The sequence below is a fragment of the Streptomyces sp. NPDC090045 genome (assembly GCF_044747975.1).
Classification (GTDB): Bacteria; Actinomycetota; Actinomycetes; order Streptomycetales; family Streptomycetaceae; genus Streptomyces.
The window spans coordinates 1-110,449 of sequence record NZ_JBIVFA010000003.1; the positions used below are offsets into that span (position 1 = coordinate 1).

Genomic DNA, 110,449 nt, shown 5'->3' on the forward strand with positions numbered 1-110,449 from the left:
CCGGTCCGGCAACAACGGCTCGATGCGTGCCCACTGGGCGTCAGTCAACGACACACATCAACCAACGATCCGATGATCTGAAGGAAACGGCCTAGAAGCCACACCCGGCACCCCCGGGCGGCCCAACCATACGAAGGGCTCGACCATCCCGTCCCAGGAACGTAAGGCTGACTAGCTGCTCAGGAACGGGTGACGGGGATTCAGGTTCATTAGTTCGGCCGTTGTCTGGTTGGCGTAGTGCTGTACGCAGTCAGAGTCCTCGATGTCAGGAATGCAGCATTTTTCACATGGGGTCTTCATCCGCTGGCCGCCCAAAAGTTCGGACTGAACAGCGAAGGCGACGAGCTGTTTGAAGGCGGACAGCCTGGATGACAGCAGCACGGGCACTCTCCACTGGGCGTCGCAGTTCCAGCCACACATCCTCTCCAGTCTGGCCACTGCGGATAGCCCAATCGACGCACCATAGCGTCTCATCAAGTGCAGAGGCCGCGTCCACGACTGGTTTGGTGCACACAAACGAAACCTCGGTTAGTGCCTGGTTCCACGAAGCCCAGGTCAGGTCAGGGCTCTCAGGATGGCGCGTACGCGCCATTGAGTCGTATAGCAAGGAAAATTCATCCATCAGGCGCCGGCAGGCCGCCAACTGCGTTTGGCGCGTCCACTGAAGATCTCCAGTTCGGGCAGTTAGCCAAGCTCCGAGCAGGACGCCGACAAGCGCGAAGCCGCTACTTAGAGGGGTGTCTCACCTCGCAAGTTTCGCGAGCGTCTTGTAGCAGGTCAGGGCAGCAGCCAGGCCGAGGAGGCGAGGAAGTGTGAGCCCTTTCGTTCGTGCCGGATGGTCAAGCAGCGGAGCTGAAGAGCCAAGCGATCGACCGCTCGATCTTCCAGCGGCGCCAGCCGAGGCGTTCGCCGGAGTCGAGGCCTGTCCGCGCGATGTGCGCGACGAGCCCACGCTCGCGCAGTCAGGCCAGGTGTTCGGCGGAAAAGTGCGCCTTATCCGCGCGGAGTTTGACGGAGCGGCGTCTCCGTGGCCCCCGGCGGGACCGGATGGCGGGGATGCCGAGGATAAGCGGCTTGAGGGCGAGGCTGTCGTGCATGTTCGCCCTGGATACGGCGACGGTGAGTGGGACGCCCTGGACAGCTGATGGGCAGGTCCTGCGCTTCGATCGAACGCATGACCCGTAGGTCGGTGGCCGGGTCGTTTCGCGAGAGGATGATGACCTCAGCCAGCGAATCGGATGGATCCGCGAGGTCGTTCAACGACAGCAGGCGCCGGACGAAGGGGAAGGCAACTCCCTTGGTCAACACATCTTCCACGTGAGCCTCTTGGTAAGCCCGGTAGGCATCCTCTCCCAGCCCTCGAAACACTGCGTCGCAATCGGTGTGGTTGCGTCAGTGACAACTGACTCCAGAGGTAGGTCAGTTCTGACTCCGTCCAGGAGGCTCAGGGAAGTTCTGAATGTGAGAAGTGACTGCACCTCGGACACGTGAGCGGCCAATATTTCGGCCGTTCCGCATGGTGGTTGACCTCTCGACCGGTGGATCAAACCGGTCCGAGCTGTGGCGGTAGGGCTCGCGACGCCCCGTCTTGGCGAGCGTGAAACCATGCGGCCATGCCCCTCCCGCACCCCAATGGCCACTACGCGATCACCGCGATGTACTCCGTAGCCGATGACGCCTGGTACTTGGAACTGGAGCTTGCCGCCGAGCAACTCCACCTCGTGACCGCAGTCGTCCCCGACGAGGATCCTGCACGAGAACCGACGGTGTGGTTCGACCCTCGCGGGCGTCACCTGGAAGTCCCCTATGAAGTCCTGAGCTGGTTCATGGACCAGGTCGACGAACAGATCCGTTCGTCTCGTGCCTGGATGCAACTACGGCCCGAGCTCGTCGAGGCAATTTACCGACTGCGCCAGGAGTACATGGGCTTCATTGACGATGAAGACTTCCCTCAGGTCCTGGCTGAGATACGCGCCACACTTCCGGAAGCGGATCTCCCCGCCGTTCTTTCGGCCGCCTTCGGGCTGAATCCAGACGGCACGACCGTGAATCCTCCGCAAGCGCCTGCAGATAACGAAGCAAACAGGACTTAGTCCCGTGAACTGGACAGACGTCAGCTCGTGCCCGCCGGGGCTGCTTCGGCGCGGGCCCGTGTAACGGCTAGGCCATTCAGATCATCGGATCGTTGGTTGATGTGTGTCGTTGACTGACGCCCAGTGGGCACGCATCGAGCCGTTGTTGCCGGACCGGACGCCGAAGCGGGGCGGGCGGTGGCGGGATCACCGGCAGGTGATCGACGCGATCGCGTTCAAGTACCGGACGGGGATCCCGTGGATGGACCTGCCCGAGCGCTTCGGGTCGTGGAAGGGTGCCCATAACCGGCTGCGGATGTGGGCGGCCGACGGTACCTGGGCGAAGGTCTTCACCACCCTGCTCGCCCAGGCCGACGCCGAGGGAGATCTGGACTGGGTCGTCGCGGTCGATTCCACGATCGTTCGTGCCCACCAGCATGCCGCCGGGGCCCGTCAAAAGGGGCCCCGGCCGGTGAGCCGGCCGACCATGCCCTCGGACGGTCCCGCGGCGGGCTGACCACGAAGATCCACCTCGCTGCCGACGGCCGCTGCCGCCCCTTGGCATTCGTCATCACGCCGGGCCAAGCCGGTGACGCACCCGCGTTCGCCCAGGTCATGGACCGCTTACGGGTGCCCAGGTCGACCGGGCGGCCCAGGGGGTGAGTTGGAGCGAGATGCCGAGTGGCTTGATGGGTAGGGGCCGGAGTTCTGGTTTGCGGCGGAGAGGGGCCTGGCCCTTCTCCCGCTTGGCCTTGTCGTCCGCGGTCGCAGCTTTCGCAACGCTGCCCGCGAGTTCCGATGTCGAGTGAACGGCCACGTTCCACGGCTGCGCGAGATCCCTCAGCACGTCTGCTCGCTTCAAGCTGCTTTCCCCCTACGTTCGTACGGGTGTTACAGGCCAACGTCGCAAGCTACGTGGGGGAGTAGGGGCGCATAAAGGGCGTAAGCGCGCACATCACCGACGTGGGCCCCCACCGTTGGGCGAATTCGAGGGGTCGTTGCAACACGGTGTGAGTTGATCAAGCTGCGATCAGCTTAGCGAGACGCTCGGCTGGGGTTTCCCAGCCGAGCGTTTTGCGTGGGCGGCTGTTGAGTTCGGCGGCGACGGCGTCCAGGTGCTCGGAGGTGTGAGTGGCGAGGTCGGTGCCCTTGGGGAAGTACTGCCGCAGTAGGCCGTTGGTGTTCTCGTTCGAACCGCGCTGCCAGGGGCTGGCCGGATCACAGAAGAAGACCGGGATGTCGGTGGCCAGAGTGAACGCGCGGTGAGCAGCCATTTCCCTGCCCTGGTCCCAGGTCAGGGATCGCCAGACGTGTCGAGGCATGGCCGCGACTGTCTGGGTGAGTGCGGTGCGTGTGGCGCCCGCGTTGTGGCCAGCGGGCAGGGGCACCAGCATTACGTAGCGGCTCGACCGTTCGACCAGGGTGGCGATGGCAGACCTGCCGTCCTTCCCAATGATCAGGTCGCCTTCCCAGTGGCCAGGGACGGCCCGATCGCCCACCTCGGCGGGCCGTTCGCTGATCAGCACCATGTCCTTGATCCCTTGGGACCGGCGCTTGTTGGAGTGTCGGTGAGGGCGCCGCCGAGCGCGTCCTGTCCGCAGTGCGCGGGTGAGCTCGCGACGGAGCTCTCCGCGGCCTTGAACGTAAAGGGCCTGGTAGACGGTCTCGTGGGTCACATGCATCTCCGGACAGTCGGGGAAGCGGATCCGGAGAACGTGACAGATCTGCTCGGGGCTCCAGCGCAGGGCGAGGTGGTGCTGGATGAAGTCCCGCAGCTCGGGGTTCTGGCCGATCTTGCCGGGCTTGGGCCGGGGCCTGCGGGCCACAGCCCGGCGGTGGGCGGCGTGCGGCCGGTAGTACCAACCGCCGTTCGGTAGGACGGTGCGATTGCGGCGGACTTCCCGGCTGATTGTGGACGGGCTGCGGCCCAGCTCCGCGGCTATCCGCCGGATCGTGGCCTTCTCCCGCAGCCGGTCGGCGATGTGGATGCGATCGGTCTCGTTCAGATACCGCGACGGAGCCGGCGGCTCAGGCTCCGGCAGCGGCGCCACCGAGTTGATCGGTGGCGCCGCCTTGTTCCTGCCGGAGGCGTTGCGGCCGTTGCGCCATCGCTTGCCCGTGCGCTTGTTGATGCCCACGAGGCGGGCCGCTTCGAGGTAGCCGATTCCTTGATCCACAAGGCGGAAGTATTGCTCCCGCTCGGTAGTCAGCCGGCGTGGCCCCTGCGGCTTACTTCTGTCCCGGATCTCGAAGTCCATCGCATCCCCTGAGCTGGGGTGTTGCGACGACCACTAGAACGGAAGGTTGGGTGGGGGCCGACCGGTCAGGCGTTGACCTGCGCCATGTCGACGTCGGCGCTGCTGTCGCTCAGGGCGGCGAGGTAGCGCTCGGCGTCGAGGGCCGCTGCGCAGCCGGAGCCGGCCGCGGTGATGGCCTGGCGGTAGGTGTGGTCGACGACGTCGCCGGCGGCGAAGACGCCCGGGATGTTCGTGCGGGTCGAGGGTGAGGCGACCTTGATGTAGCCCTCGTCGTCGAGGTCGACCTGGCCGGTGAACAGTTCGGTGCGCGGGTCGTGTCCGATGGCGATGAACAGGCCGGTGACGTCGAGGTCGCGGAGCTTGCTGGTGAAGGTGTCGCGCAGGACGACACCGGAGAGCATGCCGTTGGTGTCCTTGATCTCGGCGATTTCGCTGTCGAAGGCGAAGGAGATCTTGTCGTCGGTGAAGGCCCGGTTCTGCATGACCTTGGAGGCGCGCAGGGTGGAGCGGCGGTGGACGATGGTGACCGAGCGGGCGAAGCGGGTGAGGAAGGTGGCCTCTTCCATGGCGGTGTCGCCGCCGCCGACCACGACGATGTCGCGGTCGCGGAAGAAGAACCCGTCGCAGGTGGCGCACCAGGACACCCCGCGGCCGGAGAGCTCGTCCTCCTTGGGCAGGCCCAGCTTGCGGTAGCCGGAGCCGGTCGCGATGATCACGGACTTCGCGCGGTGGACGGTGCCCTCGGAGTCGGTGACTTCCTTGATGGCGCCGGTGAGGTTCGCGGAGACGATGTCGTCGTCGATCATCTCGGCGCCGAACTTCTCGGCCTGGGCCCGCATGTTGACCATGAGGTCCGGGCCGTCGATCCCGTCTGGGAAGCCGGGGAAGTTCTCCACCTCGGTGGTCGTGGTGAGGGAGCCGCCGACGAAGATGGAGCTGCCGAAGAGCAGGGGCTTGAGCTGCGCGCGGGCGGTGTAGAGGGCGGCGGTGTATCCGGCGGGGCCGGAGCCTATGACGATGACGTCGCGGACGTCGTCCGCCGTTGTGGTCGTCTCGGTCACGTCAGGTGCCTCAGGCCTTCGACTTGGCGTCGATCTCGGCGATCAGGCCCTCGATGAGGCCCTTGATCTCGTCACGGATGGGGCGGACGGCCTCGACGCCCTGCCCGGCCGGGTCCTCGAGCTGCCAGTCGAGGTAGGTCTTGCCGGGGAAGTACGGGCAGGCGTCCCCGCAGCCCATCGTGATGATGTAGTCCGACGCCTGGGCGGCCTCGGGGGTGAGGACCTTCGGCTTCTGGTCGGAGATGTCGATGCCCAGCTCGGCCATGGCGGCGACGGCGGAGGGGTTGATCTGCTCGCCGGGCATGGAGCCGGCGGAGCGGACCTCGACGCGGTCGCCGGCGAGGTGGCGCAGGAACCCGGCCGCCATCTGGGAGCGGCCCGCGTTGTGGATGCAGACGAACAGGACGGAGGCGGCTGGGGGTACCTCCCAGCCGCCAGGCTGGGGGAGAGCGGAGGACATCTGTTCTTCCTTGGGGTGAGGCGACTGCGATGGGGATGCGGGGGCTTTTAGGGGGCGAGCTGGGTGAGGAGCTCGTTGATGTGGGCGTCGATGGCGTCGATGGCGTCGCGGATGTCGCGGACGACTGCGATCGGCGCTCCGTCGGGGTCGGCCACGGGCCAGTCGAGGTAGCGGCGGCCGGGCATGACGGGGCAGGCGTCGCCGCAGCCCATCGTGATCACGATGTCGGCGGCCTGGACGACCTCTTCGGTGAGCGGCTTGGAGTAGGCGTCGGCCAGGTCCATGCCGGCCTCGGTGATGGCCTGGGCGATGTGCGGCGCCACCTCGCCTGCGGGGTGGGTGCCCGCGGAGGAGACGGTGACCCGCTCGCCCGCGCGGTGGGCGAGGAGGGCGGCGGCCATCTGGGAGCGGCCGGCGTTCTGGCCGCACACGAACAGCACCCGAGCCGGTCCGCTCGTCAGCCCCTGGGTGTGGGCGAGGGCGTCGAGGCGTTCGGCGGTGAGCCGTTCCGCCAGCACGACCAGGTGCGTACGGATCCGTGCCCGCTCGGCGAGGCGCGTGTAGGAGTCGGCGAGCAGGCCCAACACGGTTTCCGGCGCGAAGTGGCCGGCGTATCGGGTGGCGAGACGGGCGGCCCCGGCGGCCAGGCGTTCGTCCGGCAAGAGGGGCGAGGAAGGCGTGGGCATGGCGATCCTGTTCAAAGGAGCCAATCGGATCAGCTCGGACTGATGTCAGCCCCAACTGATGTGACAATATCAGTCCATGATGACGTCAGTCGACACTGATTTGATCCGGGTTCTGGCCGACCCGCTCAGGCTCCAGATCGTGACCCTGCTCGCCCGCGAGACCCTCTGCACCACCCACCTCGTGGAGGAGACGGGCGCGAAGCAGACGAACCTCTCCAACCACATGAAGGTGCTGCGGGAGGCGGGGGTCGTGGATACCGAGCCATGCGGGAGGTACGTCTACTACCGCCTCCGCCCGGAAGTCATCGAAGCCCTCGCCGGTCAGTTCGCCGACCTCGCCACGACCGCGCGAGCCACCGCCGAAGCGAACCTCAAGCGGTCCTGCCCATAGCCTTCCGCGCTTTGCCTCACCTGCCCGAGGAGAACCAGCCTTGACCGCGATCAAGCCCGTCGGCACCCCGATACCTGCCGACGTGCCCCAGCCCGCCCCCGGCGCGACCCCGCCCCGCACCCCGCTGATCGCCCGCGCCGCCGCCGAGCTGGTCGGCACCGCGGCCCTCGTCGCGGTCGTCGTCGGCTCCGGCATCCAGGCCACGAAACTCACCCAGGACGTGGCCCTGCAGCTGCTGGCCAACTCCACCGCCACGGTCTTCGGCCTCGGCGTCCTCATCGCGCTCCTCGGCCCGGTCTCCGGCGCCCACTTCAACCCGGTGGTCACCCTGGCCGAATGGTGGACCGCCCGCCGCGGCGGCGCCGGAGTCACCGCCCGCGAGCTCGCCGTGTACGTGCCCTCGCAGATCGCCGGTGCGATCGCGGGCGCGATCCTGGCGGACGCGATGTTCGGTGAGCCGCTGGTCAAGTGGTCCACTCACGACCGCTCCGCCGGCAACCTGCTGCTGGGCGAGGTCGTGGCGACCGCCGGTCTGATCCTGCTCATCTTCGGCCTGGCCCGCACCGACCGCCTCCGCTTCGCACCCGTCGCCGTCGCCTCGTACATCGGCGCCGCCTACTGGTTCACCTCCTCCACCTCCTTCGCCAACCCGGCCGTCACCATCGGCCGCGCCTTCACCGACACCTTCGCGGGCATCGCCCCGGCCTCGGTGCCCGGCTTCATCGGCATGCAGCTCGTCGGCGCCGTGGTGGGCCTGGCGCTCGTGGCCGTCATCTTCATGCGCGGCAAGACGGACAACGGAACGCCTGCGGCATGACGCAGCGCACGGACGTGGTGGTGATCGGCGGCGGCCAGTCCGGGCTCGCCGCCGGATACCACCTGCGCCGCCTGGGCATCGAGCACGTCATCCTCGACGCCCAGGCGGCGCCCGGGGGAGCCTGGCAGCACACCTGGAACTCCCTGCGCCTGTTCTCCCCGGCCCAGTACTCTTCCCTGCCCGGGCGGCTCATGCCGTCTCAGCCGGGCGAGCTCTACCCAGACGCCGGGCACGTGGTCGACTACCTCGCGGATTACGAGAAGCGGTACGCCCTCCCTGTCCAGCGGGGCACGTGGGTCGACAGCGTGCACCGTGACGGTCCCGTCCTGCGGGTCGAGACGGACTCCGGATCCTGGACCGCGCGTGCGGTCATCAGCGCCACCGGCACCTGGACCCGCCCCTTCCTGCCCGCCGTACCTGGGCGGTGCGAGTACCAGGGACGCCAGCTGCACACCGTCCAGTACCGCAGCCCGTCCGACTTCACCGGGCAGCGGGTGGTCGTCGTGGGCGGCGGCAACTCCGGTGCCCAGATCGCCGCCGACCTCGCCGGTACCAGTACGGCCGAGCTCACGTGGGTCACGCAGCGCCCGCCCCGCTACCTGGCCGACGACATCGACGGCCGAGCCCTCTTCGACCACGCGACCGCCCGCCGCCGCGCCCTGGACGAAGGACGTATCGACGCCGGCGGCGTCGCCTCCCTCGGAGACATCGTCGCCGTCCCGCCAGTCCGCGCCGCCCGTGACGCCGGCCTGCTGACGGCGAAGCCGATGTTCACCCGCCTCACGGCGACCGGGGTCGAGTGGGCCGACGGCACCCGGGCCGAGGCGGACACGGTCATCTGGTGCACCGGCTTCCGCCCCGCCCTCGCGCACTTCGCCTCCCTGCGCCTGCGCGGCACCCGCGGACACATCGCCACCGCGGGCACCCGCGCCGCGGACGAACCGCGCCTGCACCTGCTCGGCTACGGCGACTGGACCGGCCCGGCATCCGCCACCCTCATCGGCGTCGGCCGCCCCGCCCGCGATGCCGCCCGCGAGATCGCCGAGCTCCTTCGACCATGAAGACGGGCTCCCCGGTCAAACGGCCTGGGAGCCGCGCTTGAGGTGAACGCATCGAGACCTACACCATCGGCCAGGCCGCTGACCTGCTGGGCATCAGCATCGTATTTCCGCAATGCTCGGCCAGGACGTGACCGTCTCCTCCACCGACCCCGTCGACGGCCAGCCGGTGACGGTCACCTTCAGCAACGGCGCGGCAATCTGGGAGCCTGCCGCGGCGGTCGTATTCGTCGGGCGTCGCGAAGGTGCAGGCCCGGCCGCCACGGTGTGCTGCGACGCCCTCAACTTCTTCGCCAGCCAGACCTCGGCCGAGCAATGGCAGCTGGCGCACCCCGAGGTGCGCGGTGAGATCGTCGGCCAGGCCCGCGCCACCCAGATCGGGCAGCAGACCTTCGGCCCGCTCCTCCAGGACGGCTGACCATTCGGCCGCATCCGCTTCCGTTACGCCCGGCCTGGAGCGGGCATCATTGCCACCCCGGCAGACTCGTCGAGTGCGGCCCAAAATGGCAGGCCATGATGAACGCGATCGCGATGGACCGGCAGGCCGTGCACGAGGACTATGAGCGTGCCCGCCAGACCTTCCACCGCCTGCTCGACAGTGCCACCGAGGAGGACCTCTCCAGTACCACCCACGGCACCAGGTGGACCAACGAGCAACTGCTGTGGCACATGCTGTTCGGCTACATGGTCGTCCTGCGTCTGCTGCTCCTGGTCCGCGTCTTCGGCCGGCTGCCACGGAGCGCGAGCAGGGTATTCGCCCGAGTGCTGGACGCGGCCACCGTACCGTTCGACTGGGTCAACTACGTCGGCGCGCGCGGGGCGGTGAAGCTCTACGGCCCGCGCCGGATGGGTGCGGCGTTCGACCGGGTCATCGACTCCCTGCACCGCCACCTGATCTCGGAGCCGGACGCCCGGCTCGCCCGGGGCATGCACTACCCCGTCCGCTGGGATCCGTTCTTCAAGGACTTCATGACCCTCGCGGACATCTATCGCTACCCCACCCAGCACTTCGACTTCCACCGTCGCCAACTCACCTTGTACAACGGTGACTGACGCCGGCGGCCGGACCGGCGGCGTCAGACAATCTGTGGACTGCGGCGCTCCAGCAACACGACGTCACGCCACGCCCCGTGGTGGCGGCCGATGCGCTCACGCGTGCCGATGATGCGGAACCCGGCACGTGCGTGGACAGCGAGGCTGGCGGTGTTCTCGGGGAAGATCCCGGACTGGATGGTCCAGATGCCCGCGGTCTCGGTAGAGGCGATGAGTGCATCCAGCAGGGCACGGGCGATGCCGCTGCCGCGCGCGGCGGGGTGGACGTAGACGGAGTGCTCGACCACGCCCGCGTACGCGCACCGGTCCGAGACGGCACTCGCCGCGACCCAGCCCAACACCCGGCCGTCGTCGTCGAGGGCGACGAAACGGTGGCCAGGCAGCTTGGCCTTGTCGAACGCGGCCCAGTCGGGGGCCTGCGTCTCGAAGGTCGCGTTGCCCTCGTCGATTCCCGACTGGTAGATGCCCAGCACCTGCTCGGCGTGCGCGGCAAGCAGCGCCTCGATGCGCACCGCGGTCACGCCGTCTTCGCGGCGCCGGCCAGCAGCGCGCCCATGGCGGCGAGCACGGACGGCTCGACCCGGTAGTAGACCCACGTACCGCGGCGCTCGGAGGACAGCAGGCCGGCCTCCTTGAGCTTCTTCAGGTGGTGGGAGACGGTGGGCTGGGAGACGCCGACGTCGGAGATGTCGCACACGCACGCCTCCCCGCCCTCGTGGGAGGCGACAGCGGAGAACAGGCGCAGCCGCACGGGGTCACCGAGGGCCTTGAACATCTTCGCCGCCACCTCGGCCTCCTCGGCCGACATCGGGCGCTCGTTCAGCGGCGGGCAGCAGGCCGCGACGACGTCGGGCTCCAGCAGCGGCAGAACCTTCACATTCGACATACGTCTATGTTGACATACATCGAACTAAGAGGGCAGGGGGCAGTTGCGGGCCAGGTGGGCGGCCAGGCGGGGGGCCGCCCGGGCGGCATCCCGGCCGACCCCGCGCAGCGTGTTCGAGGACAGGCTGCGCTGCCACTCCAGCCCGACGAACGCCAGGCCCGGATAGGCGGGGGAGGCCCCGCCGCGGTGGCGGGGGAGCCCGGCCGGGTCGAGGGCGCCGTCGAGTCCGGCGAGGTAGGGCCGGTGGGGGCGGGAGCCAGTGGCGAGGATCAGTGCGTCCAGCCGCTCCGTGGTGCCGTCGGCCCAGGTGCCCCGGTTGTCGGTGAGCCGCGTGAACATCGGGCGCCGGTCGGGGAGGCCGGCGGCGAGGGCCGCGCGGTAGCGGCCGTCGTCCAGGACCGGCGAGGCGGGCGGAGTCCTCAGTAGGCGGCCCAGCGCGGCGGTGTCCAGGCCGGTGCGGGTGAGCCAGAAGTGCAGGTCCTTGCCCAGCAGGTGCTGCCGGGCGAACTTCGCCGGCGCCCGCGTGGCCAGCTTGTGCGGCTTTCGCGGGCGAGTTCGGCGGCGATCTGCACCGCGGAGTTCCCCGCCCCGACCACCACCACACGCTGCCCGGCGAACCGGGCCGGGCCGCGGTAGTCGGCCGCGTGCAGGGCCTGGCCGGCGAAGGTCTCCAGGCCCGGCAGGTCGGGGCGGTGCGGGCGGCCGAAGCTGCCCGAGGCGGCGACCACCGCCCGCGCCCCCAGCAGCCCACCGTCCTCCAGCTCGACCGTGAACCCGGCGCCGTCGGCCCGGACCGTGATCACGCGCCTGCGGGTGCGGATGTCGGCCTGTAGGCGGCGGCGTACGCGGTCAGCTAGGCGACGACCTCGTCCCGGTGCGGGTAGCGGTCCGGATCCCCGCCGAACGGCATACCAGGCAGCGCGCTGAACCGAGCCGGGGAGAACAGGGTCAGGCTGTCGTAGTAGCGCGGCCACGACCCCGCCGCTCGGTCCGACGCCTCCAGCGCCACCGGCTTCAGCCCTGCCATGACCAGCGCATGTGTGGTGGCCAGCCCCGACTGCCCGCCCCCGATGACGACGGCTTCCACGTGCTGCACGACACCCCCCCCATAATTAGATGAATGTCTATGTTGACGTCTATCGATACAGATGCCATGCTGATCACGCAAGCCATAGACAAACTTCGAAACACAAGGGAGTCGTCATGAACGAGCCGATCAGCCCCACCAGCCCGAACCGCGCCGCGACGACGGGCTCCTGTTGCGGCCCCACCCCCGCGCAGCCCGCCGCCGAGGTGGCGCCCGCCCAGTCCTCACCCTGCTGCGGCACCAGCGAGGGCGCGGAGGCGGCCGGAGCCTGCTGTGACCCGCAGGCCAAGAGCGAGGCCGTCGCCACCGGCGCAGGCTGCTGCTGACCACCTGAAGTCCACGCCCACCCGCCTGCCTGCACGAAGACCCGGAGACATGCCATGAGCGAGACCACCACCGAGCTGCCCGTCGTCGTCATCGGGGCCGGCCCCGCCGGACTCGCGGCCGCCGCACACCTCCTCGACCGCGACATCACGCCCCTCGTCCTGGAAGCCGGCCCGCTCGCCGGGGCCGCCGTGCGCGAGTGGGCTCACGTACGGCTGTTCTCCCGCTGGGGCGAGCTCGTCGACCCGGCCGCCGAGAAGCTCCTCGCCCCGACCGGCTGGACCAAGCCCGCCGAGGACACCTACCCCTCCGGGGGTGACTGGGCCGAGCGCTACCTCCAGCCGCTGGCCGACGTGCTCGGCGAGCAGGTCCGCTACGGAGCGCGCGTCACCGGCGTCTCCCGCACCGGCCGCGACCGCATCGTCGACGCCGACCGCGACACCCAGCCCTTCGTCGTCCACTACGAGAACGCCGACGGCCACGAGCACCGCCTCTTCGCCCGCGCCGTCATCGACGCCTCCGGCACCTGGTCCACCCCCAGTCCCGCAGGCGGCAGCGGACTCGCCGCCCTCGGCGAGAAGGCAGCCGCCGACCGCATCGCCTACCGGGTCCCGGACTTGAAGGACCCCGCCGCCCGCGCCCGCTACGCCGGGAAGCGCACCGCGGTCATCGGCTCCGGAGCCTCCGCCTTCACCGCCCTCGCCTACCTCGCCGATCTCGCCAAGTCCGACGACGGCCAGGGAACTCACGCCACGTGGATCCTGCGCCGAGGGATCTCCGGCTCCACCTTCGGCGGCGGCGAGGCCGACCAGCTGCCAGCCCGCGGCGCCCTCGGCCTGGCGGCCAAGGCAGCGGTCGACGGCGGTTACGCCGACGCGGTCACCGGTTTCCGCACCGACGCCATCGAGAAGACCGAAAACGGTCGCGTCGCCCTGGTGGGCGAGGACGGCCGTCGCCTGGGCCCGGTGGACGAGGTCATCGTCCTGACCGGCTTCCGCCCCGACCTGTCCTTCCTGGGGGAGCTGCGCCTCGGCCTCGACGAGCGCCTCCAGGCGCCGGTCGAGTTGGCTCCGCTGATCGACCCGAACCAGCACTCCTGCGGCACCGTTTACCCGCACGGCGTAAACGAGTTGTCCCACCCGGAGAAGGACGTCTACCTCGTCGGCATGAAGTCCTACGGCCGCGCCCCCACCTTCCTCGCCATGACCGGCTACGAGCAGGTCCGCTCCATCGCCGCCCACCTCGCAGGCGACCAGGAAGCCGCCGAGCGCGTCGAACTCACCCTCCCCGAGACCGGGGTGTGCGGCGGCGCGGGCCTCTTCGACGAGCCCGCAGCCGCGGAGGAGACCGGTGGCGGGTGTTGCGCGGCCCCGGCCACCCTCACCATCGGCGCCGCTCCCGTTCCCGCTTCCTCCGGCGGCTGCTGAGGTGAGCGACCTTCAAAGCGGTGTGGCCGTGACCGGGACGGGGGTCCGGTCGCGGCCACGCGCCGTCCTGCCCGCCCTCTGCCTCACCCAGATCACCAGCTGGGGCATCGTCTACTACGCCTTCATCGTCCTCAACCCGGCCATCACCGCCGACACCGGCTGGAGCGCGGGCGCAACCACCGCGGCGTTCTCCGCCGCCCTCATCGTCTCCGCCATAGCCGGGATCTACGTCGGCCGCGTCCTGGACCACCGCGGCCCCCGCACCGTCATGACCGCCGGCTCCGTCCTGGGTTCGCTGAGCCTGCTGGTGATAGCCGCGGCCCCCAACCTGGCCGTCTTCTTCGCCGGATGGCTGCTCGCCGGAGCGGCCATGGCCGCCATCCTCTACCAGCCCGCCTTCGCCGCCCTTACCCGCTGGTGGGCCCCCGACCACATCCGCGCACTCACGATCGTCACCCTCGCCGGCGGACTCGCCTCCACCGTCTTCGCCCCCCTGACCGCGATCCTCGCCGACCACATGTCCTGGCGAGCCACCTACGTGGTCCTCGCCGGCATCCTCGCCATCCTGACCGTCCCGGCGCACGCCCTCGCGCTGAAAGCCCCCTGGCCCCCGGCCCCGCCGAGCCCGCCGCACGTCACTGGCGGCCACGAGCAGGTCGTACGCAGCCGGGCGTTCTGGATGCTGGCCGTCACCTTCACCCTCTCCGCGTTCGCGATGTACGCCGTCGTCATCGGCCTCGTCCCCCTCCTCCTCGAACGCGGCTACACCACCACCGAAGCCGCATGGGCCCTCGGCCTCGGCGGCGCCGGCCAGACCCTCGGCCGCACCCTGTACGCGACCCTCGCCCGCCACCTCGGCGTCACCGCCCGCACCGTCACCCTGATCGCCCTCGGCGCCCTCACCACCGCCGCCCTCGCCACCGTGGCCGGCCCGTACGCGCTCCTCGTCGCCGTCTCCGTCCTTGCCGGGGTGATCCGCGGCAACCTCACCCTCCTCCAGGCCACCGCCGTCACCGACCGCTGGGGCACCACCCACTACGGCCGACTCTCCGGACTCCTCGGAGCACCCGCACACGCCGCAGCCGCCCTCGCCCCCTTCGCTGGCGCAGTCCTGGCCGGACCCCTCGGCGGATACCCCGCACTGTTCGCCCTGCTCGCCGCCCTTTCGATCACCGCCGCTGTCACTGCATTCGGGACTCGTCCGGGGACGGCCCGAGCGGCGGATGACCTCCAGGGCTCCTCGGCCTCGGCCTCGGCCGCGAGGACACCGGGTCGTCGTTGAGTTCGTGCCCGGACCCGTTTGGTGGGCAGCCCGCCGGGATCGAGCCATGGCCGACGGGCGCCCTTACTGACACGCGTCGCCTTGCCCAGACTGCTGATCGGAGACGGGGAGGTCCTGGGTGGCGGTACGCAAGAAGCGCCGGTCGGCATCACGCAAGCGCCGGGAGGCTCGGCTCAAGGCGGGCGTATGGGCCGGTGCCATCGTCCTGGCGCTGCTCCTGATGTTCTGGTCGGCCATCTGGCCATACCTGGTCGGACTGTTGCTGCTCGGGGCTGTCGGCGGTGGCGCTTGGTGGCTGTGGAGGAAGGACCGTCTCATCCGGGGCAGTGACCGGCAGTGGCGTCACGAAGACGCGGTCAACGTCGGCCATCGAACGCTTGCCGAAGTGGACCTGATGGACGGCACCCAGTTCGAGGACTTCGTGGCCGACCTCTGCAGGCGGGACGGATGTACGGAAGTCCGCCGCGTCGGCCGCACGGGTGACGACGGCGCCGACGTACGCGGACGTCTGCCCGACGGACGCACCATGGTGATCCAGTGCAAGCGCTACCACCCGAAGCGGAAGATCTCCAACGGAGAGGTCCGCAATCTCCTTGGTTCGCAGGTGCACTTCAAAGCCGAGGTCGCCGTCTTCGTCACCACCACGTACTTCAGCGGCCCCGCCGAACGCTGCGCCGTGCAAAACGGTGTCGTAGCCGTCCACCGTGACCACCTCGGCCTGTGGAAGAACGGAGCGGCGCTCCCGTCGCTCACAGCGGTGAACGGAGCCGGCCAGGGTGACCGCCGACACCGCGCCCTGCGCAAGAACACGTACGAGTAGCGCTGCTTGCGTTCCGCCTGCAAAGCTCGGAAGGCGGGGGGCATGAAGGGCGTAGCGCGTACCGGAGAACGTCGGCGCCGTGTACAGCAGAAGGGCCCGGATCCTGTACGGGATCCGGGCCCTTCTGAGCAGTAGCGGGGACAGGATTTGAACCTGCGACCTCTGGGTTATGAGCCCAGCGAGCTACCGAGCTGCTCCACCCCGCGTCGATGCCTCCACCATACGGCACCTTTGGCCTGGGCTTCGCCAGGTTTTCCTGCCCGACGTGCTGTCGCAAGCGTTCGCGGCTTGCAGGGGCAATCGGGGTGCGGGGCGGGTGGTCCGGAGGGTGGCGATTTCGCAGCGGGCGCGGAGGGCGGACGGGTCGCCGTAGGCGATGTGCAGGGGAACGGGTCCTCCCGGGTCAGTCGTCCTCCCCGCCCAGCACCGCGCGCGTCCGGAGGACCAGATCAAGCGCCAGTGCGTCCCTCGCCGTGGTCGGCCCGAAGACGTCGCGGCCCTGGTGGCGTTCCTCGTGGGCCCCTCCGTGTCGTTCATCACTGGGCAATCCGTCCACGTCGATGGCGGCTGGCTGCTGCACTGAAACCGACACCAAGCAAGGAGAGAGACCGAAATGAAGGAACGAGTCCGCGCCGTCCTCGTCACCGCTGACGACACGATGCTGGTCATCCGCCGGACCAAGCCCGACATCCCCGAGTACTGGGTGCTCCCCGGCGGGGGCGTCGAGCCCAGCGACGAGTCCCGAGAGGCCGCCCTCCACAGGGAGATCCACGAGGAGATCGCGGGGAAGGCCGACATCATCCGTCTCCTCCACACCATGGAGTCCGACGATGAGCGTCAGCTCTTCTACCTCGCCCGCATCGCCACCTGGTCCTTCGACGACCGCACCGGTCCCGAGTTCAGCGCCGAAGGTCGCGGCGAATACGCGCTGGAGGAGATCCCGCTGACCGCGGAGGGGCTCGACGGCATCGACCTCAAGCCCGAGGAGATCGCCCACGTCCTTCGGGGCGCCATCAGCGCCGGCACTCTTCGGGCAGAGGCTGCGAAGTAGCTGTTCGTCCTCGTGGGCTTGCCGTCGGGATCAACGCCGAGGTGCGTCGGCCCCGCCGGCGCCTACGGTGTGCTGCGGCTGCTGGGGTTGGAACGGGCGTGGTTCGTGGGCACGGGCCAGACGGTGGACGTTGGCCAAGGGATCTCACCATGCAGAGGCCGCCTGCGGTGAGTCGGTGGCTCGTCCCGAGTCGCTGTCAGTGGGAACACCTACGCTGGTTGGACGGGGTGCGGGAAGGTGTCTGGGGGACGTCATGCCTGACTGGCTGCTCGCTGCGCTGATTCCGGTCGGTCTCCTGGGAGTGGGTGCGTGCGCCTTCCTGATCTGGGCGGCGCTGGGTACGGAGAGACCGGTGGAACACCACTCGTCGATGCCCAGCAGTTGGGAGGGGCCCGAGGGCTGAGGTCGAGGCCGAACTGAGCCTCTGTCAGCCAGTACCTCCGCGCCCCACTTACAGTGATTGGTCGGACAGACGTCCCAGCAGAGCACCCTGGCCGGACTGGAGAATGTGCGCGGCCTCCAGCGGGATCCAGAAGCACTCGAAGTGAGTCGGCTCCTGCTCGCCGTCGTGGTCCTCCTGGCTCGTCCACCGCTCCGGCGTCGGCTCGGTCAGCTCCAGGTGGAAGACGTGCCGGTGCTGGATCTCGAACCGGTGCGGGCTGATGTCGTACTCGGTCTCACCGAGCTTGCGGACGATCTTGAAGTCCGACAGGCCGGTCTCTTCGCGGGCCTCGCGCAGAGCGGCAGCCTCCGGGGTCTCACCGAGGTGGATGCTGCCCGCGGGCACCTGGATGCCGACCTCCTCGTAGGAGTAGTCGGTGTGGCGGAACACCAGCAGGCGCCCGTCACGCACGACGTAGACGAGGACTTTCTCCTTCGTGGCCTTCTCGGACAAAGCGACAACCTCCACTTGACTCAGGATTCGTGGGCCAGGCCCGGTGGGGGCCGGGACTGTCCATCCCGTGGTCGGTGATCATTTCGACTGTCCGCGGACCCGCGCAGGCGTACGGCTGATCTTCACCCGTCTGGGGTGGACTGAAGCTCGCCCACAAAGCGCTTGGCCTCCCTTCGGGCCGGCACCAGGAGCGGATCTCCCTCGTAGGCGAGGGATCCGACGATTTTCGAGAGAAAGAAGAGCGACATCAGCTTGCCGTCCCGGCTCTCGAAGTCCGCGCGTCGCTCCTGCTGGACGCGGTCCGCGAGCGTCGGGACAGCCAGGGCGTTGCCCCACAGCGTTGCGGCGTCCAAACCCCGGGGCGCCATGCCCCAGTCCTCCCAGTCGATGATGGAGAACTCCGGTCCCATCACGTTGGCCCAGGTCAGGTCTGCATGAGCCGGCGCCCATCGCTCGGTCCTTGTGTCGGCGAGGTCGGGGAAGGCCTCCGCGAGGGTCTGCGTCACCTGCTCCTGCGTGATCGTCACCGTGTCCGGCGTCGCGAGTCGCGGTGTCCGCTGTGCGGCAAGCGCGTCCAGCGAAGCATTCAGTGCCTCCCACCACACACCCGGCAGGCCCGGATCATCGAGTACTGGAGCGCGGCATCGGCCGTCCAGACGTGCCGCTGACAGTGACCGACGCAATCGTGATCACGATGGCAGCCCAGCAGGTCACCGCCCGGCTCCGTACTGAACAGGTGCAGGAGGAACATCTTCTCCACGCCCGAGCTGTGCACCGCACCAGCTGGGCCCAGTATCAGGCTGAGCGGCACCAGCAGGCCAAGGGGTCGACTCTGGCTTGCGCCTTGAGTCGGGCTTGCGGCGTCGTATCGTGACGCCCGTGTAGCCCTCTGCTCTGCCGTTTCGTCGGCGGTTACTCGCCGTCCGGCGGCCAGGTGGCGTGGTCGCGGAGGTGATGGAACTCCGTCAGCTCGGATGCGAGGACGTCGAAGTGCGGCAGCGGGGCCCACAGGTTGCGCTCGCCGATGACGTAGAGGCGGCGTTTGGCGCGGCTCGCGGCGACGTTGAGCAGGTGCGGGGTGCGGGCCGCCCACTCGCGGGCGCCGGGCCGACCGCCGCCGAGCACGAGGACGACGACGTCGGCTTCCTTGCCCTGTGCCCGGTGGACGGTGGCGCAGCGCTCCTCGATCAGTTCGGACGTCCAGCCGTCACGACCGCGGCAGATCTTCTGGCATTCGGCGACGAGGGCCCGGAAGGGGGCGATGACGCGCACGCGCTCGATGGTGACGCCGTGCCGGTGCAAGTGGTCGAGGACGAACTCGAAGGCCCGACGGTCGCGTTCGCCCCACGGGGCCTCGGACGGGCGGCTCGGGTCGTCGGTGTTGAGCCAGCGGCTGGGCAGCAGGCCGTCCCGTTCCGTATCGGGGAACGCCTTGGGTGCGGTGCCGTAGACCATGAGGCCGCCGTAGGCGACCTCGTTGCTGACCGTGAACATCGGCTCTTCGCAGCGGCGGTGCACGCGCAGCGGAGAGCCCACCCAGACGAGCTCGTCGTCGGTGTCCGGGGCCGGCAGGTAGGTGCCGTAGCGGTTGGTCCGGTCAGCGACGGCCTGGGCCGAGGTGGCCGAGGGCAGCCAGTGCTCGTCGACTCCGTAGGCGTTCAGCAGCCGGCGCTGCAGGGCCGTGGGCATGGTGACGACGGGTTCGAGCTGGAGTGGATCGCCGACCAGGACGGCGCGGCGGGCGCGCCACAGCGCACCGGCGGCGGCCTGCGGGGTGGCCTGTCCGGCCTCGTCGACGAGGACCCAGCCGATCGACTCCCGGCCGAGGCGGGCGAACATGCTGCCGATGGAGGAGAACGTGGTCGAGACGACGGGCACCAGGAGGAAGAGGGTCCGCCACGCGTGCTCGACCTCCTCGTCGGGTACGTGCCCGTTGGTGCCGGCCATCAGCTCCATGAGGACCTGGAGGTTGCCGCGGACCTTCTTCGCTGCCCCGGCGGCGAAGGCGCGGTGCAGGTCGAGGGCGCGCATGAACAGGTCGCTGCGCGCGGTGGACCATGCCTCGTCGGACCAGGGCGAGCCGAGCTCCTGGTCGGCTTCGGCGAGGTGCGACCAGCCGAGCGGCAGGGACGGCAGCGTCCGGGCGGCCTCCCGCAGTTCGCGGTGGCAGCCGTCGAGTTCGGCCACGGCGGCCCGCAGGTCGCGGCGGGCCGCGTCTGCGATGTGCCGGGCGTGTCGGAGGGCGGCGGCTGCCACGGCCTCCCGCGCGCTCGCGGCCCGTTCGTGGTCGAGGGCCGCGGTGAGGCCGGCGGCGGCCTCGTCGACGATGGTGCCGGACCGGGTGTGCCGGTCGGCGGCCAGGGACTCGGCGCGTACGGCCGCAGCGACCTGCTCCAGGGAGTCCTCGAGCGCGGTGCGCTGTTGGACGAGCAGGTGCGCGATCTCGGCCTGGGTGTGCTCCTGCTGCCGTTCGGCGGCCTGCCGGTCGGCCGCGCTCTGCAGCAGGCGGCGCAGCCCGCCGCGCAGGCCGCGCTCGACGGCCGGGGGAGCGTCGTGGCGTGCGGTCAGCGCGGTCACGTGCGCGCGATGGTGAGCGGCCAGTTCGCGGGCGGCCGACAGGTCCGCGCGGACGGTGGCCAGCTCCTGGCGGGCCCGCGGTACGTGTTCGGAGGCCGCCCCGTATCCGGCCTCGGCCGCCGCGGTGGCGGTCCGGGCGGCAGCGGTGCCGGCGGCGGCCCGGTCCAGGACCGTCGTGGCGGCGGCGACCTGCTGGTCGGCCCGGGACACGGCGGCTTCCAGGTCCGCGATCCGCTGCCCGGCCGACGGGGACTCGACGGCCGTCAGGGCCCCGGCCAGCCGGGCGCGTCCGGCGCGCAGCCGCTCCACCTCGGCCTGGGCGGTACGGAACGCAGCGACGGCGTCGGTCCACGACGGCACGGGCTGGGCGGGCCCCGCCGCCGCGGCCGCAGCCTGGTCCGCCGGGGTGACGGGACGCCGGCCTCCGGGCGGGGGCTTCGGCGGAAGCCAGTCGCGCAGGATCTCCTGCATGCCGCGCAGCGGCGGCAGTCCCGCAGCGGAGCGAGCCTGGGTCTCCTTCTCGGGCAGCCGGCCCCACCAGAACCGGTTTCCGAACTCCTTGCGGTTGGTTTTGTTGCCGAGCACCGCCGCGACTAGACCCCAGGCCGGCCCGCCGAGGAGCGCGGAGGCGAGGTCGGAGAAGTGGTCGGGGCCGCCGTGCCAGTGCTCGCCGAGCGCGCCCATGCCGGGCAGTTCGGCGGTGATGTTCTCCACGGCGCCGTTGTTGGAGGAGGTGACCACGATCTCGAACCCGGTCAGCCGCGGGTCGAGCCGCGACACGGTGCGGGGGTAGGTGCCCTGGCGGTCCCTGCCCTGCCAGGCCGGACCGGTGAACGCCTTCTCGGGCCGGTCGAACGTGGCCAGCACCGCCGCTCGCTCGACGACCAGTGCGGCGACCAGGTCCCGCAGCATCGTTGTCTTGCCCGTGCCCGGCGGGCCGTTCACGGAGAACATCCCACCCGCGGTTCCCGCTCGGTCGGCGAGCATGCGGTCGACCGCGAACTGCTGGCTCAGCGCGAGCGGGAACCGAGCCGGTGCGGGCCAGCGGCCGGCCGGAACCAGGTCCGGAGCCACCCCTTCCAGGACGACCCCGCGCTCCCGACGCACATCCGTCCGCGCCCCCACGGCGACGGCGTCGAGCTCGGTCAGGTACGCCTCCAGCGCCGGGCCGAACCCGTTCCCGATGGCCGCGGACACCCGGGCCAGATCAGGGGGAAGCAGACTGTTCAAGAACGGCGCGGCGGCGGCGACCTTCGCCTGCGTGTCCCGCGGTCGGTGGACCAGCCTGCTGCGCACCCGGACCACCTGCGGCCGCAGGTGGTCCCGTACCCCGCACAGGTCGGCGATCTGCGCGGTCAGGGCGACCAGATCGGCGAACCCGAGCGCACGGGCACCGGCGCCAGCCCCGTAATCCGCCTCGGTCGACGTGTCAGAACCGTCGGCCGACGACCCCTCGGGGACGCCCCGGGTGCCGTCCGGCCGCCCGGACTGCACCTGCTCCTCGGCGGGGCGGCGGGCGGCGACCCAGTCCGCGGCGCGGCGCACCAGGGGTTCCGCCGCACCCTGCAGGGCGGCGCCGGCGACCTCGCCGAACAGGGCCCCGACCGCGCCGACGGCAGCGCCGCCCAGGATCTCGGCGAGCAGCCGCTGCCAGCTCCCGCCGCCGGCCCCGGCCGGAGCTCCCGGCCCAGCCGCGGAGCCGGGCCACCGCTCGTACGCCGTTCCGGCGGTCGGGGCGGTGGGGCCGTAAGGGATCGCGGTGGCCGTAAGCTCGTCGATCGCCGTGCCGAACGCGTCGTCGAGTTCCTCGAACCCGTCCAGCCACCCCGGTGCGGACGGCCCGGGATCGAACAGGCGGCCGGTCGCCCAGGCGCACGCAGAGATCACGGACGTGTCTTCGAGCGGTCGGCCCTCGTCGTCCAGGACCAGCGCGAACATCGCGCTCTGGCCCGACAGCACCAGCTCGGTCTGAGGCACGCCGGGGTCGGGATCGGTCCCCGAGGGCAGTACGGAGATCATTGCCTGGCGGAGCAGCTCCAGATCGAAGACCCCGCAGTAGACCTCGTGCCGCCACATACGTCCGTACGGTGCCCGCCGTGCCCCCGTCTCCGGATGGTCCGGAGCCCACGGCAGGAGCGGTGGTACCCGGCCCGGCTCCGGAGTCAGGTCAACTACGCACTCGTCCCTCGGCCCGGAGCGCGCGGCGGGGCGCCGGCGAGGCAGTGCCGGGATGGTTGGCGGACTGAACAGTTCGATCGCGCGCCAGCACTCCAGCAGGGCCTTCCGTCGACGGTCCTGCGCGTGTCCGCTCCGCACCCACTGCCCCCGTGTCGCACGCGCGGCATGTTGCCGCTCCCTTGAAGATCAGCCGTATCGCTGAATCTACCGGACCGTCAGCAGGGCGTGCCTGGCGCCGGAACGCCTGGGCCCACAGGACCGGTTCGGCCGACTTGGGCACGGGGCGGGAGTGTGCCCGGGGTGTGGTGAAACCCCTGCGGGCCCGACTGTCGGCAACAGCTCAGAGGACTCGGTGTGGTCGTCTCTTCATCTACTATGCCGGTCACGGCTGGACCGACCCTCGAAACGGACGCCTCTTGCTCGGTCTGGTCGAGTCGAACCAGTACAAGACCTGGACTGCCATGGAGTTCGACCGACTCCGCGAGCAGATCGCGGATTCGCCGGTCGGCTCGCGTCTGTTGGTCCTGGACAGCTGCTACAGCGGGGCAGCGCTCGACACCCTTTCAGCCGGCCTGAGTAGTGCGTCACGGATCGAGGGCACCTACGTGATGACGTCCTCCAACGCCACCAACGCGTCACGCGCCCCGCAGGGCGACCACTTCACTACATTTTCCGGTGAGATCATCCGTTCACTGACTGACGGAATCCAGGGCGGTCCGCGGGTGATCGACACGGACACACTGTTCCGTCATGTGCGGGCCAGTTGCGAAGAGCAAGGCTGGCCCGTGCCATCGCGACAGATCGGCCGGGACGGAGACCGCGTAGAACTCATGAGCAACAGGTGGGGGCAGCCATGACCGAAGTGCGACTCCGCATCGTCACGGAGACCGGGGCGAAGGTTCCGGACGGACTTCGGATCTTTCTCTCCCGGGACCCGGAGCTTCGCGGCATCGGCCGGGCCAGGTGGGCCTCGACAGCGCCGAAGGAAGGTCAGCTCGGGGACGCCCTCGACATCCTGACGTTGGTGGTGACCGGCACTCTCGCCCTGCCGTCGGCAATCGAGGCAGTCAAGCGATGGTGCGGATCCCGTGGCATGGCGGAAGGCGTCGAAATTCGCTTGGGATCGCAGAGGATCACCGTCAACGGGACGGAAGATCCTGTGGAAATCCGGCGCATGGCGGACCTATTGAAGGCGGCATACCCCGAGAGCGGACCTGGTGAGGCGGAGTAGTCCGGGTCCCTCGCCGCAAGGTCATCTGCTAGCCAAACACGGCTCCGCTGGCCGACGGGTTGACGAACACGGCCAGATAGCGGAACTCCCCGCCTGATCCGCCCTGCTCGGTGTACGCGTCCCAGGTGAGGCGGTAAGCAGCTTTCAGAATGCACGCGTTCGGCTCGTACGTGCCGTTCGCCCAAAGCCGGGTTCCGGCGAGTTCGACCCCTGTGTGGATCCTGAATTCGTGATCACGAGTGGGGCGGTGGCCGGGACTCACGCCGATCACGAACACGTCGTCACCGCCACGGTGCCGCCCCGCGCCCGGGTCCTGGCCCAGCTCGTCGGAGCGACGCAATGAGTGACGCAATGAGGGGAGCCATGAGGGGAGCTGCGAGCGGAGCCAAGAGCGGAATCGAGATCCGCGAACTCCACCTCATGGAGGAGTTCGAAGACGTCAGCCGTCTCTACGCCGCGATCTGGAGGACGGACGCCGGAGCCGGGCCCCTTCCCGCCGAGGTGATGCGCGCCCTGGCCCACGCCGGCAACTACGTGGCCGGCGTGTACGAGGACGGCCGGCTGACCGGCGCGTCCGTCGCCTTCTTCGGCGAACCCGTGGGCACCACCCTGCACTCCCACATCACCGGCGCCTCCATGGGCCGCGGTATCGGCCTCGCCCTCAAACTGCACCAGCGCCAGTGGGCCCTCGCCCGCGGACTCCGGCGCATCACGTGGACCTACGACCCGCTGATCCGCCGCAACGCCCACTTCAACCTCGTCAAGCTCGGCGCCCGCCCCGAGGAGTACCTGCAGTCCTTCTACGGAGCCATGGACGACGTGATCAACCGCGGTGACGAGTCCGACCGCGTCCTGACCGCCTGGGACCTGACGGCACCCGCCGAAGGGACCGGTCCACCCGACCGCCCCGACCGCCCCGACCGCCCCGAGCGGCCCGGCCGCGCCGCCCATGGTGTCCGCAACCTCGAGGGCCGTCCCGTGATCGGCCCGACCGACGCGGACACCGTTCTCATCGACCTCCCCGACGACATCGAGTCCCTTCGCCGCACGGACCCGGGCGCCGCCCGCGCCTGGCGGCTGGCCGTCCGCCACACCCTGGGCGGCCTGCTCGCCGAGGGGGCCCGTGTCGCCGGCTTCCACGACCGACGCAGCTACGTCGTCCACCGCACCGCCGCCTGAACACAGCCAAGAGGAGCCACCCGTCGGAGTCCTCGACGAGAGCAGGGCGAACCGCGTTCGCATCGTGGGCGCGGTCGGCTACCCGGACAGCTTCACGACCAGGGTCGAAGCCGAACCGGTCCCCGCCGCCTCGCCGGTCGGTGACGTCCTGAAGGCGGGCGCTCCGCTCTTCGTCGACACGGTCGAGGAGCACATCCGCCGCTACCCGCACATGGCGCAGCGCGTGCACGCGTCCGGCAAGAAGACATGGGCCTTCCTTCCGCTCATCGCGTCCGGACGGCCGATCGGCGTCTGCTCGCTCTCCTTCTCGGAGCACCGCCGGCTCGACGACGCGGCGCGGACCCTGCTGATCGCCCTCAGCGGTCTGATCGCCCAAGCCCTGGAACGGGCCCGACTGCACGAAGCCGATCGCGACCGGGCCCGTGCGCTGCAACGCGGGCTCCTGCCACGCGATCTGCCCGCCCTGCCGACCCTCACCGCCGCGGCCCGCTATCTGCCGGCCGGGGAGGCCACGGACGTCGGCGGCGACTGGTACGACGTACTGCCCCTCTCCTCAGGCCGTGTCGCCCTCGTGATCGGCGACGTCATGGGGCACGGCCTGTCGGAGGCCGCCACCATGGGACGCATCAGAACCGCCGTGCGCACGCTCGCCGACCTTGAACTGGCCCCGGACGACCTGCTGGTGCACCTGAACGTCCTCGTCGCCGACCTCGGAGAGGACGTCTACGCGACGTGCCTGTACGCGGTCTACGACCCCACGGATGCCAGCTGCACCTTCGCGACGGCCGGTCACCCGCCACCCGTGCTCGTGGACCGGTCCGGTACGGCACGCTTCCTCGACCTGGAGCCGAACTCTCCGCTGGGAGTGGCCGACCCGCCGTTCGAGCCGACTGCACGTTCCCGACGGCAGCCTCCTCGTCCTCTACACGGACGGACTCGCCGAGACGGCCGCGCGGTCCCTGGGCCGGGGCATGGACCTGCTCAAGGCCACCCTCGACGAGGCGCTGGAGCAAACGAGTTCCAACGTCGGCCCCGCGACGGGCCACAGCCTCCCGGCACCGGCACCGGATCCCCTCCTCGACCGACTCTGTGACAGGCTCACCGAGGCACTGCACCCGTCGCCATCCGAAGCGACCGACGACGCAGCCCTGCTGGTCGCCCGCCCCCGCTCGTTCGGGGCGTCCGACACGGCCAGCTGGACCCTCCCGGAGGATCCCCTCGCAGCAGGCCAGGCGCGCCCTGATCCGCGAACAGCTTGCCCACTGGGACCTCGACGACCTAGTGACGGCCACGGAGTTGATCGTGAGTGAGCTGGTCACCAACGCAGTGCGGTACGCACGCGGCCCCATCCGGCTCCGTCTCCTGCGCAGCGACTCGCTCGTCTGCGAGGTTTCGGACGGCAGCCTGACGACACCTCATGTCCGCCGGGCGGCCGAGACCGACGAAGGAGGGCGGGGACTCCAGCTGGTGTCGGCCCTGTCCCACCGCTGGGGCGCCCGGTACGAGACCGCGGGCAAGTACGTGTGGACGGAACAGGACCTGCCCGCACTGGCGGCCGTCGGCTGACGCGGATGCGTACCGGCGGACCTGCCGGTCAGGGCGGGGACCCGGTCTGCCGCCCCGCGACCGGCCGGTGTCGAGGGCACCGGCCGACACCCCTGATGGCGCCCGTGGCCGGGTCGCCCCGATGCTGACTCGGCATCGGCCTGCAGCGCCGGCCCCCGGGTAGCGGGCCGGCCTCCGGCGCACGGCCGGACGTGCCCAGCGATCGTGTGCCGGAGGCCGGATCGGGTCACGGCTGGAGCCGGTCCAGCAGCCAGGCGGCTACGGCGCGGGCGGTGCCGGAGACGAGTCCGCCCAGGGTTGTGCAGGTCAGGGCCAGGCGCTCGCGGCGCGTGAGTTGCTTGCGGGGCATCGGTCCTCCACGGGATCTCGATCAGGAGACGGGCAGCCGGCCGGCTCACTTCCCACGGTGAACCCCGTACCGAGACCGGCTCTCAGTTGCGACGAGCCCACCGCACGGTGCGGTATCGGTGCTGTTCCGGCCCCCGCGCGAGGTCGGTTGGGGGACGATGGTGCGATGAGTGGCGACACGGGGGGCGGTCCGGTCAAGCGCCCGCGGAGGCTGGAACAGGCGCGCGTGGCCCCGGGCCCGCTACGGAAGTTGAAGGACCTGCTGTACGAGGCCTACGTGGCGGCGGGCGCCCCGAGTCTGGACGAGATCACCGCGGAAATCGCCGGCGACGACACACTGCAGGGGGCGCCGGGTAGGGACACCATCCGCCGCTGCATCAGCACACCGGACATCCCCGCCCGCCAGGCCCACGCGGTCGCCGTCGCGGTCGTGCTGGCCCGTCACGCCGCCTGGGACGAGCACGATCTGGCCGCACGAGTACGGGAGCTGTGGATCCAGGCATCCACGGCCGTCGCCCCGGGGAAGCCGCTCGCCGAGTTCACCGACCCGTTCGCCCTCGAAGTGCACCGCGCCATCGACACCGGCCCCAGGCAAGACGGCACGGCGCTGCCGGTGCTGCCGGCCTACGTCGAGCGGGACCACGACAGCCGTCTACGCGAGATCACGCGAGAGGCCGCGGGCGGCGGAAGCCGACTGGTGATGCTGGTGGGAGAGTCGTCCGCGGGCAAGACCCGGGCCTGCTGGGAAGCCGTCCACACGCTGCCGGACGGGTGGCGGCTGTGGCACCCTTTCGACCCCACCCGCCCCGAGGCCGCCCGCGCCGAGCTGGACCGGATCGCACCGCGCACCGTGGTCTGGCTCAACGAAGCCCAGCACTACCTCCTCACCCCCGCCGATGATCTGGGCGAGCGCGTCGCGGGCGGACTCCGCTCGCTCCTGAGCGACCCCGATCGCGCGCCGATACTGGTCCTGGGCACCATCTGGCCCGAATACTGGGCCACTCTCACCACCCGGCCCGGCCCCGGCGCTGCCAAAGACCCTCACGCGTCGGCCCGCGAGCTGCTGACCGGCCACGACCTGCCCGTCCCGCCCGCCTTCACCGGCGCCGATCTGCAAGCCCTGGCCGTGGTGGCGCGGGACGACCCGCGACTGGCGTATGCCGCCGAACACACCGAAGAGGGGCAGATCACCCAGTACCTGGCCGGCGCCCCCGCGCTGATCGAGCGGTACGACAACGCGGCCCCGGCGGCAAAGGCCCTGATCCAGGCCGCCATGGACGCCCGCCGCCTCGGCCACGGTCGGAACCTCCCCCTGCCCCTACTCGAAGCCGCGGTCCCCGGTTACGTCACCGGCACCCAATGGCAGCGCCTCGCCCGTCACCACGGCTGGCTGGAACGGGCGCTGGAATACGTCGAGGCAGACTGCCGCGGCGCACTCGGGCCGCTCACGCGACTGATCCCCTACCCCGGTGAACCGCAGCCCGCTCAGCCCTGCTACCGCCTCGCCGACTACCTCGAACAGCACAGCCGCGGCAAGAGCACCCCCCGCGTTCCCGCCGTCCTGTGGGACGCCCTTGTTCGCCACGCCACCCCGATCGACCGCACCGCCCTCGCCCACGTGGCACGCAACCATGGCTTGCTCCGCATTGCGATCCACCTCTACACCACCGCTGCCGACGCGGGCGACCGCGGTGCCCTGCTGGAGGCGGTGCGGCTGCTGGAGGCGGCGGGCCGGGAGGAGGACGCGCTCGCCTGGCTGCAGACGCGCGCCGACCCCGATGCCTTGTGGGAAGGGGTGCGGCTGCTGAAGGGGGATGAAGACCTCTGGTACCAGCGAGACACCGCTGCCGACGGAGACGACCGCGGTGCCCTGCGGGAGGCGGTGCGGCTGCTGGAGGCGGCGGGCCGGGAGGAGGACGCCCTCGCCTGGCTGCAGACGCGCGCCGACGGCGGTGACCACGATGCGCTGGCAGTAGCGGTAAGGCTGTTGGAAGCAGCGGGCCGGGAGGAGGCGGCACTCACCTGGCTGCGGACCCGCGCCGATACCGGCGACCCCTATGCGCTGCGGGAGGCGGCCCGGCTGCTGAAGGCGGCGGGCCGAGAGCAGGAAGAAATCAGCTGGTACCGGCGCGCCGCCGAGGCTGGAGACTCCTTCGCCCTGCGGAGGACGGCCTGGCTGATGAAAGAGGCGGGCCGGAAGGAGGAACTCATCGCCTGGTTGCGGACCCGCGCCGATGCCGGCGATCGCGATGCGCTGGGCGTGGTGGTGGGGTTGTTGGACGAGGCGGGCCGGAAGAAGGAGGCGCTCGCCTGGCTGCGGACCCGAGCCGACAGTGGCCACCGCGATGCCTTGGGCATGGCGGCCCGGTTGTTGGAGGAGGCGGGCCGGGAGGAAGAGGCCATCACCTGGTACCAACGCGGAGCCGATGCCGGAGACTCCTTCGCCTTGTGGGACACGGTGCGGCTGTTGGAAGCGGCGGGCCGGAGGGAGGAACTCATCGCCTGGTTGCGGACCCGAGCCGACGGCGGCGACCGCGATGCGCTGGACATGGCCGCCCGACTGTTGGAGGCGGCGGGCCGGGAGGGAGAGGCCATCACCTGGTATCAGCGCGCAGCCGACTCCGGCGACTACTTCGACGACCGCGTTGCCCTGCGGGAGGCGGTGCGGCTGCTGAAGAAGGTGGGTGGGGAAGCGGAGGCGCTCTCCTGGTTGCAGACTCGCGCCGACGGCGGCGACCGCGATGCGCTGGACATGGCCGCCCGACTGTTGGAGGCGGCGGGCCGGGAGGGAGAGGCCATCACCTGGTACCAGCGCGCAGCCGACTCCGGCGACTTCTTCGCCGTGAGGGACGCGGTGCGGCTGCTCAAGGCGGCGGGCCGGGCGGAGGAGGCGCTCGCCTGGCTGCAGTCCCGCGCCGACGGCGGTGACTTCTTCGCCCTGGGGGAGGTGGTCCGGCTACTGGAAGAGACCGACTGGATGCCGGAGGCAGCGGGCCGGGAGGAGGTTGCCGCCTGGTTGCAGACCCGCGCCGATGCCGGCGACCGCGATGCGCTGGGAGCGGCGGCCCGGATGTTGGAGGCGGCGGGCCGGGCGGAGGAGGCGCTCTCCTGGTTGCGGGCCCGCGTCGATGCCGGCGACCACGATGCGCTGGGGGAAGTGGCCCGAATGGTGAGGGAAGCGGGCCGGGAGGAGGAGGCGATCACCTGGTATCAGCGCGCAGCCGGGGCGGGCGACCCGTTTGCCTTGGGGAAGGTGGTGGAGCTGTTGAGGGCGGCGGGCCGCGAGGAAGAGAGCGAAAGGCTGCGACGGTTCGGGTGGGAGCCGGATGGCTCCATCGCGGAGCGCTGGGAGGTCGTGCCGGGCGAGGCGTCCGGCGGAGAAGGCCGCGCGTGAGTGCGTAGGGTGTCAGGTCGAGGACCGTGGCGCCCGTCTCAGCCGCCCGTCGGCCATGACGCCGGAGCATTACGTCACGCCCGCGACCTGCTCACCCGCCCCGAGAACACCGTGACCGGACGGTCAGATCGCTTGACGTCGTGGCGGGGGCGCTGTTGGACGTCATGGCCGGGGCCGCCGACGAAACCGCAGGAGCGTCGCGGCGAGCTCGGGCAGGGCCTTGACGACGGCGACGGTGTCGGCGCGGTCGGCGCGGAGCAAGGCGACGATGCAGACGATGGCCACCAGGGCGATGCAGAAGATGCCGACCAGCAGGGGCAGCACGAACAGCGGGTCGATCGAGATGGGCACGGTGGTCCTCCAGTAGGTCAAGGAAATTGCTCCCGTCCCCGGCATCGGGACGGTGGTCACACGTTGGAGGCGTTGGGCTCAGGTCAGTACCCAGTTGGGGGTGATGAAGAAGCCAGTGCCCCAGCTCGATGGCGTGAGGGCTGTTGAATCGGGAGATTCCAGGCCGGCCCCGCTCCTTCGTGCACCTCCAAGCTCCTCACCTCACCAGTTGGCTCGCGGTGTACTACACCGACCGTGGCATCGAGGAGCTGGAGAAGCGGCGCGGCGAGGAGGAGGCCACCTTCGAGTGGCTTGTCGCGCAGCTGCGTACGTTCGCCAGGATGGGTCGCTCCCGAGGGGCACCGCGACCTCGCGATGAGTTTGTGTGACGCGATGTGACGCGATGCGATGCGAGGCTGGGGCGCGATGTTCATGCGCCACCCGAGGCAGCCCGGAAGACGAGCGCGTTCCGACCCGGCCGGCGCATGCCAGGGCGGGCCCGAGCACCCCGGACGGCTTCTCGTTCCGGAGCCCCTCCCGGACGACGTGGCTGCGGTACTGCGCAGAGCCCTCCCTGCCGCTGGCCGCCGTCACCACCGGCACCCTGGTCCTGTTCGTGGAATGGGCCTGGGGGCAGCCGGATGGAAGACCGGCACGTTCAAGGCCCCGACGAGCATCGACCGGCACCTGGCAGGGATCGTCGTCACCGCCCGCCAGAAGTACCGCCTCACCCTCGACCGGCGCGTCGGCGCCGAAGCCCGCATCCGGATACCCGCGCTGTTCTGCCAGCGGCAGAACAGCGGCCGGACCGGGCTCGACGATCACTACAGTCCAGTCTCATGACGACGATTACGACGCGTACGGTCGAGTACCCGGCCGACGGTTTGACGATGATCGGGCACCTCGCGCTCCCGGCCGGTGTCGACCGCCGGCCCGCGGTGCTGCTCGGACCGGAGGGCATGGGGCTCAGCGACGTCGAGCGCCGCCGGGCCGATGCTCTCGCCGAACTGGGATACATAGCGCTGGCCTTCGACCTTCACGGCGGGCGCTATTTGGGCGACCCCGAGGAGATGCTGGCCCGTTGCCTGCCGCTGCTCGCCGATCCCGACCGGATGCGGGGCATCGGCCATGCGGCGCTCGACGTGTTGCGCACCGAACCACGGACCGACCCCGACCGGATCGCCGCCGTCGGCTACGGCACCGGAGGCGCCGTCGGGCTGGAACTCGGGCGCGGCGGCGTCAACCTGCGCGCGATCGGGACAGTCAACGCACTGACCACGGGCCGGCCGGGCGAGGCGGCGCGCATTCGCTGCCCGGTGTGGGCCGGGGTTGGGTCGGAAGACCCGATCATGCCGCCCGCGCAACGGAACGCGTTCACCACCGAGATGCAGGCCGCGGGCGTCGACTGGCGCCTCACGGTCTACGGCGGCGCCTTGCACGCCTTCCACCACCCGCCGGTCGACCACCCCACGGTCCCCGGCGTCGGCTACCACCCACAGCACGCACAGCGAGCCTGGCGCGACGTCGTCGACCTGCTCGCCGAGTGCCTGCCCGTGACGGAGGCTCTGGGGGCATGACCCAGGCAAGCATGCTGGCGCCTGGCATGGTCGGCGTCGGGCACTGACAGTCCCCTCCCCTCAAGTCCGGTGCGCCCGCTCCCCCAGCGCCTTCACGACGGGGGCGCCGGCCTCGACCGCGCCGAAGTCGACGTCGTCGACCAGTAGCCGGATGAAGCCGCGCACCGTGCCGTACTGGGCGGCCAGGGCCGCGCGCCACTTCGTGTCCTCGTCGTCCGGCACGGCCTCGGCGATGACCGCCAGCGCCTCGGCGAGCGCCTCCCTGGGCATGACCTTCTCGATCGCTGACCAGGCGTCCAGCACGGAGACCAGCTCGCCGCAGGGAGGGTGCGGCGCGATCACCTGGTCAGGATCAGTACGGCGGCGACGAGCAGGACTACGGATACCGCTCCCGCCACGGCGGGGGGCACACGACGCAGTCGAGTCTTCGGTGATGTCCATACTGCCGGGTAGACGGCATATGGCTGCTGCTGAGGGAGCTCCTCTGATGGCGTTGCCGGGCGCCGGGGCGGGAGCGGTTGCGGTTCAGGAGGAGGTGCGGCAGCCGTGATGAGGGGCGGTTCTGGGGTTCCCCATTTCCACGTGCCGGCCTTGGTCTGCCTGCCGCGTCGCAACCGGCCGTTGCCCTCACGCCGCCATCGAGTGCCTTCGGCGTCGGTGAACTCGATGGTGACGTGGCTGAGGATGCGGTCGGGCGACCTGGTGCTCTCTGAAGGTGGGAGGTGCCAGATCTGTTTGCCTGTGAGCGCGAGTGTGTCAGCCACGATGTCGTCGCGGTATCGCACAAGCAGCTCTTGGATGGGCTGGTTGCTCTGGTTGGTGACACCTACGCGGGGAACCTCATAGCCGTCGTGCAGCAGCGATCTCTGCACCATCGCTTGGACGTCGATCATTGAGGCGTGGGCCCGCCGGTCCCGCTGCTGCTTGTCGCGGTAGCCGCGGTAGGTCAGGACCAGTCCGACCAGGGCGACGAGCGCGCTGACCGCGGCGATCAGGTTCTCCGTCATGGGGGAACTCTGGCGTGCTGCACGGGAAGCGCCAACGCGCATCACCGGGGCGGACACGAGATCCGTCGCCTCGGATCCAAATTACTTGTAACAGGCAGACGCTGAGTGCGCCGACAGTTCCGCACAGGAAGGCGATCAGGAGCGCCATGACCCTGACGGATCTCGGCGAGCCTGTGGCCGTACCCGGGGCAGCCGCGCTCACGAGGGTGGGGGCCGGGGTAGGAACCGCACGGCCGGTGGGAGCGGGTCCGGTTACCGGGACCGATTGGTGCGTACGGGGTGTGCAGCGGTCCCGAAGCCCCATTCGCGTAGTTGGCTCGGCTGTGGCGGCGTCTGTGTGGGGGCGTGGGGCTTGCCGGCGTGGTGGATGCGCAGTTTGAGGAGCCGGGCCAGGTGGATGCGTTCGCTGGGGTTGGCCCAGGCCTGACGGCGGTCGAGAAGTTCGACAGCGGTGGCGTCGAAGGCGACGCCGGTCTGGCGAGTGCGGGTGATGGCACTGAGGTAGAAGTCCAGGTTCGTATTGCCCGGCACGGTGGTCGGATCGGCCCCGGTGCTGCCGTCTGGGGTGAGGCCGAGGAAGGCGGCGGCGAAGCTGGGCAGCGGGCTGGCGGCGCCGGGCAGCACGTTTGCGGTGGACTGTGTCAACCGCTGTCGACCGCGGGCGTCGCGGGTGTTCAACAGCGCCATCAGCCCGGTGTTGAGCCTTCGGGACAACTCCGTGCGGGAGGTCGCCAGCCGCGGCTGCTTGAGGAGTAACTGCCCGTAGTAGGCGGTGTGCAGAGCTGTGCTGATCAGCTCTTCGTTGTCATTGGCCTGCGGGTCCTGGTGCAGCGCCTCATGGGAGAAGACGACTCCGAGCAGTCGGAAGTCCTCGTAACGGAAGCGCTGGTGATACACGATCTCCGGCCCGTTCGGGCCGATGAGGACTTGGGCGGTCGCTGCCGGATTCGGGGGTGTGCCGAAGTAGACGCGCTGGAAGACGCCGCTTCGGATGGCTTGGATGCCGGCCTGCGCGGGGCTGCCGGCCAACGACGCGAGGGCGGCTCGCAGGTTCGGATCCGGGACCACGGTCGTGATCCGCGAACTACGGAAGACCGCGAGTGCCTCCTCGACCGCACGGTGGCCACGGGGCTTGAGGGCGGCCTTGAGACGCTTGACGAGTTCCTCGGCGGTGATCTCGCGGGGCGGCGCGGGCCGCATCGGCGGCCCCTGAGGGTAGGCCTGCGTATTCAGCAGGCTGAGGTCGGTGGGCGGGAACGGCGGCTGAGCGAGGAGCCGCAGCGCCTCACTGCCTGGATCTCCGACGTCCAGGTGAGCGCTGGTGGGGCCATGATGAGCTGTGACGGGCGTGGCTGCCGCCAAGGGGGAGGACAGCAGCGTCGCTGCGACCAGTGTCAGGACGGCGGGGCAACGACGGGTGCCGAGTACGGTCATGCGATCTGCCTATCGCAGCCGCAGTCACCAGCCGGAACTACCGCGCCCGAGCGCTGCGGGGCATTCACCCTCCTGGCGTTGTCATCGGGCGGGGCCGTGCGCCATGACGTTGACCGGGGCCCGTGCTGGGAGCACGCGTCCACCGCCCCGTGACGACCATGATTCGGGTCGCGGTCGGAACCCTCTGGGCAGGAGCAGCCCGAGGTCCTGGGGGACGCCGTCGGCTCACCGGCCGTCCGGGCCGGGCGGCTCTCCAGCTCGCGCCCGGCCTCGCGGCCGCTGCTCAGGCCTCCCGGCCGCAGTCAGTTCTGGAGGAGGGTGTAGAGGAGGGTGATGACGGTGGTGGCGGTGACCATGGCGGTGCCGAGCGCGGGTTTGCGGTAGACGGTGTAGGTGATGCCCGTGCCGGCGAGGACGAGCAGGGCGAGGACGAGGACGGTGGTCGGGGACATGGTGAACCTCCGGACGCTGTACGGGGCGGTTTTCGTTCGGACGTGGGCAAGCGGGACATTTGGCCTCGCCCGTCTTCAGGCCGCGGGCGCCGACGGGGTGGGGAGCGGTGAGGCGGTCGGGCAGCTGCGTGAGCAGGGCGAAGTGCTGGCCCGGGAGGGCGAGGCGCTGGATCGGCGGCGTGTGGACCTGGTCGCGGACCTGGATCGGACCCGGTCCCATCTGATGCTGCTGGAGGCGGCCGAGGAGGGTGGTGGGGATCGGCACCACCCGGTGGTTCCGTCCCCGCCCACGACGCCGCCGCAGACCGGGCCGGCTCCCGGCAGCGGCCGCGGGCGGTACCGGATGGCCGGAGCGGTTCTGGTCCTCGTACTCGTCCTGGGAGGGGGCCTGGCGGCAGGTATCCACTTCGGCAGCGGTGGCAGCAGCCCGGACGGTGGGGATCGGGCCGTGGCGGACAGGACGGTCTCCGCTTCCGCGAACCCCGAGGCGTCGAAGGACTCCGCGCGGCCCTCCGAGCCCCCCACGGGGACACCGCCCGCCGCACCCGTGCCTGAGCAGAACACCAGGTCACTGATCGATGACCTGATGCCGATGGACACCTACCCGGAGGGCACCAAGCGCTCCTTCACAGCCGGTGAACTGAGCGTCAACAGCCGCGTCTACCCCAGGACCCTGTACGCGTTCGAGGCCCAGCGCACCTGGCAGCTCGACCGCAAGTACAAGACGTTCACCGCCGGCGCAGGGGTCTCCGACAGCACACCCTCCGGCGACACCATCACCTTCAGCGTCCAGATCGAGGGCGCCAACGTCAAAGAGTTCACGATGCGCCCTGGAGATCCGGTCAAGGAGATCACGCTCGACATCCAGGGAGTATTCCGCATCACGCTCACCACACTCGAGACCTTCAGCACCCAGGAAGGCCGTGGAGCCTGGATCGACCCCATCGTCACCAAGTAGCCCCCCAGCGGGGCCAGGCCGGCAGGCATCGGCTCCGTGAACAGGCCAACGACGCAGGGCACGGCGCCCGGCCTGGCAGACGACGGCGGGGTCGCCGGCGGTGAACCGCCGGACGACCGGATCGGTGCCCAGGCAGCCGACCCGGCTGTCCGAGGACGGGCCGGTCCGGTGGGAGGGCTGCGGACCGGTGATCCCTGACCTGGGGAAGTCAGGCGGTGTCCCGGATCCGGGTGAGGCGTTCGGCCGCCTTGGCCGGTCCAGCACCGGCTACGGCGTTCCGTGCCTGCGTGTGGACGTGGGGCCGTGAGGAAGGGTGCATGGAAATGTGGCCCAAGTCCGCTCGGGTCAAGAGTGCGACGAGGGAATGGCCTCTACGGATCTCCACCGCTCCCCGTGTACTGGTGGAGGCCAACGCCTTCTCGGCGACCAGCAGAGCGTCTACCAGGTCGGCAGCACAACCGAGAGACGTCGGCGCGTCCTGACGGTCGACTGTTCGGACCTGGTAGGTGTCATGGCTGTGCGGATCATCGCGTACCTGGACGTCGGCCCGTGAAATGGAGAGGACCAGGCGGTTCCCGCGAAGTACTTCGACACGGTCGGCGACGTTCTTGCGGATCCAGAAAGAAGCTATGCCGCCGGCCTGGGTGAGAACGTCCGCCCCGGTCACGTCGAGAAGAGTGGGTGGTCCTACCGACCGCGTCACATCGCGCCGAAGCCGGTACATGTGTCCATCGGAATCTATGCGTCCTCCTTGTGTGGAGCCCAGCCTGACCGTACTCGCGGCGAAGCCGTCACGAAATATCCGCCACAGCCGTCTCCAAGAATCGCCATCACTGGCAGCCCCAACCACTCCGCCTACAACTACGTAGGCAACGACCCGCTCCTTCCCAGTCCAGGATGTGCGGGCCGCGGGTGACGTTGCCGTAGTGGAGGTCTCCGTGGGCCGTGGTCCAGGTGATGGCGGCGTCGGCCTGGTGACTGGTGAACCGGGGGATGACGCGGCGCAGGTACTCCTCGCATACGGCTTCACGGTCCGCGGGACGTCGGCGAGCGCGTCCAGGGCGGCGGTCATCTCCTTCCACCACGTCTCGTAGAGACATCCTTCCAGGGGATCGTTCGCCTGATCGGTGTTCTGGTTGCGGAGCATGAGTGTTCTCCGGATCCGGCGGGCTTGCCCACGTCGCCCGCCGACGGAAGACACCTTACGGACTTCGCGGGACCTGGCGATCGACAGCATGATCAAATAGGATTTCCAGCACCTGCGGTTCGCTTACCATCCCCGGTACAGCCCGTCGGTAAATAGCGGACCGCCTAAGCCTTTCATGGGAACGCAAATCAGATATGGGAACTTCTCGACTCGATTGGACCTGCGTCGGGTTCTTGTGCACGAGGAACTTCATCATCGCTAGTTCGCTCGCGGGAAATTCGAACATCACCCGAGAGATGAGTCAAGAACGTCTAAAGAATTCTACGCAAAGATCGACAGGTACATGAGGATGCGAGGGTGGCTGTGATCGAACAGGCAGCACGCTATTCTGCACAATGCTCCACTTGCGGGAATCCTTGCGAGGGCTGGGCAGTGCAACTGGTTAGCGCCGGCAAGCTTCGATGGGAACTCGAGCAGTCATGCAACGACTGCGGAACCGCGCACGACTGGGGCTGGGGAGCAGCTTCTGAACTCGTTCGGGAGCTCCTTATTGCCGAGCACGGATGCCGCTGCCTCCACATTGCAACGCCCGGGGCCTCCGGAGGGAAGATCCTCAAGGCTTTCCGGGATGGCCTGGGTGTGACAATCGTGGAGGCCAAGGAGGCGGCGGGCCGACTCGCTTCATCAGGGTTCCCCGGAACCTTCGTGGAGGTTTCTCTGCTCGCAGAACTACTCAATTCCTCCGGAATTGAAGCAACTGTTCGCGAATGCCGTGAACGGGAGTATTAGCTTCGACCCCTCATGACGGTCCGCCAGTTCATCTGGCGGACCGTTTCATTCTGTTCTGCGGGTTGTGGGCAGGCCCGGCCCGGGGGCAGTTTCCTGACATGCTCTCGCTCCGTCACTGTTTCCGGAGCGGTGAGCTCACAGGCCCAGGAGCCTCCAGGGCAGGTTCGCCTGGCCGGCGCTGCCGAATGCGTGAGCGATGCGTGAGCGGACGTGCTGGCATGGCCTGGTCTGGCATGGATCAAACGGCACGGTGCACCTCGCTGACCAGGCATCGCCGGACCTCGGTGGACTGAGTGGGATGGCCCGGCGTGATCTTGCCGGGACTTCCAATCTGCGGGTGTGGGGATCAGGTCGTGCGGTGCTCGGGCGGCCGGCGGATCCGCTTCAGTGCCAGCGGCAGGGCCCGGCCGTCGGGGTCGAGCGTGTAGGTGGCAGGTCCGGGCAGGGGCTGGTCGTGGGTCAAGCCCGGCATTGGGCGGTCCGCGCTGCCGATCGGCGAGCGTCGTGGTGCTGACCCGGCCTCCTGCGGTGCGCCATTCGCCGAATTGGAATGGGCGGTCACGACTGGCCGAAGCGGATGAGATGGTCAAGGAGTTTGCCCTGCGAAGCTACTCGAAAAAGGCCAACACCCGAACGTTTGCAGGCGCCTACAATTCCCGGCAGGAGAAATTTCATTCGCATCTTCGGGAGGACGTTACCCCGGAGCCAGCTATTGTGCTGAAGGTAACGCCTGTTGGGCATTGAGGGGAGATGTCTCCGGCATTATGTTCACTAATACCTGGACAGTGAAAAAGGCGAACGGATCTCTGGTCGCCTTGCCTAAATCGGTCTGCGTAGAATATCAAGTAGACTGCGATCAAGGTAGCTTCATATCGGGCATCCAGCCGGCCGGCGGAGGGTGCTGGGTAAGGAAAGGTTTGGTTCCGTAGGTGCAAAGATTCGACTTGGTGTCCACCGAGGCGGCGCTCCATAACTGGGTGGGATTGAAGTGTGGGTGCGGAAATTCTGCAAAGCATATCCCCGTCGACTTCATGCTCTCCTTGGAGGGGCCGCCACCAGTGAATGAGGGAGACAGGTGGGCCGACAATCATGCCTTCATTCAATCCAATCTGATGCAGCCGGCGATTGCGACCGCATCCCTGATCATGTCGGCCTTCGCTGAAGGGGTACCGCAAGGCCACAGGCGTCAATTGTTCGTTGTTTTGCACGCCCTGGTGAATGGTGAACAAGACGATGTTGCGGATGAATGCCTTCGGGTTGCGGAAGGTGGGAAATGGTTCCTCTATGAGGAGATCTCTTCGGGGCGTGACATTGACAATGCCTGGTATGCGTATGAGATTCTGGAGCTCATGTCGACCGAGGGCGGTAGGCTGCGATTCTACACAAATGAAATGCGAGACAACCTCCCTCCGGATCTGTAGTTTCGAGAATTAATGTCGCTAGGTAGACCTCGGTGGCGCCAAAATGCATTTCAATTGACGCCGCCGGCCTGGCTGGCGGCTGCCCGGTGCCGTCCGTGCGGGTCAGGGTTGACCCAATAGCCCTTCATCAGGGGCGGGACCTGAGGAGCAGGGCGAGCATCGGGACCGCCGTACGGCGTCGTATATTCGGGAAGCGCGGTAATCCCTTCGAATCATTGCAGCACGCGCCGACCCTCAGGCGTGCCGCGCTTTGAGCTGGTGCGTGTTCGCGGGAACCAGCCACCGCAGCTCGCCTTGTCGGCCACGGCGTCCGTGGCACCCCGCAGTCCGGGACGGCGGGCGCTGGTGGTTCGATCCCGTACGCCGGCTGGGATTCAGGCGAACACGGCCTGGCGCGGCTACAGGTGGGCCAGGTGCTCGCGGACCGGGCTGGCGAGCTCGGCGTAGAAGTCGACGCGGTCTTGGGCCTGGAGGACCTGGGCGGACACGGTCAGCAGGCCGGTGCGGGCCTCGGGTCGGTCCAGGACGGGGCCGGCTCGGTCCGGATGCGGGCGGCTGCCTCGGGGGCCAGCAGCGCATACACGTGGAGGGTGGCCGCGTCGTATCCGTACGGGGCTCGGCCCCATCCCGCCCAGTCCAGGATGTGCGGGCTGCGGGTGACGTTGCCGTAGGGGAGGTCGCCGTGGGCGGTGGTTCAGGTGACGTCGTCGACCTGGTGGCCGGTTTACTCGGGGATGACGCGGCGCAGGTACTGCTCGCGTGCGGCCTCGCGGTCCGTCGGCGGTGGGACGTCGGCGAGGGCGTCGAGGGCGGCGACCATCTCCTTCCACCACGTCTCGGGCAAGCTCGGGTCCTCGTCGAGGACGGGCGCGGGGAGACGATCCGGTCGGGGGCGAAGCGGTACAGCTCGGCCCGGTATGGGTACGCCCGGTGGTTCAGTCCCGGATGCGGAACAGGTCGGGGCGCGGCACCGACGCGGGGAGGGCGCGGGAGGTGGATGGGCCGTCCCGCAGCTTGTCGCCCTCGGTGCCGGCCTCGGCGCAGACCACTCGGAGCCAGTGTGGCCCGGCGGCGCGCCCGACAGGGTTCGCCCCCGGTACCCCCACAACCTGCCGTCGGTGGCTCGTAGGCCGAACTGGTCGGCGGCGTGCGGCGTGCTGCTGGGCGGCCGGCATCCGGTCGACGGAGGCGGGGGCGGGGGCGTCGAACATGGCGGGGCGTACCTTGGGTGGGAGACGGCGGACGCGTCCTTGGATACCAGCTCGGTGGCGAGAGCCGCGACCTGTTCCACGGTGAGGCCGGAGCGCTTGGCCAGATCCCCAAAGTGAGACGGGCGCCGGACACCAGGGGCTCCAGTACGGGGCGCACGGACGGGTGGAACTCCCACTCCCACCCCCTTGGAGAGCACCATGGACCCGAGCGTCAGCGGCGAACCCGTCATCCTGGAGGAGGACACCCAGGTCGACGTCGGCATACACCTTCTGCCAGGCGCTCTCACCCTCACCCAGAACGGCAGGGACTTCGAGGCGTACCACGCCCTGGTGGAGTTCGCGTCTCCCCACGGCACACCGTGGACAGCGCGAAGGTCAAGTTCTCAACGACGCCTGCGACGGCCCAAGGGCCGGCCTGCCCGCCGCGATCTGGAAGGTCGTGGCTCTCGCCGCGACTTCCGCCGGAGACGTCGGCATCACCTACGCGCCTCCTGGCGAGGCCCTGATGTAGGAGCCCTCGTTGGACGGGTCGTCAAACCTCCTGCGGAACTTCGGCGATGAGCACCATGCGCCGCCCGCTCGGGCACGGACCGGTCCCTGCCGTCGCCGCCCAGGAGTCGCCAGTGGCTCCTCGGCGGACTGCCGCGTAGCAGGACGCCGGAAGCCATGTTCGGCGGTTTGGCCCGAAGGAGGTGTCACACCAGCGTCCGCCCCGCAGCCCCCCCGGTAGCGGGCAGGTGCGGCTCAAGCCGAACGCCCTCCGCGTTCGTCAGAATCACACCGCCCCACGCCCGGCCTGACGACCGGACAAGCAGACATTCGCAGAATCTGGAGGTCGGCACACCTCGGGGGAACTTCGGGTCTCTGACCCCGGATGCCCTCGCGGGGCGCGGTCAGAGGTCGGGGCTACTGTGCTGCCCCATGAAGATCGAATGCCTTCTCGAGGACCTGAAAAGCGACGACGCCGCGCGCGTGGAGGTCGCTGCCGCACGGCTGGCGGAGCAGGCCGACAGCGTGCTGCCGACCCTGCTGCGGAATCCGGGCGATGCGCGGCGGACCTGTGATCTGAAGCCGGTCATGGAGGTGTTGAGGCGCATCGGGCCGTCCGCCTTCGACGCCCTGCTGGCGGCCTGGCGCGCGAAGCAGGTGTCGGACTGGGAGGCGGGGCGACTCCTTACGGCGTTCGACGAGCGCTCCGCCGACCAGTACGCGGCCCTGGCGGCCGATCCGGACTTCGAGACGTCGGACAACGGCTTCTCCGGGCTCGCCAGACTGCGGGTGGACTCCGAGGCCGGACTGACGGCCCTGGTGGGCTGCTTCGCCCGCGGTGGCCGCATCCCTTACAAGGCATCCGACTACGCCCGCCTGCTGCACGACTCCTTCCGACCGCGGCTGCGCTCCCTGCGCCGCGACCCGGCCGCGCCCCCGGGGATCCGCCGGGCCGCGAGGACCGCGCTGGTGGCGGGCGGCGGCGTCGACGCGCTCGACGACCGCGATCGGGCGGCGGTCGAGCGGCTGATACGGGTCAAGATCCTGGACGAGATCCCCGAGCTTCCGTCGACGGCCCTGAGCGGCTGGTGGATGGCCGTGCCCGGGGCGTCGTACGAAGGGGTCTTCGAGGCCCTCGGCCTGCACGACCGGCGGCCGCTCACCGTCGCGGCCGGCATCGAGGCCGCGGAGGGCCGATGGGTTCAGGTGCCGGGGCCGGAGGGCGCCGACCGCACCGTGGGGCGGGTCTTCGTCACCCCGGAGTTGAACGGCTGGCGCCTCGTCTTCGGCGCCTTCGAACTGCTCGTTGGCGACGATCTCTGGGAAGGCATGATCGAGACGGCTGAGCGGGTCAGCGTCCACTGCGGCCAAGCCCAGTTCTTCTTCCTGGACGACGCCGGCGGCTCCGACATGTGGATGGTCGCCGAGAACGGCCGGATGATCCGTCGGTACGCGGCCGAGGGCGACCCCGCATGGGAGGGCGACCCGCTGCCGTGGGAGACCCTCGCGGCCGACGAACCGGGCTTCAACCCCGCGTACGACGAGCCCAACGCGGGCGCCACGGGCGCACGGTCCGCCTGCGGGCACCTCTCGGTCGACCCGGGTGAGGTCGGCCCGGACACCAAGCGGCGGGGCCATGGCTGGCTGGCCCTCACCGCACCGGGCGTCGGCCACGGCGCGTTCCCCGGGACGCTCCGCCTCTAGCACCCGTCCGACGGCCCTGATCCGGCCCGATCCGAAAGGCACGGCTTGAGCGGCTCCGGCACCTGCGAACCGGTCCCGGACACCGGGCTGTCAGTGCCCTTTGGCAGCATGAACTCATGAGCAAGGTAGTGAACTACAGCATGGCGAACCGCGGCGAGATCGTGCGCTTCGTGCCCGCCCTGGACCTGAGCGCCGACGAATCGCGACGCCTGGACAACATGCGTGTCAGGGCGAAGGCACGTCAGGACAGCCTCGACCACCAGGGCGTGGACTGGGGGCTGTCGGTCCCGGACGCCCTGGAGGAGCTGGTCTCCGGCCGGGCCGACTCCGCCGCCGATTACGCCGGTTGCGCCTACTACGCGGCCCTCCAGATCATCATCGACCACAACGCGAGCGACAGCGCGACCCTGGCGAGCTACCGGAGCCCCGTCACCTACTTCTCCGCCCTGGACGACGCCCTCAGCTCGGCGGGCGTCCCGGCCGACCTGCTGCCCTACCAGTACGTCTTCAGCGGCCCGCCCTCGGAGATCGGGTTCCACATACCCCATCCCCTCGAGGGCTCACCGGAGATCGGCTGCTGGCCCCTCGCGAAGGCCGGCCCCGCGGTGGAGGCCTACCGTGCGGTGCTGGACCGCGTCGACGCCGATCTCCGGTACGACCTCGGGGAGCTCATCGAGGCTCTCGACGGCTGGGCCTCGGAATGGAACGAGGGCGAGGGCGCCTGGTGGTGGGCCGAGGACGGCTCGATCTTCTTCTCGATCACCGGCTGACCCACTGAGGAAGCGGCCGAGGAAGCGGCCGCTCCCTCCGGGTCAGGTCCAGCCGAGTTCGGCGTAGGGACGGCCGGCGCGGATGCCCTCGATCGCCGCCCTGGTGTGGGCCGTTTCCTATGCCCCGGGTGACCATAGGCGCTGCCCCGGCCGAACCTTGATCCTGAGAGCAGAAGGAAGGTTCCATCGCCGGATGGCTGAGACTCACATTGACCTGGGAGTCGTGACGGCGCCGTCGGGAGTCCTCGTGTTGGGGATGGCGTCGTGGATCGACTACTGGCCGCAGCTGGGCCGACCGCTGTCCGAGCGTGCAAGTGCCGCGGCATCGGTCGGCGGCGGACACGTCCACGACTGGTTGTGTGAGCTGGTCGCGGTTCGTGGTTCGCGCTGCTGGTGACAGGCCATTGATGGTGCAAGCCAGCACGGCGGCGTCGCCCTTCGACGGAGGACCAGCCATCGCAGTCCTTGAGATCGATCTCGGTCATGGGGGCCAACGTCTGCCGCGAATACGCGACACATCAACATGCGGGCCTACGAGTCCCGAGGCGGGACCTGCTGCCCGACCCGGCCGTTCCATCACCTCGATCGCCAAGCTCCTCGGCGTCTCCCCGGGCACCCTCTACAACCACATCCCTGACCTGCGCGAACTGCGCGCCGGCGCCGGCGCCGGCGCCGTCCCCGTCAGCTTGAAGCTCGCACGAGGTAAGCGAACCCCAGCAAGATCGTTCTCACCGGGATTTCGTGTACCTCAACTACTCACCTGGAGTCTCCCACTGCCCCCTGGCCACGCCGTCCGTGTCCGGTACGACGGCGCACCAGTCGCCCAGCGTTGCATCGGCCAGCATGAGGGAGAGACCGCCATTCGTGACCTCGGAGAGTGTGTCGGCTCCACCGGGGTAGTTCCGGTGGGTCAGTTCGCCGTGCGGCAGCGGGGCCACGAAAGCGGTGAAGTCGTCTTGCAGCAGCTCCGATCTGGGGTTCAGCTCCGGCTCGATGGCCACGCAAACCAGCGAGCGTGGCCGCAGCAGTCGGGCCACTTCGGCTGTGTTCTCCGGCGTCACGCGGAACCATCTGCACCCCTGAGCGCCGTACGCCCAGCGCTCGCAGATCAGGGTCAGGCGTTCGGACACCCCCGCCACCCTCGCCCAGAAACCCGCGTCCGCGACGGCGTCGACGGGGTCCGAGACCTCTATGGGTTCAGGAGTCGCGTCTCGCCAGTGGAACGTCACGCCCTCACCATGGAGTCCCGCCAGATCGGCTGCCAGCGCTGGTGTGGTGTAGAGGTGTACCGCTCCGTCCCATCCCGACTCGATCTGAAGTCTCCCGGGTGCGGCGAGCTGACAATACGGCCCGCGCCCGGCTGCCATTCCCTCGGCGAGACCTATCGCTTGCGGCGGCCGGACCTCCGCACCGTTGCGCAGGCCGCGGTGCTCTTCGGGAAGGGGCTCACTCACCAGCAGCCCGCCCACCTCCAGGAGGTCGGCGCCACTCTTCTCAATCACGGCTCCGAGCATCTTGCGAAGCTCCGCCGCGTACGCGCTCCAGGCAGAGGCTTCCGCCAGCTTCTCTCGCACGCGGTCGCTGCGGGGGCTGATGATCAGCTCTTTGCTCATTTCGCCAGCCACTTGAGTCCTCGCAGCTCTTCGTTCGGCCCGATGCCCCATCGTACGTTTCGTCTCGGGCCGAGCCCCCCCGACGACGGCCGGGCAGCGAAGACGAGTGTCCACAGCCGCCGCTACAGGTGCACCCTGGGTCAGGGGGAGGAGACCAGGGCCGTGTCCTTCGGGTCGTCGTCTGCGTTGGTGGTGCGACGCGTGCATCGGCTGGGCCCCCACGCCGGGCCGGTGTAGTCCGCGGCCCCTGATTCCGCGCTCTGGCATCGGGGCCGCGTCAGCTTCCCCAAGGCAGACGAAGGCAGCCTTGGGATGCCTGCCTGGTCGGCCTTCTGCACCTTTGGTCAGCCCTGCATGACCTTTCGCCAGTCTCGCCGAGCTGGGCCGTACGCTGCCCACCTTCGACGTCGAGATGCTCTGGTATGGGTGCGGTTTGCTGATGTTGCTGCAGCCCTCGGAGCGGCGATTGCCGGGGCTGTCAAGCCCCCTGCAGGGTGGGCGTTCACGAAGTAGGGCCATCGCTGGAGTGGTCGGCCTACTCTTCAAGAGGTGAAGCGAAATGAGACCCGCAAGCAGCCTCCCCAATTCGAACTCCGCTTCGGCGGACTGCATCTGACGCTCCAACGCATTCCAGCGTGGCTGGTCACGCTGGTCACCGCCGCGACCACCGCGGCTGCGACGTGGTGGACACACCGATAGCAGGGCTACAACCCCACGAGAGCAGGGGCGGCCCGCCACGGCCTTCGGTGGGATGCAGCCCGCAGGCGCCGCCACGGGCCCCGGTCCGAAGAGGTACTCGCCGGCGGCGCGACGGACGTCACCGGGTCCGGTTTCGTCGGCAGGGAGAGCAGCAAGCCGGGTTCATCGCCAGCGTCGACGTCCCGTTGATCAAGAAGCAACCTTGCATTCTCAGCTGCGGCCGGAGTCCACCACGGTGAAGATGACCCGGCAGTGCGGGGCGTGCGCCTTGACCTCCCGCGCCGTCCTCAGTGCTTCCTCGAATCGAGGCCGGACCCGCACCCGGGTGCTGACCTTCTCGCTGAAGATCTTGTCGCGGGGGAGGCCGTGCTTGCCGAGCGCGTCGAGCTGGGAGTCGAGTTCCTGGCCGAGGTCTACGCTGGCCTCCTGAACGGCGGTGATGCGTCGACCGTTTGAGTGCGCCACCGTTTATGCGAGATCGGACCGTCCGCGAACGGCCTGGAACGTTCCCGCCGCGGTGAACGCGTGGGCGATCGGCGTGATGAGCGAGGCGAAGCGGCGGGCACCCGCGGTGCCGATCGGCGCCCACAGCGCGGCGCAGTGCTCGTCCGTTTCCACTTCGATGCGCTCGCGTGCCGCACTGCCGGCGTCGGTTACCACGCCGTGGGAGTCGAGCCAGCCGCGCGCGACGAGGCGTGCCGTCGCTGCGCTCCACTCCTCGTCGTCCCACTGACGGGTCGCTCGCGCGAGAGCTGTCGGGAGGCGGCCGGTTGCGGTGTGCAGAACGAGGCAGTCGCACGGCCCGAGGCCGTTGTCGGCGAGTACGACGAGATGGGCGTCGCCGCGCCACTCGCGCGCCACCGTGATCTGCTGCCACAGTGCGACAAGGGGATCGGATGGAAGCGCGACCGAGGCGTTCGCGGCGGCCAGTACCTTGCCGGCGTAGTCGGCACCGGCGACGACCGGGTCGATCAGCAAGCGCGCCTCGGCAAGGTGGTCGTCCGTCAGGCGTACGTTGACGCGCCGCATCGCCCGACCGGCGGCCAGGAAACGGGCGGCCTGCCAGCGCTCAGGCGGCGCGGCGTCCCACACACCCGCCATGGCCCGCACTGCCCGCGGGCTGAAGTTGTAGAAGGCCGCGAGCGTGACTTGCCACGGAACCGCGCCCATCGCGGCCGACCGGAAAGCCAGATACGCCGGCCCGCGGTCGGGCACGCCGAGCTCGGCGGCCTCCTCGGCGCTCTCGGGGGCAAGGTAGATGAACAGGTGGGCGGCGCTGACGACGCGGCTGACGTCACGGACGGCGTTCAGGTCCATCGGGCCGTCGCCGAGGAGGGCGGAGTCGGGAAGGTCGTCGAGGTGCATGGCGGTGGTGTCTCCGGGGAGTCGGGCGGCGCCGATGTAGGGGGCCGCGCGGGCGTTGTTGGGTAACTGGTAGGCAACCTCGGGAAGTTGTGAGCCGGTGGCGTAGCCCGCGCTCTCGGGGAGCTCGGTGACGGTGGCGGGGGTATCGGCGCCCGCCCAGTGCCAGAACCCGGACCCGGTGGGGGCGTCGGGGTCGTAGGCGGCGACGGCGTGGCCCTGGGTGCCGTCCGGGGCGCCGCTCCAGGGCGGCTGCGGGGATATGTCCTTCCCGCCAGGCAGGCCCGGAGGGGTACTGCTCGGGTGGCCACGCGGCGCCGTCGGCGACGTTGGTGTTGGTGGTGCTGGTGACAGTGAACGAGACCGCGTGGGGGAGACGGGCGAAGGGGCCGTTGGCAGGCGCGGCGGTCGTTCCTTTCTGGACGAGGGCGTCCCCACCAGCTCATTAATCGACAGTAACATAGATAATCGATTATCTGGTGGATCGTCTAGGGTGGGCTCATGACTCAGACGGCGCCCTCCTCCACCCCGCCGGGGAAGCAGATGCTTTCCGAGCAGGTCTACGCACACCTGCGAGACGCGATCATGCGCGGGGACCACTCTCCCGGCGCCCCCCTCAAGCCGCAGGACCTTGCCAAGGAGCAGGGCGTGAGCTTGGCCGTGGTGCGCGAGGCGCTCGTGCGGGTGGTGGGCGAGGGGCTCGCCGACCGGCTGCCCAACCGCGGTTTCGCGGTCCCGTCCTTCTCCGACCGCCGCTGGCAGGAGATCGCGGAAGCCCGCCGGACCGTCGAACCGGTCGTACTGCGCATGTCCATCGAACGCGGCGACGTCGACTGGGAGGCCCGCGTGCGGGCCGCCCACCATCGTCTGGTGCGCACTCCGGCGTACGTGCCGCAGGAGAGCGAGTACTACACAAGCGCTTGGGCCGAGGCGCACAGGGCCTTCCACCGCACCTTGCTGGAGGGGTGTGACAACAGCGCCCTGCTGGAGACGTTCGACCGGTTGTGGACCGCGAGTGAGCTGGCCCGCCGTTGGTCGGCGCACCGCAACCCCGACCGGGACGCCGCCGAGGAACATCGCAGGCTGGAGGAGGCGGCGTTGGCCCGCGACGCCGACACCGCAGCCGCGCTCCTGGTCCGGCACCTCACCTTGACCGCGGCTGCTCTGACCGACGATTCAGGCCTCTGAGGAGGATCGGGTCCTCCCGGCGCCGTAGCTAGGGGATGAACCGGGACAGCGGGTTGTCCGGGGATCGGACGGTGTATGCCTCGATCACCTTGAGCGCGTCGCCGCCGCTGGTGGTGAACCCCGCCCGGCCAGCTGTGACACCCGTGCCGTCGCGGATGTTCTTCGCGTAGCCGTACTGGATCTCGGTGGTGTTGTTCTCGAAGACGCTGACCAGCTGGTCGGCACGGCGCCGCTGCTCGGCGGTCAGTCCGCCACCGGCCGCGGGCGGACACCGGGCCGCGGGGGCCCGGTGGCTGCACGGGCCTGAAGGCGAAGACGAGGCCGATGGTAACGGTGGCGGTGAAAGCTGCTCGCGGCGGACGATGCTGATCTTGTCGCCCTGCCTGGCAGGCCTTCCTCGTGCCGGACTCGGTGTACTCGATCACGATCACGTCGTTCCCGAACGCATCGGTGCGGGCGGCGCACTCGTCGTACTGGCCGCACTCCTCCACCACGGCGAAGTCGGCGCCGACCTCCTTGCGGGCCGGGGCCAGTTCCGGGGTGATCTTCTGGCCGACGGCCAGGTTCTTCTCGTGTGCGTGGGCGGCGAGGAGGGAGAGGAAGGCTTCCACGCCGGCTTCGCCGCCCTGGAGCTGTCGGGCGGCCAGGAGAGGCCCGGCTCCAGGCAGGTCGGGGCCGGTCAGGCGGTGCCGGACACCAGTCCGGCGCGGTGGGCCAGGACGACCGCCTGGACCCGGTCGCGCAGGCCGAGTTTGGTCAGGATCCGTGAGACGTAGGTCTTGACGGTCTCCGGGGCGATGAAGAGGGCTTCGGCGATCTCCGCGTTCGAAAGGCCCTCGGCCACCTGCCAGAACACCTCCAGCTCGCGCGGTGTCAGTGCCTTGACGACCTTCTCGCGTTCGGGGTTGGTGGGGCGGATGTGCTCGGCGAAGTGGCCGATGAGGTGACGGGTGACCGCGGGCGCGAGCAGGGCCTCGCCCCGGGCCACCGTCCGGATCCCGTTGACCAGCTCGGCCGGGGGTGCGTCCTTGAGGAGGAAGCCGCTCGCTCCGGCCCTGAGGGCGTCGTACACGTACGCGTCGACGTTGAAGGTGGTGACGACCAGGACCTTCGGCGGGTCCTCGGCATCGGGTCCGGCCAGTTGCGAGGTGGCCTGGATGCCGTCGAGCAGGGGCATCCGGATGTCCATCACGACCACGTCGGGACGCAGCCGCCACGCGGCCTGGACCGCCTCGTGCCCGTTCTCGGCCTCGCCGACGACCTCCATGTCGGGCTGCGCGGAGAAGATGGTCACGTAGCCTGTGCGCACCAGTGCCTGGTCGTCGCAGACGAGTACGCGGATCGGCGGCGGCGCGTCGCTCTGGCTCACGGGGCTACTCCTGCACGGGTTTGGTGGGAATCGTGGCGCGGACCTCGAATCCGCCCTCGGGCCGGGGTCCGGCCTCCAGTTGACCATCGAGCATCCGTACCCGGGCGCGCAGCCCGGCAAGACCTCGCCCGCCCGCAAGACCTCGCCCGCCCTGCGGTCCCGGCCCCTGCGGCATTGGTGCGGCCTGCGGGGAGCAGGCGGATCCGTCGGTGATCACCGTGATCTCGATGCGTTCCCCGCCGTGGTGGACCGAGACCCCCGTCGGCTGCCCGGCCGCGTACCTCATCGCGTTGGTGAGCGCCTCCTGCACCACGCGGTAGGCGGCCAGTTCCACGTCCACCGGCTGCGGCCGCCGCTCGCCCTGCTCGCTGAACTCGACCGGCTGGCCGGACCTGCGGGCCCCTTCGACGAGGTCCGTCACCCGCCCCAGGGTCGGGGCCCGCTCCGTACGCGCCGCCTCTCCGGCCGCGCTCTCGCCGGTCGCCTCCAGCACGCCGAGCAGATACCGCAGCTCCCTCAGCGCCCGCCGCCCGGTGTCGCTGACGGCAACCAGCCCCTCTCCGGCCCGCTCCGGCGCGGAAGCGATCAGGAACTGTGCCGCGTCGGCCTGGACCACCATGGCCGTCACGTGGTGGGTGACCACGTCGTGCAGCTCACGGGCGATCCGGGCCCGCTCGGCCGCCGTGGCCACCTCGGCGGCCAGCCGCCGCCGTTCCGCCTCTTGCGCCCTGCGCACGCGCACGCTGCTCCCCACCAGCCAGATCGCAGCCAGAGTCAGATAGAACGCGGAAAAGTCCGCGACGCCCAGCGGCGAGCCGAGACGGTTCAGGACGAAGGCCAGGGCGACGTAGCCCGCGCTCGCTGCGGCCGCCGTGCTCCGGCGGAAGCGGACCTGATGGGCCCCGGCCGAGTACAGCGCGACATACAGGCCCACGCTGCCGAACGTCGTCGCGAAGCCCAGCGCCTGGTGCGCGGCGAACGCAGCGGCGACGACGGCCAGACAGGCGGCGGGCCACCTGCGCCGGGCCGCCAGCGGCAGGGTCTGGGCCAGGGTCAGCGCGATGCTCAGCACGCTCGCCGGCCGCTCGGGCAGATCGCCGAGCTGCGCGCCGATGTTCGGCAGGGTCGGTACGAAGGCGAGCAGCGCGAGCACCAGGGCCAGGACGCCGTCCTGCAAGGAGGCGCCCTCTTCCCTCCACCAATTGAGCGGCGCCCGGAGCCGTGAGAGGCCCCAAGACGCCTGACGGGACGTCACTTCCGTATCCTCCGGTCGGTCTGTGTCAGTGCCGGGCCCGCCGCCGGGGCAGCAGGTTGCCGCCCCGGCGGGCGAGGACGAACATCGGGACGGTGATCAGCAGGCTGAGGAGGATGGGCACGACCGATGCCTCCAGACCGAAGATACCGCCGGTCAGCAGCGACGAGCCGTGGGCCTCCACCGTGAACAGGCCGTCGGGGGTGTGCCCGGAGAGCGGAACACCGGCCAGCTGCTGAACGGTGTTCCAGGCGAAGTGCAGGCCCGAGACGAACCAGATGCTGCGCCGCCACATGTACGCGGCGCCGAGCATCACACCCGCCTGCAGAGCGATCGCCAGCGCGCTCCACAAGCCGGCCCCCGCCCCGCCCAGATGGGCTGCACCGAAGAACGCCGCGGTCACCGCGATGGCGATCCGGCTGCCCCACCGCTGCTCCAGGCCCTGCAGGAACAGACCGCGGAACATCAGCTCTTCGGTGACCGCGGTACCGATCTGCACCATGACCGCGGCGCCGACGACCGGAAGCAGGCTCTTCCCGGCCCAGGAGAAGGAATAGCCCCCGAACAATGAGATCAGCAGCAGGGACACGAGGATGAAGCCCAGGCCGATCCCACCGCCGAGCAGCGCCTCGCGCAGCGCGCCGGGCCGGGCGATCTCCGGCGTGGCACGCCCCGCGAGCCGGCGCATCACCAGCGCGTACACGGCCACCGCAGCGGCCGCACCCAGCACGGGCACCGGACCGGGCCCCGTCGTGGTCACACTCGCGACCAGCCCGACCCCGACCAGCCCGGTCACCGTCCAGCCGAGCGGGGAGTGCAGGATCCTGCCGAAACGGCCGCCCCGACCAACCGGCTCGTTGTCCGGACCGGGGTCCGCTTCGTGCTTCGCAGTGGATGTCGTGCTCATGATGGCCTCCCCTGTGGCGGTGGTCGCACCGGCGGCGACCTGACAACCACGCTAGGAATCCGGAGGCGTCCGCGAATCACCCGCCGATGGACAGCCCTGGTAGCTCTCACGGGGGATGCGGCGCCGAGGTCGAGGTGACGGCCCCCGCCCGGGCCCCTGGCCTTCGCGCACGACGAGGGACAGCTGCCCGGCGGTGCCGCCACGTCGGTGATGGTGCGCGTCCAGGGCAAGCTGTCCGGCAGATATCCGCGCGACACGACACGCTGCACCGGCTGGATAGCGCACTCGGGGGAGCGGATTGTTGTCTTCGACGTAGACCTTGATGGAGCCCTCGTGAGCCTCCGCACAGGCGGTCGCCGTTCCGCCCAGTTCTTGCACTTGCACCATGGTGCGGTCGAAGAAGTCCCTGCCCGAGGGCCACAGACAGGCCAGCAGCAGGTCCTGGTGGTACGCGAGCAGCTGTCCGTCCTCGACGCGGAGCGTGACGGGGAAGAGGGACTCCTCGGTCCGGGCGGCACAACGATAGCCCCGGAGCCTTGTCGAAGTTCAGGCAGGGAGGACTTGGGTGGGCAAGGTGCGGGCGGTCCGGCACGGGTTCTCTGGAGCGGACGGCTGGTTGGGTCTCAGGGGGCTTGGCGTCGCGCCGGACGGACGAGCCACCGCCACGGCGGGTGGTGCCGGCGGATCCTCCGGCGCACCGCGCCGGCCTCCGCCGCCGCGCCAGTCTCCTCGTAGAACCGCGCAAGGAGCCCGAGAGTGCGGACCACGTCCTCGCGGTACGAGCCGGGGCCGGCAGCTGTCGCCATCAGGTCCTCGTACACCCCGACCGCACGGCGCAGCAGCTCTCCGACTCCCGTGTCACGCCCCATCGCCCGACGATGGAGAGCAAGCCGGACGAGCGCCTCCGCGTGATCGAGACGGTCCCTCATCAAGCCGTCCTCGGCCAGCCGCCGGTACGCGTCGGTGATCTCCGTGCGCGCGGCGAGCCCTGCGGCGCCTTCTCGTGCCGCCACAGGCTGGAGCAGGGCGATGAGGCGCCGGGCGTAGACCGGTGCCTTGATCCGCACCATGTACCTGTAGACGGCGGTCTCCAAGGCGTCGGTCGCCTCGCCGGCCTGCTGCGGTCCGTAGTGCGCTCGGGGCACGCCGCTCACGTCAGGCGGTGGTCGCATGCGGCTGCGCAGGTCGTCGGCCTCGGCGCGGACCACACGTGCCTCTGCGGCGCGGCCCTTCGCTTCCAGGGCGCCGGCGTGGGCGCGCAGGGACTGTTCCAGCGAAGGGGCCAACGCGTCCGGGTTCGCCTCGGCACGACGCCGGTTCATGGCGACTGCCCGGGTGCTCGCGTCGAGGGCCCGCCCCCGCCAGTCGGTGCCGACGGGGAGGGCATGGCGCCAGGTGAGCAGGAGGCCGGAGAGGTTGGACAGGGCCAGTGCGTAGGTCCCGGGATGGTCGGGCCGGTCGCCGACCGTCCGGGGCCCGAGGAGGTGCACCGCCCCCTCCGTCGCCGCGACAGCGGCGCCGCCGCGCCCTGAAGCGGAGAGGTCGGCACCGATGTTGAGGAGGGTCGCGCCGAGGTCGTTACGGTGCCGAGCGGCGTCCTGCTCGGCGAGCAGGACAAGCACGTCGAGCGCCGTGGCATGGGCGCGGAACCCCTCCGCCCACCGCCCGACGGTACCGAGGGCCTGCGCGTGGTCGCAGAGGGCGAGCGCCCACCGGGCCTGTCGGCCGTCGGGGCCGAGCCCGGCGAACCGGCCCTCGGGGTCGGTCTCGGCCAGGAGGCGCTCGAAGTGCACGGCCCGTTCCGCCGCTTCGACGGCCTCGTGCGGTCGGCCCAGACTTGTGTGGCTGGTGAACAGGTTGGCGTACGCCACGCCCAGGTGCGGGGTCTGCGAGCCGGGCCGCTCGGCCTCCAACCGCTCCAGGAGCGCGACGACCCGCACCGTCGAATGGTGTGCCTCCTCGTACCGTCCGGCGCCGCGCAGGGCGTTCGCCAGCTTGCCGTGGACGACGGCGTGCCGGTCCGGATCGTCCGTGGCCGCCAGCCAGTGCCGGGCGAGCCGTTCCACCAGGACCGCGCGGGCCGGGTCGAGGTCGGGGTGCTCGTGCTGGGGGAGAAGAGCCTCGATCGCCTCGAGGAGTGCCATGTCGATGTCGTCGAGCGCGGCTACCGCGCCGAGTGCCCGTCCGCCGGCGGCGACGGCGAGCCATGGTGCCTGCCGCAGCAGCGGGTACAGGTGGTCATGGCGCATGTGCCGCCAGCGTTCGGCGGCCGCGACGAGGAAGATCAACGCGCGGGGCGTCCAGGGCGCCGGCCGCCCGTCGCCGCTGTGCAGCAGGAGGCGGCCGAGCGCCTCCGGGGCCCAGGAGGACGGCGGGTAGACGCTCTGCGCGCAGTGGCCGGGAAGGGTGAGGGCGAGGAAGTCCTCGGCGAGCCGGTCGGGCAGCAGGGGTTCGAGGACGACGGCGGGCTCGGATCCGGAGGGCGGGTAGCAGATGCTGTGGTCGGCGAGGACCCGCTCGGCGGGGTGCGGTGTGGCGGGCGGGCTTGCGGTCACCCTGTCGATGACGTTCCGGCCGGTCTCCCGGCGTACGGTCCCCGTCAGTGCAGCCGCGAACACGGCGCGGTTCATCACCTGTGGCGGAGTCGTGTACGTCCGCCCCGCGGCGGCCGTCGCGCGGCCCGCGTCCTGGGTGTGGAGCCGCGCCCAGTGGGCCTGTTCGCGGTTGAGGAGGTACGTGACCAGGCCGACGGCGTCGGTGGGTGTACGACGGCCGTGAAGGTGGGCGTCGACGGCGACCAGGGCGGCCATGTGGACGGCCAGCGTCAGCCCGAAGTCCGGCCCGTCCAGAGGTACCGGCGGGGGCATTCGTAACGGCGTGCTGTCGGGCGCGCCCGGGGCGGCTCCGAGGCAGGCGGCGAACGTGTCGCGTGCGGCCTCGAACATCTCGGCCCGTTCGCCGCCGCGCTCCGGCAGGGGCTCCAGGGCCTGGACGGAGGTGGCCGCCTGGGAGTCGTGGAGGGCGGCCTGCACGGCTGGCCACTGGTCCGTGCTGCGGGCCAGCAGCAGCACCCGGGTGGGCAGGTCGCGATGGTGGAGCAGCCGGTTGCTCAGCAGCCAGGTGAGGTGGGGGAGCGGCCAGTGGTCGGCGTAGTCGACGATCAGCAGCACCCCTGCGGCGCCAGCGGCCCGCAGGTCGCCGCCGGCGCTGCCCGGGAGCACGTTGCCGGGGGCGTGCACGGCCCTCACGACCTTCCACCCTTCGGCGACGCTGTCCCGGGCGAACGCCGCCGCGAGGCGGCTCTTGCCCTGGCCGCCGGGCCCGTGCAGCCAGCGGACGGCGAGCCGTCGGCCGACGGCGCCGCGCCACGCGCGGAGCTCGGCGAGCTCATCCGTGCGGCCGGTGAAGGGGACGATCTCGTGCCGGGCGCTGAGCAGGCGGCTGGGCAGCTCCCGCAGCCATTCCTCGTCCGACTCGGGCGGGGGGAGCCACTCCTCCAGGACGTAGGAGGGCAGCCCGTCCACGTACACATGGAGGTCTGCGCCTACCACGCCGTACGCGAAGCCCCCTTCCGCGGTGACGTGCTGACGCGCCGACGGGTCCGGCGCGCTCATACGGGGGAATCGCCGGCGGCCGGCCGGTGATGGTGCACATGCACGCTGCTGCCGGGTCCCTGGGCGCCGAAGGCGACGCCGCCGGCGTGCGCGGTGATGTGCTGCGACCACTCCTGGGCGGCCGGGGGCACGGAGACCTCCTCGATCAAGGCACGCAACTCGTCTGCGGTCTCCGGGTGTTCGCGCAGCAGGGCGCTGATCCGGCGTGCCCAGGGGCGTACGAGGTCGTTGCGTACGCCGTCGGTGTCGTCGCTCTCGCCCGTGACCAGTTCCGCGTCACCGTCCAACTGAGCCTGCAACGCGGTGGACCGCTCGTCGCCACGGCGGTGGAAGAGCTCGACGACACGCTCCCGGGTGCCCTCCCACGCACTGGTGGCCATGGCCGCCACGATGGTCGTCGCCCCCGTCATGGCCAGCATGGTCATCGGATCCGACATGGAACTCCTTTCCGGGCGTCGGGTGACGTCATGCCGGCGAGGGTACCGACGACGTCGGGTTCCGTCCGGTGTGACCGGGGGATGCAGCCCGAACGAGTGGCGCGGACCGATCTGCCTCTGCGGCGCCCTCCAGCGGCGGCACGGTCGTTGGCCAGAAGGCGAAGTCGAAGCCGCGGGTAGTCCGTACGGTGCGGTGCGACGGGCGCGAGCCGTTGGGGCTCGGTGCCGCGCTCGGCGCGCTGGTCACCGAGCGGGCCTGGACGCTCCCGGCCGCCGCGCTTGCCTGTGCGGGCGGTGGGCGGCCATCGCCCCCGACCTCGCCGGGCACGTCGCCGCTGTGGGCTTCGATCCGGAGTCCGGCCAGCTCACTGTGTGCCCGGACTCGCCGGCCTGGGTGACGAAGGCGCGCCTGGAGCAGGCCCGAGTTAGCGCGGCCGCCAACGCCGCGGCCGGCCGTACGGTGGTGCGCGCCCTGCGGATCCTGCCGCCCGGAGCTGCACCCGCGCCCGCCCGGGCCGACGCCGCCCTCGCACCGGTCGAGCCGCCCGCCGCTCCGGTGTAGCGACGGACCCCGCCGGAGGGCTACCGACGTGTCATTGAGGTGCACCCTGGGGCCGCACCGCCGCGACATGCGGGCTTCCGTATCACGGAGCCGGTGAAGCGGCAGTCTGCCGTGATGCGGGAGCTCAGCCGGTGGGCATTCCCCGACCCGGAGGAGCCCGTCGACGAGCAGCCGGCGCCGATCTCCCCCGTCGTCCTGCAGCGTTGCCTCGAATTCGCCGCCACCGAGACTGCTGCCCTGCACCAGGCACGAGCCGAACGCGCCCTACGGTCCGGGTCCGGGGGAGCGGTCCTGCTCCCGCAGTCCGCTCCGCTGCGGTACTCGGCGTGACCGAATCGGACAAGGCCGGGAGGAAGGGAAAGCGCGGCGCTGCCTCTGAACTGCTCCGGGCACATGAGGTGCTCTCCGTGCGAGCGGAGGTGCTCCGTTCCGCCTTCCCGGTACGGTGGCGGCCTGCGCGAATGTGTTCAAGCGGCTCCAGGATTACGGCGTCGCGGACATGGTGCGGCAGGAGACCGGCTCGGGCCTGCACGCGAAGTCGGGTGCGCCTGGTGCCTGTGGCCAGGGCTCACGGCGTGGCCGTGCGGGAGGCCCGCCGGGGCGCGAACCTCGTGTTATCAGACCTCGCCGGTACTGCATTCGGGGATCTTGAGTCAGTCGAGACGGACGGAACCCTTGTGACGCCTGGGGCGGAGGGTGCCGAGCAGGGCGATATGGCCGAGTTGGCAGACCGCGCCGCAACTGCACAGCCCTCGACCGGGCCGAACGGTGAGGATCAGCAGCGCACTTCCTGGGAGGCGGTCATCCGCCGGGGTTGCCATGCCGGAGGTCGAGGATGATGTCGGCAGCGCGGGCGATGACCGGGGCGCGGGTGGTGCCGGGGTGGTCGGCAGCGAGGAAGTGGCTACCGATGGCCATGCAGAAGGCGAGCAGAGCGCGGGCCTCGACCTCGTCAGGGTCGTCGCAGAAAGTGCCGATTGCGTCGCGTGCCAACTGAATGCGCTTGTTGTCCACGCGACGCAGGCGCTCCGCGACGGTGTGGTCGCGGCGGGCCCAGTCGCGGATGGCCAGATCGATGGGCAGCAGGCGGTCGCTGGAGAAGGTGAGCCGCCCTGCCAGGCGGACCTTGTCCCGCGCGTCGCCGCCCTCCCGCTCGACCTGGTCGATCACATCGTCCACGCTCTCGCGCTCCCAGGTGTCCAGCATCTCGGCCAGAAGTGCGTCGCGGTCGGCGAAGTACCCGTAGAAGCCGCCCTTGGTCACCCCCAACGCCTTGGCGAGCGCCTCGACCCGCACGGCCTCCACACCGCCCGCGGCCAGCGCCCGCAGTCCCTCCTCGACCCACTTCTCGCGCGGTGTGCGCAGTGCGCCCATCTGTGGCCCACCTCACCCTGTCCGACCTGTTGTACGAAGCCGTACAACAGGTCTAGCCTCGCGTTGTACGGCATCGTATAACACGAGAGAGGACACCGTCATGTCATTCGGTTTCGTTGCCTACCACTACCCGGCCCCCGAGCACGTCGATGAGTTCGTCGCCGAGTGCCACCGGGTCGCCGAGGCGCTGCGGCAACAGCCGGGCTTCCTGTCCGTCGGGGTCTGGGTCACCCCGGACGGCGCCGCCGTCGTCACCACCGGCGCGTTCGAGTCCGAGGATGCCTTCCGGGCGACGGCCGACCTTGCCCGCGAGATGGGTGCGACGCCCGACGGCCTGAGTGACCTGGAGGTCAGGCCCCGCGAGGTTCACTTCCTTGAGTCGCGGTAGGAACGCCGCGAAGGATCAGTACTCGACTTCGCCGCATCCGTTCAGCCGTGGCATCGCTGCCCAGTGGCCCCGATGTCGCGGTCGCATGGAATAGCGACAGGTCCACCGCGCTGTGGGATCTGACGGCCCGCCGGTTCATCCGCGCGGTGCCCGCAACGACCTCGACGGTGGTCGCCGCGACGTCCGCCGTGCTGCCGGACGGCCGGCCCGTCACGTTGACGGATCCCGGGTGCGGATCATCACGGGCCACGGCGTTCCCGTCCACGCCGTGGCCGCGACCATGTACGGCGACGGTCGGACCGGGGTAATCGTGGGTGGCGCTGGCCACCGGTCGGCTACCTGGGACGCCGGGACCGGCAGGCCGCTCCACCAGCCGTTCCACCAGCCGTTCCACCTCCCGGATCGAGCCGTTGCTGCCGGATCGGGCGCCCATACGGGGTGGGCGGTGGCGGGATCACCGGCAGGTGATCGACGCGATCGCTTTCAAGTACCGGACCGGGACGCCGTGGATGGATCTGCCCGAGCACTTCGGTTCGTGGAAGGGCGCCCACAACCGGCTGCGGAAGTGGGCCGCCGACGGGACCTGGGAGAGGGTGTTCACCGCGCTGCTTGCCCAGGCCGACGTCGAAGGCGACCTCGACTGGGTCGTCGCGGTCGGCTCCGCCATCGTCCGTGCCCAGCGCCGCCGGGGCCCGCCCAAAGGGGGCCCCGCCCGGCGAGTCCAACGACCACGCCCTCGGACGGTCCCGCGGTGGACTGACCACTAAGCAGTGGCGCGGCCTGGCCACTCGATACGACAAGACCGCCACCACCTACCTCGCCGGACTCCACCTCGCCGCCATCTTCATTTGGTCAGCGAGGTGATCCAAGGCAAACGGCCTAGAAGGGTTCGGCGGTTCGCAGGAGTTCCTGCGGGAGGTAGGGGGATTCGACGCGGATGTCCCAGCCGCGACGGCGGGCGTGGCAGGCCAGCGCGAGGACGTCGAGGTTGACGGAGACCTCCGGGTAGTCGGAGCGGTCGCCGACCTCGTAGTACGCGCGGTGGGCTTCCAGCGCGTCGGCCAGAGCGAGGTTGAAGCTCTCCTCGTCGCCCTCCACCAGCTGAGAGAGCAGCACGGCCGGCGGCATCGCGAAGCCCCAGTCCTTGGCCTTCTCGGCCTCGTGAAGTGCCCGCTGCGCGGCCGCTTCGGGCTCGGCGCCCTTCAGATAGGCGTGGAGGGCCTCGCGGTACGCGGTGAAGGCGGAGCCGTCCGGGCGGGCGAAGGTGGGGCCGGTGAGGACCAGCGGGGCGAGGTCCTCGCGTGCGCCGGTGATCAGGGCGAAGGTGGTGGCCGCCTGCCAGTACCCGGCACCGGCTTCCCTGCCCCGCTTGGCGGGGTAGCGCAGGGTGCGCCCGCCGATGGACACCTCAACCTCGGTGTCCGGCTCCGCGAGTGCGATGCGGAACAGGGCCGCCCCTATCTGAGAGGCCAGGCGAAGAGTGGCGAGCTGGGCGTCCGCAACGTTGCCGGGATTTCCCGCCCGCCACTGGAACAGGCGCTGCTGGTCCTCCAGCACGCTGCCCAGATGCCAGACAGCAAGGGGCTTGCCGTCGACGGGAGCGAACGCTTCGTGGAGGTGTTCCTCGTACATGGCCTCGATCCGCGCGATCCCCTCGCGCTCACAGGCGGGCCGCTCCACCACCAGCGGGCCCGCGGCGAGCGCGGCGACCGCGTCCGGACGCCGGTTCCGGCCGAGCCCTCCGACCCGCGGCCCCCGGCTCTCGAAGCCGGTGACCAGCGCGTGCGGGAGGTAGTCGGTGCGAACAGCCGGCGCCCAGCCCAGAGTCCGGTACGCGATCGCGGCCAGGGCGATGGGCACGAGCGGGAGCAGGCTGCTCGGGGAGTCCGCCGGACCGTGCAGAGCGCTGTGCCTGACCAGGAGTTCGGCCAGTGCGGCGTCGAAGCCCGGGCGGTCCTCGGCGGCCAGCGCCCGCAGCGTCCGCAGTGCCAGGCCGTTCGGCTGGTCCAGGAGGGGCTCGCCCGTCTCCGCCGCACGGGTACGGATCCGGTCCAGGGCCGCGTCGACGGCGGCCAGCTTGGCCTGCGTGCTCGGCGGGTACTCGCCGTCGCCGGCGTCGTCCAGGGCCACGGCCGTCAATCCCGTGGCGAGCTCGCCGGCGGGCGTTCCCTTCGCCTGCTCGGCGAACTTCTGCCGAGCGAAGGTGAATTCCTCGCCGTGCCACTTGGCCTTGTCCCTGAGGACCGACAGGCAGAGCGCGTCGATCCACTCCCCGGGCGTGACGCTCTCCTCGGGTGCGTCATCACCCGGGTCGTAGCTCATGCCGAAGTTCACGTACTCCAGGAAGACGTTGAAGCTGCAGTGCGGGTGGTACGCCGCGTACGCGACGGCGCCGGCGGCGGCCTCGGAGGCGTCCTTGAGGGCGGTCTTGGCCTCCGCGGTGTCGAGACCGGGCGTCTCGACGGACAGGGCGCCCAAGTAGTCGAGGAACTCGTCGGCGATCGACTGCCACTCGTAGGTGGCCATCCGGCCGCCCTTCGACATGGACCGCACCTGACCCCCGATGCGGTTCGTGAAGTCTTCGAGTGCCGCGGACACGACGGCCCCGCCCACCTGGTGACGCTCTATTCGCACTGCCCTGCTCCTTGATGGAATCTCTGCGACCAGCCTAGTACTGCAACGACGAGAAGAAGCCCGCGTACGACACCGCGCAGCCCCGCTTCGCGATCCTCGCCACCGGAGCCTCCCCCCGCGTGCAGCTGCCCGACTGGCTGCGGGGCACCGCCACCCTCTGCCTCTTCCAGGTCTGCGGCGGCTTCTACGAGGGCCAGGCCCGGCATTGGCCCGACGAGGAAGCGGACGCCGCCTGAAGTACCCCCAGCGCCTCCTGGAACTTGTCGGCATCCCCTTCGACCCCGACGAACAGGGCGGCTGGACCGTCGAGAAGTTCGGCAGGCCCTACGACCTGCGCCGCACCCGAGGCGCGGAGGAACGCCACGTCGAGGTCAAGGGCACCACGGGCGCCGCGACGAGCGTAGAGCTGACCATCAACGAAGTCCTTCACGTGCGGGACAAGGACAACACCGTCGACCTCTACGTCGTGAGCGACATCAGGGTGGACACCCACACGGATCCCTACACAGCCAGCGGAGGAACGCACTTCAGGTACCGCGTCGTCGCCACGCGATACGACAAGCTAGCGGTCCGCTATGAGGCGACCGTCCTCATAGCGGCCATCGGCGAATGGCTGTGACCAGCACACATCAAGCGCGTCCAAAACCAGCCCGCAGGCATGGATGTGCTCTCACTCCACGGCAGCATTGAGGAGAATCCGCGCCAGCTCGCGCGGCTGGGAGAACATCGGCCAATGGCCAGTGTCCATCTTGACCAGCCGCCAGCGCTTGCTGTTCAGCAGCTCAGCCACATCATCGTCGGGCTCGGCGTCATCGGGCTCGGCCCCCGGCATTACGCACAGGATGTATGTCGCCGGAAGTTCACCGAGCGGCCCCGCCAGCACAGCGGGCTCGGTCAGCGTGGCGCCTGGGTGAGGCGTCGAGCCACGCACGAGGCGTGCGATCTGCTCATCGGTGAGACCTTCGCCGTCGTAGTGAGCAGCTGGCGCGAGCGGCCAAAACCCCCCGTTCTCGGCGATCGATGCCTCTACTGCCGCCCCACCGTCCGGCCAGGCGGAGACAAACGACTCGCCGTCAGTTGGAACACTTGAGTCGACGAATACCACGCGGGCCAGTCGGTCACCGATCCGCTCCGCGGCCTGACCGACCGGGATGCCCGAGTAGCTGTGACCCACGAGGACTACGTCACGCAGACCCTGACGTTCTACCTCGGCAACGATGTCCTGGACGTGAGTCGCTTGCCCCGCCGGTACACCCTGCTTGTCAGCAAGACCGGACAGCGTCAACGGATAGACGCCGTGGCCAGCCGCACGCAGATACGGCACCACCTCGCCCCACGCCCACGCCCCGAGCCGTGCACCTGCAACCAGCACGAAATTCACCATGCCCGCACCGTAGCCGGGCAGCCTGACAACCTCCCAGGAAATACGATCGATGCGCGCCCTAAAGGGTGTTGCAGAAGGTTCGGTTCTGGGCATTTTGCCTGTATGGGTGGGGTGTTGCGGGTTGGGTTGGTGTGGGTGGAGGCGTTCACGGGCTTGCGGATGGACCGGTTCGTGAAGCTGGTGAAGGTGGTGCGGGAGCGGGGCGGGAACGGGCCCGGTGGTGGGCGTCCGTGGTGCCTGCCGCTGGCGGACCGGGTGCTGCTGGTGGCCGTGTACTACCGCACCAACCTCACGATGCGGCAGCTCGCGCCGCTGTTCGGGATCTCCCCGGCGACGGTCTGCCGGGTCATCCAGCGCCTGCGTCCGCTGCTGGCGCTGGAGCCGGCCCCGCGGCCGGTCGCCGATGTGGACCGGTTGTGGATCGTGGACGGCACCCTCATCCCCGTCCGTGACCGCACCGTCGGTGCCTCGTCGAGGAACTACCGGTTCTCGGCAAACGTGCAGGTCATCATCGACGCCGACAGCCGCCTGGTCATCGCGAGCGCCCGCCCCGCGCCGGGCAACAAGGCCGACGCCCACGTCTGGCGCGAGTCCGACCTGCCGGCCGCGGCGGTCGGCACGACCGTCATCGCGGACGGCGCCTACCTGGGCACCGGACTGATCGTCCCGCACCGCAGAAGGGTCGGACGCCCCCTCCTCCGCGGCCAGGAGGAGGACAACGCCGAACACCGCAGGGTCCCGAAAGCCCAGCCGAAGGCGGTGGGCGGGATGGGCTCAGATTCCGTGCGTCGACAGGCAGAAGGGATGCCCCGCCGGGTCCAGGAGCACCCGCCACGCATCGGGCCGCGGCTGGAAGGAAGGGAGGACGGCACCCAGGGCGAGCATCCGCTCCTGCGCGGCGTCGAGGTCGTCGACGCCCAGTTCGAGGTGGGCCTGCTTACTGTGGGAAGGGTCGGGCCAGGCCGGAGGCTGGAAGCCGGCCTGGCGGACGAAGCCGAGCCCGGGGGCTCCCTCCCGCCCCAGCAGGACAAAGTCGTCACTGCGGTACAGCACGGGCAGGTCCAGGGCATCGCCGTAGAAGCGGGCCAGCTCAGCCGGGTCAGGACAGTCGAAGTCGAAGGAAAGCAGACGGATCTCGGGCTTGTTCATGGGACCGGACCGTAGGCGATGACCCTGACAGGAGCTGTCCTGGTCATACGGAACACTGGAGGATTGTGATCAGGACCTCCTCCCGTCTGCTGCGCTTGGTGTCACTGCTGTCCGCGCGCCCCGAATGGACCTGCCGTGAACTGGCCGAGCGCATGGCGGTCACCGACCGCACAGTCCGCCGGGACATCGCCCGGCTGCGGGACCTGGGCTACGGTGTCGAATCCTCGCCCGGCCCCTGGGGCGGCTACCGGCTCGGCCCCGGCGCCCGGATGCCGCCGCTGGTGCTCGACGACGAGGAGGCCCTGGCCGTCGCTGTCGCCCTGCGCGAAGCCGCCCTCAGCGGAGTCCTCGGCACCGGGCAAGCCGCCCTCTCCGCGCTGCTCAAGCTCCGCCAGAGCCTGCCCACACACCTGGCGGACCAGCTGAGCACACTGGACGGGACGCTCGAACACACTCCCCGCTCCGGCGAGCCGCAGATCGACACACTTCTGCTGCTGGAACTGGCGCGAGCCTGCCACAGCTCACTCCGCATCACCCTCTCCTACCGGAACCACGCAGGCCAGGCCTCCGTGCGAGCCGTAGACCCATACCGCCTGGTCCACACCGGCCTGCGCTGGTACCTGGTCGCCCGGGACGTCACCAAACAGGAATGGCGCACATTCCGCGCCGACCGGGTCGTGAACCTGCGCCCCACCAACGAATCAGCAGACCTGGCCGATCCGCCCGATGCCGCAGCACTGGTCTCCTGGGGGATCGCGAGCGTCGTCTACCCCGTATACACGACGATCCGCCTCCCGATCCCCCTGGACCGCGCCCTGCAAAAAGTCCCACCCACCATCGGCACACACAGCCCTGACGGCCCCGAAGCCACCGTGGTCCAGATCGGCGGCAACAGCACCGACCATCTCGCCACCTACCTCCTCAGCCTGGCCACACCGCTCACCGTGCTGGCCCCAGACGAGGTACGCCAGGCACTCATCCGCCACGCCCACGCTCTCCTGACAGCCAACCGCTGACAGCGACGAACATCAAGGCGAAGAAACGCGGCGGCGGAGCAGCACGGTGTGCGGCATGTCGTCGGTGATCGCCGGTGGCCGGCCGCCGTGATTGCCCTTGCGGGCCGCGGAGTTCCTGCGGGTCGTGAGGCGATCCGGGCGTACCGGCCCGCTGGGTCGTTCACCCGGTCGGTGCTTCGGCGATCCACTGGGCAAGGGAGAGCAGGGTGGTTTCGACGCTGTTCGTCATGTAGTCGCGCAGGGCGTCGAGGTCGCCGCGGGTGGTGCCGAGAACAGGGTCGAGGCGCAGGAGTTGCCAGGACTGCTCGACTACGGTTCCTCGTCCCCGGGGGTGGCAGGTCCAGCTCCATTGCACGATGCCGTCCTCGGCGCCGCCGACCACGAAGGCGAAGGCGGTGCCGGGGTCGGCTCGTACGACCTGGGAGCGGGTGGTCCACTGCCTGCCGTCCTTGTGGTTGCGGCCGCTGAACCAGGCCCCGACGCGGGGCCCGGCGTCCTGGTCGAAGGCGACGTCGCTCGCGTTGGGGCTCCAGCGCCCGATGGCGGACACGTCACTGACCAGGTCGTAGACCCGGGCGGGCGCGGCAGCGACCCAGGCGCGCCGGGTGAAGGTGAAATCCGATGCGTCCAGGACCTCGAAGAGGTCGTGCTCGCTGGTGGTGGCGCTGGCGCTCAAGGTGTCCTCCTGGACGGGTCGGGTGGTGCCATGTCGGCGACGCCCAGGTCATCACCGGTCCCGCCGGGGAGCCAGACCCGCCGGTGCCTAACAACGCCAGGGTCAGGCTGTGCGGTCGGGCCCGGCCCATACTCGGATCCATGAACGGAAAAGCGCGGCTGGGAGAGTTCCTGCAGACGCGGCGCTCCCAGCTGCAACCGGAGGATCTTGGGATACCCGGCTACGGGGAGCGGCGCCGTGTGCCGGGTCTACGGCGAGAGGAGCTGGCGTCGCTGGCGGGTGTCAGCGTCTCCTACTACACCCGGCTGGAACAGGGACAGTCCCTGAACGCCTCACCACAGGTGCTGGACGCGATCGCCCGGGCCCTGCGGCTGGAGGAGGCCGAGCGCCTGCACCTGCACAACCTGGCCCGGTCGTCGGCCACGGGCCCTGGCCGAGGCCGGCGGCCCGCCCCGGAGCGGGTGACGGAGGCGACCGGCCAGCTGCTGGAGGCACTGGTCCACGTCCCGGCGATCGTGACCGGCCGCCGCAGCGACGTCCTGGCATGGAACCGGCTGGGCCACGCGCTGTTCGCCGGACACCTGGACCCGGACGCCCCGGACCGGTCGGCGGATCGGCCCAACATGGCCCGGCTGGTGTTCCTCGACGTGCACACCCGTGACCTGTACGCCGACTGGCCGGCCAAGGCCAGGGCCGTGGTGGGGAATCTGCGCCTGGTGGCGGGCCGGCACCCGGACGACACCGCGCTCCACTCGCTGGTGGGCGAACTGAGCGCGAAGAGCTCCGACTTCGCCTCGATGTGGGACGACCACCGCGTCACGGCGTGCGCCGTCGCGACCTACGAGATGCGGCACCCGCTGGTCGGCCCGCTGACCGTCACCCAGCAGACCCTGAGCCAGGGCCAGGACCAGGGGCAGAACATCGTGGTCGCCACCACCGAGGCCGACTCGCCCGCGCGAACCACGCTGGCCCTGCTCGCCCAGGTCACCCCGCAGCACGACCCGGCCCAACCTCCTCCTGGCCCACCTCAGCGGTTAGGCCGTGAGGGCCTGTCAGGATTCATGACACTCCACTCCCCACCCGCCGTCGCGGCCGGCGACGGCGGGCGGGTGTCCGGGCCGGAGTCGGTCGGGCCTGGGCCGTGCCGAGCTATGCGGCCGGGTCGGCGAAGCGGCGGACGAAGGTGAGAGCGGTGTCGGCGACCTCGCGCCAGCCGTGGTCGATGGTCAGGGAGTGGCCGCGGTCGGAAAGCTCGGTGATTTCCGTGACCGCGTGCGCGTTGTAGGCCTGCTTCTTGTAGGAGGCGTTGGCGATGGCCCAGGGGACGGTGTGGTCCTTCTCCCCGGAGACGATCAGCAGCGGTCCGCGGTTGATGGAGGTGGTGTCGACTTTGGCCTCGGTCCATGGGTTGAAGTTCGCAGCGGCCGCCTGGAAGAGGGGTTCTCCCGGGGCGGGGACGGCGAAGGTGGCGTACAGCTCGCGGGCTTCCTCCTCGCCGACCGCGTTGGCGAAGGAGTAGCGGAACTGCTCGTACGTCAGGGGGACGGCCCGGTGGTAGTTGGCCGGGTTGCCGAGGACCGCGCTCGCCGCCCGCAGCGAGGACAGGGGCAGCGGCAGCACGCCGCGGAAGGGCGCCGGATCGATGGCGACGGACGCTCGGGAGAGGCCTCGCCCGGCGGTGATCTGCGTGATCAGGCCTCCGAAGGAGTGGCCGATGACCACGGGCTTGCGGTCGAGTTTGCCGATGAGGCCGCAGAAGTGGTCGGCGACCTGGCCGACGCTCTTGCCGGCGAATACCTCGGGGTGGGCGTTGGCCTCCTCGACGGTCTCCGGGTCGTCGGGCCAGCCGGGGGTGACGGGCGCGAAGCCGGCCTCTTCGAAGACGGCGGCCCAGCGGTCCCAGCTGGTGGGCAGCAGCCACAGGCCGTGGATGAAGACGACGGGGATGCGGCCGGTGGCGTTGGCCGCCTCGACCCGGGCGAGGTCACGGGCGTAGGACGGAGTGGTTCCGGGGGATGACACGGTGGCTCCTCAAAAGTGGCGGGGCATCAGGCGGTGACGGCGCGGGCTGCCGACCGGATCAGCGCGACCACGGCATCGGGCCTGCTGTACATCGGCAGGTGGGAGGACGGCACCTTGACCGTCCGGGACCGGGCCCGGGAGGCCTGGAATCGCTGGAGTTCGGGGACGATGCCCCGGTCCAGGGTGGAGACCAGGGTCCACGACGGCAGGGAGTGCCACGCCGCGCTGCTCACGCGGTCGGTGAATGCCGACCCGCTGAGCGGGCGTTGGCCCGCGGCCAGCACCCGAGTGGTGGGACGCGGAACGTCCTGGGCGAAGACCTCGTGGTAGCGGTCGGGCCGGATGTAGAGGTCGACGCCGGTGGTGCCGTCGGGTCCGGGTACGGGGACGGGGGCGAGGGAGGCTTCGAGCTGGGAGCCGGGGAACCGTGCGGCGAGCTCGCCGAGTACCTCTCCGGCGTCGGGGATGAACGCGGAGACGTAGACCAGGGCCTTGACGTTGGGTGCGGTGGCGGCGGCCTGGGTGATGACTGCGCCGCCGTAGGAGTGGCCGACCAGGACGACGGGTCCGGGGACGGCCGCGAGCCGGGCGGCCACTTGGGCGGCGTCGTGGGTGAGGCCGCGCAGCGGATTGGCCACGGCCGCCACCCGGTGGCCGTACTGCTGGAGCCGTTCGGTGACGGGGTTCCAGCTGGAGGCGTCGGCGAAAGCGCCGTGGACCAGGACCACGGTGGCTTTCCCGGCCTTTCCCGGCTCGGCGCCGGGTTCGGCGCCGGGTTCGGCGCCGGGTTCGGCGCCGGGTTCGGCGGCGGACGCTGCGGCCGGCGGTGCCGCGGCGACGGTCAGTGCCGCTGCGGCGCCGACGGCGGTCTTCAGGGTGTGGCGTCGGCTCGGTGAACGGCCGGTCATCGTCGGGGTCCTTCCGGGTACGGGGGAGGCGGGGGCGAGATGGGTCGCGCTGATGCGGTCAGGGGAGCCTCGGCGGCGCCGGGGACGCGGGCGCGGCCGGGTCGTGCAGCAGGGCGCGTACGGCAAGGCCGGCCGCCGCTCCGATCGCCAGCGCGGCCGCGGCCGACCAGCCGGGCCAGTGGGGCAGGCCGAGTGCGTGGTCGACGGAGAAGCGGCCGGGACCGGTGAGGGCGAGCGTGGCGGCGATGCCGATGAGGACGAGGGGGTACTCGTAGCCGTCGTGCTGCACCCACAGGCCATGGGACCACTTGACGGTGAGCGCGACGGTCATCACGCCGATGGCCCCGGCGGCGCCGAGCGGGGTGAGGGCTCCGGCGGCCAGCAGCAGGCCGGAGCCGATCTGGCCGGCCCCCGCGGCGAGGGCGGTGAGCTCCCCGCCGCGGAAGCCGTCGCGCCGGAACTCCTCGGTCCCGCCCGCCAGCCCGCTGCCGCCGAGCCGGAAGCTGACCTTCTGCACTCCGTGCGCGGCGATCAGCAGGCCCGCAAGGAGGCGGAGGAGGAGCAGTCCGGTATCGGTGTCCATGGTCGAGAGGTCCGGTCAGCCGGCCGCGTGCGGGTCGATCATGGAGTGGGCGTAGACGACGCCCAGGCCGTACGCACCTCCGTGTTCCTTCACCACGTCGGTGGTGGCGACGTACGTCTCCGTGCGTGCCCAGTCGCGCTGGAGCTCCAGGAGCACCTGCAGCCAGGTGACGGGCACGGCGCCGGCGGCGGTCATCCGCTGCAGGGCGTGCTCGTGGGCGGCCGGGGTGACGCCGGCGGAGGCGTCGGCGACGACGTAGACCTCGTACCCCTGGTTGAGGGCGGAGAGGGCGGGCAGGACGAGGCAGACCTCGGTCCACAGGCCGCAGAGCACTATCTTGTGGCGGCCGGTGGCCTTGACCGCCTCGACCAGGGCCTCGTCTTCCCAGGCGTTCATGGAGGTCCGGTCGATGACCTCGTGCTTGGGGAACACCTCGCGCAGCTGCGGCAGGATCGGTCCGGAGAACGACTCGGCGGCCACGGTGGACAGCACCACGGGGACGTCGAAGACACGGGCGGCCTTCGCAGGCCCACGGTGGCGTTGATGACGGCGACGCGGTCCGTACTGGCGGCGCCGAAGAACATCTGCGGCTGGTGGTCGACGAACAGCATCATCGCGTTGTCGGGGGTGAGCAGATCACGGCTGGGTGCGGCGGAGACGGCATCGAGGTCGAAGTTGAAATCGGACATGAGGAGTTCCTCTCGAAGGTGGACGGTGCGGGATGTGGAACGGAAAGGGGATCGGGTGTGCGGCCGGGTCAGAGGACGAAGCACGGATCGAAGACGGCGGGCGGCTCCTCGGGGGCGAAGCCGCGCGCGGCTCTCCACCGGCGGTGCTGCTCGGAGGAGGCGACCGCTTCCGCCAGCAGATCGGCCTGGCGGGCGCCGGCCGCCGAGGGCGGGGGCGTGGCCCGGTAGCCGCCGAAGTGCGCGACCGGGCTCCATCCGGGGCTGACCGGCGGGAGGGCCTCGTCCAGGCCCTCGTACTCACCGGCGGCGTACACGATCCGGCCGCCGGCCACGGTCAGCAGCGACTCGATGTGCGGGATGTCATCGGCTGCCACGGCGAAGTAGTCGTGGGAGAGGACGGCGAAATCCGCGAACCGGTCTTCGCCGAGGACGCCCTTGTGCTCCTCCTCGCCGGTGAGCCGCGCCCCGCCGAGGGTGTACAGCTCCAGGGCCTGCTCGCGGGACACCAGTTGCCCGGCCGGACGCAGGGCCGCGCCGCCGACGGTCCGGCCGGTGACCAGCCAGTGCAGGGCCACCCACGGGTTGTAGGAGGAGACGCGCGTGGCGTCGGTGCCCGCTGCGACGGGCAGACCGTGGCGCAGCATGTCGGCGACGGGCGGAGCGAGTGCAGCGGCCTCGGCCCCGTAGCGCTGGGCGAAGGCCGTGCCCTGGAACGACATCCGGTTCTGGACGCTGATCCCGCCGCCCAGCGCCGCGATCCGCTCCAGGTTCCGGGCGGAGACGGTCTCGGCGTGGTCGAACAGCCAGCTGTTTCCCGCCGGGAACAGCCCGTCCGCGGCCAGCTTCTCGAAGACGGCGAGGTTGCGGCCGATCGTCTCGTCGTATGTCGCGTGCAGCCGGAAGCCCCAGCCGTTCTCCATCAGCAGCCGGACCGCCTTCTCGAACTCGGCTTCGTAGGAGCCCAGTTCCGGCCGGGGTTCGGAGAAGTTCTCGAAGTCGGCGGCGGCCCAGGTCAGGTTCTCCCCGGCCCCGTTCAGCCGCAGCCATGCGTCGCCGTCCCCCGGCCGGACCGTCTCGGTCCAGCGTGCGAGGTCCGCCAGTTCCTGGCCGGCGGTCTGCGGGAACAGGTGGTACCCGATGCGTACGCTGAGCTCGCCCGCGCGGGCCAGCTCGGTGACGGTGGCGTAGTTCTCGGGGAAGCTCTGGAACCCGCCGGCCGCGTCCACGGCCGAGGTGAGGCCGAACCGGTTCAGCTCGCGCAGGAAGTGCCGGGTGGAGACCATCCTGTCGGCCTCGTCCAGCGCCGGTGCCTTCGCGAGGGTGGAGTAGAGGATCAGCGCGCTGGGGGCGGCCAGCAGGAGGCCGCCCGGCTCACCGTTGCGGTCCCGGACGATCTGCCCGCCCCGGGGGTCGGGCGTGTCCCGGGTGAATCCCGCCGCGCGCACGGCCTCCCGGTTGAGGACGGCCGACTGGTAGAGGTGCAGGACGAACACCGGGGTGTCGGGCGCGGCCGCGGTGAGTTCGGCCGCGGTGGGCATCCGACGTTCGGCGAACTGCTCGGCGGTCCAGCCGCCCACGACCCGGATCCACTGGCCCCGGGGAGTGCGTCCGGCCTGCTCGCGCAGCATGGACAGGGCTTGTCGCAGGCTGCGTACGCCGTCCCAGCGCAGCTCCAGTACGTAGTTGAGGCCGCCCCGGATGACGTGCAGATGGGAGTCGTTGAGCCCCGGCACCACCCGCCGGCCGAGGGCGTCCACCACCCGGGTGGCCGGTCCCACCAGGCGGGCGACGTCACCGTCGTCACCCAGGGCCGCGATCCGGCCACCACGCACGGCGATCGCCGTCGCGGCGGGCCGGGAGGGGTCCTGCGTGTGGATGCGTGCGTTGCGCAGGACGAGTTCGGCGGCCTTGCCGTCCCGGGGACGACCGGACGGCCCGGGCGCGGCGGTGATGCCGCCGACGGGCATGCTGCTGCTCACGGTGCTCGCTTTCGAAGGGGGAGTGGCAGGAAGCCAGGGGGCCGGGGGTCAGAGGGTGCGGCGTACGCCGGCCTGCCGTTCGAGGTTGTGCAACTGGAAGGCCAGATCGCCCTCGACGGCGTGATGCGCGGGGCCGCTGCGGCCGATGGGGAGGACCGGCTCGCCGCGCATGTCCTCCAGCATCAGGGCGAAGGCCGTGTAGAGGGCGACGGCCGCCAGTACGAGCCCGAGGACCCCGGAGACGGTGCTCAGCCAGTCCGCGCCGGTGAGGTTGGCGAGTGCCGCCACGGCGAAGCGGGGGACGGCCGTGCACAGCACCAGCCACAAGGCCCGTTTGGGGGTCGCGACGGATGCCATCAGTACGGCGAAGAGGGCGAAGACGGCGTTGAGGACGCCCAGCACCCGGTTTCCACCCGGCGCGTCCACGAACAGGGTCAGAGAACTCACCAGCCACAGGCCCGAGAAGCAGGCCATGAGCGTCGCCGCCAGCACATCGCGCGCGCCGAACGCCAAGCAACTCACCAGCAGCTGGAGCACGAAGGCCGGCAGGATGGCCAGGCCGACGGCGCGGTGCGCGCCCTCCTCGAAGAGCCCGATCTGGAAGCAGCCGACGATCACCGAGGCGATGGCCACGGAGTAGAAGCCCAGCGGCATGGGCGAGGCGATGGGCCGCAGGTTGATGCGCGTCATCCGGCGCAGGTCGGGCTCCCGGAACCTTCCCCCGTCGGCCGGGCCGGTCGCCGGCACGGCGCCGGTCGCCGGTTCCGGCTCAGTCATCGGCCAGTGCCCGCTCCAGGACCCGGACGGCGAGCTCGATCGCGGACGCTGCCGCCTGCGTTCCGCGCAGTGCGTCGAGCATGACGAAGTCGTGGATGATGCCCTGATAGCGCACTGCCGTGACGGGCACGCCCGCGGCACGCAGCTTGTTCGCGTACGCCTCACCCTCGTCCCGGAGGACGTCCGCCTCTGCGGTGATCACCAGCGCCGGCGGCAGACCGGTCAGCTGCTCTGCGGTGGCGCGCAGCGGGGAGGCGGTGATCTCCGCCCGCTGCGCCTCGTCAGCCGTGTACTGGTCCCAGAACCACTGCATCCCGTCGCGGCGCAGGAAGTACCCCTCCGCGAACTGGTCGTAGGAGCCGGTGTCGAAGGCGGCGTCGGTGACGGGGTAGAAGAGGACCTGCTGGAGCAGTGCGAGTCCGCCGCGTTCCTTGGCCGTCAGGGTCAGTGCCGCGGCCATGTTGCCGCCGACCGAGTCGCCGGCCACGGCGATGCGGGTGCCGTCCAGACCGTGGCCGGCGCCGTCGGTGACGACCCAGCGGGCCACTGTCCAGTTCTGCTCGACGGCGACGGGGTAGCGGTGTTCGGGCGACAGCCCGTACTCGGGGAAGACCACGGCGGCCCGGGCGCCGACGGCCAGTTCCCGCACCAGGCGGTCGTGGGTGTGCGCGTTGCCGAACACCCATCCCGCTCCGTGGATGTAGAGGACGACGGGCAGGGCGCCGCTCACCCCGGCCGGCCGGACGATCCGGGCTCTGACCTCGCCGGTGGGTCCGCCCGGAACGGTCACCCACTCCTCGTCCACATCGGGCTTGGCGATGCCGCCCGACTGCACCTCGTCGACGGCTTTGCGGCCCTCGGCCGGCGGGATCTGGAACAGGAACGGCGGTGTCCCGGTCGCTTCCGCGAAGTCGGCGGCGGCCGGCTCGAGTACGGGCCTGACGGGCGTGTGATCGGTCATGGACGGGACCTCTCGTCGGATCGAAGGGCGTATGCCCACGCCGTACCGGGCAGCGGCGCAGTCCGAAGCTAGACGGGTGGGAAGGCGGGCGGTCGCCTGTCCACGCAGGGGAGTTGCCCCTCGGTGCAGGGCTCCGGAGAACAGGGATGTGCACTCGTGGACAAGTGGGCGGGGACGGCTCCCCGGAGGATGAACAGCATCGGATTCCAACAACATTTGACGGAGGGGTAGTTCGTGCTGCTGCTGGACCTGGAGGGACTTCGCACCGCGTGACCGGGTGGACGCGTTCCACCACGCGATGACGGACACCTCCGTGCCGAACGACATCGTTCACGAAGAGCCCGAGTCGGGGATGCGAGCCCGGATCGAAGGATGGCGGGTCGGCGGGCTGGACCTCTTCGACGTGCGGTGCTCGGGCTTCGAGGTCCGGCGGACGGCCAGGCACGTGCGCGGGCACCGGGACCGTCCGGTGGTCTCGGTCTCACTCCAGACCAGGGGCGTGCACCGCGCCGAGCAGGCGGGCGGGCGATTCGCCCTGGGACCGGAGGACATCTGTGTCTTCCACGAGCTCGCGCCGCGGACATACGGCTGGTCCGGACACGGGGCCTCGCAGGCCATCACCATGGACATGGAATACCTCGGGGTACCGGTCGACACAGTGCTGCGGGCCTCCGTACGGCTGCGGGCCAGTCCCTTGCACGACCTCCTCCTGGGTCACCTGCGGGCGCTCTGGCAGGATCCGGGCCGCCTGGAGGCGGACCCCGGAGCCGCCGCCCTCGCGAACGCCACCACCGAGCTCGTGCGAGCCCTCCTGACGTCGGCTGCGCACGACGAGCGGGACCGCCAGGTCAGAGCGGCCATGGACAGTTCCCTGGTGGCCCGGATCATGGCCTACGCGCGCCGCCACCTCACCGATCCCGACCTCGGCCCGGACCGCATCGCCGTAGAACACGCCATATCCAAGCGGCAGCTGTACGTGGTGCTCGGTCGTGCGGGCATTCGTCTGGAACAGTGGCTCATCGGCGAGCGACTGGAGGCGGCGTGCCGCCTGCTGGCGTCGCCCCGTCGTGCCGAACTGCCCGTATCCGCCGTGGCGGCCCGTTGCGGCTTCACCAGCCCCAGTCATTTCACCCGGCGCTTCCGTGAGGCCTACGGAGTCACCCCGAGCGAGTGGCGGCGCCACCGGCTCCGCCCCACCGTCCCGATCGCCCGCGAGGACACCTGAGAGCAAAGGGCCGGCTCACCGTGCCGCGGCGTGCAGGGCCCGCCACTCGCTCGGAGTGAGGCCGTAGGCATGTTTGAAGGTACGGCTGAAGTGGGCGGCGTTCGGGAAGCCCCAGCGCCAGGCGATGGCGGAGATCGGTCGGTGGCGTGCGGCAGGTGCCGCAAGTTCGTCACGACAGCGTTCCAAGCGCTGTGTCCGGATCCAGTCGCCCAGGCAGATGCCCTTGCGCGACAGCGTGTTGTACAGGCAGCGACGCGAGATGTGGTGATGAGCCGCGATGCGTTCCGGGGTCAGGTCGTGGTCGCCCAAGTGCGTGCGGGCGTAGTCCAGAACGCGCAGGTGCAGGGTGTCGTGCAGGGGTTCGGCGGCGCTGCGCCGGTCGCCGAGCCGGGACGTGACGAGGGCACGGAGCAGCTCGATGCCCGGCCGGCCTGCCGCGTCCATGCTGGGCACGGAGGAGGGGGCCGGGCGGGCCTGGTGACGGGCGATGCGCCGCAGGCAGGTGGCGGTGAGGTCGGCCAGCGGGTCCCGACGGCTGAGACGGACTGCTGTGACACGGTTCAACGTGGCGGCGGGAAGGGCGAGTTCAGCCCGCGGGATGCGGAAGAAGTGCTGGTGGATGCCGTCCCTGTTGAGCAGCGTATAGGGGCGGGTGGTGTCGTAGAGCGCCAGATCGCCGGGCTCCAGGACGGCCTCCCGGCCGTCCTGGACGACCATGCTGCTACCAGTGACCTGCAGCCCGACGAACACACTCGGTTCCAGGTCATCGCGGGCGAGCGAGCGGGTGCGACGGATGGTGGTGGCGTTGGCACGCACCGAGCAGACCTTCAACGGACCGACAGCGCTGATCGCACCCACCGTGCGGATCAGGCGGGGGTCCGGCTGATGAGTGATCTCCACCCGCACCACGCTGTCCCAGATGGCCTCGCGGATCGCCTCGGCCCGCTCGGCGGGGGCCATGGCCGCACTGTCGATCAACATCTGTAGGTTCCCCTCCAACCTGGGCGCCGCTCAACGGACCGACCCGTAGGCGAAGTCAAACGGGTGACGGCACCCGTGACAACTCACGCTTCGCTGGTGGCAGGTCACGGCGTGCACCGCCCGGTTCCCGAGGGCGGGGAACCGTGCACTGACGGGATGACGCCGTGCACTGGGGGACCACCGGGGGGACGGTGGCGAACCTAACGTGGGGGCGGGCCCGCGCTGCCGGACCACCCTCCTGGCAGGCCCGAACGAAGCCTCTGGGAAGGCCAGTTCGTCGAGCGCGGGTTCCCTTCCGCTGCCGGTGTGAGCCGGCGGCTCCCCCAACTCATGGAGCTCCCATGTCCTTCATGCCACTGCTGCGCTCGGCGCAGCTGTTCGCGCGATCGAGCCGGCGTCTCGTAGGCTCCGTCGTCACGCTCGCGCTCTGCGCCGGCCTCGTCGGCCTGACCGCGCCCGCGGCGCAGGCCGACCCCACCCAGCCGAACACGGTCGTCGACTGGAACATCGACTCCCTGGAGAACGGCGGCAGGAGCGCCCACGATGCCTACTACGGCCTGATCGACCGGATCCACCGGGTCAGTGGCCACGACTTCCGGTCGGCCGAGAACATCGACGAGAGCACCACCCAGCTGTCCCGCCTGATCCAGATCCGGGTCCTGCGCCGGGGCAGCCAGGTCGTCTCGCTGTACTTCTGGGCGAACAACCTCTACCTCGCCGGCTTCTACGCCCCCGGCACCGAGCAGAACCCGGGCCGGCACTACGCCTTCAACGACACCTGGCCCGAGGACTTCAATCACGTCCTGAACCTGCCCACGCCGGCGACCCGCCTGCCGTGGGGCGGCAACTACGTCTCACTGCCCGGCGGGAACAACCGTACGGACGACGTCGTCAACGGCCCCAACCTCCACAACGCCCTGCTCGTCCTGGGTGGCGCCCGGCACCGGCTCGAAAACGGCGGCGGCCGCGGCGCCACCCAAGTCGGCGAGGCGCTCACCCTCACGATCCAAGCCACCGCCGAAGCCGCGCGCTTCGGCAGGATCTTCGACACCATCCGAGGCAACATCGGCACGGGCACCAGGACTGCCATGGGCGCGGACAACGTGGCCCTCCAGAACAACTGGAGCCAGATCTCCCGGTGGATCTACCGGGCGAGCAACGACCCGGCGTACCCGACCCACAACGGGCTCACCCTGAACGGCGTCGTCTACACGGCCCTGCGCGCGCTGCTGACCCACCTCTTGTACGTGGAACTCCACAGCGGATCACGCCCGCGCTGACCCCGCTCGCGCGCCCGGAAGCGGAGACGATCCGAAGGTGATCACGGGGCGGCTGCTGGCCGTTCTGCTCGGTGGTGCCGGGCAGCCGCCGGTGGTGTGATCCGCGGGGTCAGTGCCCGTGGCCGTCGTTGTGGGGCTTCTCGTCCTGGGGAGTGGCGGGAGCGGTGCGTTTCGGAGCTGACGGCTGGGTCTGAGGTGCGGGCTGCGTGCTGCCGGTGACGGTCGGTTCCTCCTGGTGTGTCTCGTTCCCGTCCGAACCGGTCCCGTGGCTGTGGCCGCCGCCCGATTCCGGAGCCATGGAGGAGGCGACGTAGCGGAGGCCGACGAAGGCGGCGAGGGCGGTGATGAGGACGGCGAGTCCGGCCAGGCCGAAGACGCGCCGCCACGAGACGTGCTCGTCCTTGATCACGTAGGCGATGAAGGAGAGCAGGATGCCGGCGGGGATGAGGGCGGTGGCGCGAGCGGGGAAGTCCTCGAAGTGCTGGAGGCCGCCGCTGAGCATGCCGATGCCGAAGGAGAGGAGCAGGGAGGCGCCCATGATGCCCGCCACCTGCTTGAACGTCGGCTTGCGGCGGGTGAGCAGGAACTCGTTCAGGGCAGTCGCTGCGAGGAAGACCAGGACGCCGTAGAGGGCGATGCGGGTGTAGCGGGCGGGGTCGAGGGGGTGGTGGACGACCGCGCCGCTGATCAGCCCGGCACCGACGAAGTAGCCGACGTATCCGAGGTACCTGGCCAGGAGGGCTTTGCGGCGGGAACGGGCTTCGCGGATCGCCGTACGGCCGGTCGGCGTGGGTTCGGTGGCGGGCGCGGCCGCGGCGCGGTCAGCGATCTGGGTGGGTGTCACGGGGAACTCCTTGGCGGATGTACGGGTGCAGGCACGCCGAGGCGGCGACGGTCGCGTCGCGGGTCATGGCAGGAGCGAATGCCGGAGGGCAGGCTGCACCGGGCCCGGCCCCTACGGGGGCGGGCAGGGATATGTGTGTGCGGGCAGCGCGAGCTCGCCGACGGCCCACAGGGGCGCCGGGAGCTTGGAGCGGTCTAAATGCGCAGGATCGCTGTCGTGCCCGGCGGAGGTGAGCCGCCCAGGGCAGACGCGGGGACCGCGTTCGCGTCCGGGGCTGCAGCCGGCACCGCGGGCAGGACCTGCGTCAGGGCGTGCTCGGCGGGAGGGGCCAGCGTCGGCTGCTGCGGCGGCCCGCTGGTGGCGCACTCCTCGGCCGAGTGGGACGAGCCGTGTCCCTCGCCGTGGTGGTCGTCCGAGGTGCTCTCGGTGACCGCCAGACCGACGCCGGGGGTGACGACGCCGACGGCCGTGTCCGTGTGGCCACGGACGCCGTCGAGGCTGACTCCGTGCGAGTAGAGGAAGGCGAACACCAGCAGGGCCGCCAGCAGCACGCATCGCGGGCCCGCGAGGATGCGGGTCCGCAGCACGGAGGTACGGGGCCGGGCCGGGTTCACGCCGTGATCCTAGCCGCGGCCCCGTACAGGTCTGCGGGGTGGGCCCAGCAGGGTTCCCTCCGATGGGTGATCTTGAAGCTGGCTCCGGAGATGTCATGCCCTGTGTCACGGCCCGGCCGGTGCACGACGGTCCATGTGCCGCCGCCGTCCTTCGTATCGGTGGCCGGCAGGTGAGTGCGGCTTGCCGCAGTCACGATCCGTACGGCACCGGTGGGGCCGAGTCGGAAGACGCCGAGGTGCCCAGCCGCGTAGAGGCTGCCGTCGGCGGGGTCCACGCCGAGACCGTGGAGGTGCCCAGTTCCGGGGTCGGCGGGGGTGCGGGCAGTAGCGGCCGACTGCCCGCACCGGGCGTGCTGATGCCGGTCAGCTCTTGCCGAGGAGGGTGTTCATCCGGGCGATCTCAGCGCTCTGGGAGGCGATGATCGCCCCGGCCATGTCCTTGGCGGGCTGGTACTTCCCGTCGGACTGTTCGGTCTTGGCCATGGCGACGGCGCCTTCGTGGTGCTTGACCATCAGCTGGAGGAAGGCGGTGTCGAACGCCTTGCCGGAGGAGGATTCCAGCTGCTTCATTTCTTCGCCCGACATCATGCCGGACATGTCGTGCCCGTCGTGGCCCCCGCCCCCGGCCGGGACCTGCTCGCCCCAGGAGGTGAGCCAGCCGGAGAGGGTCTTGATCTCCGGGTCCTGAGCCTTCTTGATCTCGCCGGCGAGCTTCCTCGCGTCGGCGGACTCGGCGCGGGTAGCGGCGAGATCGGCCATCTCGATGGCCTGGCGGTGGTGGGGGATCATCCCCTGGGCGAACGCGACGTCGGCCGCGTTGTGGTCGCCCTGCTGCGCCGGGGCGGAGGCGGCCGGGGAAGCCGTGTTCCGGCCGCTGCCGGCTGAACCGGTCTCGTCGCCGTTCCCGCCACAGGCGGCGAGAACGAGGGCGGTGGTGGCGGCCGCGGCCACGGCGGTGGCGCGGCGGATCAGGGAACGCTTGGTGGTCATGGTGGTGCAACTCCTGCTGTGAAGCACGCGCGGATGCGGGCGTGCTGAGGAAGGGCGGGGCTGAGGGGCAAGGTCACCGGCCGCGTGAGGCCGGGCATGCCGGGGCCGCCCTATATGCGCAGGAGTTGTAGTTCGCTCAGTGACGGCGGGGCCCGCCCGCAAGCGGTGGCGTCGGGGACGATCCCGTGAGCGAGGACCGCCTCGGCGTCGGTCATGCCGGGCAGGACCGCGGGCGCGGGCAGGACCGGTGAACCGGCCGTTCCGGTGGCCGCGCACGTCGCATCGGCGTGCTCGGCATGCCCGCCGCGTCCGCCACCGACCGGATCACCGGCGTGAACGCAGCTGTCGTGGCACGGAGTATCGGAGGCGACCTTTTCGTGGCCGGCGGCCGACGCGTGGTGGGAACCGGCCGCTGCGTGGGCGCGCGCCGGGACGGAAGCGCCCGGCCCCAGGCCATGCATGGCCACCAGCCCCGCGAGTACGGCGAGGACGAGGAGCAGGTACGAGCGCAGCCCGAAAGGCTTCATCGCTCGCTTCACCTGGACGTCCATGTCCGCATCGTAAGCGGCCTCATCCGCAGGCGGCGAGGCGAGGTCGCTGTCTACGAGGAGCTCTGTCTCCGGGAACGAACGGTGCGGCCGGCGGAATGCCGCCGGCCGCACCCTGTCCGCGCTCCGCGACGTGGCTCACGCCGGCTCGCGGGCGTCGTGAGAGGCGGTGTGCGCGTACGTCCTGGCGCTGGTCAGGCGGCCATGGCCTGACGTCCTCCTTCGGTTCGGGCAGGTGACAGCCGACCCGTACGGCGCAGTGCGTGGAGCGCCGCCGCGCAGGCCAGGCCGAGCAGCCCCAACGCCGCCCACGGGAGTGCCGGCACCCCGGCGTTGCGTGCGGCGTCCAGAGCCATGCCGGTGAGCAGGTTGCCGACCGTGATACCGATTCCACAGATGGTGTTGTAGAGGCCGTAGTGCGTGGCCACGAGACGGTTGCCCGCGAGGCGGACGATGGTGTCCATCTCGAAGGGGTAAGCGATCATGGTGCCGAGCGCCAGCAGCAGTGCCGAGAGCGCCGGCGGCATCCCGGCCAGGAGCCACAAGCCTGCCCCGCCGTCCGGTACGGGTACGGCCGAGGCGAGGAGTAGCGGGACGAACGCCGCCCCCATCACCAGCAGCCCCCAGGTGAGCGCCCGGCCCGGCTCCATCCGGGCCTTGCACCAGGCGGTGACCTTGGTCTGGAGGGCGATCGTGCTCAGTCCGGAAACCGCGAAGAGGACCGCTACCGCGGCAGTCCCGAACCGTCCTTCACCCCCCAGGCGCCTGACCTCCAGCGGCAGGGACAGGTAGACCTGGAAGGACATGACGTACGAGCCGACCATGGCGAGCGAGAACAGCAGGAACGGACGGTTGGCGAAGATCCCCCGCCACTGCCGCAGGACACCCTCGCGGACCCCGTCGGAGGCGTCCGTGTGATCGGGGCGCCGGGCCGGCAGGGCCCTGATCTGGATGAGGCTCAGGATCGCGAAGATCCCTGCGGCCACCAGGCAGGTGACGCTGAAATCGACGCCGGTCAGGATCATGCCGACCAGCGGGCCGAGCAGGATGCCCGCTTGGTAGAAGACGTTGAACAGGGCGAAGGCCTCCACGCGGCGCTCGCCCGCGTCGGCGGCCAGGTAGGCGCGGGAGGCAGGGTTGAAGAGGGCACCGGCCAGCCCGGTCGCGGCGGACGCGGCCAACAGGGCGGGGACGGACTCCACCAGTCCGAGGGTCGCGAAGCCGACGGTGCGCAGCACGAGCCCGGCGATGATCAACGGCTTGTAGCCGAGGCGGTCGGCCAGTGTCCCGCCGATGAGGAACATGCCCTGCTGGCTGAAGTTGCGTACGCCGAGGATCAGGCCGACCAGCCATCCGGCCAGGCCGAGCGGCCCGGCCAGGTGGGTGGCCAGGTAGGGCATCAGCATGTAGAAGCCGAGGTTGATGGTGAACTGGTTGACCATCAACAGCTGGACGCTGCCGTTGTACGAGCGGACTTGGGCGATCGTGTCCTTCACCGGGCCTGCTCCTGCGGGTCCGACGCGCGCTTCAGATCGGCTTCGCTGCCGGCCTCGCTCCCTTGAGCTCCGCCGAGGGTGAGCGGGTCGACGACGGCAGTGCACCGGGTCCAGCGGGTGACCTCCTTCTCGTCCAGTCGGCCGATGAGGTCCGGTTCGGGCGCCGGAGGGGAGCCGAGCAGACCGTGGGCGGCGCAGTAGCCGTCGTCGTAGACGGTGCCGAGGTACCGCTGGGGGCCGTCGGGGAAAACCGCTGCGATGCGCGTGTCCTTCGGGAGCGAGCGGGCCAGCCAGCCTGCGACGAGTGCCACTGCTCCGACGCTCCAACCGCCGGTGGCGTAGTGAGAGCCGGCCAGCTGACGGCAGGTCCACACGGCTTCGGCCGGGGACACCCAGTGCACTTCGCTGAAGCGGTCGTAGGCAACGTTGCGGGGGTAGATGCTCGACCCCAGCCCCCGCATCAACCTCGGCCGGGCCTGCTGCCCGAAGATCGTCGAGCCGATGGTGTCCACCCCTACCAGCGTCAGTTCGGGGTAGAGCTGCCGCAGTACGCGCGAGATCCCCGCGGAGTGGCCACCGGTGCCGACGCTGCACACCAGCACGTCGATGTGGCGTAGTTCGGTGGCCAGTTCGAGGGCCAGTGGGGTGTAGGCAGCGGTGTTGTCCGGGTTGTTGTACTGGTCCGGGCACCAGGAGCCCGGGTGCTGTGCCGTGAGCTGCTGCACGCGGTCGCGGCGGGCCTGCTGCCAGCCGCCCGCGGGGTGCGGCTCGGAGACCATGTTGACCTGGGCGCCGTACGCCGTCAGCAGCCGGGTCATGGACGGCTCGAGGCCCGGATCGGTGACCAGGGTGACAGGGTGCCCGTAGACCATGCCCGCCAGAGCGAGGCCGAGGCCCAGGGTTCCGCTGGTGGACTCGATGATCCGCGCACCGGGCTTCAGGTCGCCGCGGGCGCGGGCCCGTTCGACCATGTGCAGGCCGGGGCGGTCCTTGATGCCGCCGGGGTTGAAGCCCTCCAGCTTCGCCCAGAAGCCCCGCCCCGTCGGCGCGAGCGGTTCGGAGATGCGCAGGAGCGGGGTGTTGCCCACCAGTTCTGACAGGGCCGAACGGCCCTTGGACGACGTGTCGGTGGTCGAAGAATGCATGACTGTGCCTTCGTTCGGTCGGTGATGGCGTCGGCTACTCGTTCGCGTGGCATGCCGTGACCGGCCGGGCATCAGGAGGCAGGGCCCCGGCCCGGAGGGCGGCATGCGGCAGCCGCGTGCGGCTGCGGGACGAGCGGCCTAGATCCGCCACCGGCAAACGTCGGTCAGCGTGGAACGACCGGTGCGGGCTATGGATGATCTACCGGAGCAAGGGGCCGTCGGGGCCGCCTGCTCCACTGGCAGCGCACTGAGCTGCTCCGGAGAGGCGAGGGCTGCCGGCCCCTCGGCCGGGCGCGGGACCTCGTTCGTAGAGGCTGATGTGGTCAGGCAAGGAGAGGTGCACGCAGAGCCGTGGCCGTGCTGCGGGCGGTCCGGGTGCTCCTGCTCCTCGGAGGGCTCCGGGTGTCCGTCCGGCGCAGCCGGTGCGGACAGGGAGAGGTGCTGGTGGCCGTCGTTGGGGAGGTAGGACGAACAGTGCACGGCGGCCAGGAGCAGCACGATCAGCACACAGGAGAGCAGAACTTCCGGCCAAGGCGGAACCCGGCGGGTCAAGCGCGGCGGGGGCAGGCGGAGCACAGATCCTCCGAGCAGCAGTCACTTCCCCAGCCGCAGGGGGTGGGGAGCGACAGGGGCGGGTGCGCGCACGCGCGGCAGGAATTCGAGGCCAGAAGCCGAGGCGCATTGAACATAACGCCGTGTTGTGGGTAAATCTGTGAATTCCGCGGCGTGCGCGTGGGGTGTCGTCGGAAGGTCCGACGCCTACACCTGAAGGACGACCTGTGATCTGAAGTGGGCAGAGGAAGCGCCGGCGGGTTGCTTCACCCGTTCAGCGGGCGGCGCACACCTGGCACTCGGAGAAGTCCGACGGTCGTACGGCACCTTGGCGAGATCGGGCTTGTCCGCCGTCCATGACGGTGCGCTCGAGCGGCGCGCACCCTCGACCCCCGAGTGACTTTCACCCCGGGGGCAGCCCGTGGCAGATGCCTCTGTCTGACCATCCGCGTTGGCCAACGAGACGGAGGCGACCTGTACGCCCGCCGTTTCGCTGCCGTGCTCCGCCAAAGAGCAGCACACGCCGACCAGGCTGAGCAGCAGCAAGGCCAGCCCGGCAGTGACCAGTCGGCGCACCGGCGAGGTGGTCGACTGGCCGCCGGAACGCGACCGAGCTGTCATCACACCGTGATCCTAGCCGGGGCCCACCCGGCCCTGAGTGTCCGTTCGCGGAAGAACGTGTGATCCAACTGCGTACGCGTACAAGGGATGTAGGAAACCATGAGGACCAGAGCCGGGCCGGCCCTCCTCGGATGCCTGAACCGCGCATACGGAGGGCTGGCGACGGCGGCGACCCTGCGAAGCGGCGCTGCGCTGGCTCGCCCTGGCCAGTGACCACGCGCCCGGTGACCGTGACGCCGCGCCGGCCGACGTCATCCAGAGCTAACAGCCCGGCCGCAGGGTCGCAGTGCCCGTAACGTCAGTCGGGGCCCGTCCAGTCGAAGGTGATGTGCTTGCTGGACTGGCCGTCCCGGCTCCAGTGGAAGCCGAAGGCATTGGCACGGTCCGCCGTGGAGCGGCCCCACGTCGCGACTTGTCCCGGCCCGGTCTCGCAGCCTGGCAGGTTGGTCGACTGGACCCGGGCGCCCACCGGTGTCGTCGGTCCGGTGAGCGCTTCCGCGCTCGCCTCGACCCGGCCGGGTATCGTGGCCCGCCAGCCTCCGAGGTCCTCGTCCACGTCGATCTCGATGGGGGCGAAATCCATGCCCCGCATCTCGGCGTCCATCATGCCCACCATTTCCGAGGGCCAGCTGCCGGCCTGGCCACCGAAAATCATTTGCAGGGCTTCGCGCTGCGCGTCGTCCGCGCGCTCGTCGAGGAAGACCGCTGCGTACGTGTCGGTGTGCTCGGCCCACACATTCCCGACGAAGGAGCCGAGCATCAGCACGTTGAGGCCGTCCAGCCGTACCTCGCCGTAGTTACCCTCGCGTATGTGCCAGGCCAGGACACCGTCGCATTCACCGTAGGTGGGCAGCTGCGCGAACGAACAAGGGCAGGGGACATTGCACCTGCACGTATCGAACCAGTCACCGGCCGCATGCCATCTCGGAACCGTCGCTGTCGTCTCGGACATCTCCTCGCCTCCTCGTGGCCCGTACGGATGGGCCCACGTCGGCGATTGCCCCACCGGAAGTCCACCCAGGCGCTCGGTGTACGGGTCATGTTCAATTCTCCACCCGCTGCCACGCCGGCGAAAGCTCGGACAGCCGCTGGCGTTGGAAGGGGAAGGCGACCGCCGTACGGGCCGCGTTCCGCGGGGGTGCACTGCGACCGCTCATCCTGTCCGGCCGGTCATCTGGTCCATGGGCGGACCAGTTGTGTCCAGGCCGGGCAGCAGCCAGTCCTGGAAGGGGGCGAGTACGGCCAGGACAAGGAAGGCGAGGCCGACGGCCCAGCTCAGCCAGGGTCCCTGCCGCCACAGCTTCTCCAGGAAGATGATGGCCGCCAGGGCGGCCATTGCGGCCACGTTCATGACGCCGAGGGGAATCAAGACGATCATCAAGCCCCAGCAGCATCCGACACAGTAGAGCCCGTGGTGTGCACCCACCCGCAGGTCTTTCGCCCTGGGCCGGAAGCGTGAGTACTGGAGCAGCTGGAACATCGGGTTGCGGCAGTGCCGCAGGCAGACTCGCTTCAGTGGCCCGAACTGCTGTGCCGCAGCGAGGAGGAACACGGCGGCGCCGATCCAGCGACCGGTCCCGGGATCGAGGTCCACGAGGTGTCCGGTCGCGGCCAGGGCGCCGTACGCGAGCAGCCCGAATCCGGTCCAGGCGAGGAGGTATCCGCTGACGAATTCGGCGATCCGCAGGGCGCGGACGGGGCCGGCCGAGCCGCGGTTGATCCCGCGGACCCACGTGATGGCCACCGGTGCCACCGATGGCAGCATCATTGCCGCCATCATGACCACCCACAGCAGCAGGAAGAGCGGGAGCCCCAGGCCCATGGTGCCGGGCTCCATGCCCATGTGGCGCGACTGGCCGACGGTGAGCACCCACGCCAGCGCGGCGAGCAGCACCATCAGGAGCCACGCGACCGCCAGGTCACGCGCGGGCAGGAGCACACCGGGCCGCGTGGGGGCCGGCGGGGCCGGCCGGAAGTGCGGCATGGAACGCCTCCCAGGGACGCGAGCAGCCTGCCGCCTCAGACACCTCCCGCACCGATGGCGGTGGTACACCCACCCGTACTCGAGACGGGGCTGACGACACCTCCAGCAGATCACAGAACTGGAAGGCTCAAAACCTGGGACGCCGGTAGAGGGCGCCGCCGATCTCTGTCGGCCTGTCGCTGTGTTCGGTCGAGGGTCGAGGCTCCTGCTGGTCGGGCTCGCGCCGCGCCGCGCGCGTACGGTGAACGTAGGGCGACGGGTAACGCCTGTGCAGGCACTCACGGCAGCCGCTGCGGACGACCGCCCGCCGCGATGCGGTGTTCTGCTCCCGCACAGGAGGGAAGGACAATGCCCGAGCACAGAGTCGGCACGCAGGAGGAATTCGAGGCAGCCCGAGCAGAACTGCTGGTGGAGGAGAAGGAGCTGACCCGGCGCGGTGACGCGCTCGCTCGGAAGCGCAGGAGCCTTCCCCGGGTGCGGGTCGAGAAGGACTACAGGTTCGAGACCGAGGACGGGACCAAGTCGCTCGCGGACCTCTTCGACGGGCGCTCGCAACTGCTCGTCTACCACTTCATGTTCGGACCGCCATACGAGGCCGGATGCCCGGTCTGTTCCTCGATCGCGGACACCCTCGACCCCAATGCGGTCCACCTCGAGGCTCGCGACGTGACGCTGATCTGCTCCTCGCGGGCTCCGATCGACAAGCTCCTCGCCTACCGGGAGCGGATGGGCTGGAGCTTCGACTGGGTCTCCGCCGGCGGCGGCGACTTCCACCGCGACCTCGGTTTCACGTATACGGAGGAGGAGCTGAGGCCGTTCCTGGAGGGCGGGATTCCGCCGACCGTGAGCCAGATGGCGGAGGCGTGCGGCACGGACGTGCTCGGGTATGTCACCGAGGGACCCGGACTGAGCTGCTACGCACTGTCGGACGGCACCGTCTATCGGACGTACGTCACCACCGCGCGTGGCCTTGAGCCCGCGATGGCCTACTACGGCCTCCTCGACCGGACACCGCTGGGGCGCCACGAGGACGGTGAGGAGGCGCACTGGCTGCGCCGCCACGACGAGTACGAGAAGACATGAGGGTGGCCGGTGCGGACGCTGGGCGGGGGGAGGGGATTGCCGCGCGGTCGGGATCGTACTGCGGGGCCTTCGGGCCGGCAGTGCACGCCGGCTACACCTTCGACGGCCAGGGCCCAGGCGCAGCCGAGGATGTGGCCGGCGTGGTGGAGGGTGAGCCTGGTGCCGGCCATGATCTCGATCTCGCTGCCGACCGGCACGGGGGATGCCGGAGGCGTCGCAGGGCAGCTTGTCCCTGTTGCGGCGTCGTAGGGCCGCGACACCCTGGAAGAGCCCGCAGTCGACGAGTATCCGGGCGTGGTCGCTCTCGATCAGGAACTTGCTGCCGGTGACCGTCCGGACACCGCCGAGGAACCTCAGCAGCGCCGGCCGGGAGGCGGCAGGCGGGGCCGACCGGGACATGTCAGCGGCCTTCCCTTCGCGGGACGGGTGCCGGATTCCACCCTCGCATCCACCGCGACGCGACGCAGAGAGCCCACTGGTCCCCATGGAGGGACCGACCGGCCCATGCGGGACGGAGGCCCGTGGGAACAGCCTGGCGGTGACCCCTTCCCGCGCAGCACAGAGAGGCCGCAGTCATGAAGGCACTCGTCTTCCAAGGCCCTGGGCAGACCTCCTGGCAGGGCGTCCCGGACCCCGCGATCAAGGACGCTGCCGACGCGATCATCCGGGTCGACGCCGTCACCATCTGTGGCACCGACCTGCACATCATCAAGGGCGACGTACCCGAAGTGACACCCGGCCGGATCCTCGGCCACGAGGCCGTCGGAACCGTGGTCGAAACCGGCGGCGACGTGCGCAACGTCCGTCCCGGCGATCGCGTGCTGATTTCGTGCATCTCCTCCTGCGGCCGCTGCCGGTTCTGCCGCGAGGGCCACTACGGCCAGTGCCGCGGGGGTGGCGGCTGGGTCCTGGGCCACACCATCGACGGCACCCAGGCCGAATACGTGCGCGTCCCCTTCGCAGACCTCTCCGTCCACCCGCTCCCCAGCGCCGTGAGCAGCCACGATGCCGTACTGCTCGCCGACATCTTCCCGACCTCCTACGAGGTGGGCGTGCTCAACGGGAACGTGCGCCCCGGCGACACGGTCGTCGTGGTCGGTGCCGGACCCATCGGTCTGGCCGCCATCGCCACGGCGGGGCTCTACAGCCCCGGGCGGATCATCGCCGTCGACCTCGCCGCATCCCGGCTCAGCGCCGCGCGGGACCTCGGTGCCGACGCCACGGCGGACGCGGAGGAGGAGCCCGAGCGGCTGGTGGAGGACCTGACCGATGGGCTCGGGGCGGACGTGGTCATCGAAGCCGTGGGCGTGCCCGAGACGTTCGAGATGTGCACCCGCATGGTCCGCCCCGGCGGACGCGTCGCCAACATAGGCGTCCACGGAAAGCCCGCCACCCTGCACCTCGAAGACCTCTGGATCAAGGACGTCACCATCACCACCGGTCTCGTCGACACCCACTCCACCCCCATGCTGCTGCGCATGATGGCCGCAGGACGCCTCCCCGGGGCCGCGATGGTCACCCACCGCTTCGAGCTCGACCAGATGGAAGAGGCGTACGACGTCTTCTCCCACGCCGGCGAAACCGGCGCCCTCAAGGTCGTGCTCGGCGGACCGCAGCACGACACGGTCGCCGTTCCGCCGGAAGAGCGGTGAGTGCCGTGAACAGCACGCCGAGCACTCGCCGCCAGCAGTCCGGCGAGACGGCAGGCCGCACCGACCTCGGCCGCCGCATCGCAGCCCGCCGCACCGCCCTCGGTCTCAGCCGTGAAGAACTGGGCCGGAAGTGCGGAGCCGACGGCAACTACATCACCTACCTGGAGGAGCACGCAGCCTCTCCCGCCATCGGCACCCTCGTCCGCATGGCCGACGTACTCGGCGTCACGGTCGACGACCTGACCGGCGCGAGCGCCGACCACGTCCGCGGCCGATCCACGGCCCGCAGGGACACCGCGCTGGTCGCGCTGGAGGAGGCCGAGTGCCGAACGCTGCTGGGCACGCACGGAGTGGGGCGCATCGCCGTCTTCACCCCCGAGGGCCCGGCGGTCCTCCCGGTCAACTACCTGATCGCAGGCCCCGACATCGCGTTCCGCACCGCCGCGGAAGCCCTCGCGGCCAGAGCGGCAGGCACGGTGGTCGCCTTCGAGATCGACAACATCGACGACGTCACCGCCGGCGGTTGGAGCGTCCTTGCGGTGGGTGAACTGGAAGCCGTCACGGAGCCCGAGGAGATCCGGCACCTGACGACTACGGCCCGGTCCCAGCCCTGGGCCGGCGGGCCGCGTACCCACTGGATGAAACTCACCCCCGTCCGGCTGACCGGCCGTCGCGTGGCCCACGGGTCATGAACGAAGTGGACGCGGTCGTCGTCGACGGCAGGTCCCGCCTCGACGGCGCCCCTGGGCCCCGTGCTCCGCGTTCTGCCCGGAGACAAGCGAGAGAGCGTTTCAGCAGGTCAGGAGAGGTGGTTCCGTTCGCCCCAGCACTAGATCGAGTCCGCCGGCATCCGCCGGTTGGGGAAGCGTTCGCACCGGAAAGGGTGAGTCGGGATGGACAGGCAGCTTGAGGTTCCGCGGGTGGTCGTGGGTGTCGACGGATCGTCGTCGTCCCAGGCCGCGCTGCGCTGGGCGGTCCGGTACGCAGGCCTGGTGGGTGGGAAGGTGGAAGTAGTGACCGCCTGGGACCTGCCCGGCGCCGGAACGTGGTCGGCTCCCGCGGTCGACGCCGACTTCGACGAGGAGGAGGCCGAGCGGCGCCTGGTCGAGGAGGTCCGCACGGTCCTCGGCGAGGGCGGTGCCTCCCAGGTCCACGAGCGACTGGTACGGGGCAATCCCGCCGAGGTCCTGGTGGACCAGGCAGTGGGTGCCGACATGCTGGTCGTGGGCAGCCGCGGCCACGGTGGCTTCCGCCGGGCCCTGCTCGGTTCGGTGAGCCAGCAGGTGGCACTCCATGCTCCCTGCCCGGTCACGATCGTCCGGCCGGACGGACCCGCCGAATAGTTCCCCGTCGGGCTTCGGGCGAGCACGTGGCCGGCAGCGCCGAGCTTGCTGGCCGAGCCTGCGCTCCGGCACGGACACAGCACGGAGGCGTGTCATGCACCACCGCGGGCCGGGGACGGAGAGCAATCCGCTCAGGCGCGACGCCGACGACACCCGCGCCCGCGCCCGCTTGCGTGCCGCCTTCGCGCCGGCCTGCCCGTTGGCCGTGATCTGTGGTGTCGCGGTCGGACGGAGCGCCTGGACGGACGCCGGTCGCGCCGCGGGCCGCCAACCAGGGACTCCGCATTCCCGCCGCTGGGCCGGCTACGCCGTCACCGCTCCTGAACCTCTGGAGGAACACATGTCTCACACCATCGAATGGAAGACCCGCGTCTACCTGTTCGAGGAGGACCGCACCACCAAGGTCCGCGTCGAACTCGACACCGGAACCAACCGGCTCACCGGGCACGGCACTGCCCGCTGCAACCCCGCGGACGAGGACGTTCCCGAGATCGGCGACGAACTCGCCGCAGCCCGCGCGCTGGAGGAACTTGCCGCCCAGCTCAAGCGCATTGCCTACGGCGACATGGTGAGGGCCGGGACCGCGCCGCGGGAGGTGTCGCTCACGCCCTACAGCGGCTGGCTGAACGACGCGGTCATGTAGCGGGCAGGCGGACTGTGTGATCCGGGAAGCTGTCCGGCTTCCTCGGGCCGAACGGCGCGGAGAAGACCACCACACTGCGCTGTCTCACCGGGCTTTCCGGCCGAGCGAAGGCCGCGCCAGGGTGCTCGGGCCGGACCCGGTGACGCAAGGCGCCGCCGTACCCCGCCGCGGGGAGTTGTGCGAACGGCTGGGGCTGACGCACGCGATTCTCACCCGCCCTGTCGGAGGCTACTCGCGCGGCATGAAGCAGAAGCTCGGCTTGGTGCAGGTCCTTCGTGGACGGGACGGGGGCCCGGCCCCTGGGCGGCTCGGAGCGGTGGCCCCCGCGCCGGCACGGCGACCGGGTGGAGCTGCCCGTGCCGCCGAGCGAGGTGGTGGGCGCGTTGCGCGAGCTGCTCGGTATGCCGGTGGCCGACGTGACGGTGGAAGAGGGTCGGTGCCGGGGCGCTGGGTCTCGTATCGGCTCATCTGGTGGTGCAGCGCCGAGATCTTGGGCCCTGAGGGGTGTTCACTCGCGGATCTCCAGGACGTCGGCGACAGGGCGGCGGGGTGTTCCGGGCCCGGGGGGCCCGTAGCCGAGGCGCAGGACCATCTGGACGTGGCCCATGACCTCCAGCGGGTCGCGGACCGTCCACCGCAGTTCCGGCCATTCGAGGGCCTGCGAGGTCATCGAGGTGGCCAGGCCGTCGGCGGTGGCCTGGAGGAGGACACGTTCCAGCGCCTGTCCGGCCCGCATCCAGTCGACCCGCGTGTCCGCCGGGGTGCCCAGCAGGGCCAGCTGAGGCCGCTTCTCGAACACGGCCCAGCCGCGATCCGCCGCAGGAAGGTCCCGGCCGAAGTCGCGTACGGGGGAGGGGCCTGCGGAACTGCGCGGACCGAACGCGGCGGCGGGAATGCCGTCGCCGCGTGTTCCGGTCGCGGCACGCGTATCGGAAACCCAGGCAGAGGTCTCGGCCCGGACGAGCGGATCGATGTCCTCCCGGTGCTCTGCGTCCCGCACCAGCCCGAGCACGGTCTCGATGTGCCAGGCGCCCGGGACGGTCAGCCGGCAACCCTCCAGACGGGCGGCGCTCTTCAACCCGTCCATGAGAGCGTCCGGTACCGGCTCGTCACCGAACGGGAAGCGGCTGGTGTGCCGCCGCCGTAGAGCGGAATGCAGGGCGGCGAGCTCGTGGTCCTCGTCGGAGGGCCCGTCGAGGGCCGCCGTCGCCAGCAACCACGGCCGGGAGCCGTCTGGCAGCAACCGCACGCGAGCCCGGAGTCCGTGGTGGACCGCAGACACGCGCAGGTTGAACAGGGCAGCCGCACAACCGAGGTGGAGAGCCCGGTGATCCGGGTCGGTCCGTGTCATGGCGCGGTCCGGATCGCCGTGCAGCTCGATGACATTGCCTTCAGGGCTGAACACGAATTTCCACGGTTGCGCGTTGTGCATGGACGGGGCGGTGACGGCGTCGCCGACGAGCTCGGCGACGGTGCCGGGGGCGAGGATGGTTGCGGTCACGGGACTGTTCCTGTCTGTGCGGCCTCAGTTCTGTGCGGCCTCAGTCGTGTGCCACGACGGCGACCGGTGGGCGGGCGTGGTCGGCCTCGCGCGCGGCACGGTCGGTCGTGGTGCCGGCGGCGCCCGATCCGTCCACACCCACCGTGGTCCGGTTCGGCATGGCGTTCCTCCTGTGGCTGATCGGCTCTTCCAGGCTCCGCCGTTCGCCGTGCTCCGGGTAGGGCCCGAGCGGCCCTACCCGGGACCGAACGGCCCTCCGTCCCGGTCAGCTCTGCCCGGCTTCGGGCCCGGGGCGGTGAAGTCCGCCGCCAAAGGTGTGCTCCGGCCTTCTACTCGTGGGCGACGACGGCCACTGGAGCGGCAGCATGGTGCAGGACGGCGTGGGCGACGGAGCCCAGGTGCGTTCCGAGGGGGGAGCGGCGCAGGTGGCGTCCGACGACGACGAGCCCGGCGCCTTGGGAAGCCCGGACGAGATGGTCGCCCGCGGATCCCATGCGGACGCTGGGGCTGACGTCCACGTCCGGGAACTTGTGCCGCCAGGCCAGCAGCAAGTCGTCCACCATGTGCGTGATGCTCCTGCCGATGTCCCGCTCGTCGTCCGGGTCGATGAAAGGGACGTACGTGTACGCGGCTGGCATCTTCCAGCCGTGCACGACCCGTAGTGCACAGTTCCGCCGGGCCGCCTCTTCGAAGGCGAAGGCGAGCACACGGTCGCAGGCTTCGTGGATGTCGACCCCCACGACGACTTCGGAGCCGGGACCGGCCTGAGGGCTGTCCGGGTCGTCGGCGATCCGCACCATGACGGTCGGGGTGTCGGTGGCCACGAGGGCGGACATCGCGACCGAGCCGACGAGGAACCCGACCAGCCCGCCCAGGCCCCGCGAGCCCAGGACCAACAGTCCGGCGTCGGTGGCCTCGGCCGCGAGGGCCGCTGCCGGCTGGGCGGCCGGACGGCGAGTGGTGATCTCCAGCAGGGGATGGAGTCGGTGCAGTTCCTCCGCCGTCTCCGTCAGAGCCCGGTCAGCCCAGCGATCCACGTCCTGGCGGCCCAGACCCGGAAACACCGGGTCCAGGGGCCAGTCGACGGCGTGGACGAGACGCAGGGGTACGTGCCTCAGCACAGCTTCCTGAGCGGCCCAGCGCGCGGCCGCCCGGCTCTCGGGGGAGCCGTCGACTCCGACGGCCACGTGGTGTTTCACGGCTGAAACCTCTCCCATCCCGGTCGGCACCTCCTCACCACGGCTGCGCATCGCGTGCGTGGCCGGCGTACGTGGCCAGTGTGTCGTCGGTTCGGGCTCCGACGTGCGATGCCACGGCGACGACTCCATCGAGTCGTTCGACGAGGCTGAGGAGCGCAGCCAGCTGACTCCGGCGTTCGACGCGGCCGTTCAGCGTGACGAAGCCGTCCAGCACGTGGACGTCGATGTCGCCGGCCGGCACGCCGAGTACCTCCGTGAGGACCTCGTCGGTGACTCGCCGGCGTATCTCGGAGTCGGGGCGGACGAACAGGCGCAGCAGGTCCCTGCGGGTGACGATGCCGACCAGCCGGTCCTCCTCGTCCACGACGGGCAGCCGCTCGATGCCCCGGCGGGTCATCAGCCGGGCGGCGTCGGCGGCGGTCTCTTCGGCGTGGACGGTGACCGCAGGCGTGGACATGACGTCTCCGGCAGTGGGCGGTCCAGCCGGTGGAACGGCCGGCCGAGCCGGGCGCGGTTCCGGCGCCGCGTGGGCCAGGATGTCCGTCTGCGAAACGACACCCACCACACGGTCCTCGTCGTCCAGGACGGGCAGCCCTGAGACGCCGTACTGGGCGAGGAGCTTGGCGACGTCCTTGAAGGCGGTGCCCGGGGCCACGGAGACGACTTCGTCGGTCATCAGATCCGCCACCTTGATGTGCTTCATGACGCCCTCCTGCTCGCCGTAACACGCGAGGCTTGTGTCCGAGTCGGGTGAGCCCCCACCATCCGCCCGTGCCCGCCGACGATCGAGGGCCGAACGGCCCCGTCCGGGGGCCGTAAGGGCCATGCGGGCCGGAGGAACGGGGAGGCGCCGGGGCGATGGGGCGGCGCCGGGGCGATGGGGACCATTGGTCCCGATCGTGGTCCCGTGCGGCCCTCCGCACCGGGCGCTGCCGGTGCCAGCGTGAGTGGTGTCCGCATTGGCTTCTCGGTTGGGAGGAACCGTGGAAAGCACATTCCGCACCCCGGACACAAGCACGGTGGTCGTAGGCGTGGACGGCTCGGACACGGCCCGCGCCGCCGCCATGTGGGCAGCGCGGGAGGCCGTACTCCGCGACCGCCCCCTGCACATCGTCTACGGGGCCGACACCGACAGCAGGGCGCTGTACCTGTCGGCGGAGACCATCGAACGGGTCCGCGCCAACGGCCGGCGACTCTTGGACGACACGGCGAAGGCCGTGACGGACGAGTACCCCGGTCTGCACGTGAGCACGGAGTTCAGCCGCGCGGACGCCGCCCACAGCCTGCACCAGGCCGGAGCCCTGCACGGCACGATCGTGGTGGGCAACCGCGGCCTGGGCGGCTTCACCTCCCTCATGCTCGGCTCCGTCGGTCTGGACGTCGCTGCCGCCGCCATGACCCCGGTCATCGTCGTCCGCGGCATCGACGGGGCAGAGGAGACCGGCACCGTGCTCGCCGCCGTCCGCGACGAGCACGACCTTCTGCACGCCCGGTACGCCGCGCGCGAGGCCGAACTGCGCAAGGGATCCCTCCGGCTCCTGCACGTGTGGAACGTGATGGAGTCCGTCGGCGAGGTCGTCAGCATGCTCGACGGCGTCGACGCGATCGCAGGTGCGCACGCAGACGCCCTCCGGGCCGTCACGGACGCGGTCCACGACGAGTTCCCCGATCTCGAAGTGCGGGCCGACGCCGAGAAGAGCGTCTCCGTCGCCGGCGTCCTGGTCGAAGCCTCCCGCCACGCCGACCTGCTCGTCATGGGCGGTCGCCGGGTCCCCAGCGCCCTCGGACTCGCCCGGAATCTGGGCAGGACCACGCACAGCGTGCTGCACCACGCGCACTGCCCCGTCCTGTTCATCCCCCGAACCGGCAGCGACTTCGGGGGCCGGTCATGACGGGCCCCCGGGACCGTGACGTCGTCGTCGGAATCGACCCGGCCAGGGACTGGCACCTGCCCCTGGCCTGGGCCGCCGACGAGGCGCAACGCCGTCGGCTCCCCCTGCGTCCGGTGCTCGCGGTGCCGCCCCGGCACGACGCTCACCACGTCGACGGCACACCTGGCCGGACAGCCCTGCGGCAGGCGGGAGCCGACAGGCTCGAACAGGCCTGCAGCTGGGTACGCGACCGGCATCCGGAGCTGGAGGTCACCGGCGATCTGCTGGAAGGGTTTCCTGTCTCGGTCCTGGGCAGCGTGGCCGAGGAAGCCCGTTTGGTCGTGCTGGGCTCCCGGCACCTGAGCCGCACCGCCGAGTTCTTCAGCGCCGGATCGATCGTGGTCCCCGTGAGCGCCCAGGCCCGCTGCCCCGTCGTCGTCGTGGGCGACGCGGAGCACATCAGTCAGCAGCCGCCGTACGTCGTCGTCGGCATCGACGGCAGCGCGTCCGCCACGGCCTCGCTGGCGTTCGCCTTCGACGAAGCCGATCTGCGCGGAGCCGCGCTCCGGGTCGTCTGCGTGTGGCAGCGGCCGGTGTTCACGCTGGGCGACGAGGAGGTGGCTCTGCGGGCTCAGCGCACCGTGCTCTCCGAGGCCACTGCCGGGCTGTCGGACAAGTACCCGGACGTGCACGTCACCCACGAGGTCCTGACCGGCCACCCCGTCGAGCAGCTGGCACGGGCCGCCGAGCACGCCCTGGCCGTCGTCGTGGGCCGCCGCGGCCGCGGCGGGTACACCGGCATGCGGCTCGGTTCCGTCGTCCACGGACTCCTGCACCGGGCGCACTGCCCGGTGATCACCGTACCGACGGAGTGAAGGCCGGCCTGAGCAGTCGCACGACCGACGCGCCGCTTGCCGCCTCCCTGGCAGGGCCGGGCTGACGCAGGCCGAAGCCGCGTGTGGCAGCGCCTCCTCGTCCTGGCCGCGGCCGTGGCGTCTGCTCGCGGCCCGGCCGGCGGCATTCATCGCCGCCCGGCGCATGCGGGGCGCGTTCCACGGAAAGACATGATCACGGAGACGCAAGCACCCGGACACGGCCTGAACGCCGAGTCGCACATGGTCCGCCGTATGCAGCAGTGGCACCTTGCCGGGAGGGAACTCCGCTCCCGCCGGGACTACGGTGAAGGAGGTGGTTCTCGATCATTCCCGTCGGCCGGAGGTGGGACATGTGCGCAGACGGCCGGCCCGCCCGGGGTGGCGTGCCACGCCTGCGGCTGGACGAGCTGCTCGACGAGCTCCAGGCACGCATGGACGAGGTCCGCGGCACCCGCGACCGGCTGAACGGCCTGCTCGAGGCCGTCATGTCGGTCGGCCGCGAGCTGGACCTGCCCCAGGTCCTGCGCGGCATCGTCGAGGCCGCCGTCGTCCTCGTGGACGCCGAGTACGGCGCCCTCGGCGTCATCGGTGACGACCGAAAGCTGGCGGAGTTCCTTCCCGTGGGCATCACGGACGACGTCCGTGCGCAGATCGGCGACCTGCCCTCGGGCCACGGCATCCTCGGCGAGCTGATCCGGCACCCGGAAACCCTGCGACTGTCCGAGCTGTCCGAGCACCCCGCCTCCTACGGCTTCCCGGCCCACCACCCGCCGATGCACTCCTTCCTCGGCGTTCCCATCCGTGTGCGCGAGGACGTCTTCGGCAACCTCTACCTCACCGAAAAGCGCGGTGGCGTCGCCTTCGACGAGGAGGACGAGGCGGTCCTGTCCACTCTTGCCGTCGCCGCCGGCATCGCCATCGAGAACGCCCGCCTCTTCGAGGAAGTCCGCCTGCGCGAGCGCTGGTTGGCCGCCAGTTCGGACATCACCAGCGCTCTGCTCTCCGGCGCCCCCCAGGACGAGGTACTCGCAGGCATGCTGGCGCGGGCCAAGGACATCACCAGGGCCGACATGGGTGTCTTCTACCTGCTGGGACCATCCGGAGAACTGTGCGGCTCCCTGGCCCTGGGGGACGGCGCCGAAGCACACCGGGGCATCGTCCTGCCGAGCACCGCCGGGACCCTGGCCGAGGCCGCCGTGGCGAGGGACGGTCTGATCACGGTCGCGGACGTGGCGACCGACCCGCTCGTCACCGTCCAGCCGGAGCGGTGGACGGGGTTCGGCCCGGCCGTGGCGGTCACGGTCGGCACCAAGGGGAAACTCAGCGGAGTGCTGGTCCTGGCCCGACGCCACGGCCGCGCAGGGTTCGCCACCGCCGAGGTCGCCGCCCTCCCCGGATTCGCGAGTCAGGCAGCCCTCGCCCTCGAACTGGCGGAGCGGCGCCGCGACGCCGAGCAGATGAGCTTGCTCGAAGACCACGACCGCATCGCCCGAGACCTCCACGACCTGGCCATCCAGCGCCTCTTCGCCACCGGCATGACCCTCCAGAGCGCCCAGCGCTTCGTCGACCATCCCCAGGCGTCCGAACGCCTGGCCCGCGCCATCGACGACCTGGACGCCACCATCAAGATCATCCGTTCGACCATCTTCGGGCTCCGCGATCACGAGGCACCCGGCGCGACGCCCAAGTTGCGCTCCCGCACGGTCCAGACCGTGGACGAGGCCGCCGCGGCCCTCGGATTCGCCCCGGCCCTGCGCATGGAGGGGCTCATCGATACCGACGTACCGCCCGCGGTCGCCGACGAGGTCCTCGCCGTACTCGGGGAGGCCCTGACGAACGTCGCCCGCCACGCCGAGGCCACCCGTGCGGAGGTTTCCATCGTTGCGGCCGACGGCGTCCTCACCGTGACCGTGGCCGACAACGGCGTCGGCCTGCCCGAAGGCGGCCGCCGCAGCGGGCTGCGCAATCTCGCGGAACGCGCCGACAGGCTCGGCGGCAGCGTGAAGGTCAGCTCACGGGCGGCGGGTGAGTCGGGCACCCGCCTCGAGTGGTGGGTGCCGCTCGTCTCACCATCGGTGTGACCGCCACAGCCAAAGCCACAGCCAAAGCCACCGCCGACCGCGACGCCGAGGCCCGTGGACATGGACGTCCAGGTGGTCAGTGCCTCGGGGACCTCCCGTCACCTGCGTGTCCTTGCTCGTGGACCTGGGCGGCGATGACTGCTGCCTGGACCCGCCGTTCGACTCCCAGTTTGCCCAGCAGCCGGGAGACGTGGTTCTTGACGGTCTTCTCCGACAGGTAGAGCCGTTTCGCGATCTGGCGGTTGGTGAGGCCGTCGCCGATCAGTTCGAGGACGGCGCGCTCCCGTTCGGAGAGGGCGGCCAGCTGGGTGTCCTCGGGCACCTTGGCGGCTTCGGGGTCGCGCAGTGAGCGCATCAGGCGGGCGGTCGTGGCCGGGTCGAGCATGGACTGCCCTGTGGCGACCGTACGAATGGCGGAGACCAGGTCGGACCCCTTGATCTGCTTCAGCACGTACCCGGCGGCCCCTGCCATGATCGCGTCCAGCAGGGCGTCCTCGTCGTCGAACGACGTCAGCATCAGGCAGGCCAGGTCCGGCATGCGGGAGCGCAGTTCCCGGCAGACCGCGATTCCGTCACCGTCGGGCAGCCGTACGTCGAGGACGGCGACGTCCGGGCGGAGCGCCGGCCCGCGGGCCAGGGCCTGCTCAGCCGTGCCCGCTTCGCCCACCACGGTGATGTCCGCCTCGGCATCGAGGAGGTCCCGCAGCCCGCGCCGGACCACCTCGTGATCGTCGAGGAGGAACACCTTGACGGGGGCCTCCGCGGAGGCGCTCGGTACGTCGGACATGTTCGCCGCCTGATCCCGATGACGCTGCGCATGCTTCCACTCGGATTGTCTCAGGACGAGGTCAGAGGCACCCGCTAGGAGGTCATCTCGGTTGGTGAGTCTGTTGCGGTAGCAGCGAGGCGACCCTCGCCCATGACCGGCTCCCTCGCGGCCGCCACCGCCCCGTGCGGCCCGTTCGGCACCGCTTGGCGCGCGCTCAGTACGGCGAGGGGAGGTGCTCGCGGAGCAGGACCGCAGCGGCCGGCACCTCCCCCGTGGGCACGTCGCCGGCGCAGGCGAGTACGACGTCCGGTGCGCGGGAGCCGCGGTCGGTGCCGGCCCACTCCCAGACGTCGGCGCAGCGCGTCACGTGGGTGCGGGTCTCGCCGATCGGCAGCCGGTCGAAAGGCAGCCCCGGACGACCTCGGGGCCCTTGTTCGGGACGTGGTCGACGAAGCCGGGGCCCTGGTGGGAGAAGCCGTTGTTGTCCGGTTCGGCGGGCTGGAGCCGTTCGAGAAGGCCGCGCCGGATCAGGTGCTGGAGCCGTCGGCGGGCCGACGGTGAAGCCGGGCCGGCGATCGTACGGCGTACCCGGCTCCTCCCGCGGACGGTTCCTACTCCGCGGCCGGGATCGGGTGCCGGCCGGGTGGGGTCAGTGCATGACTGGCGATCACCGCGGCCTGGACGCGCCGCTCCACGCCGAGCTTGATGAAGAGCCGCGAAATGATGTTCTTGACGGTCTTCTCCGCGAGGTGGAGCCGCTTGCCGATCTCCCGGTTGGTGAGACCCTCACTGACCATCAGGAGGATCTCCTTCTCCCGGTCCGTGAAGCCCGGGAGTCCCGGGACCTGTTCCTCCTTCGGCACGTCGCCGCGCATGCGGGCCATCAGCCGCGTCGTGGCGCCCGGGTCGAGCATCGACTGGCCGGAGGCCACCGTCCGGACCGCGGTCACCAGGTCGGTGCCGGTGATCTGCTTCAGGACGTAGCCGGAGGCCCCGGCCATCACGGCGTCCAGCAGTGCCTCCTCGTCGTCGAACGACGTGAGCATCAGGCAGGCCAGCCCGGGCATCCGCGAGCGCAGCTCCCGGCACACGCTCACCCCGTCGCCGTCCTGGAGCCGTACGTCCAGGATCGCGACCCGGGGGCGCAGTGCGGGGATGCGGATCAGCGCCTGTTCCGCCGTGCCCGCCTCACCGACCACGGTGAAGTCGGGCTCCGCGTCCAGCAGGTCGTGCACCCCTCGGCGGACGACTTCGTGGTCGTCGAGCAGGAAGACGCTGATGGGCTCCGTCGCGGGGGAGGAGGCACTGCTGCCGGTCATGACGCAACTCCTTCGCCTGGGTCCGTCCTGGGCGCACGAACACCGGCATCCTGCCTTCTGTACGGGCCGAAGGGACAGGGCCGATCGGCCTTCATCGGCGGGGCCGCTCGCGCAGCGGGTACCGGTCGGGCCATGGGAAGAGGGACCTTCGGCCCTGTCGAAGGGCCTGCCGGGCCTTTCCGAGTGCACTCGGAACCGGATGAACTGATGGCGCACGGGGAACGGCGCGACTCGACGGAGCCGCACGCAACGCGGAGGACGTCATGACGACCGCCTTGATCGACCTGAAGACCGTGGCACGCGACGACCGCGGCCTGAGAATGGCCCTGGCCGGAGAGCTCGACTTCTACACGGCGGAGCAAGTGGGGCCGCGCCTGCGCGAACTTGCCGGATCCGGCCACCGGAACCTCGTCCTGGACCTGTGCGGCCTCTCCTTCTGCGACAGTGCGGGCATCGACCTCTTCGTCGGTCTGCACCGTCGCTGCCGTGCGGAGGGAACGCGGCTCCTGCTCTGCGATGTGCCGCCCCTGGTGGCCAAGTCCATGCGGGTGCTCGCTGCCGACCGCGACCTGCAGTTCGTCGTGTCGTGAGGCACGCACCACGGATCAGGAAGCCGTACGGGGACCCGGCGGTCGGTTCGGTGAGCCGACGGCCGCCCGATCTCGTCGCAGGCGAGGGTCACCGGTTCCGGCTGGAGGCGGGCCCGACGCGGCTGGAGCCGGCGGTCCGGGGCTGACGCCCCCCTCCTCAGCTCCGGGTGGGGATAGGCGCCCGCCAGACGAGCCTGGTGCCACCCTCGTCAGGAGTCTCGTGGGTGAAGGACCCGCCCAGGCACTGTGCCCGCTCGTCGAGGTTGCGCAGGCCGCTTCTGCGCCCCTGGGCCGGAATGCCCTTCCCGTTGTCCGAGACGGCCAGCACGACCTCGCCCTGGCCCGCCTTGAGGGTCACGGCGACCCGGGTCGCCTGTGAGTGGCGGGCGGCGTTGCTGAGGAGCTCGCCCAGTACGGCCATGACGTGGTCGGCGATCTGCGGTGGTACGTCGGTGTCGAGCAGGCCCTCCATGCTCAGGCGTGGTGGGTGACGGAGGGCGGTGGCCGCGTCGCCGACGGCCCGGGCGGCGCGCGCCCGCAGACCGGGGTCGCTCTCGCGGTCCTTGGTGCGCAGCCCGAAGATCGTCGATCGGATGATCTTGATGGTTTCGTCCAGGTCGTCGACCGCCCGGCCGACCCTCTCGGCCGCCCCTTCGTGCTCGACGAGCCGGGCGGCGCTCTGCAAGGTCATGGCAGTGGCGAAGAGCCGCTGGATGGCCAGGTCGTGCAGGTCGCGGGCGATCCGGTCACGCTCCTCCAGCAGCGCTATCTGCTCGGCGTCCCGGCGCCGCTCCGCCAGCTCCAGGGCGAGTGCGGCCTGACCTGCGAAGGCGACCAAGGGCTCCAGCTCGCCCTCGCCGAACGCCGGTTCTCCCGCAGCGCGCGCAAGCAGCAGGACGCCCCTGCTCTCGCCGCCCGCCGTGCCCAACGGCACGGCCACGGCGGGCCCCAGTCCGTCCTGCACCTGGGCCTCGGCCGGGTAGCGTTCGTCGGCCGAGGCCAGCACGGCCGTCACGGGCTTGCCGGCCCGGTGCGCGGCTCCGGAGAGCGTGCCGACGAAGGGGACGACGAGGCCTTGCCGCGCGCCCGCGTCCGTACCGGTCGCGAACTCCACGACCAGCTCGTCGATACCGGCCACGGGCATGGAGATCTCCGCGAGGCGTGCCGCGGTGATCCCTTGTGCGCGGCGGGCGATGAGCTCCAGCACCGCCGGGCGGGAGCTGCCGGACAGCAGGCTCTCGGTGATCTCCGCATTGGCCTTGAGCCATCGCTGCTGGCGCTGCGAGCCCTCGTAGAGTCGCGCGTTGTCGATCGCCACGCCCGCCGCCACCGAGAGGGTGGAGATGACCGTCTCGTCCTCGGTGTCGAAGTCGATTCCGCCGCGCTTGTCGGTCAGGTAGAGGTTGCCGAACACCTCGTCGCGGACCCGGATCGGTACACCGAGGAAGGTACGCATGGGCGGGTGATGTGCCGGAAAGCCGTAGGAAGAGGAGTGCGCGCCGAGATCGGTCAGGCGCAGTGCCTCCGGATGGTGGATGACCTCCCCGAGCAGGCCGTGGCCGGCCGGCAGGGGACCGATGCCGGCGATCTCCGCATCCGTGAGTCCCACGGTCAGGAACTGCGAGAGCGTGCGGCCGTCGGGGCCGATCACTCCCAGCGCGCCGTATTCGGCGTCGACGAGCAGCGCGGCCGCCTCCACGATCCGCCGGAGCACCTGGGCGAGATCCAGCTCCCGCCCCACCGACACCACGGCCTCCAGGAGGCTGTGTACCCGGTCACGGGTGCCGCGCACGGCGTCGATGCGCACTTGGAGCTCGTCCAGCAGCTCGTCCAGCCGCATCCGCGGTACCCGGGTCAACGGATCCCCCACACCCACGCGCTTCCCCTCCGACGGCCCGCTCGCTTGCCCGATCCACGGTCAGCGTATCGACACGCCCGGGCCCGATGGGCGTCGTTGCGCGCAGATGCCCACCGTGACCGACGCAGCGGGCAAGGGAGGCGCGAGACCGTCCTGTTCGACCGCACCTGGTACAACCGCGCCGCCGGGAGCGACCGCACAGCGGATGCCGATGGTTCCCGGGTAGCCCAGCCGGACGTGCGGCGGTGGCCCGTGGAGATGAGGATGAAACGCACGGTGCTGGCCGGGCCGGCAGCGAGGAGGTATCCGATGGGTACGGCGGATGTACCGGCGGACGGCGCCGAACGGGCGGGCAGGGCCAGGACGGCCGGTGCGGCTCGCACGGCGCTCGGCTCGCAGAAGATCACCTGGCTGACGCTGGCCATGATGACGACCAGCTCGGTCGCGAGTCTGCGGGCCTCGCCCACCATGGCGGTGTACGGCCTCGCCTGCGTCTTCCTCTACCTGGTGCCGGCCGTCGTGTTCCTGCTGCCGACCGCGCTGGTCTCTGCGGAACTGGCCTCCGGGTGGAAGGGCGGGGTCTACAACTGGGTTGCGCAGGGTCTGTCGAAGCCGCTCGGCTTCCTCGCCGTCTGGTGCCAGTTCGCCATGACGATCTTCTACTACCCGAGCCTGCTCGCGTACGTGGCCAGCACCATCGCCTACGTGATCGACCCCGCCCTGGCCAGCAACGGCCTGTACACGGCCGTCGTCATCATGGTCCTGTACTGGACCGGCGTATGGGTCTCCTCGCGCGGCACCAACGCCGTCGCGGGCCTGGCCTCCTGGGGCCTGGTCATCGGCACGCTGATCCCCGGCACGCTGCTCGTGGTCCTCGGCGCCGTCTTCCTCGGGCAGGGCAACCCCTCCGCCGCGCCGATGACCGCGTCGCACATCCTCCCGGAGTGGACCGGTATCGCCAGCCTGGTGCTGATCGTGAACAACTTCCTCAGCTACTCCGGCATGGAGATGAACGCGGTCCACGTGAACAAGCTGCGGGACCCGGCCAAGGAGTTCCCGAAGTCGATGTTCCTGGCCATGGGCATGGTCCTGCTGATCTTCATCCTCCCGGCCCTGGCCATCAGCTGGGTCATCCCGGCGAGCCAGCTCAGCCTGACCGCCGGCGTGATGCAGGCCTTCGACGCCTTCTTCCAGTACTTCCACATCGGCTGGCTGGTGCCGATCGTCGCGTTCGCGCTGTGCGCCGCCTCGCTCGGCGGCATGCTCACCTGGCTGGCCGGCCCCTCCAAGGGCCTGCTGTTGATCTCCCGCGAGGAGGGCTATCTGCCGCCCTTCCTCCAGAAGCTCAACGGCCACGGGATCCAGCAGAACATCCTCGTCACCCAGGGCGTCGTCACCACGGTCATCGCCCTGATGTACGCGCTGATCCCCGACGTCTCCAGCGTCTACTGGATCTTCTCGGTCATCACCACGCAGGTATATCTGATCATGTACCTGCTGATGTTCATGGCCGCGATCCAGCTCCGCAAGAAGTTTCCCGACCACCCCCGCGGCTACCGGGCCCCGATGCTCAAGACCATCTGCTGGGTGGGCTTCGTCGCCTCGGCCCTGGCCATGGCGATCGGCTTCATCCCGTCCTCGCAGTTCGGCGGCGGCAGCGTCTGGGCGTACGTCGGCATCGTCGGCGGCGGCCTGCTGCTGCTCGGCGTGGTCATCCCGTTCGCCTTCCTCAAGGCCCGCAAGCCCGGCTGGCGGCAGCCCGATGCCGACGCGGCCCAGGTGGAAGGAGGCGCGGCATGAGCCCCACCCGGATGGCGTCCGAGCACAAATGGATCTACATCGGCTCGATCGTGGTACTGGTGGCGATGATGATCATCGGGCTGTTCACGTACAAGCAGCAGAGGGCCACCAACCAGGCCCACGAGAAGGCGAACCAGCTGAACGACGCCCTGGTCGCCCAGGGCTTCCAGCCCCGCAACGCCGGCAACATCGCCAACGTCCTGGGTACCGACGGAGGCGCCGTCTGCGCCGATCCCAATTCAGCCCTCAAGCGCGGCCTGTGGCTCATCCAGATGGCCAACGGCGCCACCGGCCCCGGCATGCGCCCCGTCATCGCCGACAGCCGAGTCCTCCAGGCCGGCGCCGAGGTGATCAAGGTCTACTGCCCCGAGCAGCTCGACGCCTACCAGGAAAAGATCGCGGACCTCAAGACCTCGGACACCGTCAATGACTGACGGAACCGGCGGAACGAGCCGGACGGGAAGGGCCGGCACGGCCGAAGACCTCGCGGCCCGGGTGGCCGCCCTGATGCCCCGTGCCAAGAAGGACCTCGCCGAGCTGGTCGCGATGCCCTCCGTCGCGGACCCCCGCCAGTACCCACCCGAGCACTGCCGGAGCACCGCCGAGTGGGTCGCCGCCGCCTTCACCGAGGCCGGGCTGCACGACGTACGCCTGGAGCCGACCGAGGACGGCAGCCTCGCCGTCCTCGGCCACCGCCCGCCGCCCCCCGGCGCACCCACCGTCCTGCTCTACAGCCACTACGACGTACAACCCCCGCTGGACGACTCCGCCTGGCACTCCCCGCCGTTCGAACTCACCGAGCGCGACGGGCGCTGGTACGGGCGCGGCGCGGCCGACTGCAAGGGCAACATCGTCATGCACCTCACCGCCCTGCGGGCTCTGGGCGACGACGTCCCCGTCGGGCTGAAACTGGTCGTCGAGGGCTCGGAGGAGCAGGGCACCGGCGGCCTGGAGGCATACGTCCCCGAGCACACCGACGCACTGCGCGCGGACGCCCTGCTCATCTGCGACACCGGCAACGCGGCCGTCGGCGTCCCCACCGCAACGACCGTGCTGCGGGGCCTGGCCAACGTCGTCGTCACCGTCTCCACCCTCGCCGGCGACCTGCACTCGGGCATGTTCGGCGGCCCCGCCCCCGACGCCCTCGCCGCGCTGATCCGGATCCTCGACTCGCTGCGCGACGCCGACGGCGCCACTCGGATCGACGGCCTGGACACCGACGGCACCTGGCAGGGCATCGGCTACGACGAGCAGCAGTTCCGCGACGACGCGGCCGTGCTCGACGGGGTCGCCCTGCTCGGCACCGGCAGCGTCGCGGACCGGCTGTGGGCCCGCCCCGCGGTCACCGTCCTCGGTATCGACTGCCCCCCGGTGGTCGGTTCCGCCGCCGCCGTACCCGCCCGGGCCCGGGCCCGGGTCAGCCTCCGCGTCCCGCCCGGCACGGCCGCGGCCGCGGCCGCCGGAGCCCTGACAGCGCACCTGGAGCGGGCCGCCCCCTGGGGCGTGAAGGTGTCCGTGGAGCGGGAGGGCCTCGGCTCGCCGTTCCGCGCGGCAACCGACGGGCCCGCGTACACCGCGCTCGACCGCGCGATGCGGGAGGCCTACGGCCGGCCGGTCTCCTTCCTCGGCCAGGGCGGCTCCATCCCGCTGTGCAACGTCCTCGGCGCCACCTTCCCCGACGCCGAGCTGATCCTCATGGGCGTCGAGGAACCGCGCTGCCTCATCCACGCCCCCAACGAAAGCGTGGATCCCACCGAGATCGAGCGGATGGCACTGGTCGAAGCCCTCTTCCTGCACCACTACGCCGACCGGGCCGGAAACTGACCCAGGCCGAACGGCCGGGGTGCGCCCCGCCCGACCGGTACGCCGTTCGGCATCACGAGGCACAGGGCGAGCGGCTTCAGGCGGGCGTGCCGGTGGGGCGGATGCGGCCGACCAGCAGGGCCAGGGCGATACCGGACGCACAGAACAGGGCGAGGCCGATCGCTGCGCGGGCGAACCCGGCCGCCAGGGCGTCCGCCATCGCGGTGCCGCCGGCGTACTGACGGGTGTAGACCGAGCCGAACAGGGCCGCGGTGACGGCGGTGAGGACGGCTGCCCCGACGTAGCGGCCCATGTTGGAGACTCACCGAGGCACTGCACCCGTCGCCGTCCGAAGCGACCGACGACGCAGCCCTGCTCGTCGCCCGCCCCCGCTCGTTCGGGCGTCCGACATGGCCGGCTGGACCCTCCCGGAGGATCCCCTCCCGGCAGGTCAGGCGCGCACCCTGATCCGCGAGCGGCCTGTCTGCGAGGTCGGACGGCAGCCTGACGACACCTGCGGCCGAGGGATGCGTGCCGGCAGGCCTGCCGGTCAGGGCAGGGACCCGGGCTGCCGGTCCGTGACCGGCTAGTCGGTTCGTCCGCTGCCCGCTTCCGGCTCGCCCCCACGATCGGGGAGCCTGGGATGCCGGTCACCGGCGGTGGCCTTGGCCACCATCTCGGACAGCAGGCTGCAGGCTCGCGCGATCTCCTCCTGGGTCTGGTTGCGCTGGCTGACGGCAGCCGCGACCAGCAGTGCGGTCAGCGAGGAAGAACCGTTGAAGGCCTGCAGGGTGATCATATTCGTGAGCAGGTCATGACCGGCGAAAGCGCCCGAGCCGCGGGCGGCGGCGACGATGGCGAAGGTCGACACGGACAGGGCGCAGAGCGCGGCCCCGGCCAGCTGGAACCGGAAGGCCGCCCAGATCAGCAGCGGGAAGCCGAGGAACATGAGCGGCGTGTCGCTGGTCTCGAGGAAACCTACGCAGACAGTGGCTGCCAGGAGCAGCAGTCCCTCCGCCCAACGGGACGGCCGCGCGTGTCTCGGCCAGCGTGCGAAGCGGAGGACGAGCAGGACGGGCGTCACCACCAGGACGCCCATCGCGTCGCCCGTCCACCAGACCGACCACGTCGGCCAGAACTCCTCGGCGCTCAGCGCACCGGCGAGGGCCAGGGTCCCGCTGCCCACCGTCGCGCTGATCAGCATCCCGGTGAGCGCACCGAGAAAGATCAGCCCCAGCGCATCCTGCAGACGGTCCAGTTCCGTACGGAACCCCGTACGACGGAGCAGCGCGTACGAGCAGACCGGCGCGAGGGTGTTGCCCGCCACGATCGCGAGCACGGCCGGGATCGACGGGCCGAGCGGGACGTTGACCAGGAACGCGCCCAGCGCGATTCCGGGCCAGACCCGCAGACCGCGCAGGAGCAGGCTCGCCAGGGCGATGCCGGTCGGCGGCCACAGCGGGGTGACCTGGCCTCCCACCAGTTGCTGGATCAGTCCCAGCGTGGCGGAGCCGTAGTACAGCGCGGCGACGGCGCAGATCTCCAGGGCGGTCAGACCGGCCTGCCGGAGCCGTTCAGGCCGCGCAGCAGCCATCAGGCGACACCTCCGCATCGATATCGCCCCGAGGTCCATCATCCGCCGGATCCCTCGGATCCTCCAGGGCGCTCCTGAGCCGGGGGTGAGACACGGCGATCAGAGGTGCGGGGTGCGCAGGGCGAGGATGGCCAGGTCGTCGTGCCCGTCGCTGGGGTGGTGGTCGGCCAGAGCCTGAACGAACTCCTGCAGGGGCAGGGCGGCGTACCGGGTGGCGAGATCGGTGAGCCGGTCGAGACGCTCGTCGATGGGGTGCTCGGGATGTTCGACCAGCCCGTCCGTGAAGAAGACCACGGTGGCGTCCGGAGGCAGGAAGCGGGAGTGGTCGGGGCGGGGCTGCTCGGGGTCGACCCCGAGCGGTACCCCGGGCTCGGCGAAGAGGTACTCCGCCGGGTGCCCGGGGGTGATCAGCAGGGGTGGGACGTGGCCCGCGCTGCTCCAGCGGAGTCGCCAGCCCGGTTCCTCGGGTTCGATGCGCGCCAGGGTCGTGGTGGTGACGGGATTGCTCGTGATGGCCTGCAGGGTGCGGTCGAGCTGGGCAAGAATGGCGCTGGGCGGATGGCTCTGGTCGAACAGCAAGGCCCGCAGCATGTTGCGGGTGGAGGCCATGGCGGCCGCGGCCTCCAGATCGTGACCGATCACGTCACCGATGACGACCGCCACGACGTCGTCGGCCAGCGGGATGGCGTCGTACCAGTCCCCGCCGAGTTGACTGGGCTCGGCGGCGGGCCGGTAGATGGCGGCGGCGGTGAAGGGCCGCAGGTCCGGCAGGGTGGGCAGCAGAAGCCGTTGGAATTGCTCGGCTCCGAGGCGAACGCGTTCGAACAGGCGGACCTTCTCGATCGCGATTCCGGCGGCACTGGCCAGGGCGACGACGACGTTCTCGTCATGGACGTCGAAGGGATGTCCGTCGCGCCGCTCGGAGAGGTAGAGGTCGCCGTAGATCTCGCCGCGGACACTGATGGCGACGCCGAGCAGAGTGTGCATGTGCGGGTGGCCGGACGGGAAGCCGGTGGACGACGGATGGGCCGAGATGCTGTCGACCCGCAGGGGTTCGGGGTGGTGGATCAGGTGCCCGAGGACGCCCAGACCGCGGGGCAGACCGGTCTCGGCGAGATCGGCGCGTTCCTGCTCCGACAGACCGGCGGTGATGAACTGCTCCAAGTGCTCGCCGGACTCGCCGAGTACGCCCAGTGCCCCGTAGCGGGCGCCGACCAGGTCCATGGCGGTGGTCACGATGCGGCGCAGCACGTCAGGCAGCTCCACCTCCTGGCTGATGGACACCACCGCATCCAGCAGGCCCTGCAGGCGGTCCATGGAGGCCAGCAGGGAGCGAAGTTGCTCGTCGATCCTGGCCAACTCGGTACGCAGACGCACGTGCAGGTCGGGAAGGTGCGGCTGCCCCGGGTGTTTCCCTTCCATCCGACCCCTCACCTGAGCGGTGCATTCCGGTCTCCTGACACGACCCGCTGACACGACCCACACGACCCTGATCGATCGAGACCACAGCGTGGCACGGAGATACCGGCAAAACAGTCATTACTCCGAAGGTGGCATGCCACTCCGAGGGCTGCGCCGCCCCCTCTGCCGACGTGCGGCGGCGCGGCGATACTGAAGGTGAGCCGACTGCTCAACCCCTGATTTCTGGTCACTCTGGGTAGTCGCCGCGGCGATGCCCGCTGTGCGGTCCGTTCGGCAGGTCGAGCAGGTCGAAGGGTGGCAGCGATGGACGCACCGGCGCCGGGATCGGGCGAGGTGCCCGAGGACCCGTTCGCGCTGCACAACTCTGCCTCGGCGGTTCTGGACGATCACGGCAGGATCGTCGGCTGGAGCGAGCGCGCACAGGAGCACCTCGGCTACCCGCCCGATGAGGTGCTGGGCCGCACGGCCTTGGAATTCTTGTTCGACTCCCGCGACTATGAGGTGGTCCGGGACGCAGCGGCCGCGTGCGAGCGCGACGGCGGCTGGTCCGGCGTCCTGCCCGTCCTGCACCGCAGCGGGCGACGGATCGAGCTGGGTTTCCGCGCCCGCGCCGTCATCCGCGCCGGCTCGGCCCGCGAGTGGCTGCTCGTCGTCGCCCCGGCGGCGGAGGTGCTCCGGTGGGAGACGGACCGGTCGGTCCTGGACGGTCTGTTCCAGCGCTCCCCGATCGGTCTGTCCGTCCACGCCCCCGATCTGAGCATCCTGCGGATCAACCGGGCACTGGCCCGGTTCACGCAACTCTCCGCGGCGGAGATCCGGAGCCGAAGCATCGGTGACTTCCTCATCGGTCCGGACGTGAAGACCATCGAAACCCGGCTGCGACGGGTGCTGGAGACGGGCGCCCCCCTGATCTTCACCGAGCAGCCCTGCCGCCTGAGGAGCGACCCCGACCACGAGCGGGTGGTGTCGGTGTCGGCGTTCCGGATGGAGGACCCCGCGGGCGGGATCCTCGGAGTCACCCAACTGGTCGAGGACGTCACCGACCGCTACCGGGCCCGCCGGCGGCTCGCCCTGCTCAATCGGGCGAGTGCCCGCATCGGGACCACACTGGATCTCGGCCAGACCACCCGGGAGCTGGCCGACGTCGCCGTCCCCGACCTCGCGGACGCCGTCTCGGTGGACCTGCTGGAGTCGGTCGCCCGAGGCGACGAGACCGCCGAGGAGCCGAGCGGACCGGTCCGCAGAATGGCCGTCCACTCGGTCGTGGCAGAGGCGCTCCGGGTGATGTACGCCGACGGAGAGGTCTTCCGCTTCGACCCTCGCACCCCGCAGGCCAGGTGCCTCGCCGAACAGCAGTCCATCCTCGAGCCAGAGCTCCGGAGCAGCCCCGGCTGGTACTTCCAGGACCAGGAGCGCCGACGGCGCGCCCTCGACCTGGGCGCGCATTCACTGATCGTCGTACCGCTGACGGCCCGCGGTCTGCTCCTCGGCCTGCTCAGCCTGTGGCGGGCCGATCGGCCCGAGCCGTTCGAGGAGGACGACCTCACGCTCGCAGAGGAATTCGCCGCACGGGCCGCCCTGTGCATCGACAACGCCCGCCGCTACACCCAGCAGCATCAGGCCGCGTTGACCCTGCAGCGCAGCCTGCTGCCGCAGGCGTTGCCCGCGTACAGCGCGGTCGAGGTCGCGCACCTCTATCTGCCGGCCGATCCCGCCACCGGCGTCGGCGGCGACTGGTTCGACGTCATCCCGCTCTCCGGAGCACGCGTCGCCCTCGTCGTCGGTGATGTCGTCGGCCATGGCCTGCACGCCGCGGCCACCATGGGCCGCCTG

General features: G+C 70.5%; 105 protein-coding genes, 1 tRNA gene and 12 pseudogenes (1 of these 118 cut by a window edge). 54 read left to right on the forward strand and 64 right to left on the reverse strand.

Features of this window, described 5'->3' with window-relative positions; all coding sequences use genetic code 11:
* Positions 1-171: 171 nt before the first annotated feature.
* Together ACIPYQ_RS08925 and ACIPYQ_RS08930 are read right to left on the reverse strand one after the other, a co-directional pair.
* Positions 172-381 (reverse strand): hypothetical protein, encoded by a 210-nt coding sequence (locus ACIPYQ_RS08925; RefSeq protein WP_401247752.1) that lies wholly within the window; start codon positions 379-381, stop codon positions 172-174.
* A 738-nt stretch (positions 382-1,119) separates the two neighbouring features.
* Positions 1,120-1,383: pseudogene (locus tag ACIPYQ_RS08930) on the reverse strand (5'-nucleotidase); the annotation flags it as partial.
* Between the two features lie 230 nt (positions 1,384-1,613).
* On the opposite strand from ACIPYQ_RS08930, the gene ACIPYQ_RS08935 reads away from it, so the two are divergent.
* Both ACIPYQ_RS08935 and ACIPYQ_RS08940 read left to right on the forward strand, forming a co-directional pair.
* Complete coding sequence (locus ACIPYQ_RS08935) at positions 1,614-2,093, forward strand: hypothetical protein (protein WP_401247755.1); 480 nt, start codon at positions 1,614-1,616, stop codon at positions 2,091-2,093.
* A 103-nt stretch (positions 2,094-2,196) separates the two neighbouring features.
* Positions 2,197-2,729 (forward strand): annotated as a pseudogene (locus ACIPYQ_RS08940) (IS5 family transposase); the annotation flags it as partial.
* Positions 2,730-3,091: 362 nt separating this feature from the next.
* On the opposite strand, the gene ACIPYQ_RS08945 reads toward ACIPYQ_RS08940, so the two are convergent.
* The 4 genes from ACIPYQ_RS08945 to ACIPYQ_RS08960 form a co-directional block, all read right to left on the reverse strand.
* Positions 3,092-4,330 carry an IS30 family transposase gene (locus tag ACIPYQ_RS08945; RefSeq protein ID WP_401247758.1) on the reverse strand — a complete coding sequence of 413 codons (1,239 nt, stop codon included), beginning with the start codon at positions 4,328-4,330 and terminating at the stop codon, positions 3,092-3,094.
* A 65-nt stretch (positions 4,331-4,395) separates the two neighbouring features.
* Positions 4,396-5,391, reverse strand: a complete 996-nt coding sequence (trxB, locus tag ACIPYQ_RS08950; protein ID WP_401247761.1) for a thioredoxin-disulfide reductase — start codon at positions 5,389-5,391, stop codon at positions 4,396-4,398.
* A gap of 10 nt (positions 5,392-5,401) precedes the next feature.
* Positions 5,402-5,851, reverse strand: a complete 450-nt coding sequence (locus tag ACIPYQ_RS08955) for an arsenate reductase ArsC (RefSeq protein WP_401247764.1) — start codon at positions 5,849-5,851, stop codon at positions 5,402-5,404.
* A gap of 47 nt (positions 5,852-5,898) precedes the next feature.
* Positions 5,899-6,537 carry a low molecular weight phosphatase family protein gene (locus ACIPYQ_RS08960; protein ID WP_401247767.1) on the reverse strand — a complete coding sequence of 213 codons (639 nt, stop codon included), beginning with the start codon at positions 6,535-6,537 and terminating at the stop codon, positions 5,899-5,901.
* A 76-nt stretch (positions 6,538-6,613) separates the two neighbouring features.
* On the opposite strand from ACIPYQ_RS08960, the gene ACIPYQ_RS08965 reads away from it, so the two are divergent.
* The 5 genes from ACIPYQ_RS08965 to ACIPYQ_RS08985 all read left to right on the forward strand — a co-directional run bounded on the left by ACIPYQ_RS08965 (position 6,614) and on the right by ACIPYQ_RS08985 (position 9,856).
* Positions 6,614-6,928 (forward strand): ArsR/SmtB family transcription factor, encoded by a 315-nt coding sequence (locus ACIPYQ_RS08965; protein WP_401247770.1) that lies wholly within the window; start codon positions 6,614-6,616, stop codon positions 6,926-6,928.
* A 40-nt stretch (positions 6,929-6,968) separates the two neighbouring features.
* Positions 6,969-7,745, forward strand: coding sequence for an aquaporin (locus ACIPYQ_RS08970; protein WP_401247773.1), 777 nt, complete (start codon positions 6,969-6,971; stop codon positions 7,743-7,745).
* Positions 7,742-8,806, forward strand: a complete 1,065-nt coding sequence (locus tag ACIPYQ_RS08975) for an ArsO family NAD(P)H-dependent flavin-containing monooxygenase (protein ID WP_401247776.1) — start codon at positions 7,742-7,744, stop codon at positions 8,804-8,806. The genes ACIPYQ_RS08970 and ACIPYQ_RS08975 overlap by 4 nt, the downstream gene beginning before the upstream one ends.
* Before the next feature lie 112 nt (positions 8,807-8,918).
* Complete coding sequence (gene merB, locus ACIPYQ_RS08980) at positions 8,919-9,221, forward strand: organomercurial lyase (RefSeq protein WP_401247778.1); 303 nt, start codon at positions 8,919-8,921, stop codon at positions 9,219-9,221.
* A 95-nt stretch (positions 9,222-9,316) separates the two neighbouring features.
* Entirely contained in the window at positions 9,317-9,856 is a 540-nt protein-coding gene (locus tag ACIPYQ_RS08985; protein WP_401247781.1) for a DinB family protein, read from the forward strand.
* Between the two features lie 23 nt (positions 9,857-9,879).
* Here ACIPYQ_RS08985 and ACIPYQ_RS08990 read toward each other — a convergent pair whose 3' ends face one another.
* The 4 genes and pseudogenes from ACIPYQ_RS08990 to ACIPYQ_RS09005 all read right to left on the reverse strand — a co-directional run.
* A complete protein-coding gene (locus ACIPYQ_RS08990) occupies positions 9,880-10,377 on the reverse strand; it encodes a GNAT family N-acetyltransferase (RefSeq protein WP_401247784.1) in 498 nt (165 codons plus the stop codon).
* Positions 10,374-10,742 (reverse strand): helix-turn-helix transcriptional regulator, encoded by a 369-nt coding sequence (locus ACIPYQ_RS08995; protein WP_030724816.1) that lies wholly within the window; start codon positions 10,740-10,742, stop codon positions 10,374-10,376. Before ACIPYQ_RS08995 ends, ACIPYQ_RS08990 begins: the two co-directional genes overlap by 4 nt.
* Before the next feature lie 24 nt (positions 10,743-10,766).
* Positions 10,767-11,081 (reverse strand): hypothetical protein, encoded by a 315-nt coding sequence (locus ACIPYQ_RS09000; RefSeq protein WP_401247787.1) that lies wholly within the window; start codon positions 11,079-11,081, stop codon positions 10,767-10,769.
* 80 nt (positions 11,082-11,161) lie between these two features.
* Positions 11,162-11,788: pseudogene (locus ACIPYQ_RS09005) on the reverse strand (NAD(P)-binding domain-containing protein); the annotation flags it as partial.
* Between the two features lie 157 nt (positions 11,789-11,945).
* On the opposite strand from ACIPYQ_RS09005, the gene ACIPYQ_RS09010 reads away from it, so the two are divergent.
* The 4 genes from ACIPYQ_RS09010 (at position 11,946) to ACIPYQ_RS09025 (ending at position 15,682) form a co-directional block, all read left to right on the forward strand.
* Positions 11,946-12,155, forward strand: coding sequence for a hypothetical protein (locus tag ACIPYQ_RS09010; RefSeq protein ID WP_401247790.1), 210 nt, complete (start codon positions 11,946-11,948; stop codon positions 12,153-12,155).
* Between the two features lie 54 nt (positions 12,156-12,209).
* A complete protein-coding gene (locus ACIPYQ_RS09015) occupies positions 12,210-13,580 on the forward strand; it encodes an NAD(P)-binding domain-containing protein (protein WP_401247792.1) in 1,371 nt (456 codons plus the stop codon).
* Between the two features lies 1 nt (position 13,581).
* Positions 13,582-14,862: an MFS transporter gene (locus ACIPYQ_RS09020; RefSeq protein ID WP_401247794.1), complete on the forward strand. Its 1,281-nt coding sequence runs from the start codon at positions 13,582-13,584 to the stop codon at positions 14,860-14,862.
* 118 nt (positions 14,863-14,980) lie between these two features.
* Positions 14,981-15,682: a restriction endonuclease gene (locus ACIPYQ_RS09025; RefSeq protein ID WP_401247796.1), complete on the forward strand. Its 702-nt coding sequence runs from the start codon at positions 14,981-14,983 to the stop codon at positions 15,680-15,682.
* 132 nt (positions 15,683-15,814) lie between these two features.
* Here ACIPYQ_RS09025 and ACIPYQ_RS09030 read toward each other — a convergent pair.
* Positions 15,815-15,888 (reverse strand) — tRNA-Met (locus ACIPYQ_RS09030).
* 170 nt (positions 15,889-16,058) lie between these two features.
* Between ACIPYQ_RS09030 and ACIPYQ_RS09035 the strand changes: the two genes are divergently transcribed.
* From ACIPYQ_RS09035 to ACIPYQ_RS09045, 3 genes are all read left to right on the forward strand, one after another.
* Positions 16,059-16,265, forward strand: coding sequence for an SDR family oxidoreductase (locus ACIPYQ_RS09035; RefSeq protein ID WP_401247799.1), 207 nt, complete (start codon positions 16,059-16,061; stop codon positions 16,263-16,265).
* Between the two features lie 30 nt (positions 16,266-16,295).
* Positions 16,296-16,733 carry an NUDIX domain-containing protein gene (locus tag ACIPYQ_RS09040; RefSeq protein ID WP_401247803.1) on the forward strand — a complete coding sequence of 146 codons (438 nt, stop codon included), beginning with the start codon at positions 16,296-16,298 and terminating at the stop codon, positions 16,731-16,733.
* A 253-nt stretch (positions 16,734-16,986) separates the two neighbouring features.
* Positions 16,987-17,136, forward strand: a complete 150-nt coding sequence (locus ACIPYQ_RS09045) for a hypothetical protein (RefSeq protein ID WP_401247806.1) — start codon at positions 16,987-16,989, stop codon at positions 17,134-17,136.
* Positions 17,137-17,184: 48 nt separating this feature from the next.
* Here ACIPYQ_RS09045 and ACIPYQ_RS09050 read toward each other — a convergent pair whose 3' ends face one another.
* From ACIPYQ_RS09050 to ACIPYQ_RS09060, 3 genes and pseudogenes are all read right to left on the reverse strand, one after another.
* Positions 17,185-17,628: an NUDIX domain-containing protein gene (locus ACIPYQ_RS09050; protein ID WP_401247809.1), complete on the reverse strand. Its 444-nt coding sequence runs from the start codon at positions 17,626-17,628 to the stop codon at positions 17,185-17,187.
* A gap of 122 nt (positions 17,629-17,750) precedes the next feature.
* Positions 17,751-18,251 (reverse strand): annotated as a pseudogene (locus tag ACIPYQ_RS09055) (phosphotransferase); the annotation flags it as partial.
* Positions 18,252-18,540: 289 nt separating this feature from the next.
* Positions 18,541-22,281 carry an AAA domain-containing protein gene (locus ACIPYQ_RS09060; RefSeq protein ID WP_401247812.1) on the reverse strand — a complete coding sequence of 1,247 codons (3,741 nt, stop codon included), beginning with the start codon at positions 22,279-22,281 and terminating at the stop codon, positions 18,541-18,543.
* A gap of 518 nt (positions 22,282-22,799) precedes the next feature.
* On the opposite strand from ACIPYQ_RS09060, the gene ACIPYQ_RS09065 reads away from it, so the two are divergent.
* Both ACIPYQ_RS09065 and ACIPYQ_RS09070 read left to right on the forward strand, forming a co-directional pair.
* The gene (locus ACIPYQ_RS09065; RefSeq protein ID WP_401247815.1) at positions 22,800-23,240 is read left to right on the forward strand and encodes a hypothetical protein; all 441 of its coding nucleotides are present in this window, start codon (positions 22,800-22,802) and stop codon (positions 23,238-23,240) included.
* On the forward strand, positions 23,237-23,614 hold the full coding sequence (locus tag ACIPYQ_RS09070) for a hypothetical protein (RefSeq protein WP_401247817.1): 378 nt from the start codon (positions 23,237-23,239) through the stop codon (positions 23,612-23,614). The genes ACIPYQ_RS09065 and ACIPYQ_RS09070 overlap by 4 nt, the downstream gene beginning before the upstream one ends.
* A 28-nt stretch (positions 23,615-23,642) precedes the next feature.
* On the opposite strand, the gene ACIPYQ_RS09075 is transcribed toward ACIPYQ_RS09070, so the two are convergent.
* Positions 23,643-23,954: a hypothetical protein gene (locus ACIPYQ_RS09075; protein ID WP_401247820.1), complete on the reverse strand. Its 312-nt coding sequence runs from the start codon at positions 23,952-23,954 to the stop codon at positions 23,643-23,645.
* Positions 23,955-23,977: 23 nt separating this feature from the next.
* On the opposite strand from ACIPYQ_RS09075, the gene ACIPYQ_RS09080 reads away from it, so the two are divergent.
* The 3 genes and pseudogenes from ACIPYQ_RS09080 (at position 23,978) to ACIPYQ_RS09090 (ending at position 26,359) form a co-directional block, all read left to right on the forward strand.
* On the forward strand, positions 23,978-24,793 hold the full coding sequence (locus ACIPYQ_RS09080; RefSeq protein WP_401247822.1) for a GNAT family N-acetyltransferase: 816 nt from the start codon (positions 23,978-23,980) through the stop codon (positions 24,791-24,793).
* Positions 24,738-26,103 (forward strand): annotated as a pseudogene (locus ACIPYQ_RS09085) (PP2C family protein-serine/threonine phosphatase). Before ACIPYQ_RS09080 ends, ACIPYQ_RS09085 begins: the two are co-directional and overlap by 56 nt.
* Positions 26,036-26,359, forward strand: a complete 324-nt coding sequence (locus ACIPYQ_RS09090; protein ID WP_401249298.1) for an ATP-binding protein — start codon at positions 26,036-26,038, stop codon at positions 26,357-26,359. Before ACIPYQ_RS09085 ends, ACIPYQ_RS09090 begins: the two are co-directional and overlap by 68 nt.
* Positions 26,360-26,585: 226 nt before the next feature.
* Here ACIPYQ_RS09090 and ACIPYQ_RS09095 read toward each other — a convergent pair whose 3' ends face one another.
* A complete protein-coding gene (locus ACIPYQ_RS09095; protein ID WP_401247825.1) occupies positions 26,586-26,708 on the reverse strand; it encodes a hypothetical protein in 123 nt (40 codons plus the stop codon).
* Positions 26,709-26,873: 165 nt separating this feature from the next.
* Here ACIPYQ_RS09095 and ACIPYQ_RS09100 point away from each other — a divergent pair, with 165 nt between their 5' ends.
* Positions 26,874-30,101, forward strand: coding sequence for a hypothetical protein (locus ACIPYQ_RS09100; protein ID WP_401247828.1), 3,228 nt, complete (start codon positions 26,874-26,876; stop codon positions 30,099-30,101).
* Positions 30,102-30,263: 162 nt separating this feature from the next.
* On the opposite strand, the gene ACIPYQ_RS09105 is transcribed toward ACIPYQ_RS09100, so the two are convergent.
* On the reverse strand, positions 30,264-30,473 hold the full coding sequence (locus ACIPYQ_RS09105) for a hypothetical protein (RefSeq protein WP_401247830.1): 210 nt from the start codon (positions 30,471-30,473) through the stop codon (positions 30,264-30,266).
* Positions 30,474-30,670: 197 nt separating this feature from the next.
* Here ACIPYQ_RS09105 and ACIPYQ_RS09110 point away from each other — a divergent pair, with 197 nt between their 5' ends.
* The 3 genes from ACIPYQ_RS09110 (at position 30,671) to ACIPYQ_RS09120 (ending at position 32,008) form a co-directional block, all read left to right on the forward strand.
* Positions 30,671-30,820 carry a DUF6104 family protein gene (locus ACIPYQ_RS09110; RefSeq protein WP_401247833.1) on the forward strand — a complete coding sequence of 50 codons (150 nt, stop codon included), beginning with the start codon at positions 30,671-30,673 and terminating at the stop codon, positions 30,818-30,820.
* A gap of 232 nt (positions 30,821-31,052) precedes the next feature.
* A complete protein-coding gene (locus ACIPYQ_RS09115; protein WP_401247836.1) occupies positions 31,053-31,274 on the forward strand; it encodes a hypothetical protein in 222 nt (73 codons plus the stop codon).
* Positions 31,271-32,008 (forward strand): dienelactone hydrolase family protein, encoded by a 738-nt coding sequence (locus ACIPYQ_RS09120; RefSeq protein ID WP_401247839.1) that lies wholly within the window; start codon positions 31,271-31,273, stop codon positions 32,006-32,008. Before ACIPYQ_RS09115 ends, ACIPYQ_RS09120 begins: the two co-directional genes overlap by 4 nt.
* A 60-nt stretch (positions 32,009-32,068) precedes the next feature.
* Here ACIPYQ_RS09120 and ACIPYQ_RS09125 read toward each other — a convergent pair whose 3' ends face one another.
* The 4 genes from ACIPYQ_RS09125 to ACIPYQ_RS09140 form a co-directional block, all read right to left on the reverse strand.
* Positions 32,069-32,350: a hypothetical protein gene (locus tag ACIPYQ_RS09125; RefSeq protein WP_401247841.1), complete on the reverse strand. Its 282-nt coding sequence runs from the start codon at positions 32,348-32,350 to the stop codon at positions 32,069-32,071.
* Positions 32,347-33,015: a hypothetical protein gene (locus ACIPYQ_RS09130; RefSeq protein ID WP_401247844.1), complete on the reverse strand. Its 669-nt coding sequence runs from the start codon at positions 33,013-33,015 to the stop codon at positions 32,347-32,349. Before ACIPYQ_RS09130 ends, ACIPYQ_RS09125 begins: the two co-directional genes overlap by 4 nt.
* A gap of 252 nt (positions 33,016-33,267) precedes the next feature.
* On the reverse strand, positions 33,268-34,449 hold the full coding sequence (locus ACIPYQ_RS09135; protein WP_401247847.1) for a hypothetical protein: 1,182 nt from the start codon (positions 34,447-34,449) through the stop codon (positions 33,268-33,270).
* 302 nt (positions 34,450-34,751) lie between these two features.
* The gene (locus ACIPYQ_RS09140; RefSeq protein WP_401247849.1) at positions 34,752-34,901 is read right to left on the reverse strand and encodes a hypothetical protein; all 150 of its coding nucleotides are present in this window, start codon (positions 34,899-34,901) and stop codon (positions 34,752-34,754) included.
* 97 nt (positions 34,902-34,998) lie between these two features.
* Here ACIPYQ_RS09140 and ACIPYQ_RS09145 point away from each other — a divergent pair, with 97 nt between their 5' ends.
* Complete coding sequence (locus ACIPYQ_RS09145) at positions 34,999-35,859, forward strand: NPCBM/NEW2 domain-containing protein (RefSeq protein WP_401247852.1); 861 nt, start codon at positions 34,999-35,001, stop codon at positions 35,857-35,859.
* A gap of 208 nt (positions 35,860-36,067) precedes the next feature.
* Here ACIPYQ_RS09145 and ACIPYQ_RS09150 read toward each other — a convergent pair whose 3' ends face one another.
* Positions 36,068-37,006, reverse strand: coding sequence for a hypothetical protein (locus ACIPYQ_RS09150; protein ID WP_401247855.1), 939 nt, complete (start codon positions 37,004-37,006; stop codon positions 36,068-36,070).
* Between the two features lie 112 nt (positions 37,007-37,118).
* Between ACIPYQ_RS09150 and ACIPYQ_RS09155 the strand changes: the two are divergent.
* The 5 genes and pseudogenes from ACIPYQ_RS09155 (at position 37,119) to ACIPYQ_RS09175 (ending at position 43,787) form a co-directional block, all read left to right on the forward strand.
* Positions 37,119-37,373 (forward strand): annotated as a pseudogene (locus ACIPYQ_RS09155) (hypothetical protein).
* A gap of 1,369 nt (positions 37,374-38,742) precedes the next feature.
* A complete protein-coding gene (locus ACIPYQ_RS09160; protein WP_401247858.1) occupies positions 38,743-39,216 on the forward strand; it encodes a hypothetical protein in 474 nt (157 codons plus the stop codon).
* A 2,132-nt stretch (positions 39,217-41,348) separates the two neighbouring features.
* Positions 41,349-42,620, forward strand: a complete 1,272-nt coding sequence (locus ACIPYQ_RS09165) for a hypothetical protein (RefSeq protein WP_401247861.1) — start codon at positions 41,349-41,351, stop codon at positions 42,618-42,620.
* Between the two features lie 116 nt (positions 42,621-42,736).
* On the forward strand, positions 42,737-43,390 hold the full coding sequence (locus ACIPYQ_RS09170) for a hypothetical protein (RefSeq protein WP_401247864.1): 654 nt from the start codon (positions 42,737-42,739) through the stop codon (positions 43,388-43,390).
* 193 nt (positions 43,391-43,583) lie between these two features.
* On the forward strand, positions 43,584-43,787 hold the full coding sequence (locus tag ACIPYQ_RS09175) for a hypothetical protein (protein WP_401247867.1): 204 nt from the start codon (positions 43,584-43,586) through the stop codon (positions 43,785-43,787).
* 355 nt (positions 43,788-44,142) lie between these two features.
* Here the strand turns inward: ACIPYQ_RS09175 and ACIPYQ_RS09180 are convergent, their stop codons facing one another.
* From ACIPYQ_RS09180 to ACIPYQ_RS09195, 4 genes and pseudogenes are all read right to left on the reverse strand, one after another.
* On the reverse strand, positions 44,143-45,003 hold the full coding sequence (locus ACIPYQ_RS09180; RefSeq protein WP_401247870.1) for a hypothetical protein: 861 nt from the start codon (positions 45,001-45,003) through the stop codon (positions 44,143-44,145).
* A 909-nt stretch (positions 45,004-45,912) separates the two neighbouring features.
* Entirely contained in the window at positions 45,913-46,167 is a 255-nt protein-coding gene (locus ACIPYQ_RS09185; RefSeq protein WP_401247873.1) for a hypothetical protein, read from the reverse strand.
* Positions 46,168-46,170: 3 nt separating this feature from the next.
* A complete protein-coding gene (locus ACIPYQ_RS09190; protein ID WP_401247876.1) occupies positions 46,171-47,067 on the reverse strand; it encodes a hypothetical protein in 897 nt (298 codons plus the stop codon).
* Between the two features lie 24 nt (positions 47,068-47,091).
* Positions 47,092-47,461 (reverse strand): annotated as a pseudogene (locus ACIPYQ_RS09195) (YbhB/YbcL family Raf kinase inhibitor-like protein); the annotation flags it as partial.
* Positions 47,462-47,565: 104 nt separating this feature from the next.
* Here ACIPYQ_RS09195 and ACIPYQ_RS09200 point away from each other — a divergent pair.
* Positions 47,566-48,252: a GntR family transcriptional regulator gene (locus ACIPYQ_RS09200; RefSeq protein ID WP_401247879.1), complete on the forward strand. Its 687-nt coding sequence runs from the start codon at positions 47,566-47,568 to the stop codon at positions 48,250-48,252.
* A 28-nt stretch (positions 48,253-48,280) separates the two neighbouring features.
* Here the strand turns inward: ACIPYQ_RS09200 and ACIPYQ_RS09205 are convergent, their stop codons facing one another.
* The 7 genes and pseudogenes from ACIPYQ_RS09205 to ACIPYQ_RS09235 all read right to left on the reverse strand — a co-directional run bounded on the left by ACIPYQ_RS09205 (position 48,281) and on the right by ACIPYQ_RS09235 (position 55,831).
* Positions 48,281-48,622: a chitosanase gene (locus tag ACIPYQ_RS09205; protein ID WP_401249301.1), complete on the reverse strand. Its 342-nt coding sequence runs from the start codon at positions 48,620-48,622 to the stop codon at positions 48,281-48,283.
* A gap of 55 nt (positions 48,623-48,677) precedes the next feature.
* Positions 48,678-48,863, reverse strand: a pseudogene (locus tag ACIPYQ_RS09210) (endo alpha-1,4 polygalactosaminidase); the annotation flags it as partial.
* A 68-nt stretch (positions 48,864-48,931) separates the two neighbouring features.
* Positions 48,932-49,621 carry a response regulator gene (locus ACIPYQ_RS09215; protein ID WP_401247882.1) on the reverse strand — a complete coding sequence of 230 codons (690 nt, stop codon included), beginning with the start codon at positions 49,619-49,621 and terminating at the stop codon, positions 48,932-48,934.
* A 4-nt stretch (positions 49,622-49,625) separates the two neighbouring features.
* Positions 49,626-50,876: a sensor histidine kinase gene (locus ACIPYQ_RS09220; RefSeq protein WP_401247884.1), complete on the reverse strand. Its 1,251-nt coding sequence runs from the start codon at positions 50,874-50,876 to the stop codon at positions 49,626-49,628.
* A 25-nt stretch (positions 50,877-50,901) separates the two neighbouring features.
* The gene (locus tag ACIPYQ_RS09225) at positions 50,902-51,780 is read right to left on the reverse strand and encodes a lysostaphin resistance A-like protein (protein ID WP_401247886.1); all 879 of its coding nucleotides are present in this window, start codon (positions 51,778-51,780) and stop codon (positions 50,902-50,904) included.
* Positions 51,781-52,403: 623 nt separating this feature from the next.
* Positions 52,404-55,394, reverse strand: a complete 2,991-nt coding sequence (locus ACIPYQ_RS09230) for a hypothetical protein (protein ID WP_401247889.1) — start codon at positions 55,392-55,394, stop codon at positions 52,404-52,406.
* Complete coding sequence (locus tag ACIPYQ_RS09235; RefSeq protein WP_401247892.1) at positions 55,391-55,831, reverse strand: hypothetical protein; 441 nt, start codon at positions 55,829-55,831, stop codon at positions 55,391-55,393. The genes ACIPYQ_RS09230 and ACIPYQ_RS09235 overlap by 4 nt, the downstream gene beginning before the upstream one ends.
* Here ACIPYQ_RS09235 and ACIPYQ_RS09240 point away from each other — a divergent pair.
* Together ACIPYQ_RS09240 and ACIPYQ_RS09245 are read left to right on the forward strand one after the other, a co-directional pair.
* Positions 55,830-56,393, forward strand: a complete 564-nt coding sequence (locus ACIPYQ_RS09240) for a DciA family protein (protein ID WP_401249304.1) — start codon at positions 55,830-55,832, stop codon at positions 56,391-56,393. The genes ACIPYQ_RS09235 and ACIPYQ_RS09240 overlap by 2 nt on opposite strands.
* Before the next feature lie 93 nt (positions 56,394-56,486).
* Positions 56,487-56,723 carry a hypothetical protein gene (locus ACIPYQ_RS09245; RefSeq protein WP_401247895.1) on the forward strand — a complete coding sequence of 79 codons (237 nt, stop codon included), beginning with the start codon at positions 56,487-56,489 and terminating at the stop codon, positions 56,721-56,723.
* Between the two features lie 471 nt (positions 56,724-57,194).
* Here the strand turns inward: ACIPYQ_RS09245 and ACIPYQ_RS09250 are convergent, their stop codons facing one another.
* On the reverse strand, positions 57,195-57,767 hold the full coding sequence (locus ACIPYQ_RS09250; protein ID WP_361763557.1) for a TetR/AcrR family transcriptional regulator: 573 nt from the start codon (positions 57,765-57,767) through the stop codon (positions 57,195-57,197).
* Between the two features lie 100 nt (positions 57,768-57,867).
* On the opposite strand from ACIPYQ_RS09250, the gene ACIPYQ_RS09255 reads away from it, so the two are divergent.
* The 3 genes and pseudogenes from ACIPYQ_RS09255 to ACIPYQ_RS09265 all read left to right on the forward strand — a co-directional run.
* Positions 57,868-58,155, forward strand: a complete 288-nt coding sequence (locus tag ACIPYQ_RS09255) for an antibiotic biosynthesis monooxygenase (protein ID WP_361763554.1) — start codon at positions 57,868-57,870, stop codon at positions 58,153-58,155.
* A gap of 314 nt (positions 58,156-58,469) precedes the next feature.
* Positions 58,470-58,922: a transposase gene (locus ACIPYQ_RS09260; protein ID WP_401247898.1), complete on the forward strand. Its 453-nt coding sequence runs from the start codon at positions 58,470-58,472 to the stop codon at positions 58,920-58,922.
* A pseudogene (locus tag ACIPYQ_RS09265) lies at positions 58,921-59,019 on the forward strand (IS5/IS1182 family transposase); the annotation flags it as partial. The gene ACIPYQ_RS09260 and the pseudogene ACIPYQ_RS09265, both read left to right, overlap by 2 nt.
* Before the next feature lie 15 nt (positions 59,020-59,034).
* On the opposite strand, the gene ACIPYQ_RS09270 reads toward ACIPYQ_RS09265, so the two are convergent.
* Positions 59,035-60,789, reverse strand: a complete 1,755-nt coding sequence (locus ACIPYQ_RS09270; RefSeq protein WP_401247901.1) for an immunity 49 family protein — start codon at positions 60,787-60,789, stop codon at positions 59,035-59,037.
* A 205-nt stretch (positions 60,790-60,994) separates the two neighbouring features.
* Here ACIPYQ_RS09270 and ACIPYQ_RS09275 point away from each other — a divergent pair, with 205 nt between their 5' ends.
* On the forward strand, positions 60,995-61,408 hold the full coding sequence (locus tag ACIPYQ_RS09275) for a protein NO VEIN domain-containing protein (RefSeq protein ID WP_401247904.1): 414 nt from the start codon (positions 60,995-60,997) through the stop codon (positions 61,406-61,408).
* A gap of 51 nt (positions 61,409-61,459) precedes the next feature.
* Here ACIPYQ_RS09275 and ACIPYQ_RS09280 read toward each other — a convergent pair whose 3' ends face one another.
* A complete protein-coding gene (locus tag ACIPYQ_RS09280; protein ID WP_401247907.1) occupies positions 61,460-62,173 on the reverse strand; it encodes an alpha/beta fold hydrolase in 714 nt (237 codons plus the stop codon).
* Positions 62,174-62,275: 102 nt separating this feature from the next.
* On the opposite strand from ACIPYQ_RS09280, the pseudogene ACIPYQ_RS09285 reads away from it, so the two are divergent.
* Positions 62,276-62,912 (forward strand): annotated as a pseudogene (locus ACIPYQ_RS09285) (transposase family protein); the annotation flags it as partial.
* Positions 62,913-62,947: 35 nt separating this feature from the next.
* Here the strand turns inward: ACIPYQ_RS09285 and ACIPYQ_RS09290 are convergent.
* On the reverse strand, positions 62,948-63,322 hold the full coding sequence (locus ACIPYQ_RS09290; RefSeq protein WP_401249308.1) for a VOC family protein: 375 nt from the start codon (positions 63,320-63,322) through the stop codon (positions 62,948-62,950).
* A gap of 65 nt (positions 63,323-63,387) precedes the next feature.
* On the opposite strand from ACIPYQ_RS09290, the gene ACIPYQ_RS09295 reads away from it, so the two are divergent.
* On the forward strand, positions 63,388-64,338 hold the full coding sequence (locus ACIPYQ_RS09295) for a helix-turn-helix transcriptional regulator (protein WP_401247910.1): 951 nt from the start codon (positions 63,388-63,390) through the stop codon (positions 64,336-64,338).
* A 160-nt stretch (positions 64,339-64,498) separates the two neighbouring features.
* Here ACIPYQ_RS09295 and ACIPYQ_RS09300 read toward each other — a convergent pair whose 3' ends face one another.
* Positions 64,499-65,014 (reverse strand): SRPBCC family protein, encoded by a 516-nt coding sequence (locus tag ACIPYQ_RS09300; RefSeq protein ID WP_401247912.1) that lies wholly within the window; start codon positions 65,012-65,014, stop codon positions 64,499-64,501.
* 140 nt (positions 65,015-65,154) lie between these two features.
* Between ACIPYQ_RS09300 and ACIPYQ_RS09305 the strand changes: the two genes are divergently transcribed.
* Positions 65,155-66,201, forward strand: coding sequence for a helix-turn-helix domain-containing protein (locus ACIPYQ_RS09305; RefSeq protein WP_401247915.1), 1,047 nt, complete (start codon positions 65,155-65,157; stop codon positions 66,199-66,201).
* On the opposite strand, the gene ACIPYQ_RS09310 is transcribed toward ACIPYQ_RS09305, so the two are convergent.
* The 7 genes and pseudogenes from ACIPYQ_RS09310 to ACIPYQ_RS09340 form a co-directional block, all read right to left on the reverse strand.
* Positions 66,164-67,036, reverse strand: coding sequence for an alpha/beta hydrolase (locus ACIPYQ_RS09310; RefSeq protein ID WP_401247918.1), 873 nt, complete (start codon positions 67,034-67,036; stop codon positions 66,164-66,166). The genes ACIPYQ_RS09305 and ACIPYQ_RS09310 overlap by 38 nt on opposite strands.
* 26 nt (positions 67,037-67,062) lie before the next feature.
* Positions 67,063-67,944 (reverse strand): alpha/beta fold hydrolase, encoded by an 882-nt coding sequence (locus ACIPYQ_RS09315; protein WP_401247920.1) that lies wholly within the window; start codon positions 67,942-67,944, stop codon positions 67,063-67,065.
* 58 nt (positions 67,945-68,002) lie between these two features.
* Positions 68,003-68,527, reverse strand: a complete 525-nt coding sequence (locus ACIPYQ_RS09320) for a DoxX family protein (RefSeq protein WP_401247923.1) — start codon at positions 68,525-68,527, stop codon at positions 68,003-68,005.
* A gap of 15 nt (positions 68,528-68,542) precedes the next feature.
* Positions 68,543-69,216 (reverse strand): annotated as a pseudogene (locus ACIPYQ_RS09325) (hydrolase).
* A gap of 68 nt (positions 69,217-69,284) precedes the next feature.
* Complete coding sequence (locus ACIPYQ_RS09330) at positions 69,285-71,183, reverse strand: amidohydrolase (protein WP_401249311.1); 1,899 nt, start codon at positions 71,181-71,183, stop codon at positions 69,285-69,287.
* Between the two features lie 60 nt (positions 71,184-71,243).
* A complete protein-coding gene (locus ACIPYQ_RS09335; RefSeq protein WP_361763503.1) occupies positions 71,244-71,972 on the reverse strand; it encodes a GPR1/FUN34/YaaH family transporter in 729 nt (242 codons plus the stop codon).
* Complete coding sequence (locus tag ACIPYQ_RS09340; RefSeq protein WP_401247926.1) at positions 71,965-72,933, reverse strand: alpha/beta hydrolase; 969 nt, start codon at positions 72,931-72,933, stop codon at positions 71,965-71,967. Before ACIPYQ_RS09340 ends, ACIPYQ_RS09335 begins: the two co-directional genes overlap by 8 nt.
* A 298-nt stretch (positions 72,934-73,231) precedes the next feature.
* Here ACIPYQ_RS09340 and ACIPYQ_RS09345 point away from each other — a divergent pair, with 298 nt between their 5' ends.
* Entirely contained in the window at positions 73,232-74,158 is a 927-nt protein-coding gene (locus ACIPYQ_RS09345; RefSeq protein ID WP_401247929.1) for a helix-turn-helix domain-containing protein, read from the forward strand.
* Between the two features lie 15 nt (positions 74,159-74,173).
* Here the strand turns inward: ACIPYQ_RS09345 and ACIPYQ_RS09350 are convergent, their stop codons facing one another.
* Positions 74,174-75,139: a helix-turn-helix domain-containing protein gene (locus ACIPYQ_RS09350; protein WP_401247931.1), complete on the reverse strand. Its 966-nt coding sequence runs from the start codon at positions 75,137-75,139 to the stop codon at positions 74,174-74,176.
* Between the two features lie 341 nt (positions 75,140-75,480).
* Between ACIPYQ_RS09350 and ACIPYQ_RS09355 the strand changes: the two genes are divergently transcribed.
* Entirely contained in the window at positions 75,481-76,419 is a 939-nt protein-coding gene (locus ACIPYQ_RS09355; RefSeq protein ID WP_401247934.1) for a ribosome-inactivating family protein, read from the forward strand.
* Between the two features lie 109 nt (positions 76,420-76,528).
* Here the strand turns inward: ACIPYQ_RS09355 and ACIPYQ_RS09360 are convergent, their stop codons facing one another.
* The 8 genes from ACIPYQ_RS09360 to ACIPYQ_RS09395 all read right to left on the reverse strand — a co-directional run bounded on the left by ACIPYQ_RS09360 (position 76,529) and on the right by ACIPYQ_RS09395 (position 85,213).
* Entirely contained in the window at positions 76,529-77,263 is a 735-nt protein-coding gene (locus ACIPYQ_RS09360) for a hypothetical protein (RefSeq protein WP_401247937.1), read from the reverse strand.
* A gap of 194 nt (positions 77,264-77,457) precedes the next feature.
* Complete coding sequence (locus ACIPYQ_RS09365; protein WP_401247940.1) at positions 77,458-77,877, reverse strand: hypothetical protein; 420 nt, start codon at positions 77,875-77,877, stop codon at positions 77,458-77,460.
* Between the two features lie 363 nt (positions 77,878-78,240).
* Positions 78,241-78,867 carry a DUF305 domain-containing protein gene (locus ACIPYQ_RS09370; protein WP_401247941.1) on the reverse strand — a complete coding sequence of 209 codons (627 nt, stop codon included), beginning with the start codon at positions 78,865-78,867 and terminating at the stop codon, positions 78,241-78,243.
* A 110-nt stretch (positions 78,868-78,977) separates the two neighbouring features.
* Positions 78,978-79,418: a DUF6153 family protein gene (locus ACIPYQ_RS09375; RefSeq protein WP_401247943.1), complete on the reverse strand. Its 441-nt coding sequence runs from the start codon at positions 79,416-79,418 to the stop codon at positions 78,978-78,980.
* Positions 79,419-79,609: 191 nt separating this feature from the next.
* Entirely contained in the window at positions 79,610-80,911 is a 1,302-nt protein-coding gene (locus ACIPYQ_RS09380) for an MDR family MFS transporter (RefSeq protein WP_401247945.1), read from the reverse strand.
* Positions 80,908-82,056 carry a PLP-dependent cysteine synthase family protein gene (locus ACIPYQ_RS09385; RefSeq protein WP_401247948.1) on the reverse strand — a complete coding sequence of 383 codons (1,149 nt, stop codon included), beginning with the start codon at positions 82,054-82,056 and terminating at the stop codon, positions 80,908-80,910. The genes ACIPYQ_RS09380 and ACIPYQ_RS09385 overlap by 4 nt, the downstream gene beginning before the upstream one ends.
* Positions 82,057-83,527: 1,471 nt before the next feature.
* Positions 83,528-84,181 (reverse strand): DUF1326 domain-containing protein, encoded by a 654-nt coding sequence (locus ACIPYQ_RS09390; RefSeq protein WP_361763466.1) that lies wholly within the window; start codon positions 84,179-84,181, stop codon positions 83,528-83,530.
* 201 nt (positions 84,182-84,382) lie between these two features.
* Positions 84,383-85,213, reverse strand: a complete 831-nt coding sequence (locus ACIPYQ_RS09395; protein ID WP_401247951.1) for a DUF2182 domain-containing protein — start codon at positions 85,211-85,213, stop codon at positions 84,383-84,385.
* A 348-nt stretch (positions 85,214-85,561) separates the two neighbouring features.
* Between ACIPYQ_RS09395 and ACIPYQ_RS09400 the strand changes: the two genes are divergently transcribed.
* From ACIPYQ_RS09400 to ACIPYQ_RS09420, 5 genes are all read left to right on the forward strand, one after another.
* A complete protein-coding gene (locus ACIPYQ_RS09400; protein ID WP_401247953.1) occupies positions 85,562-86,296 on the forward strand; it encodes a DUF899 domain-containing protein in 735 nt (244 codons plus the stop codon).
* Between the two features lie 575 nt (positions 86,297-86,871).
* Positions 86,872-87,948 (forward strand): zinc-dependent alcohol dehydrogenase family protein, encoded by a 1,077-nt coding sequence (locus ACIPYQ_RS09405; protein ID WP_401247955.1) that lies wholly within the window; start codon positions 86,872-86,874, stop codon positions 87,946-87,948.
* A 5-nt stretch (positions 87,949-87,953) separates the two neighbouring features.
* On the forward strand, positions 87,954-88,640 hold the full coding sequence (locus ACIPYQ_RS09410) for a helix-turn-helix domain-containing protein (RefSeq protein ID WP_401247957.1): 687 nt from the start codon (positions 87,954-87,956) through the stop codon (positions 88,638-88,640).
* A gap of 201 nt (positions 88,641-88,841) precedes the next feature.
* Positions 88,842-89,291, forward strand: coding sequence for a universal stress protein (locus ACIPYQ_RS09415; protein ID WP_401247960.1), 450 nt, complete (start codon positions 88,842-88,844; stop codon positions 89,289-89,291).
* A 340-nt stretch (positions 89,292-89,631) separates the two neighbouring features.
* On the forward strand, positions 89,632-89,934 hold the full coding sequence (locus tag ACIPYQ_RS09420) for a dsRBD fold-containing protein (RefSeq protein WP_401247962.1): 303 nt from the start codon (positions 89,632-89,634) through the stop codon (positions 89,932-89,934).
* A 508-nt stretch (positions 89,935-90,442) separates the two neighbouring features.
* On the opposite strand, the gene ACIPYQ_RS09425 is transcribed toward ACIPYQ_RS09420, so the two are convergent.
* From ACIPYQ_RS09425 to ACIPYQ_RS09435, 3 genes are all read right to left on the reverse strand, one after another.
* Positions 90,443-91,435, reverse strand: a complete 993-nt coding sequence (locus ACIPYQ_RS09425; protein ID WP_401247964.1) for an Acg family FMN-binding oxidoreductase — start codon at positions 91,433-91,435, stop codon at positions 90,443-90,445.
* Between the two features lie 329 nt (positions 91,436-91,764).
* Positions 91,765-92,634, reverse strand: a complete 870-nt coding sequence (locus tag ACIPYQ_RS09430; RefSeq protein ID WP_401247967.1) for a universal stress protein — start codon at positions 92,632-92,634, stop codon at positions 91,765-91,767.
* A 34-nt stretch (positions 92,635-92,668) separates the two neighbouring features.
* Entirely contained in the window at positions 92,669-93,337 is a 669-nt protein-coding gene (locus tag ACIPYQ_RS09435) for a CBS domain-containing protein (protein ID WP_401247970.1), read from the reverse strand.
* Positions 93,338-93,617: 280 nt separating this feature from the next.
* On the opposite strand from ACIPYQ_RS09435, the gene ACIPYQ_RS09440 reads away from it, so the two are divergent.
* From ACIPYQ_RS09440 to ACIPYQ_RS09450, 3 genes are all read left to right on the forward strand, one after another.
* Positions 93,618-94,526 (forward strand): universal stress protein, encoded by a 909-nt coding sequence (locus tag ACIPYQ_RS09440; protein ID WP_401247973.1) that lies wholly within the window; start codon positions 93,618-93,620, stop codon positions 94,524-94,526.
* Positions 94,523-95,380: a universal stress protein gene (locus tag ACIPYQ_RS09445; RefSeq protein ID WP_401247975.1), complete on the forward strand. Its 858-nt coding sequence runs from the start codon at positions 94,523-94,525 to the stop codon at positions 95,378-95,380. Before ACIPYQ_RS09440 ends, ACIPYQ_RS09445 begins: the two co-directional genes overlap by 4 nt.
* Before the next feature lie 350 nt (positions 95,381-95,730).
* The gene (locus ACIPYQ_RS09450) at positions 95,731-97,461 is read left to right on the forward strand and encodes a GAF domain-containing protein (RefSeq protein ID WP_401247978.1); all 1,731 of its coding nucleotides are present in this window, start codon (positions 95,731-95,733) and stop codon (positions 97,459-97,461) included.
* Between the two features lie 76 nt (positions 97,462-97,537).
* Here the strand turns inward: ACIPYQ_RS09450 and ACIPYQ_RS09455 are convergent, their stop codons facing one another.
* From ACIPYQ_RS09455 to ACIPYQ_RS09465, 3 genes and pseudogenes are all read right to left on the reverse strand, one after another.
* On the reverse strand, positions 97,538-98,248 hold the full coding sequence (locus ACIPYQ_RS09455; RefSeq protein ID WP_401247981.1) for a response regulator: 711 nt from the start codon (positions 98,246-98,248) through the stop codon (positions 97,538-97,540).
* Positions 98,249-98,456: 208 nt separating this feature from the next.
* Positions 98,457-98,716 (reverse strand): annotated as a pseudogene (locus tag ACIPYQ_RS09460) (phosphoketolase); the annotation flags it as partial.
* Positions 98,717-98,841: 125 nt separating this feature from the next.
* Positions 98,842-99,549, reverse strand: coding sequence for a response regulator transcription factor (locus ACIPYQ_RS09465; protein ID WP_361770717.1), 708 nt, complete (start codon positions 99,547-99,549; stop codon positions 98,842-98,844).
* 263 nt (positions 99,550-99,812) lie between these two features.
* Here ACIPYQ_RS09465 and ACIPYQ_RS09470 point away from each other — a divergent pair, with 263 nt between their 5' ends.
* A complete protein-coding gene (locus tag ACIPYQ_RS09470; RefSeq protein ID WP_401247984.1) occupies positions 99,813-100,139 on the forward strand; it encodes an STAS domain-containing protein in 327 nt (108 codons plus the stop codon).
* A gap of 157 nt (positions 100,140-100,296) precedes the next feature.
* Here the strand turns inward: ACIPYQ_RS09470 and ACIPYQ_RS09475 are convergent, their stop codons facing one another.
* Entirely contained in the window at positions 100,297-101,979 is a 1,683-nt protein-coding gene (locus ACIPYQ_RS09475; RefSeq protein WP_401249313.1) for a GAF domain-containing protein, read from the reverse strand.
* A gap of 327 nt (positions 101,980-102,306) precedes the next feature.
* On the opposite strand from ACIPYQ_RS09475, the gene ACIPYQ_RS09480 reads away from it, so the two are divergent.
* Genes ACIPYQ_RS09480 through ACIPYQ_RS09490 form a run of 3 tightly spaced genes read left to right on the forward strand, consistent with a single transcriptional unit; the run spans position 102,307 to position 105,621 of the window.
* The gene (locus ACIPYQ_RS09480) at positions 102,307-103,797 is read left to right on the forward strand and encodes an APC family permease (RefSeq protein ID WP_401247986.1); all 1,491 of its coding nucleotides are present in this window, start codon (positions 102,307-102,309) and stop codon (positions 103,795-103,797) included.
* Positions 103,794-104,231 carry a hypothetical protein gene (locus ACIPYQ_RS09485; RefSeq protein WP_401247989.1) on the forward strand — a complete coding sequence of 146 codons (438 nt, stop codon included), beginning with the start codon at positions 103,794-103,796 and terminating at the stop codon, positions 104,229-104,231. The genes ACIPYQ_RS09480 and ACIPYQ_RS09485 overlap by 4 nt, the downstream gene beginning before the upstream one ends.
* Positions 104,224-105,621: a dipeptidase gene (locus ACIPYQ_RS09490; protein WP_401247991.1), complete on the forward strand. Its 1,398-nt coding sequence runs from the start codon at positions 104,224-104,226 to the stop codon at positions 105,619-105,621. Before ACIPYQ_RS09485 ends, ACIPYQ_RS09490 begins: the two co-directional genes overlap by 8 nt.
* 76 nt (positions 105,622-105,697) lie before the next feature.
* Here the strand turns inward: ACIPYQ_RS09490 and ACIPYQ_RS09495 are convergent, their stop codons facing one another.
* From ACIPYQ_RS09495 to ACIPYQ_RS09505, 3 genes are all read right to left on the reverse strand, one after another.
* Positions 105,698-105,913: a hypothetical protein gene (locus tag ACIPYQ_RS09495; RefSeq protein ID WP_401247993.1), complete on the reverse strand. Its 216-nt coding sequence runs from the start codon at positions 105,911-105,913 to the stop codon at positions 105,698-105,700.
* A 273-nt stretch (positions 105,914-106,186) separates the two neighbouring features.
* Positions 106,187-107,194: an MASE1 domain-containing protein gene (locus tag ACIPYQ_RS09500; protein WP_401247995.1), complete on the reverse strand. Its 1,008-nt coding sequence runs from the start codon at positions 107,192-107,194 to the stop codon at positions 106,187-106,189.
* A gap of 99 nt (positions 107,195-107,293) precedes the next feature.
* Positions 107,294-108,616 carry a PP2C family protein-serine/threonine phosphatase gene (locus tag ACIPYQ_RS09505; RefSeq protein WP_401247998.1) on the reverse strand — a complete coding sequence of 441 codons (1,323 nt, stop codon included), beginning with the start codon at positions 108,614-108,616 and terminating at the stop codon, positions 107,294-107,296.
* Positions 108,617-108,919: 303 nt separating this feature from the next.
* Between ACIPYQ_RS09505 and ACIPYQ_RS09510 the strand changes: the two genes are divergently transcribed.
* Positions 108,920-110,449 carry the 5' portion of a SpoIIE family protein phosphatase gene (locus tag ACIPYQ_RS09510; protein WP_401248001.1) on the forward strand. Its footprint extends 939 nt past the window's final position, so the window shows 1,530 of its 2,469 coding nt (coding positions 1-1,530); the start codon lies at positions 108,920-108,922; the stop codon falls past the right edge of the window.

Excerpts from the sequence above, each read along its gene's own strand:
- ACIPYQ_RS08935 (WP_401247755.1), top strand. The coding sequence starts at position 1,614 with ATGCCCCTCCCGCACCCCAATGGCCACTACGCGATCACCGCGATGTAC.
- ACIPYQ_RS08945 (WP_401247758.1), bottom strand. The coding sequence starts at position 4,330 with ATGGACTTCGAGATCCGGGACAGAAGTAAGCCGCAGGGGCCACGCCGG.
- ACIPYQ_RS08955 (WP_401247764.1), bottom strand. The coding sequence starts at position 5,851 with ATGTCCTCCGCTCTCCCCCAGCCTGGCGGCTGGGAGGTACCCCCAGCC.
- ACIPYQ_RS08960 (WP_401247767.1), bottom strand. The coding sequence starts at position 6,537 with ATGCCCACGCCTTCCTCGCCCCTCTTGCCGGACGAACGCCTGGCCGCC.
- ACIPYQ_RS08965 (WP_401247770.1), top strand. The coding sequence starts at position 6,614 with ATGATGACGTCAGTCGACACTGATTTGATCCGGGTTCTGGCCGACCCG.
- ACIPYQ_RS08975 (WP_401247776.1), top strand. The coding sequence starts at position 7,742 with ATGACGCAGCGCACGGACGTGGTGGTGATCGGCGGCGGCCAGTCCGGG.
- merB (WP_401247778.1), top strand. The coding sequence starts at position 8,919 with ATGCTCGGCCAGGACGTGACCGTCTCCTCCACCGACCCCGTCGACGGC.
- ACIPYQ_RS08985 (WP_401247781.1), top strand. The coding sequence starts at position 9,317 with ATGATGAACGCGATCGCGATGGACCGGCAGGCCGTGCACGAGGACTAT.
- ACIPYQ_RS08995 (WP_030724816.1), bottom strand. The coding sequence starts at position 10,742 with ATGTCGAATGTGAAGGTTCTGCCGCTGCTGGAGCCCGACGTCGTCGCG.
- ACIPYQ_RS09000 (WP_401247787.1), bottom strand. The coding sequence starts at position 11,081 with ATGTTCACGCGGCTCACCGACAACCGGGGCACCTGGGCCGACGGCACC.
- ACIPYQ_RS09010 (WP_401247790.1), top strand. The coding sequence starts at position 11,946 with ATGAACGAGCCGATCAGCCCCACCAGCCCGAACCGCGCCGCGACGACG.
- ACIPYQ_RS09015 (WP_401247792.1), top strand. The coding sequence starts at position 12,210 with ATGAGCGAGACCACCACCGAGCTGCCCGTCGTCGTCATCGGGGCCGGC.
- ACIPYQ_RS09035 (WP_401247799.1), top strand. The coding sequence starts at position 16,059 with ATGTGCAGGGGAACGGGTCCTCCCGGGTCAGTCGTCCTCCCCGCCCAG.
- ACIPYQ_RS09040 (WP_401247803.1), top strand. The coding sequence starts at position 16,296 with ATGAAGGAACGAGTCCGCGCCGTCCTCGTCACCGCTGACGACACGATG.
- ACIPYQ_RS09045 (WP_401247806.1), top strand. The coding sequence starts at position 16,987 with ATGCCTGACTGGCTGCTCGCTGCGCTGATTCCGGTCGGTCTCCTGGGA.
- ACIPYQ_RS09060 (WP_401247812.1), bottom strand. The coding sequence starts at position 22,281 with ATGTGGCGGCACGAGGTCTACTGCGGGGTCTTCGATCTGGAGCTGCTC.
- ACIPYQ_RS09070 (WP_401247817.1), top strand. The coding sequence starts at position 23,237 with ATGACCGAAGTGCGACTCCGCATCGTCACGGAGACCGGGGCGAAGGTT.
- ACIPYQ_RS09080 (WP_401247822.1), top strand. The coding sequence starts at position 23,978 with ATGAGGGGAGCTGCGAGCGGAGCCAAGAGCGGAATCGAGATCCGCGAA.
- ACIPYQ_RS09095 (WP_401247825.1), bottom strand. The coding sequence starts at position 26,708 with ATGCCCCGCAAGCAACTCACGCGCCGCGAGCGCCTGGCCCTGACCTGC.
- ACIPYQ_RS09100 (WP_401247828.1), top strand. The coding sequence starts at position 26,874 with ATGAGTGGCGACACGGGGGGCGGTCCGGTCAAGCGCCCGCGGAGGCTG.
- ACIPYQ_RS09115 (WP_401247836.1), top strand. The coding sequence starts at position 31,053 with ATGGGCCTGGGGGCAGCCGGATGGAAGACCGGCACGTTCAAGGCCCCG.
- ACIPYQ_RS09120 (WP_401247839.1), top strand. The coding sequence starts at position 31,271 with ATGACGACGATTACGACGCGTACGGTCGAGTACCCGGCCGACGGTTTG.
- ACIPYQ_RS09130 (WP_401247844.1), bottom strand. The coding sequence starts at position 33,015 with ATGACGGAGAACCTGATCGCCGCGGTCAGCGCGCTCGTCGCCCTGGTC.
- ACIPYQ_RS09135 (WP_401247847.1), bottom strand. The coding sequence starts at position 34,449 with ATGACCGTACTCGGCACCCGTCGTTGCCCCGCCGTCCTGACACTGGTC.
- ACIPYQ_RS09140 (WP_401247849.1), bottom strand. The coding sequence starts at position 34,901 with ATGTCCCCGACCACCGTCCTCGTCCTCGCCCTGCTCGTCCTCGCCGGC.
- ACIPYQ_RS09150 (WP_401247855.1), bottom strand. The coding sequence starts at position 37,006 with ATGCTCCGCAACCAGAACACCGATCAGGCGAACGATCCCCTGGAAGGA.
- ACIPYQ_RS09165 (WP_401247861.1), top strand. The coding sequence starts at position 41,349 with ATGAAGATCGAATGCCTTCTCGAGGACCTGAAAAGCGACGACGCCGCG.
- ACIPYQ_RS09170 (WP_401247864.1), top strand. The coding sequence starts at position 42,737 with ATGAGCAAGGTAGTGAACTACAGCATGGCGAACCGCGGCGAGATCGTG.
- ACIPYQ_RS09175 (WP_401247867.1), top strand. The coding sequence starts at position 43,584 with ATGGCTGAGACTCACATTGACCTGGGAGTCGTGACGGCGCCGTCGGGA.
- ACIPYQ_RS09180 (WP_401247870.1), bottom strand. The coding sequence starts at position 45,003 with ATGAGCAAAGAGCTGATCATCAGCCCCCGCAGCGACCGCGTGCGAGAG.
- ACIPYQ_RS09190 (WP_401247876.1), bottom strand. The coding sequence starts at position 47,067 with ATGCACCTCGACGACCTTCCCGACTCCGCCCTCCTCGGCGACGGCCCG.
- ACIPYQ_RS09200 (WP_401247879.1), top strand. The coding sequence starts at position 47,566 with ATGACTCAGACGGCGCCCTCCTCCACCCCGCCGGGGAAGCAGATGCTT.
- ACIPYQ_RS09225 (WP_401247886.1), bottom strand. The coding sequence starts at position 51,780 with ATGAGCACGACATCCACTGCGAAGCACGAAGCGGACCCCGGTCCGGAC.
- ACIPYQ_RS09230 (WP_401247889.1), bottom strand. The coding sequence starts at position 55,394 with ATGAGCGCGCCGGACCCGTCGGCGCGTCAGCACGTCACCGCGGAAGGG.
- ACIPYQ_RS09240 (WP_401249304.1), top strand. The coding sequence starts at position 55,830 with ATGGAACTCCTTTCCGGGCGTCGGGTGACGTCATGCCGGCGAGGGTAC.
- ACIPYQ_RS09235 (WP_401247892.1), bottom strand. The coding sequence starts at position 55,831 with ATGTCGGATCCGATGACCATGCTGGCCATGACGGGGGCGACGACCATC.
- ACIPYQ_RS09250 (WP_361763557.1), bottom strand. The coding sequence starts at position 57,767 with ATGGGCGCACTGCGCACACCGCGCGAGAAGTGGGTCGAGGAGGGACTG.
- ACIPYQ_RS09255 (WP_361763554.1), top strand. The coding sequence starts at position 57,868 with ATGTCATTCGGTTTCGTTGCCTACCACTACCCGGCCCCCGAGCACGTC.
- ACIPYQ_RS09280 (WP_401247907.1), bottom strand. The coding sequence starts at position 62,173 with ATGGTGAATTTCGTGCTGGTTGCAGGTGCACGGCTCGGGGCGTGGGCG.
- ACIPYQ_RS09290 (WP_401249308.1), bottom strand. The coding sequence starts at position 63,322 with ATGAACAAGCCCGAGATCCGTCTGCTTTCCTTCGACTTCGACTGTCCT.
- ACIPYQ_RS09305 (WP_401247915.1), top strand. The coding sequence starts at position 65,155 with ATGAACGGAAAAGCGCGGCTGGGAGAGTTCCTGCAGACGCGGCGCTCC.
- ACIPYQ_RS09315 (WP_401247920.1), bottom strand. The coding sequence starts at position 67,944 with ATGACCGGCCGTTCACCGAGCCGACGCCACACCCTGAAGACCGCCGTC.
- ACIPYQ_RS09320 (WP_401247923.1), bottom strand. The coding sequence starts at position 68,527 with ATGGACACCGATACCGGACTGCTCCTCCTCCGCCTCCTTGCGGGCCTG.
- ACIPYQ_RS09330 (WP_401249311.1), bottom strand. The coding sequence starts at position 71,183 with ATGCCCGTCGGCGGCATCACCGCCGCGCCCGGGCCGTCCGGTCGTCCC.
- ACIPYQ_RS09335 (WP_361763503.1), bottom strand. The coding sequence starts at position 71,972 with ATGACTGAGCCGGAACCGGCGACCGGCGCCGTGCCGGCGACCGGCCCG.
- ACIPYQ_RS09340 (WP_401247926.1), bottom strand. The coding sequence starts at position 72,933 with ATGACCGATCACACGCCCGTCAGGCCCGTACTCGAGCCGGCCGCCGCC.
- ACIPYQ_RS09345 (WP_401247929.1), top strand. The coding sequence starts at position 73,232 with ATGACGGACACCTCCGTGCCGAACGACATCGTTCACGAAGAGCCCGAG.
- ACIPYQ_RS09350 (WP_401247931.1), bottom strand. The coding sequence starts at position 75,139 with ATGTTGATCGACAGTGCGGCCATGGCCCCCGCCGAGCGGGCCGAGGCG.
- ACIPYQ_RS09355 (WP_401247934.1), top strand. The coding sequence starts at position 75,481 with ATGTCCTTCATGCCACTGCTGCGCTCGGCGCAGCTGTTCGCGCGATCG.
- ACIPYQ_RS09370 (WP_401247941.1), bottom strand. The coding sequence starts at position 78,867 with ATGACCACCAAGCGTTCCCTGATCCGCCGCGCCACCGCCGTGGCCGCG.
- ACIPYQ_RS09375 (WP_401247943.1), bottom strand. The coding sequence starts at position 79,418 with ATGGACGTCCAGGTGAAGCGAGCGATGAAGCCTTTCGGGCTGCGCTCG.
- ACIPYQ_RS09385 (WP_401247948.1), bottom strand. The coding sequence starts at position 82,056 with ATGCATTCTTCGACCACCGACACGTCGTCCAAGGGCCGTTCGGCCCTG.
- ACIPYQ_RS09390 (WP_361763466.1), bottom strand. The coding sequence starts at position 84,181 with ATGTCCGAGACGACAGCGACGGTTCCGAGATGGCATGCGGCCGGTGAC.
- ACIPYQ_RS09395 (WP_401247951.1), bottom strand. The coding sequence starts at position 85,213 with ATGCCGCACTTCCGGCCGGCCCCGCCGGCCCCCACGCGGCCCGGTGTG.
- ACIPYQ_RS09400 (WP_401247953.1), top strand. The coding sequence starts at position 85,562 with ATGCCCGAGCACAGAGTCGGCACGCAGGAGGAATTCGAGGCAGCCCGA.
- ACIPYQ_RS09405 (WP_401247955.1), top strand. The coding sequence starts at position 86,872 with ATGAAGGCACTCGTCTTCCAAGGCCCTGGGCAGACCTCCTGGCAGGGC.
- ACIPYQ_RS09415 (WP_401247960.1), top strand. The coding sequence starts at position 88,842 with ATGGACAGGCAGCTTGAGGTTCCGCGGGTGGTCGTGGGTGTCGACGGA.
- ACIPYQ_RS09420 (WP_401247962.1), top strand. The coding sequence starts at position 89,632 with ATGTCTCACACCATCGAATGGAAGACCCGCGTCTACCTGTTCGAGGAG.
- ACIPYQ_RS09435 (WP_401247970.1), bottom strand. The coding sequence starts at position 93,337 with ATGAAGCACATCAAGGTGGCGGATCTGATGACCGACGAAGTCGTCTCC.
- ACIPYQ_RS09445 (WP_401247975.1), top strand. The coding sequence starts at position 94,523 with ATGACGGGCCCCCGGGACCGTGACGTCGTCGTCGGAATCGACCCGGCC.
- ACIPYQ_RS09450 (WP_401247978.1), top strand. The coding sequence starts at position 95,731 with ATGTGCGCAGACGGCCGGCCCGCCCGGGGTGGCGTGCCACGCCTGCGG.
- ACIPYQ_RS09455 (WP_401247981.1), bottom strand. The coding sequence starts at position 98,248 with ATGTCCGACGTACCGAGCGCCTCCGCGGAGGCCCCCGTCAAGGTGTTC.
- ACIPYQ_RS09465 (WP_361770717.1), bottom strand. The coding sequence starts at position 99,549 with ATGACCGGCAGCAGTGCCTCCTCCCCCGCGACGGAGCCCATCAGCGTC.
- ACIPYQ_RS09470 (WP_401247984.1), top strand. The coding sequence starts at position 99,813 with ATGACGACCGCCTTGATCGACCTGAAGACCGTGGCACGCGACGACCGC.
- ACIPYQ_RS09475 (WP_401249313.1), bottom strand. The coding sequence starts at position 101,979 with ATGCGGCTGGACGAGCTGCTGGACGAGCTCCAAGTGCGCATCGACGCC.
- ACIPYQ_RS09480 (WP_401247986.1), top strand. The coding sequence starts at position 102,307 with ATGGGTACGGCGGATGTACCGGCGGACGGCGCCGAACGGGCGGGCAGG.
- ACIPYQ_RS09485 (WP_401247989.1), top strand. The coding sequence starts at position 103,794 with ATGAGCCCCACCCGGATGGCGTCCGAGCACAAATGGATCTACATCGGC.
- ACIPYQ_RS09490 (WP_401247991.1), top strand. The coding sequence starts at position 104,224 with ATGACTGACGGAACCGGCGGAACGAGCCGGACGGGAAGGGCCGGCACG.
- ACIPYQ_RS09495 (WP_401247993.1), bottom strand. The coding sequence starts at position 105,913 with ATGGGCCGCTACGTCGGGGCAGCCGTCCTCACCGCCGTCACCGCGGCC.
- ACIPYQ_RS09500 (WP_401247995.1), bottom strand. The coding sequence starts at position 107,194 with ATGGCTGCTGCGCGGCCTGAACGGCTCCGGCAGGCCGGTCTGACCGCC.
- ACIPYQ_RS09505 (WP_401247998.1), bottom strand. The coding sequence starts at position 108,616 with ATGGAAGGGAAACACCCGGGGCAGCCGCACCTTCCCGACCTGCACGTG.